Annotated in this window: 89 protein-coding genes, 1 tRNA gene, 3 rRNA genes, 1 other RNA gene and 1 riboswitch; of the genes, 67 read left to right on the plus strand and 27 right to left on the minus strand. The window is 48.9% G+C overall.

Going from position 1 to position 103,913, the window contains the following annotated elements:
* From L4D12_RS13720 to metA, 5 genes are all read left to right on the plus strand, one after another.
* A 23S ribosomal RNA gene (locus L4D12_RS13720) occupies positions 1-2,031 on the plus strand; the annotation flags it as partial.
* A 137-nt stretch (positions 2,032-2,168) separates the two neighbouring features.
* Positions 2,169-2,284: ribosomal RNA gene (gene rrf / locus L4D12_RS13725) — 5S ribosomal RNA — on the plus strand.
* A gap of 48 nt (positions 2,285-2,332) precedes the next feature.
* A tRNA-Thr gene (locus tag L4D12_RS13730) sits at positions 2,333-2,408 on the plus strand.
* 7 nt (positions 2,409-2,415) lie between these two features.
* Positions 2,416-2,531: ribosomal RNA gene (rrf, locus tag L4D12_RS13735) — 5S ribosomal RNA — on the plus strand.
* A 225-nt stretch (positions 2,532-2,756) separates the two neighbouring features.
* A complete protein-coding gene (gene metA / locus L4D12_RS13740) occupies positions 2,757-3,698 on the plus strand; it encodes a homoserine O-succinyltransferase MetA (protein WP_428448418.1) in 942 nt (313 codons plus the stop codon).
* A gap of 84 nt (positions 3,699-3,782) precedes the next feature.
* On the opposite strand, the gene L4D12_RS13745 is transcribed toward metA, so the two are convergent.
* Entirely contained in the window at positions 3,783-5,066 is a 1,284-nt protein-coding gene (locus tag L4D12_RS13745; RefSeq protein ID WP_428448419.1) for a cation:proton antiporter, read from the minus strand.
* A 196-nt stretch (positions 5,067-5,262) separates the two neighbouring features.
* Between L4D12_RS13745 and metH the strand changes: the two genes are divergently transcribed.
* A complete protein-coding gene (gene metH / locus L4D12_RS13750; protein WP_428448420.1) occupies positions 5,263-8,937 on the plus strand; it encodes a methionine synthase in 3,675 nt (1,224 codons plus the stop codon).
* Between the two features lie 76 nt (positions 8,938-9,013).
* On the opposite strand, the gene lysC is transcribed toward metH, so the two are convergent.
* Positions 9,014-10,393 (minus strand): lysine-sensitive aspartokinase 3, encoded by a 1,380-nt coding sequence (gene lysC / locus L4D12_RS13755; RefSeq protein WP_428448421.1) that lies wholly within the window; start codon positions 10,391-10,393, stop codon positions 9,014-9,016.
* Positions 10,394-10,508: 115 nt separating this feature from the next.
* Positions 10,509-10,700, minus strand: a riboswitch (Lysine riboswitch).
* A gap of 243 nt (positions 10,701-10,943) precedes the next feature.
* On the opposite strand from lysC, the gene L4D12_RS13760 reads away from it, so the two are divergent.
* Positions 10,944-12,062, plus strand: coding sequence for a pyridoxal-phosphate-dependent aminotransferase family protein (locus tag L4D12_RS13760; protein WP_428448422.1), 1,119 nt, complete (start codon positions 10,944-10,946; stop codon positions 12,060-12,062).
* 58 nt (positions 12,063-12,120) lie between these two features.
* Here L4D12_RS13760 and L4D12_RS13765 read toward each other — a convergent pair whose 3' ends face one another.
* On the minus strand, positions 12,121-13,893 hold the full coding sequence (locus tag L4D12_RS13765) for a PglL family O-oligosaccharyltransferase (RefSeq protein WP_428448423.1): 1,773 nt from the start codon (positions 13,891-13,893) through the stop codon (positions 12,121-12,123).
* A 98-nt stretch (positions 13,894-13,991) separates the two neighbouring features.
* Positions 13,992-16,835 (minus strand): excinuclease ABC subunit UvrA, encoded by a 2,844-nt coding sequence (gene uvrA / locus L4D12_RS13770; RefSeq protein ID WP_428448424.1) that lies wholly within the window; start codon positions 16,833-16,835, stop codon positions 13,992-13,994.
* Between the two features lie 264 nt (positions 16,836-17,099).
* On the opposite strand from uvrA, the gene L4D12_RS13775 reads away from it, so the two are divergent.
* Complete coding sequence (locus L4D12_RS13775) at positions 17,100-17,654, plus strand: single-stranded DNA-binding protein (RefSeq protein ID WP_428448425.1); 555 nt, start codon at positions 17,100-17,102, stop codon at positions 17,652-17,654.
* 51 nt (positions 17,655-17,705) lie between these two features.
* On the opposite strand, the gene L4D12_RS13780 is transcribed toward L4D12_RS13775, so the two are convergent.
* Positions 17,706-18,917, minus strand: a complete 1,212-nt coding sequence (locus L4D12_RS13780) for a putative manganese transporter (protein WP_428448426.1) — start codon at positions 18,915-18,917, stop codon at positions 17,706-17,708.
* 155 nt (positions 18,918-19,072) lie between these two features.
* Positions 19,073-19,960 (minus strand): LysR family transcriptional regulator, encoded by an 888-nt coding sequence (locus L4D12_RS13785; protein ID WP_428448427.1) that lies wholly within the window; start codon positions 19,958-19,960, stop codon positions 19,073-19,075.
* A gap of 260 nt (positions 19,961-20,220) precedes the next feature.
* Between L4D12_RS13785 and csrD the strand changes: the two genes are divergently transcribed.
* From csrD to tldD, 25 genes are all read left to right on the plus strand, one after another.
* Positions 20,221-22,188 carry an RNase E specificity factor CsrD gene (csrD, locus tag L4D12_RS13790; protein ID WP_428448428.1) on the plus strand — a complete coding sequence of 656 codons (1,968 nt, stop codon included), beginning with the start codon at positions 20,221-20,223 and terminating at the stop codon, positions 22,186-22,188.
* A gap of 136 nt (positions 22,189-22,324) precedes the next feature.
* Positions 22,325-23,803: a PilN domain-containing protein gene (locus L4D12_RS13795; protein WP_428448429.1), complete on the plus strand. Its 1,479-nt coding sequence runs from the start codon at positions 22,325-22,327 to the stop codon at positions 23,801-23,803.
* Positions 23,803-24,438, plus strand: a complete 636-nt coding sequence (locus L4D12_RS13800) for a type II secretion system protein M (RefSeq protein WP_428448430.1) — start codon at positions 23,803-23,805, stop codon at positions 24,436-24,438. The genes L4D12_RS13795 and L4D12_RS13800 overlap by 1 nt, the downstream gene beginning before the upstream one ends.
* Positions 24,431-24,769, plus strand: coding sequence for an MSHA biogenesis protein MshK (locus L4D12_RS13805; protein ID WP_428448431.1), 339 nt, complete (start codon positions 24,431-24,433; stop codon positions 24,767-24,769). Before L4D12_RS13800 ends, L4D12_RS13805 begins: the two co-directional genes overlap by 8 nt.
* 17 nt (positions 24,770-24,786) lie before the next feature.
* The gene (mshL, locus tag L4D12_RS13810) at positions 24,787-26,460 is read left to right on the plus strand and encodes a pilus (MSHA type) biogenesis protein MshL (RefSeq protein ID WP_428448432.1); all 1,674 of its coding nucleotides are present in this window, start codon (positions 24,787-24,789) and stop codon (positions 26,458-26,460) included.
* A gap of 3 nt (positions 26,461-26,463) precedes the next feature.
* Positions 26,464-27,306 (plus strand): ExeA family protein, encoded by an 843-nt coding sequence (locus L4D12_RS13815; protein ID WP_428448433.1) that lies wholly within the window; start codon positions 26,464-26,466, stop codon positions 27,304-27,306.
* Between the two features lie 3 nt (positions 27,307-27,309).
* Entirely contained in the window at positions 27,310-28,557 is a 1,248-nt protein-coding gene (locus tag L4D12_RS13820; protein ID WP_428448434.1) for a tetratricopeptide repeat protein, read from the plus strand.
* Between the two features lie 2 nt (positions 28,558-28,559).
* Positions 28,560-30,275 carry a GspE/PulE family protein gene (locus L4D12_RS13825; RefSeq protein ID WP_428448435.1) on the plus strand — a complete coding sequence of 572 codons (1,716 nt, stop codon included), beginning with the start codon at positions 28,560-28,562 and terminating at the stop codon, positions 30,273-30,275.
* Positions 30,276-30,294: 19 nt separating this feature from the next.
* Positions 30,295-31,515 carry a type II secretion system F family protein gene (locus L4D12_RS13830; protein ID WP_428448436.1) on the plus strand — a complete coding sequence of 407 codons (1,221 nt, stop codon included), beginning with the start codon at positions 30,295-30,297 and terminating at the stop codon, positions 31,513-31,515.
* Positions 31,496-31,984, plus strand: a complete 489-nt coding sequence (locus L4D12_RS13835) for a hypothetical protein (RefSeq protein WP_428448437.1) — start codon at positions 31,496-31,498, stop codon at positions 31,982-31,984. The genes L4D12_RS13830 and L4D12_RS13835 overlap by 20 nt, the downstream gene beginning before the upstream one ends.
* A 39-nt stretch (positions 31,985-32,023) precedes the next feature.
* A complete protein-coding gene (locus L4D12_RS13840) occupies positions 32,024-32,602 on the plus strand; it encodes a prepilin-type N-terminal cleavage/methylation domain-containing protein (RefSeq protein WP_428448501.1) in 579 nt (192 codons plus the stop codon).
* Positions 32,603-32,632: 30 nt separating this feature from the next.
* Entirely contained in the window at positions 32,633-33,094 is a 462-nt protein-coding gene (locus L4D12_RS13845; protein ID WP_428448438.1) for a prepilin-type N-terminal cleavage/methylation domain-containing protein, read from the plus strand.
* Positions 33,095-33,197: 103 nt separating this feature from the next.
* Positions 33,198-33,722, plus strand: coding sequence for a type II secretion system protein (locus L4D12_RS13850; protein ID WP_428448439.1), 525 nt, complete (start codon positions 33,198-33,200; stop codon positions 33,720-33,722).
* Positions 33,706-34,410 (plus strand): type IV pilus modification PilV family protein, encoded by a 705-nt coding sequence (locus tag L4D12_RS13855; RefSeq protein WP_428448440.1) that lies wholly within the window; start codon positions 33,706-33,708, stop codon positions 34,408-34,410. The genes L4D12_RS13850 and L4D12_RS13855 overlap by 17 nt, the downstream gene beginning before the upstream one ends.
* Positions 34,410-35,144, plus strand: coding sequence for a PilW family protein (locus L4D12_RS13860; protein ID WP_428448441.1), 735 nt, complete (start codon positions 34,410-34,412; stop codon positions 35,142-35,144). The genes L4D12_RS13855 and L4D12_RS13860 overlap by 1 nt, the downstream gene beginning before the upstream one ends.
* On the plus strand, positions 35,134-35,559 hold the full coding sequence (locus tag L4D12_RS13865) for an MshP protein (protein WP_428448442.1): 426 nt from the start codon (positions 35,134-35,136) through the stop codon (positions 35,557-35,559). Before L4D12_RS13860 ends, L4D12_RS13865 begins: the two co-directional genes overlap by 11 nt.
* A complete protein-coding gene (locus L4D12_RS13870) occupies positions 35,556-39,815 on the plus strand; it encodes a DUF6701 domain-containing protein (protein WP_428448443.1) in 4,260 nt (1,419 codons plus the stop codon). Before L4D12_RS13865 ends, L4D12_RS13870 begins: the two co-directional genes overlap by 4 nt.
* 115 nt (positions 39,816-39,930) lie before the next feature.
* Entirely contained in the window at positions 39,931-40,974 is a 1,044-nt protein-coding gene (locus L4D12_RS13875; protein ID WP_281026299.1) for a rod shape-determining protein, read from the plus strand.
* Between the two features lie 40 nt (positions 40,975-41,014).
* Positions 41,015-41,875: a rod shape-determining protein MreC gene (gene mreC, locus L4D12_RS13880; RefSeq protein WP_428448444.1), complete on the plus strand. Its 861-nt coding sequence runs from the start codon at positions 41,015-41,017 to the stop codon at positions 41,873-41,875.
* The gene (gene mreD, locus L4D12_RS13885; protein WP_428448445.1) at positions 41,865-42,353 is read left to right on the plus strand and encodes a rod shape-determining protein MreD; all 489 of its coding nucleotides are present in this window, start codon (positions 41,865-41,867) and stop codon (positions 42,351-42,353) included. The genes mreC and mreD overlap by 11 nt, the downstream gene beginning before the upstream one ends.
* A 106-nt stretch (positions 42,354-42,459) precedes the next feature.
* Entirely contained in the window at positions 42,460-43,032 is a 573-nt protein-coding gene (locus L4D12_RS13890) for a Maf family protein (RefSeq protein WP_428448446.1), read from the plus strand.
* Positions 43,033-43,046: 14 nt separating this feature from the next.
* Entirely contained in the window at positions 43,047-44,516 is a 1,470-nt protein-coding gene (gene rng, locus L4D12_RS13895) for a ribonuclease G (RefSeq protein ID WP_428448447.1), read from the plus strand.
* 15 nt (positions 44,517-44,531) lie between these two features.
* A complete protein-coding gene (locus tag L4D12_RS13900) occupies positions 44,532-48,434 on the plus strand; it encodes a YhdP family protein (protein ID WP_428448448.1) in 3,903 nt (1,300 codons plus the stop codon).
* 60 nt (positions 48,435-48,494) lie between these two features.
* Positions 48,495-49,319, plus strand: a complete 825-nt coding sequence (locus tag L4D12_RS13905; RefSeq protein ID WP_428448449.1) for a carbon-nitrogen hydrolase family protein — start codon at positions 48,495-48,497, stop codon at positions 49,317-49,319.
* 42 nt (positions 49,320-49,361) lie between these two features.
* On the plus strand, positions 49,362-50,807 hold the full coding sequence (tldD, locus tag L4D12_RS13910) for a metalloprotease TldD (RefSeq protein ID WP_428448450.1): 1,446 nt from the start codon (positions 49,362-49,364) through the stop codon (positions 50,805-50,807).
* A 117-nt stretch (positions 50,808-50,924) separates the two neighbouring features.
* On the opposite strand, the gene yjgA is transcribed toward tldD, so the two are convergent.
* Positions 50,925-51,449 (minus strand): ribosome biogenesis factor YjgA, encoded by a 525-nt coding sequence (yjgA, locus tag L4D12_RS13915; protein WP_428448451.1) that lies wholly within the window; start codon positions 51,447-51,449, stop codon positions 50,925-50,927.
* Positions 51,450-51,618: 169 nt separating this feature from the next.
* On the opposite strand from yjgA, the gene pmbA reads away from it, so the two are divergent.
* Entirely contained in the window at positions 51,619-52,962 is a 1,344-nt protein-coding gene (pmbA, locus tag L4D12_RS13920; protein ID WP_428448452.1) for a metalloprotease PmbA, read from the plus strand.
* 121 nt (positions 52,963-53,083) lie between these two features.
* Here the strand turns inward: pmbA and mgtE are convergent, their stop codons facing one another.
* The 12 genes from mgtE to L4D12_RS13980 form a co-directional block, all read right to left on the minus strand.
* Entirely contained in the window at positions 53,084-54,442 is a 1,359-nt protein-coding gene (gene mgtE / locus L4D12_RS13925) for a magnesium transporter (protein ID WP_428448453.1), read from the minus strand.
* 193 nt (positions 54,443-54,635) lie between these two features.
* Complete coding sequence (locus L4D12_RS13930) at positions 54,636-54,911, minus strand: HPr family phosphocarrier protein (RefSeq protein ID WP_428448454.1); 276 nt, start codon at positions 54,909-54,911, stop codon at positions 54,636-54,638.
* Complete coding sequence (rapZ, locus tag L4D12_RS13935) at positions 54,911-55,759, minus strand: RNase adapter RapZ (RefSeq protein ID WP_428448455.1); 849 nt, start codon at positions 55,757-55,759, stop codon at positions 54,911-54,913. The genes L4D12_RS13930 and rapZ overlap by 1 nt, the downstream gene beginning before the upstream one ends.
* Positions 55,760-55,799: 40 nt before the next feature.
* A complete protein-coding gene (gene ptsN / locus L4D12_RS13940; protein WP_428448456.1) occupies positions 55,800-56,249 on the minus strand; it encodes a PTS IIA-like nitrogen regulatory protein PtsN in 450 nt (149 codons plus the stop codon).
* 3 nt (positions 56,250-56,252) lie between these two features.
* Positions 56,253-56,540: a ribosome hibernation promoting factor gene (gene hpf / locus L4D12_RS13945; protein WP_428448502.1), complete on the minus strand. Its 288-nt coding sequence runs from the start codon at positions 56,538-56,540 to the stop codon at positions 56,253-56,255.
* A gap of 28 nt (positions 56,541-56,568) precedes the next feature.
* Positions 56,569-58,053 carry an RNA polymerase factor sigma-54 gene (locus L4D12_RS13950; RefSeq protein WP_428448457.1) on the minus strand — a complete coding sequence of 495 codons (1,485 nt, stop codon included), beginning with the start codon at positions 58,051-58,053 and terminating at the stop codon, positions 56,569-56,571.
* A gap of 109 nt (positions 58,054-58,162) precedes the next feature.
* The gene (gene lptB / locus L4D12_RS13955) at positions 58,163-58,888 is read right to left on the minus strand and encodes an LPS export ABC transporter ATP-binding protein (RefSeq protein ID WP_428448458.1); all 726 of its coding nucleotides are present in this window, start codon (positions 58,886-58,888) and stop codon (positions 58,163-58,165) included.
* Positions 58,889-58,894: 6 nt separating this feature from the next.
* The gene (gene lptA, locus L4D12_RS13960; RefSeq protein WP_428448459.1) at positions 58,895-59,398 is read right to left on the minus strand and encodes a lipopolysaccharide transport periplasmic protein LptA; all 504 of its coding nucleotides are present in this window, start codon (positions 59,396-59,398) and stop codon (positions 58,895-58,897) included.
* Positions 59,385-59,942, minus strand: coding sequence for an LPS export ABC transporter periplasmic protein LptC (lptC, locus tag L4D12_RS13965; protein WP_428448460.1), 558 nt, complete (start codon positions 59,940-59,942; stop codon positions 59,385-59,387). The genes lptA and lptC overlap by 14 nt, the downstream gene beginning before the upstream one ends.
* The gene (gene kdsC, locus L4D12_RS13970) at positions 59,939-60,490 is read right to left on the minus strand and encodes a 3-deoxy-manno-octulosonate-8-phosphatase KdsC (protein ID WP_428448461.1); all 552 of its coding nucleotides are present in this window, start codon (positions 60,488-60,490) and stop codon (positions 59,939-59,941) included. Before kdsC ends, lptC begins: the two co-directional genes overlap by 4 nt.
* Positions 60,490-61,461 carry a KpsF/GutQ family sugar-phosphate isomerase gene (locus tag L4D12_RS13975; protein ID WP_428448462.1) on the minus strand — a complete coding sequence of 324 codons (972 nt, stop codon included), beginning with the start codon at positions 61,459-61,461 and terminating at the stop codon, positions 60,490-60,492. The genes kdsC and L4D12_RS13975 overlap by 1 nt, the downstream gene beginning before the upstream one ends.
* A gap of 14 nt (positions 61,462-61,475) precedes the next feature.
* A complete protein-coding gene (locus L4D12_RS13980) occupies positions 61,476-62,441 on the minus strand; it encodes a calcium/sodium antiporter (RefSeq protein WP_428448463.1) in 966 nt (321 codons plus the stop codon).
* A 472-nt stretch (positions 62,442-62,913) separates the two neighbouring features.
* Between L4D12_RS13980 and mlaF the strand changes: the two genes are divergently transcribed.
* The 7 genes from mlaF (at position 62,914) to murA (ending at position 67,589) form a co-directional block, all read left to right on the plus strand.
* Positions 62,914-63,732: a phospholipid ABC transporter ATP-binding protein MlaF gene (gene mlaF / locus L4D12_RS13985; protein WP_428448464.1), complete on the plus strand. Its 819-nt coding sequence runs from the start codon at positions 62,914-62,916 to the stop codon at positions 63,730-63,732.
* A 3-nt stretch (positions 63,733-63,735) separates the two neighbouring features.
* Positions 63,736-64,518, plus strand: a complete 783-nt coding sequence (mlaE, locus tag L4D12_RS13990; protein ID WP_428448465.1) for a lipid asymmetry maintenance ABC transporter permease subunit MlaE — start codon at positions 63,736-63,738, stop codon at positions 64,516-64,518.
* 92 nt (positions 64,519-64,610) lie between these two features.
* A complete protein-coding gene (gene mlaD / locus L4D12_RS13995; protein WP_428448466.1) occupies positions 64,611-65,087 on the plus strand; it encodes an outer membrane lipid asymmetry maintenance protein MlaD in 477 nt (158 codons plus the stop codon).
* 12 nt (positions 65,088-65,099) lie between these two features.
* Positions 65,100-65,741, plus strand: coding sequence for a phospholipid-binding protein MlaC (mlaC, locus tag L4D12_RS14000; protein WP_428448467.1), 642 nt, complete (start codon positions 65,100-65,102; stop codon positions 65,739-65,741).
* Positions 65,734-66,045 (plus strand): STAS domain-containing protein, encoded by a 312-nt coding sequence (locus L4D12_RS14005; protein ID WP_428448468.1) that lies wholly within the window; start codon positions 65,734-65,736, stop codon positions 66,043-66,045. The genes mlaC and L4D12_RS14005 overlap by 8 nt, the downstream gene beginning before the upstream one ends.
* Before the next feature lie 19 nt (positions 66,046-66,064).
* Complete coding sequence (gene ibaG, locus L4D12_RS14010; protein ID WP_428448469.1) at positions 66,065-66,322, plus strand: BolA family iron metabolism protein IbaG; 258 nt, start codon at positions 66,065-66,067, stop codon at positions 66,320-66,322.
* 10 nt (positions 66,323-66,332) lie between these two features.
* Positions 66,333-67,589, plus strand: coding sequence for a UDP-N-acetylglucosamine 1-carboxyvinyltransferase (murA, locus tag L4D12_RS14015; protein WP_428448503.1), 1,257 nt, complete (start codon positions 66,333-66,335; stop codon positions 67,587-67,589).
* 96 nt (positions 67,590-67,685) lie between these two features.
* Here murA and degS read toward each other — a convergent pair whose 3' ends face one another.
* The 3 genes from degS to zapG all read right to left on the minus strand — a co-directional run bounded on the left by degS (position 67,686) and on the right by zapG (position 70,817).
* Positions 67,686-68,753, minus strand: coding sequence for an outer membrane-stress sensor serine endopeptidase DegS (gene degS, locus L4D12_RS14020; protein WP_428448470.1), 1,068 nt, complete (start codon positions 68,751-68,753; stop codon positions 67,686-67,688).
* 157 nt (positions 68,754-68,910) lie between these two features.
* Positions 68,911-70,278, minus strand: coding sequence for a Do family serine endopeptidase (locus L4D12_RS14025; protein ID WP_428448471.1), 1,368 nt, complete (start codon positions 70,276-70,278; stop codon positions 68,911-68,913).
* 116 nt (positions 70,279-70,394) lie between these two features.
* A complete protein-coding gene (zapG, locus tag L4D12_RS14030) occupies positions 70,395-70,817 on the minus strand; it encodes a Z-ring associated protein ZapG (RefSeq protein WP_428448472.1) in 423 nt (140 codons plus the stop codon).
* Between the two features lie 181 nt (positions 70,818-70,998).
* Here zapG and zapE point away from each other — a divergent pair, with 181 nt between their 5' ends.
* From zapE to sspB, 8 genes are all read left to right on the plus strand, one after another.
* Complete coding sequence (gene zapE / locus L4D12_RS14035; protein WP_428448473.1) at positions 70,999-72,096, plus strand: cell division protein ZapE; 1,098 nt, start codon at positions 70,999-71,001, stop codon at positions 72,094-72,096.
* A 282-nt stretch (positions 72,097-72,378) separates the two neighbouring features.
* Positions 72,379-72,807, plus strand: coding sequence for a 50S ribosomal protein L13 (gene rplM / locus L4D12_RS14040; RefSeq protein WP_047878575.1), 429 nt, complete (start codon positions 72,379-72,381; stop codon positions 72,805-72,807).
* A gap of 15 nt (positions 72,808-72,822) precedes the next feature.
* Positions 72,823-73,215, plus strand: a complete 393-nt coding sequence (gene rpsI / locus L4D12_RS14045) for a 30S ribosomal protein S9 (protein ID WP_428448474.1) — start codon at positions 72,823-72,825, stop codon at positions 73,213-73,215.
* A 448-nt stretch (positions 73,216-73,663) separates the two neighbouring features.
* Positions 73,664-74,254 (plus strand): ubiquinol-cytochrome c reductase iron-sulfur subunit, encoded by a 591-nt coding sequence (gene petA / locus L4D12_RS14050; RefSeq protein WP_428448475.1) that lies wholly within the window; start codon positions 73,664-73,666, stop codon positions 74,252-74,254.
* A complete protein-coding gene (locus L4D12_RS14055; protein WP_428448476.1) occupies positions 74,254-75,519 on the plus strand; it encodes a cytochrome b in 1,266 nt (421 codons plus the stop codon). Before petA ends, L4D12_RS14055 begins: the two co-directional genes overlap by 1 nt.
* Entirely contained in the window at positions 75,516-76,253 is a 738-nt protein-coding gene (locus L4D12_RS14060; RefSeq protein WP_428448477.1) for a cytochrome c1, read from the plus strand. The genes L4D12_RS14055 and L4D12_RS14060 overlap by 4 nt, the downstream gene beginning before the upstream one ends.
* Before the next feature lie 85 nt (positions 76,254-76,338).
* Positions 76,339-76,977: a stringent starvation protein SspA gene (gene sspA / locus L4D12_RS14065; protein ID WP_428448478.1), complete on the plus strand. Its 639-nt coding sequence runs from the start codon at positions 76,339-76,341 to the stop codon at positions 76,975-76,977.
* The gene (gene sspB / locus L4D12_RS14070; RefSeq protein ID WP_428448479.1) at positions 76,977-77,477 is read left to right on the plus strand and encodes a ClpXP protease specificity-enhancing factor; all 501 of its coding nucleotides are present in this window, start codon (positions 76,977-76,979) and stop codon (positions 77,475-77,477) included. The genes sspA and sspB overlap by 1 nt, the downstream gene beginning before the upstream one ends.
* 91 nt (positions 77,478-77,568) lie before the next feature.
* Here the strand turns inward: sspB and L4D12_RS14075 are convergent, their stop codons facing one another.
* From L4D12_RS14075 to L4D12_RS14090, 4 genes are read right to left on the minus strand one after another with little or no spacing between them, the layout of a single operon-like run.
* Entirely contained in the window at positions 77,569-78,105 is a 537-nt protein-coding gene (locus L4D12_RS14075) for a BON domain-containing protein (protein WP_428448480.1), read from the minus strand.
* A 20-nt stretch (positions 78,106-78,125) separates the two neighbouring features.
* Positions 78,126-78,716 carry a phosphoheptose isomerase gene (locus L4D12_RS14080; RefSeq protein WP_428448481.1) on the minus strand — a complete coding sequence of 197 codons (591 nt, stop codon included), beginning with the start codon at positions 78,714-78,716 and terminating at the stop codon, positions 78,126-78,128.
* Positions 78,717-78,719: 3 nt separating this feature from the next.
* Complete coding sequence (locus L4D12_RS14085) at positions 78,720-79,088, minus strand: YraN family protein (protein ID WP_428448482.1); 369 nt, start codon at positions 79,086-79,088, stop codon at positions 78,720-78,722.
* Positions 79,072-80,904, minus strand: a complete 1,833-nt coding sequence (locus L4D12_RS14090; protein WP_428448483.1) for a penicillin-binding protein activator — start codon at positions 80,902-80,904, stop codon at positions 79,072-79,074. Before L4D12_RS14090 ends, L4D12_RS14085 begins: the two co-directional genes overlap by 17 nt.
* Positions 80,905-80,965: 61 nt before the next feature.
* Between L4D12_RS14090 and rsmI the strand changes: the two genes are divergently transcribed.
* The 16 genes from rsmI (at position 80,966) to lpxC (ending at position 99,403) form a co-directional block, all read left to right on the plus strand.
* Positions 80,966-81,826, plus strand: coding sequence for a 16S rRNA (cytidine(1402)-2'-O)-methyltransferase (gene rsmI, locus L4D12_RS14095; protein ID WP_428448484.1), 861 nt, complete (start codon positions 80,966-80,968; stop codon positions 81,824-81,826).
* A 164-nt stretch (positions 81,827-81,990) separates the two neighbouring features.
* Positions 81,991-82,380, plus strand: an RNA gene (gene rnpB, locus L4D12_RS14100) — RNase P RNA component class A.
* A gap of 326 nt (positions 82,381-82,706) precedes the next feature.
* Positions 82,707-83,654 (plus strand): 16S rRNA (cytosine(1402)-N(4))-methyltransferase RsmH, encoded by a 948-nt coding sequence (rsmH, locus tag L4D12_RS14105; protein WP_428448485.1) that lies wholly within the window; start codon positions 82,707-82,709, stop codon positions 83,652-83,654.
* Entirely contained in the window at positions 83,651-83,971 is a 321-nt protein-coding gene (ftsL, locus tag L4D12_RS14110) for a cell division protein FtsL (RefSeq protein ID WP_428448486.1), read from the plus strand. The genes rsmH and ftsL overlap by 4 nt, the downstream gene beginning before the upstream one ends.
* The gene (gene ftsI, locus L4D12_RS14115; protein WP_428448487.1) at positions 83,971-85,731 is read left to right on the plus strand and encodes a peptidoglycan glycosyltransferase FtsI; all 1,761 of its coding nucleotides are present in this window, start codon (positions 83,971-83,973) and stop codon (positions 85,729-85,731) included. Before ftsL ends, ftsI begins: the two co-directional genes overlap by 1 nt.
* 5 nt (positions 85,732-85,736) lie before the next feature.
* Complete coding sequence (gene murE / locus L4D12_RS14120) at positions 85,737-87,254, plus strand: UDP-N-acetylmuramoyl-L-alanyl-D-glutamate--2,6-diaminopimelate ligase (protein WP_428448488.1); 1,518 nt, start codon at positions 85,737-85,739, stop codon at positions 87,252-87,254.
* Positions 87,251-88,639, plus strand: a complete 1,389-nt coding sequence (murF, locus tag L4D12_RS14125; RefSeq protein ID WP_428448489.1) for a UDP-N-acetylmuramoyl-tripeptide--D-alanyl-D-alanine ligase — start codon at positions 87,251-87,253, stop codon at positions 88,637-88,639. Before murE ends, murF begins: the two co-directional genes overlap by 4 nt.
* Positions 88,639-89,721 carry a phospho-N-acetylmuramoyl-pentapeptide-transferase gene (gene mraY, locus L4D12_RS14130; RefSeq protein WP_428448490.1) on the plus strand — a complete coding sequence of 361 codons (1,083 nt, stop codon included), beginning with the start codon at positions 88,639-88,641 and terminating at the stop codon, positions 89,719-89,721. The genes murF and mraY overlap by 1 nt, the downstream gene beginning before the upstream one ends.
* Positions 89,722-91,056: a UDP-N-acetylmuramoyl-L-alanine--D-glutamate ligase gene (gene murD / locus L4D12_RS14135; RefSeq protein ID WP_428448491.1), complete on the plus strand. Its 1,335-nt coding sequence runs from the start codon at positions 89,722-89,724 to the stop codon at positions 91,054-91,056.
* Positions 91,056-92,264, plus strand: a complete 1,209-nt coding sequence (ftsW, locus tag L4D12_RS14140) for a cell division protein FtsW (RefSeq protein WP_428448492.1) — start codon at positions 91,056-91,058, stop codon at positions 92,262-92,264. The genes murD and ftsW overlap by 1 nt, the downstream gene beginning before the upstream one ends.
* Positions 92,251-93,315: an undecaprenyldiphospho-muramoylpentapeptide beta-N-acetylglucosaminyltransferase gene (gene murG, locus L4D12_RS14145; protein WP_428448493.1), complete on the plus strand. Its 1,065-nt coding sequence runs from the start codon at positions 92,251-92,253 to the stop codon at positions 93,313-93,315. The genes ftsW and murG overlap by 14 nt, the downstream gene beginning before the upstream one ends.
* A 14-nt stretch (positions 93,316-93,329) precedes the next feature.
* Entirely contained in the window at positions 93,330-94,790 is a 1,461-nt protein-coding gene (gene murC, locus L4D12_RS14150; protein ID WP_428448504.1) for a UDP-N-acetylmuramate--L-alanine ligase, read from the plus strand.
* 276 nt (positions 94,791-95,066) lie between these two features.
* A complete protein-coding gene (locus L4D12_RS14155; protein WP_428448494.1) occupies positions 95,067-95,819 on the plus strand; it encodes a cell division protein FtsQ/DivIB in 753 nt (250 codons plus the stop codon).
* Between the two features lie 72 nt (positions 95,820-95,891).
* On the plus strand, positions 95,892-97,148 hold the full coding sequence (gene ftsA, locus L4D12_RS14160; RefSeq protein ID WP_428448495.1) for a cell division protein FtsA: 1,257 nt from the start codon (positions 95,892-95,894) through the stop codon (positions 97,146-97,148).
* Between the two features lie 34 nt (positions 97,149-97,182).
* The gene (gene ftsZ, locus L4D12_RS14165; RefSeq protein WP_428448496.1) at positions 97,183-98,370 is read left to right on the plus strand and encodes a cell division protein FtsZ; all 1,188 of its coding nucleotides are present in this window, start codon (positions 97,183-97,185) and stop codon (positions 98,368-98,370) included.
* A gap of 115 nt (positions 98,371-98,485) precedes the next feature.
* Complete coding sequence (gene lpxC, locus L4D12_RS14170) at positions 98,486-99,403, plus strand: UDP-3-O-acyl-N-acetylglucosamine deacetylase (protein WP_428448497.1); 918 nt, start codon at positions 98,486-98,488, stop codon at positions 99,401-99,403.
* A 160-nt stretch (positions 99,404-99,563) separates the two neighbouring features.
* Here lpxC and L4D12_RS14175 read toward each other — a convergent pair whose 3' ends face one another.
* A complete protein-coding gene (locus L4D12_RS14175; RefSeq protein ID WP_428448498.1) occupies positions 99,564-100,022 on the minus strand; it encodes a DUF721 domain-containing protein in 459 nt (152 codons plus the stop codon).
* Between the two features lie 437 nt (positions 100,023-100,459).
* Here L4D12_RS14175 and secA point away from each other — a divergent pair, with 437 nt between their 5' ends.
* A complete protein-coding gene (gene secA, locus L4D12_RS14180; protein ID WP_428448499.1) occupies positions 100,460-103,189 on the plus strand; it encodes a preprotein translocase subunit SecA in 2,730 nt (909 codons plus the stop codon).
* 126 nt (positions 103,190-103,315) lie between these two features.
* Positions 103,316-103,729, plus strand: a complete 414-nt coding sequence (gene mutT / locus L4D12_RS14185; protein WP_428448500.1) for an 8-oxo-dGTP diphosphatase MutT — start codon at positions 103,316-103,318, stop codon at positions 103,727-103,729.
* Positions 103,730-103,913: the final 184 nt, after the last annotated feature.

Consider the following 103,913-nt stretch of genomic DNA (forward strand, 5'->3'; position numbering starts at 1 on the left):
GCTAGGGGGTCATCCCGACTTACCAACCCTTTGCAAACTCCGAATACCAGTAAGTACTATCCGGGAGACACACGGCGGGTGCTAACGTCCGTCGTGGAGAGGGAAACAACCCAGACCGCCAGCTAAGGTCCCAAAGTTATAGCTAAGTGGGAAACGATGTGGGAAGGCTCAGACAGCCAGGATGTTGGCTTAGAAGCAGCCATCATTTAAAGAAAGCGTAATAGCTCACTGGTCGAGTCGGCCTGCGCGGAAGATTTAACGGGGCTAAGCTATACACCGAAGCTGCGGCAATGTGAACTTGTTCACATTGGGTAGGGGAGCGTTCTGTAAGCCGTTGAAGGTGTGTCGTAAGGCATGCTGGAGGTATCAGAAGTGCGAATGCTGACATGAGTAACGATAAAGGGAGTGAAAAACTCCCTCGCCGGAAGATCAAGGGTTCCTGTCCAACGTTAATCGGGGCAGGGTGAGTCGACCCCTAAGGCGAGGCCGAAAGGCGTAGTCGATGGGAAACGGGTTAATATTCCCGTACTTCTTATAACTGCGATGGAGGGACGGAGAAGGCTAGGTGGGCCTGGCGACGGTCGTCCAGGTTCAAGTATGTAGGYGGTAAKCTTAGGCAAATCCGGGMTTACTTAACGCTGAGATACGATGTCGAGGCACCACGGTGCTGAAGTCATTGATGCCATGCTTCCGGGAAAAGCTTCTAAGCTTCAGGTTATAAGAAATCGTACCCCAAACCGACACAGGTGATCAGGTAGAGAATACCAAGGCGCTTGAGAGAACTCGGGTGAAGGAACTAGGCAAAATGGTACCGTAACTTCGGGAGAAGGTACGCTCTTGGCGGTGAAGTCCCTTGCGGATGGAGCTACTAGGAGTCGCAGATACCAGGTGGCTGCAACTGTTTATTAAAAACACAGCACTGTGCAAAATCGAAAGATGACGTATACGGTGTGACGCCTGCCCGGTGCCGGAAGGTTAATTGATGGGGTTAGACTTCGGTCGAAGCTCTTGATCGAAGCCCCGGTAAACGGCGGCCGTAACTATAACGGTCCTAAGGTAGCGAAATTCCTTGTCGGGTAAGTTCCGACCTGCACGAATGGCGTAATGATGGCCACGCTGTCTCCACCCGAGACTCAGTGAAATTGAAATCGCAGTGAAGATGCTGCGTACCCGCGGCTAGACGGAAAGACCCCGTGAACCTTTACTACAGCTTGGCACTGAACATTGACCCTACATGTGTAGGATAGGTGGGAGCCTTTGAAGCATTGTCGCTAGATGATGTGGAGGCAATCTTGAAATACCACCCTTGTATGCTTGATGTTCTAACGTTGGTCCCTRATCGGGATTGCGGACAGTGCCTGGTGGGTAGTTTGACTGGGGCGGTCTCCTCCCAAAGAGTAACGGAGGAGCACGAAGGTGGGCTAATCACGGTCGGACATCGTGAGGTTAGTGCAATGGCATAAGCCCGCTTGACTGCGAGAATGACAATTCGAGCAGGTGCGAAAGCAGGTCATAGTGATCCGGTGGTTCTGAATGGAAGGGCCATCGCTCAACGGATAAAAGGTACTCCGGGGATAACAGGCTGATACCGCCCAAGAGTTCATATCGACGGCGGTGTTTGGCACCTCGATGTCGGCTCATCACATCCTGGGGCTGAAGTCGGTCCCAAGGGTATGGCTGTTCGCCATTTAAAGTGGTACGCGAGCTGGGTTTAGAACGTCGTGAGACAGTTCGGTCCCTATCTGCCGTGGGCGTTGGATGATTGAGAGGGGCTGCTCCTAGTACGAGAGGACCGGAGTGGACGAACCGCTGGTGTTCGGGTTGTGTCGCCAGACGCATTGCCCGGTAGCTAAGTTCGGGATCGATAACCGCTGAAAGCATCTAAGCGGGAAGCGAGCCTCAAGATGAGTCATCCCTAGACCTTAAAGGTCTCTAAAGGGTTGTTGAAGACTACGACGTTGATAGGCAGGGTGTGTAAGTGCTGCGAGGCATTGAGCTAACCTGTACTAATTGCCCGTGAGGCTTAACCATACAACACCCAAGGGGTTTTATCTCGAAAGAGAATCGGACTCTGTAAGCACTTGAATGCAGTGTTGAACAAATTTGTAAACTAGTTAACTTTCCCAGATTGCTATTTACTGCCTGATGGCGGTGAATAAACGAATTTGCTTGGCGACCATAGCGTTATGGACCCACCTGATCCCATGCCGAACTCAGTAGTGAAACGTAATAGCGCCGATGGTAGTGTGGGGTCTCCCCATGTGAGAGTAGGACATCGCCAGGCTCCCAATTTTGAAATTTTCCATAGGTAGATTTCGACGCAGAATTGCGTGCTGGTATGGCTCAGTTGGTAGAGCGCACCCTTGGTAAGGGTGAGGTCCCCAGTTCAAATCTGGGTACTAGCACCATCATTTTTTCAGCGACAATAGCACAATGGACCCACCTGATCCCATGCCGAACTCAGTAGTGAAACGTTGTAGCGCCGATGGTAGTGTGGGGTCTCCCCATGTGAGAGTAGGACATTGCTGAATCCCCTTTTAAAACCCAGTCATTGGCTGGGTTTTTTTATTTTTGTACTCTGCATTTATTATTAGTTAATTTCATATTGTAGATCCCTGCTCAAATTCTTTTGATCTTGTTTTCCTTGCATGTAAGTAAAAACTCTTATAGTTTTATTTAGATATCTAGACGTCTAAATTTTCTCTTTGAGAGCGTAAAGATAGTTCGTTGGTGCTACGTTTAAGGAGTAAACAAAGATGCCGATTAAGATTCCAGATCAATTGCCTGCAACAGACGTCTTACGTAGCGAGAATATTTTTGTCATGACAGAAGCCCGTGCTGCAAGCCAGGCTATTCGTCCACTTAAAGTATTGTTGCTTAATTTGATGCCAAAGAAAATTGAGACGGAAACTCAATTTTTACGCTTATTATCGAACAGTCCGTTACAGGTAGATATCGAGTTACTTCGGATAGATAATCGACCTACGAAAAATACGCCAACAGAACATCTGGATATGTTTTATCGCCAGTTTGAAATGGTCAAAAATCGTAATTTTGATGGATTGATTGTAACGGGAGCGCCGTTAGGTCTGGTTCAGTTTGAAGATGTACTCTATTGGGATGAGATCCAGGCAATCATGGCTTGGGCTAAAGATCACGTGACTTCAACTCTTTTTGTATGCTGGGCAGCGCAGGCTGGTTTGAAATTGCTGTATGATTTACCAAAGCGTACTCGTAAGGAGAAGCTTTCTGGTGTGTATGCACATCGAACCCATGATTGTCGTCATCCTCTATTAAGGGGGTTTGATGACTCATTTCTCGCTCCTCATTCACGTTATGCTGATTTCTCTCCTGCATATCTTGAAGAGCATACAGATCTGGATATTCTTGCGACATCTGAGCTGGCTGGAACCTATTTAGCCGCGACGAAAGATAAGCGTAATGTCTTTGTTACTGGCCACCCTGAGTATGATGTCGATACATTACATAACGAATATGTACGTGATCTTGGTGAAGGGATGGAGCCGTTTATTCCAGTTAATTATTATCCTAATGATAATCCAGCCCATCCTCCGATTGCTAGTTGGCGTAGCCATGGACACTTACTGTTTTCGAATTGGTTGAATTACTGCGTCTATCAGCAGACACCTTATGATCTGGAACACTTTTCGGAAGATAATTTTACTAAAGATGAATAGCGTAAACGTAACAATAAGGCCTGCATTTGCAGGCCTTATTGTTATAGTGCGACTTATTTGAGTCACGGTTAAAGATCTGCAGTATTAATTATTCGTGTTTGCTTCCCATACTTTAGCTCTTTTGATTAATGGGATAATGGTTGAGCCTTGGATCAGGATCGAGAATACAACAACAGCGTAAGTCATGACTAGTATGATTTCACGAACATCAATGTTCTTTTCTGGGATGACCATAATACCTGCCGGTATTGCCATTGCCATGGCGAGAGCGAGGCCACCCCGTAATCCACCCCAAGTTAAAATACTCACGGACATCGGGTTGTAATTACGATAACGTTGAAAGCCAAAGTAGGACAGTTTAACACTTAGGTAGCGGCCTAGTAGGACAAGAGGGATAGCAATGACCATCAAGATCCAATCTTCTTGATGGAATTTAAAGAGCAGCATGCTCATACCGATCAAGAGAAACAAAACGCCATTGAGGAATTCATCAATGAGCTCCCAGAAGTGATCTAAGTGCTCTTCACTCTCTTTTGAGAAACCAATATAACGGGTCCAGTTTCCAATCATGATTCCTGATACGACCATTGCTAATGGGCCTGATACATGGATCACTTCTGCAAAAACATAACCAGCAGTCGGGATCCCCAGCGTCAGTAATAACTCCATCGAATGATCATTGGTGGAGCTGATGAGATAGTGGAAAAGTAAACCGAGAGCAAAGCCATAGACTATCCCACCGACGGCTTCTTGGAGGAATAACTGGCCTACACCTAAGACTGTTGGGGTTTCATTTCCAAAAGCCACTGTAAAGAGTGTTACGAAGATAACAAGACCAAAACCATCATTAAAAAGAGATTCGCCTTCGATTTGGATTGAAATTTGTTTAGGAGCATGGAGTTTCTTTACGATCGCTAAAACGGCGATGGGATCTGTGGGCGAAATTAATGAGCCGAAGATCAGACAGTAAATTAAATCTAGTTGGATTCCGAAGAGTTGGCAGATCCCCCATAGCGCGAATCCGATAAAGAAGGTCGAGAATAGCGTGGCAGCTAAGGCTAGGGTGGTGATTTCCCACTTTTGTTCTTCCAAATGCGGAAGCTTGATCCCTAATCCACCAGCGAATAATAGAAAGCCGAGAATACCTTTGAGAAGAAAATCTTCAAAATTGACTTCCCCGAGCTGTTCAGCTGCAATTCTTTCTAAATGAAACCAACCATTTTGCCCGGCAATAATGATGAAAAGTGAGAGGATCAATGCGCCAGCAGTAATGGCGATGGTGCTTTGCATCTTCCCAATCTTGCTATTTACAAATGCTATAAGCATAGCGGCAGCCGCTAAGAAACAGAGAGTGCTGTAGACTGACATCCCGTAACCTCATTAAAAAATAAAAGTAAAGCAAGAAATAGTGTCAAAATATAAATGTATCCTAGTCTGATGACCATGATTTATTCGCGATAAGCATTGTTTTTTTTCTCATCAAAAAGCCCTTTAGACGTCTAGATTTCCAACTCTGCTATGGTAGGATGTGAACTAGCTGTAACATTATATAAGGAAGAATACAGTGCTGACGGACAAGGATTTACTACAGAAGCGAATTAAAGAGCAGATCCTGATCATTGATGGTGGTATGGGCACCATGATTCAAGGTTATAAACTTGAGGAGCAAGATTATCGTGGTGAGCGATTTGCTAATTGGCATTCTGATTTAAAGGGCAATAATGACCTATTAGTGCTGAGTCAGCCGCAGTTGATTAAGGATATTCATTCGGCATACCTTGAGGCTGGTGCTGATATTCTTGAAACTAATACCTTCAATGCTACGACGATTGCCATGGCTGACTATGATATGGCAAGTCTGAGTGCGGAGATTAACCGTGAAGCGGCCCATCTCGCTCGTATCGTTGCTGATGAGTGGACGGGAAAAACGCCGGATAAGCCACGTTTTGTTGCTGGTGTGTTAGGTCCGACTAATCGCACTTGCTCTATATCACCCGACGTAAATGATCCTGGCTACCGTAATGTTACGTTTGATGAGCTTGTGCGAGCCTATTCGGAATCCACTCATGCCCTGATCCAAGGTGGCGTTGATTTAATCCTGATTGAGACTATCTTTGATACACTCAACGCCAAAGCGTGCGCTTTTGCGGTGGAAACTGTTTTTGATGAACTTGGTTATAGTTTGCCTGTGATGATTTCCGGTACCATCACCGATGCCTCTGGCCGAACGCTTTCAGGGCAGACAACAGAAGCGTTTTATAATGCACTACGTCATGTAAGGCCGATCTCATTTGGTCTTAATTGTGCTTTAGGCCCGGATGAGTTACGTCCATATGTGGCAGAGTTATCGAGGATCTCAGAATGTGCAGTTTCCGCGCATCCAAATGCAGGTTTGCCTAATGCGTTTGGTGAATATGATTTGTCGCCTGAAGAGATGGCCGTACACGTGAAAGAATGGGCGGAGAGTGGCTTCTTGAATTTGATAGGAGGGTGTTGTGGTACGACGCCTGAGCATATTCACCATATGTATATTGCCACCAAAGATCTCAAACCCCGCGTGTTACCTGATATTCCCGTCGCTTGCCGCTTATCTGGCCTTGAGCCGTTAACGATTGAAAAAAACACGTTATTTATTAACGTGGGTGAGCGAACTAATGTGACAGGTTCAGCTCGATTCAAACGTCTGATCAAAGAAGAATTGTACGATGAAGCGTTGGACGTAGCCCGTCAGCAGGTTGAAAACGGCGCGCAAATCATTGATATAAATATGGATGAAGGCATGTTAGATGCGGAAGCTGCGATGGTCCGCTTCTTAAATCTGTGTGCCACGGAGCCGGAGATCGCTAAAGTTCCCATCATGGTCGACTCCTCCAAATGGGACGTGATTGAGGCCGGTCTGAAGTGTATTCAGGGTAAAGGGATCGTTAATTCAATCTCTCTAAAGGAGGGGATAGTCAAATTTGTTGAGCAGGCCTCTCTGATCCGTCGCTATGGTGCAGCCGTTATTGTGATGGCATTTGATGAGGTTGGGCAGGCCGATACTCGTGAGCGAAAACTGGAAATTTGCACCAAAGCTTATCGGATCCTTGTTGATGAAGTGGGTTTTCCACCTGAAGATATCATTTTTGACCCGAATATCTTTGCTATTGCGACTGGGATTGAGGAACACAATAACTATGCCGTCGACTTCATTGATGCGGTGGCAGACATTAAGCGCGACTTGCCACATGCCATGATTTCTGGTGGGGTTTCTAATGTGTCTTTTTCGTTTCGCGGTAACAATTATGTGCGCGAAGCGATACATGCAGTGTTCCTCTATCACTGTTTTAAGAACGGTATGGACATGGGAATCGTCAATGCTGGTCAGCTTGAGGTTTACGATAATGTGCCAGATAAACTGCGCGAAGCCGTGGAAGACGTGGTGCTTAACCGGCGAGATGATAGTACTGAGCGTTTGCTCGATATTGCCGCTGAATACGCAGGGAAGGATGTAGGTAAAGAATCCGATGCTACAGCTTTGGTATGGCGAACTTGGCCAGTAGAGAAGCGTTTGGAGCATGCTCTTGTCAAAGGGATCACCGAATTTATTATTGCAGATACTGAAGAGGCGCGGCTGAATGCTGATAAACCGCTTGCCGTGATTGAGGGGCCACTCATGGATGGCATGAATGTGGTCGGCGACCTGTTTGGTGAGGGTAAAATGTTTCTGCCACAAGTCGTGAAATCAGCGCGGGTGATGAAGCAGGCTGTTGCTCATTTAGAGCCATTTATCAATGCGTCTAAACAATCCGGATCGTCCAATGGGAAGATCTTACTGGCAACCGTTAAAGGTGATGTGCACGATATAGGTAAGAATATTGTTGGTGTGGTATTACAGTGCAATAACTATGAAATCATTGACCTTGGGGTGATGGTGCCGTGCGAGAAAATCCTTCAAGTCGCCAAAGAAAAAAACGTTGATATTATAGGTCTATCTGGGTTGATCACCCCATCGTTGGATGAAATGGTGTATGTGGCCAAAGAGATGGAACGCCAGGGATTTGAATTACCGTTATTAATCGGTGGAGCGACAACATCGAAAGCCCATACCGCAGTGAAGATTGAACAAAACTACCATCAGCCAGTGGTGTATGTGAACAACGCTTCTCGTGCAGTTGGCGTATGTTCATCGCTGTTGTCTGAAAATCTCAAGCCTGCCTTTGTCGAAAAGCTGCAGGCTGATTATGATGTGGTACGTGAGCAGCATGCTCGTAAACGCCCTCGATCTAAGCCCGTAAAATTGGAAGCGGCTCGCGTCAATAAGGTTGATATTGACTGGGAGAGTTATACACCGCCGGTACCTGCTAAACCGGGTATACATGAATTTAATGACGTTGATGTCGCGACCCTGCGCAGTTATATCGACTGGACTCCCTTTTTCATGACTTGGTCATTGATGGGGAAATACCCTGCTATCTTTGATCACGAAGAGGTTGGAGAGGAAGCGAAGCGTTTATTTGATGATGCGAATTCGTTACTGGATAGAGTGGAAAGCGAGGGCTTATTACAAGCGAAGGGGATATGTGCATTATTTCCAGCCAACAGTGTCGGTGATGACATTGAAGTGTATACCGATGAGTCGCGTACAGTTGTGGCAGAAGTGCTTTATCACTTACGTCAGCAGACTGAGAAGCCAAAAGGTTTCAATTACTGCTTATCGGACTATATCGCCCCGAAAGTAAGTGGTAAGTCTGATTGGGTCGGGGCATTTGCCGTGACGGGAGGTATCGGCGAGCGAGCGCTGGCCGATGCTTATAAAGCGGCGGGCGATGACTATAATGCGATCATGATCCAAGCGGTGGCTGATCGTCTGGCTGAAGCTTTTGCAGAGTACTTACATAAAATTGTACGGAAAGAAATTTGGGGATATTCGTTACATGAAGACCTGTCCAATGAGGATTTGATCCGTGAAAATTATCAAGGGATCCGCCCTGCTCCCGGTTATCCTGCATGTCCAGAACATACAGAGAAAGGCACATTGTGGGAGCTTTTAGGCGTGGAAGAGGCGATAGGCATGTCGCTGACATCCAGCTATGCCATGTGGCCGGGTGCGTCGGTATCGGGGTGGTATTTTTCTCATCCGGACTCGCGTTATTTTGCTATCGCACAGATCCAAGAAGATCAGAGAGATAGCTATGCAGATCGTAAAGGATGGAACACGATTGAGGCCGAAAAATGGCTGGGGCCTAATTTGCATTAGGCGTGGCTGTTCTTTCGAGAATTGACTGACACAAGAAAGGCGCTCATTGAGCGCCTTTCTTGTGTCTGAGCGAGGATTACTCGAACAGAGCCTGATGCAGTGTTTTTACTACGTCTCGTGACTCCTGAGTACTGACCAAGAAGCAGAGGTTATGGGTGCTGGCACCAAAGCAAATCATGCGAGGACTGTATTGGTCGAGTGTACCAAATACCTGAGTTGCTGCTCCGGGGGCTTCACCTAGCTTATTGCCAATCAGGGCGACAAGACATAAGTTATGCTCAACCTCGACTCGGCATAGCTCACTTAGCGCTGCTGTTGCGGCTGCTGGCAGATTGGGTGCACCGCCACCGGTATCAGTTTGATCCAGAGTTAGCGATATACTGACTTCTGATGTGGTGATCAGATCGACAGAAACTTTGTGCTCAGCCAGGATCCGAAAGACTTCAGATAGAAAACCGTAAGCATGGAACATCTTCAGGCTAGTGAGGGTTACCATGGTCTGGTTGCAACGTAAAGCCAGCGCACGAAACTTCGGTGGCTCCGTTACATGCTGGCGGATCCATGTGCCGCCTTGATCGGGTGCTTTCGAGGATCCGATAAAAACTGGGATCTGCTGACGAACCGCTGGAAGCAGCGTTGATGGATGCAGAATTTTTGCCCCAAAGTTAGCCATTTCCGATGCTTCACTAAAACTGATTTCACTAATTGGCTTTGCATTGGCAGTAATGCGTGGGTCGGTACTGTACATACCCGGTACGTCAGTCCAGATTTCCAGCGTATTTGCACAGATTGCTTCTGCGATAAGTGCTGCACTGTAGTCACTGCCGCCACGACCAAGTGTGGTGGTTTTTCCTTTGTCATCAGAACCAATAAAGCCCTGAGAAACAATGATCTTATCTGTCAGCAGTGGCTGGAGATGCTGCTCTGCAAGCTGACGGATGGTATTAATATCTGGTACGGCTTTACCATATTGGTTATCGGTACGCATGACATGACGAATGTCAAAACGTTGGGCTGGTGCCCCCATTTCATTCAGGATCTGAGTGAAAAGGAATGTTGACAGCAGTTCTCCATGAGCAACCAATTGATCGGTAAACTGGACGGACGGAGATGTCGCCGTGTGTTCCGATAGCGTTGCGATATTATCAAGAAGTTGATAGATCTCTGTTGATACGCATTCCGGTTGCGTTAAATCATCGAGAATCGATTGATGGATTGTACGAAGTTGTTGTAGCCGTTGTGAGCGCTGCTCGATATCGGCAATTCCATTTGCTAATTCAACTAGCAGGTTGGTTACACCGGAACACGCACTGATCAATACAACCTTAGCTGATGGGTTGTTTTTAATGATTTCGGCGCTTCGGCTCATGGCGGCATGATCGGCTACACTGGTGCCGCCAAATTTCGCTACAGTGATCGGCGGAGGAACCGCAGAATTATTGTCAATAAAGCTCACAACGAGTCTCCCAAAATGAATAAATTAAACGTTCTCATACATAGGGGGGTGACTCGGGATCAAGATCCCGACATAAGTGTCAGGAGAGCAAAGCGGTAAGATCTTGGAAGATACAACAACCAGAAGCTCCCCACCTTTCCCTCACCATTGTCTCGGGAAAGATGACAGCTAGAAGGATTCAACCTTCTAAGCCGATATAACATGCCCCCTGTCATGTCATATCTCGGCGTTACTCCCCCTCTCCAGATTGCTTTGGGGTGGGGCCCCGCAATCCTAGATACCTGGGTAACGCTCCTCTTCTGTTTTCACCTGAAAATAACGCGCATCAGGATGAACAAAAAATGTGCTTTATTGAAGCGGATCTGTGGCCAGTTTGTCAATCATAAGATGACATGATTTGCTCAAAATTAGCCGAAAAATGCACCAGTCATGATTCAAGAGTGGGTAAGCTATCGAAATACGCACAATCGTGATAGAGCTGATATAGTCATTAAGTACCCTTGTTATCGAAACTGATGATAACCACTCTTACTTTCAGGGAGGAATAATAATGAAAATTGGTCGTTTTTACCCACCTCAACGCACCCTTATGGGCCCCGGTCCTTCGGATATTTATCCGTCAGTCTTGCAAGCATTAAGCCGCCCGACGATTGGCCATTTAGACCCATTGTTTATTGGCATGATGGATGAGTTGAAGCAGCTACTTCAATATGCATTTCAGACTCAGAATACTTTTACGATTGCGGTTTCAGCGCCAGGCAGTGCCGGGATGGAAGCATGTTTTGTCAATCTGGTTGAGCCGGGAGACAAAATCATCGTGTGTCGAAATGGCGTGTTTGGCGAGCGGATGCGGGAGAATGTCGAGCGTTGTGGCGGCATTGCGGTGATGGTTGACAATACGTGGGGAGAGCCCGTTGATCCCGCACTTGTCCGTCAGGCATTAACCAGCCATCCGGATGCGAAAATTGTGGCGTTTGTTCATGCCGAAACGTCAACGGGGGCCTTGAGTGATGCCCAAGCGATAGCTAAATTGGCTCGCGAGCATGGCTGCCTGACTATTGTTGATGCTGTTACCTCTCTGGGTGGTGTACCTCTGCTGGTGGATGAATGGCAGCTGGATGCGGTCTATTCAGGGAGCCAGAAGTGCCTTTCCTGCGTACCGGGCTTATCACCGTTGACATTTTCACCGCGTGCGATTGAAAAGATCCAGCAGCGTCAGATACCGGTTCAGAGCTGGTTTTTAGATCAGAGTTTGGTCTTAGGATATTGGAGCGGAGAGGGCAAGCGAAGCTATCACCATACCGCCCCAGTAAACAGCTTGTATGCGCTGCATGAAGCCTTGGTATTACTGCAGCATGAAGGTTTGGAACAGGCATGGCAACGCCATCGTGATATACATCAAGAGTTACGCGAAGGTTTAGAGCAACTCGGGATTGAGTTTGTTGTTGAGGAGTCCTCTCGTCTGCCGCAACTCAATGCCGTTTATATTCCGCAAGGGATCGATGATGCACAAGTACGGAAGATTCTACTTGAACGCTATAACCTGGAAATTGGTGCCGGTCTGGGGGCTTTGGCCGGTAAAGCATGGCGCATTGGCTTGATGGGATATGCGGCCCGCAGTGAGAATGTTGCGCTCTGTCTACGTGCGCTGGAAACAACATTGAAATGATGCGGTTGCAGACTTGAAAAAACGGCTACTTCGGTAGCCGTTTTGTTAGGTGGGGTGGTTACTGACTAGCGTCAGTCGCACTCATTGGCTTAGCCATTACTTTACTGGCAGAAGAGTGGGGTTGCTGGTTGAACTCGCCGCTTGGGAACAGATACCGCGCTTCCTGCCGAATTTGTTCAGCCACCCCATCCTTGCCGAGGTATTGATAGGCGGTGATCAGGTTCTGGTACAGTGCTGGGCGCGGCCATAGTTTGGCTTTGTGCTGAGCCCAAGTGATGTATTCCTGAATTAATTGCGGATTATCCGTGCTAGCACCAAGCTGAAGCTGAGTCAGGTGGAGATCCCATTCAAAACGATTCTGCCATGCCCAGGGATTATTGACCCGCAAAAGGTAGTTGATATTGACAGGTTGGGTCGTCTCGTACTTCGTGAGCAGATATCCCGAATAGAGAGTGGTTGCCATATAACCGGTTACCGTTAGTGGCAGCATTAGCGCCAGTATCCGGATAGAGAGAATGTAGTTCATTTTGAGCCGGTAGTATTTGGCGGTCAGGTTATCGACCCAATAGATCAGGATAATGAAAATCAGCCAATGGACCAGCGAGTGATAAAACGGGTATTCGAGCTGAGTATGCAAGGTCAGCGGAAAGAATAATCCCACCAAGGCAAGTTGAGTGCCTGATTTTGCTTTTTTGACTTTAAGGAAAACGGCAGCAGCAGCAATGAGTAGCGCTACCAATGGGACAATACCCCCTTCCGCAGCCCAGTAGGCTAGTTCATTATGCGGATGATCCAGTGCGGCCATTCCAGCTGGTCGGTTGGGCTCGTTGTGATGCCATTGTGCCGTTTGGGTGATATAACCAGCTTCAAATCGGCCATAGCCATAGCCCGTGAGTGGTTTATTCAGGAACATGTCGATAGCTTGAGGGATATGCATCGCTCTAGCACTGACCAAGCTTAAGCGATTTTCCCCCCCTTGCGGTGTCCAGTGGAGGTTTGAGATGAGTCCCCAAGACACACTCAGGCTGAGAGCGACCATCAGCAACCACATTCGCCATTGGGCTTTGGCAGCAAATCGGTACAAGTAGGGGATCATCATCAATGTACCTACCGCCGCAGCTAACCACCCAGTGCGTGAGCTCAGGACCACCAGAATAGGGATGGTAATAACGGGCGTGGCGATCAGAAACAGTTGCTGCCACGACCATTTACCGCGGTACATCGGGATCCTTGCCAGCAGATAAGCAGACAACAGTAGTCCGGTGGCCAAAAAGGAGGCCATTACGTTGGGTTGCTGGAAAATCCCGTATGGCCGATTTTCAACCGTGTTATAGCCAATAGGGTTTCCCGGTTCGAGTAGCAGGAACTGGCCCCAGCCAAATATTGCCTCAATCCAGACGGCACCGATAATCAGCCAGAGGAGCCGCTGTCGTTGTTTCTGATGAAAGGCAAATTGCTGAAGGGCAATGAAGAAAAGCAATCCGGCCCATAAGCCAGCAAGGCGAGGCAGGGTCGCGGCAACGGCTGCATCGTCATAAATAATCGGCAGTGTGAGTAATATGCAGCAAATGAACAGCACCACTGTCAGGCGAGTATAACGCCAGACTCGTTGACGGCAGATCTCCAGCAGACCAAAAGCAATGGCGAAGCTGAAGGGGATCCAGCTCATGGCATTAAACGACAGCTCCAACCCCGCGCCGCCAGGATTATGCTGAAAATAATGCATGGCCAGTAAGAACAGGATACCGAGTGAAATCAGAAAGGGTTTCACCAGCGGTTTGCTGATCCCTTTCTCGGCCAGATTGGTGCCTTTTACGTATAACACGGTCATAGTCGTTCCGTTTGATATAAGCTGAATATCAATGTCTTAAGCAAACAAAACCGGGCCTGATAGCGGCCCGGTTGATGATGTTAGGTGCTAGTTCGGGTTTATTGTACGGCGGTTCCTTTCTGTAGCAAAGGTTTCAGGAAGCGTGCTGTATGTGAGCCCTCTACCAAAGCAACTTGTTCTGGGGTACCGGTTGCAATGATCTCACCACCACCGCCGCCGCCTTCCGGGCCTAGGTCGATGATCCAGTCAGCGGTCTTGATCACGTCGAGGTTATGCTCGATCACCACGATGGTATTGCCATGATCTCGCAGGCGGTGCAGGACATTGAGTAGCTGCTGTATATCATGGAAATGCAGTCCGGTTGTCGGTTCATCCAGAATATACAAGGTTTTGCCGGTATCGCGTTTAGACAGCTCTTTGGCTAGCTTCACGCGTTGCGCTTCACCGCCAGACAGTGTGGTCGCAGCTTGGCCTAGCCGGATATACGATAAACCGACATCCATCAATGTTTGTAACTTTCTTGCAATTGCTGGAACCGCATCAAAAAATTCTCGTGCATCCTCAACGGTCAGCTCAAGCACTTCGTCGATAGTTCTTCCCTTGTAGCGTACTTCCAGTGTTTCGCGGTTGTAGCGCTTGCCCTTACAGCTGTCACAAGGCACATAAACATCAGGCAGGAAATGCATTTCAACTTTGATCACCCCGTCCCCCTGACAGGCTTCACAACGCCCCCCTTTTACATTGAAACTGAAACGGCCTGGCTTGTAGCCACGAGCGCGAGATTCTTGAGTGCCGGAAAACAATTCACGGATAGGGGTGAAAATCCCCGTATAGGTCGCAGGATTTGAACGTGGCGTCCGGCCTATAGGGCTTTGATCAATATCGATCACCTTATCGAAGTGCTCCAGATCTTGAATGTCCCGGTAAGGCGCGGGTTGGCCTAAGGTTGCCCCGTTGAGCTGGTGGTGGGCGATTTGGAAGAATGTATCGTTGATCAGTGTTGATTTCCCTGAGCCTGAGACACCCGTAATACAGGTGAACAGGCCGACAGGGATCTCCGCATCAATATTTTTTAAGTTATTACCTGTTGCCCCTAGTAGCTTGACGGTGCGTTCGGGATCCATCGGAACGCGTTGCACTGGGATGGGAATGGCTTTCTTACCACTGAGGTATTGCCCGGTTAGAGATGCTTCATTGGCGAGAATATCCTCGAGCTTACCTTCTGCAATGATATTGCCGCCATGAATACCGGCTCCCGGGCCAATATCAATGACATGATCTGCCATCCGGATCGCATCTTCATCGTGCTCGACCACAATCACGGTATTGCCGAGATCCCGCAAGTGAGTCAGGGTACTCAGCAAGCGCTCGTTGTCACGCTGGTGGAGGCCAATGGATGGTTCATCCAATACATACATGACACCGACCAGTCCTGCACCTATTTGGCTTGCCAGACGAATTCGTTGCGCTTCGCCGCCGGATAAAGTTTCTGCGCTGCGTGACAGGTTGAGGTAGTTAAGTCCGACATTAACCAGAAAGCTGAGGCGGTCGTTAATTTCCTTAAGAACTTTTTCAGCTATTTGGGCTTTTTGCCCAGAGAGATTTAGCTGGCTGAAAAAATCCATCGCCTCGCTGATGCTCATCTCGCTGACGGTTGGTAGGGTGGTATTGTTAATAAAAACATGACGCGCTTCAAGTCGCAGACGAGAACCATGGCAGCTGCTGCAAGGTTTAGTCGATACAAACTTGGCTAATTCTTCCCGGACAGAATTAGATTCTGTTTCACGGTAGCGGCGTTCCATGTTGTTAAGGATGCCTTCGAATGGATGACGGCGAACCGTGATATCCCCGCGATCATTAATGTACTTAAACTCTATGTCAGTGCGTCCTGAGCCATTGAGGATCACATCGCGCGTTTTTTTCGGCAGAGTATCAAACGGCGCTTCGACATCAAAACCATAATGCTCAGCCAATGACTTGAGCATTTGAAAATAATAGAAGTTACGTTTATCCCAGCCACGGATCGCCCCGCCAGCTAAGCTGAGCTCACCATTTTGAATCACTCGGGATGGGTCAAAAAATTGCTGGACTCCGAGGCCATCACAGGTTCCACAAGCCCCGGCTGGATTGTTAAACGAGAACAGGCGAGGCTCCAGTTCCTGCATGCTATAGCCACATTGCGGGCAGGCAAAGTTTGCCGAGAAAATAATGGTCTCATGCTCATCTGGTGTCATCGGGCTCACGGTGACCGTTCCGCCAGAGAGTTCCAGAGCGGTTTCGAAAGACTCGGCTAATCGTTGCTGAAGATCATCGCGAACTTTAAAGCGGTCAACGACCACCTCAATGGTGTGTTTCTTATGCAGCTCTAGTGTCGGTGGATCGGAGAGATCGCAGATCTCTCCATCGATCCGGGCGCGAATATAGCCTTGGGCGGCAAGATTGGCGAGTGTCTTGACGTGTTCGCCTTTACGTTCTTTGATGATGGGAGCCAGTAGCATCATCTTGCTGCCTTCTGGCAGCTCGAGAACTTTATCTACCATCTGGCTGACGGTCTGGGCCGCCAGCTCGACGTTGTGGGTAGGGCAACGAGGCTCACCGACACGAGCATAGAGCAGGCGCAAATAGTCATAGACCTCAGTGATAGTACCGACTGTTGAACGTGGGTTATGTGAGGTAGATTTTTGCTCGATAGAGATGGCGGGTGATAACCCCTCAATGTGGTCAACGTCCGGTTTTTCCATCAGAGACAAGAACTGGCGGGCATAGGCCGATAATGATTCGACATAACGACGTTGACCTTCAGCATACAGGGTGTCAAAAGCGAGCGATGACTTACCTGACCCCGATAGGCCAGTAATCACAATCAGCTGCTCCCGAGGCAGCGTGAGAGAAATGTTCTTGAGGTTATGGGTTCGGGCACCTCTGACTTCAATCTTATCCATATCGATGAGCTTATTGACTGACTTATGAGTGAGGCATTATTGCATAGCCGCTATTGCCTTAAAAGCAAAATGCTGTATAAAAACACAGTTAGGTGTATACTTATTGTTCGCAACTTGAAGGTTAGATCAAGATCAGATTTGCAGCTGTTTAACCTCGTACAACTGTTCCCAACAGGTCGAAGCATGATAGACTGCGCGATTAAGTATAAACTTTCAATAACGGCTTGATGATTATTTAAGTCGGTAATGAGATCGGAGAGAACTATGGCCAGTCGTGGCGTAAACAAGGTTATCCTCGTCGGTAACTTGGGTAATGATCCTGAAATCCGTTACATGCCAAGTGGCGGTGCAGTAGCAAATATTACTGTTGCTACCTCTGAGTCATGGCGTGATAAGAACACCGGCGAACAGCGTGAAAAAACTGAATGGCACCGTGTTGCGCTATTCGGAAAGCTTGCTGAAGTTGCGGGTGAGTACCTGCGTAAAGGTTCACAGGTTTACATTGAAGGTCAACTACAGACCCGTAAGTGGCAGAACCAGCAAGGCCAAGATCAGTACACCACTGAAATCGTCGTGCAAGGCTTTAATGGTGTGATGCAGATGCTAGGCGGCCGTCAAGGCGGTCAGGGCCAGCAACAGCAGCAAGGTGGTTGGGGTCAGCCTCAACAACCAGCAGCGGCTCCGCAGCAGAACTACGCACCGCAAAATAATAACTTTGCGCCTGCACAGCAGTCTGCTCCGCAGCAACAGCAACAAGCAGCACCACAGCCTCAGTACAATGAGCCGCCAATGGATTTTGACGACGATATTCCGTTCTAAAATAATCCTATAGATTCCATTAAGGCCCCGTATTACGGGGCTTTTTGTTATCTATATTGAATATTCAAATATGAAAAAATAGCCGTATGCAACAATGAGTGCGGGGATTGAGGAGTAAATAGTAGCAACCAGTGCTGCTTTAGGAGCTAATGCGATAGCTGGAAATAGAGCATCCCCATCATTGCTGATGGCATTACCTAATTGGGTGGAAAATGGAACCATGCCAGATAGATATAATCCCGTAACTAATATCTGTGGTCCGCAGCCAGGAAGTAGCCCTATTAAGACTCCCATCAAAGGAAGCAATAATAGCCAGTTAGAAAATAGGCTAGTAAGGTTGATCCCACTCCAATAAATGGTTAATTCAAAGATCAGAAAGGCGGCGATGACCCAGCTAGTAACAAAATTGGTATCTTGTGCGACTCGCTGAAATAAATTGATTGGTCGAATTTTAGGATCTTCTGATACCGCTGATTCGTAATTGGTGATATCACGGCTGGTGGCCCATAATGACATGGCGATTAATGCAGCGATTGCCCCAATGATATTTATGGTGTTATCTGGTAGATGAAAAGCATGATCGATATCGATCTGGAATGATCCCATTACGGCGATGATAGAGGCCGGAAGTAACATCCATTGCCAGAATATACCTTGTAATTGAATAATCGGCTTATTAACAATATTTGGATTTGATGGGCGATCATATTTATGTGTGGAGCTTGGTAAAGTGCTCGGGCGTAAAAAATGGGAGCCATGGATAGCATCGATAATCAGCCCAGACATAATACCCACAAAAAAGCCAATCATCATAACCAGTAATCCCGTGGTAGGCTCCGTCGCAATCAAAAGAAATGCAGCATCGCCCATTGTTGCGGTTAAAACGGCGACGACAGCACCAAAACTAAGCCTGCCACGAACAAATTGGGTGATCACTACTATTGCTCCACCACATCCAGGTAAAGCCCCCATCGCGGAAGCAAAAATAACCTGATACCGTGCACTTTGAGCTAGCCGTAGGCTAAGTCGGTTATTTTTCTGGTTCAATTTGTCAGCAAGGACGTGGTAGATCGTAAGTGTTGCAGCAACGTAAGTGGCCACTTGCCAGAACGCATCTGCTAACACATTAGTTGTTAGTTCTTGAGTGCCTGTAGATGCTGCCAACAAGGCAATAATAATGACAGGAAGAATTAGTCGTTTGTTCGCGAGACGATAGAGAGCATTGGGCAGGTAGTGATTGAGTGCGTGTGATAATGTGGCCATTCGATCGCTCCGAATGCAGTTATGGTGAAGATTCTTCGTTATTTAAATGCAAATGATAATTATTATCAAGTTGTTTTTGTCCGATTATTCCTCATTCTATGATGTTATAAGCCAGCAATTTTGAAAAATACATGGCTGGCTTGTGTGATAGCGTGCTATGTGCGGTTTAAGGTCGCTTTTGATTTAATAAAGTCAATAAACAGCTTGGTTTTGACGTGATTGTAGTCAAGTTTAGGATAATAGGCATAGACAGAATTGACGGGGAGCCTGATCTCAGGCAGAACGGGCACCAGTAACCCTTTGCTGAGTTCTCGGCGGACGGTATTTTCCCCGACCAGAATGATCCCCATCCCGGCAACGGCAGCTGCAACCAATGCTTCTGGATTTTGAGTCGTAAAATTGCCTTTCAAGCGTAAGCGAATGCCATTATCAAACAGGTGTTCTTGTTCATGTCCATGAGTGCCAAATAATAAGCAGTTATATTGAATTAATTGTTCGGTGGACTCTATCCGAGGTTTATCATCGAGGTAGCTAGGCGCGGCATAAAAACCGGGTTGGTAATCAAATAATCGGGCCGCGATATAACTGGAAGAATTGAAATCTGTTAGTGCCTTACTGATAAAGACGTCCAGATTGAGATCCGGTAACTGGCCAGGGGTGATGGTGTGTAGCTCGACCTGAATATTGGGGTAGCTCTCAATAAATTCAGCAAGGTAGTACACCAGTAGGCGGCTACCTGTTGCTAATGGCGCGCCAATTCGTAATACGCCACTGACCTCACCGTAGGTGGAGGTGGTTTCTGCCAGCATCTGGTGCCAGTCATCAAGTAAGCGAGCACTGCGCTGGTAGAACAAGCGGCCAGCATCGGTCATGGTGAGGCTACGGGTCGTTCTTTTTAGCAATTGAACGCCTAGTTGTTTTTCCAGCCATGCTAATCGCTTGGACAAGGCAGAACTTGAAGTATTGAGCTTGGTTGCGGCCTGAGCGAGGGAGCCTTGATCAACGACAGTAACAAAGCTTTTAGTACAAGTGATCCAGTCCATTTAATGTTATTACCTTATTCCACGAGAGGCATGGATAAAAGCCCATAATATAAAGTATTAACAGTACCATGGTTGGATTCCCTAGTGAGACTATTTATCGAGAATGAATGGATTAATTAATTGTTAATTTGTCGACTCAGGCACTGACATGACGATGAATAGAATGGTATTTTGCTTGAAGTCTTTAGACTGCATGTGTGTGCTTATCATGCTCAATGCAGGTTTATTTGTTCTTAATTTCTTATTAATTTTGGCTGTGTATGAGAAAGGCTTCGGGGATGAAGCTAACCAATCGTTTGGTTGCCTTCGTAACATTGATTGTGATTTGCGCCATATTTGTCATTTTTATTGGCGGCGCGGTGAGTTTTCGTAAGCTGGGTCAGGACTACCTGACTCATTATTTGGATGGTGTGGTTGAGGTTATCGATCAGGAAATGGCCGATCCAGAAGGTGAACAGTCATTGTCTCGTTGGTTACCTAAATTGCTGAAAGCGAGTAATGTGGTTGATCTTCAAATCGGCAGTGATGCTGGGGTGGTTTACGCCTTTAAAGGACTGCAGTCAATTACCGACCCTGCTATTTTGTACCATAGCCATTATGACCTGAAGGATAATCCGGGTTTCTATGTAAGATTGAAATCAATCCCACCTTACACCGAATTTACATACTCCATTGGTGCGATGTCCTCCATTAGCTTGGCGATTGTCATTGTTATTCTTGGTCTCATTTGGGGGCTGGATTGGTTGCGACGACAGCTGTATGGCTCCGAGTTATTAGAGCAACGCGGCCGATTAATTTTAGCTGGGCGGGTCGATGACAATGCCGAGGGTGATGAGCAGGAGTGGCCGGCAACAGCGAGTCTGGCGCTTGATAAAATGATTGCGGAGCTCAAAGATGCCCGTCAAGAAAGAAGCCGTTTTGATACATTCATCCGAACTCATACTTTTCTGGATCAGCTGACAGGTGCGGCGAACCGTGTACTCTTTGACAGTCGATTGCAGTCGATGCTGCAAGATCAGGAGACTTACGGTGCGGTGATACTGATCCGGATCAGTGACTGGGATGTTTTGGTGACAGAGAAGGGAAAAGATGAAGCCGATGAGTTGATTCAGGATGTCGGGGTGATCTTATCGAATCTGGTGCAGCGTTATCCAGATACGGTGCTGTCACGCTATTTCGAGGCTGAATTTGCTATTTTGCTTTCTCAGCAGTCGACTAAGGAGGTTAAGCAGTTCACCAATGTGATGATGCATGCACTTGATCGTCTGGTTCCATCGGCCCCATTGGAGTCAGATAACTGGTGTCATATCGGGGTGACCTTCTGTGCCAGTGGGGAGCGACGTGGACGGATAATGGATGAGGCGGATATGGCCTTGCGTAGTGCTCAGTTGCAAGGATCGAATAGCTGGTATGCGTTTAAGAAAGATCAGCAATTTGAAGATGGTCGAGGCAACGTTCGCTGGCGGACGTTATTGGATGCGGTATTTAGTAATAATGGCCCGCTTCTTTATCAGCAACCCGCTATCTTACTGGATGGTACCGTACTGCATCGGGAGCTTCTGGCTCGGATCAAGGATGAAAATGGCTTATTGATCAAAGCATCACGCTTTCTTACTGCCGTCGAACAGGTTGGGTTTAGTGCCAGAATGGATCGTCTGGTGATTGGAAAGGCATTGCTGATGCTCAAAAATGAGCCCGTGACTGAAGTGATTTCAGTGAATGTAAGCGCAGAGGCTTTGCTAGATAAGGCCTTCGTGAAGTGGCTGCGGGTTGAGCTGCTACAGACACCTAGAACAGTGCTCAATCGGTTGTCTTTTGAGATCCCGGAAAGGGGACTGGTTAAGCATCTCGATACAATAAGACCAGTAGCGAAGATGCTGGTTGGATTGGGGTGTAAACTAGTGGTCGATCAAGCTGGGCGTACCATTGTCAGCACTCATTACATTAAGGATATCCGTGCCGATTATATCAAGCTACATCGGAGTTTAGTGCGGGAAATCAACCTCCGACAAGAAAATCAATTATTCGTCAGGAGCATGTTGGGGGCTTGCGCTGATTCTGACGTTCAGGTGATCGCGGTTGGCGTTGAAAACGCTAAAGAGTGGCAAGTGTTAAAACAACTGGGGGTAAAAGGAGGACAAGGGCGCTATTTTTCAGCAGAAATATCTACAGAATCCCCTTCATTATCCAATGAAGATTCACGGGCACTGTTTCGGAAAAGGTATTGATATTTCAATAAATAGCTATTTATTGAAATATCACTATAATGGTCAAATTATTGACACCTTGACAGAGTGTTAAATCAATATTAAGTCAGTAGTATTTCTATTGGGGCTATACCCTGAGAATGCTTAGAAGCCAGAGATGTTATTAATAAATCTATTCAAAAAGAAAAAGCATTCGCCTGAGGCTGGTATAGCACTGTTTGCCGATATGATTGCTTTGGTTTATCAGGTAAATAAGGCATGGGTAACGGATGAGTTACCGATCAATGGTGTCGCTGATTGGCCTGATGCTATTCAACGTTTGCTCAATAAACACCCTCTGAAAGGGCGACGGTTGCGGCTCGTGCTAGGTCATGGGCTGTACCAGAGCATGCTGATTGATAAGCCAGAATTACCGCGAGAGGAATATCCGACCGCATTACCTTATTTGGTCCGGGAACTGGTTAATGAGCCACCACAATCATTGGTGGCAGACGGCTTTTTGGCTCCGCTCAAAGAGCGACTGCAGGTATTTTCGACCCAACGGCGTTACATTGAATTATTAGAAAAGGCGTGTCGTGAGGCGGGTTGTGAGCTTGAAACGGTGTCGGCTGAAGAGGTCGTGTGGGGACAACTCACGCATGTTAGTCAAAGCCAGTTGATGCTCCATCGCCGAGGTAAAGGTAATTTACAACTCTCGGCTTTTAAGCAACAAGTCTTATGTTTTCAACGTCAACTCCGGGGTTTCAGTGTGCCGCTATTGGCTACAGATGCCGATCAAGAGTTAGAAAAGGGGTTACAGCTCGACAACCTAGCGCTGGAGCTGCAGCGCTCTCTGGACTTTCTCAGCGCCCAGTTGCGTGATGCACCGATTACTCAGTTATTGATTTCTTGCGATGACGATGATGATGTCCAATTGGCAGCTGCACTGAGCCAGCGGTTGAGTGTTAAGGTAGAGGCGGTCAAACCTCTGCACGACACACTTAACTGTAATGCGTTCAGGATCGCTTTTGCGGCGGTCATTGAGCCTGAACACAGTGGGATCAATTTTTATAGTGATGCGTTAAAACCCAAATTTGAGTTATTGACCCTACCGCATTTAGTCATGAGCTGGGGGGCCGTGATTGTGATGCTAGCCGCCGTAGCAGGTTGGTTTGGTTGGCAAAATCACCAGCAGCAGAAGCAGCTGGCTACCGCAAATAGCCAACTTCAGCAAAAAGTGGCGGCGCTTGAGCGAGCGAATGCGGCATTGGCCAAGCATGTTCCCAGCCCGTTGAAAATTAAAATGGCCGATGGGCTTGAGCTGCACCTAGCCGCACAAAAAGAGGCACTGCAGGCGATAGCTCTGCATGATGAGCGACTGAAGGTCGGCTTTGCCGGCATGATGCAACAGCTCTCTGATGCCGCGAATGGGGATATTTCGTTACAGTCATTACAGGTAACAGGCCAACAGCTCAGTATGGAAGGGTTAGCGCGATCGCCTGATGCCGTCCCAGTCTGGTTGCAGATGTTTAAGCACTATCCGCATCTGGCGGATCGGCGTTTCCAGCGGATGACATTAGGACGTAATGAGCACAATACCGTGACGTTTAAGTTACAGGCAGAGCGAAGCCCTATTGCTGCAGGAGGTAATCAATAATGAATCGTTGGCTATCGCTATGCGATAAATTTGATATGCTGACTCGCCGTGAACAGTGGCTGATTGCGGTGTCTGGTTGGATCGCTTTATTATTTGTCGGATTTCTATTGGTCATTGAACCGCAGATGACACGGCTAGAGTCGGCTAAAAATCAGCTGATCTCGGTTAATAATTCGGTGATGACCAAAGCTAACCAGTTGTTGGTGACAGAGCGTAAATTAAAAACCGATCCGGATTCAGAGATTGATGCCAAAATAGCTCAGCTTAAGCAGGAAAATTTGGTACTGGAAAATCAGCTAGGTGATCGTGTTGCCAGTTTGGTGGCACCGGAGCAAATGGCTGTGGTAATGGAGCAAGTTCTGCAACGTTCTAAGCGGTTGAACTTGAAGGCCGTGGAATCCTTGCCTCCCGTACAGTTAGTTGGTACCGATGAGCATGGTTATTATATTCATCCGCTTCGGTTAACCTTGCGCGGTCGCTATTTCGATGTTGTCGCTTACCTAGAACAGTTAGAGCAGCTATCGGTTAAATACTACTGGCGAAGTCTGAGTTATAAGGTGGATAACTATCCGTGGGCTGATATCCAATTGGAAGTCTATACCTTGGGTGAAAGTGAGGATTTTATCGGTGGTTAAGTCAGCTATGATGACCGCTCCCTTGATGGCGTTGATGTTTGTGTGGGCGGCAAAAGCCCCCGCGAGTCAGGATCCGACAGCACCATTGGGCTGGCAAGCACCTGTCACTCAAACACGTACTGCTCAAGTGCGCTTGCCGCAGTTGCAAAGTACATTTTGTAATGCAATGGGAAATGATTGTCGTGCCATTCTCAATGACACGACGGTGCGTCCTGGTGGGCGGATCAGTGGGTATACTCTTGTTCGTATTGAGGATGACGAGGTCATTCTTAAGCGAGGTAGCCGACAATGGCGGCTGGAAATGTTCGCCGATAACATAAAGTCAGAATAGAGCGAGAAGTGGTAAACATGCGTGGAATAGTTGTAGCCGTTGTCATTGCTGCCCTGACAGGATGTTCGACCAATATGGGACATCGAGATCCTGTGGCGATAAAGGGAGCATTGAATCAGGCGGTTAATGAAACAAACAGTCGGCCATTAATGGATCTGCCCGATGCAGTGAATAATGATTTGATGCCGACGCTGGATGGGGCGGACTATACCAGTCAGGCGGTATTGGAAAAGCGTTTTCGAGTTAATGCCCGTAATGTCGAAGCCAAAGCCTTTTTTGGCGGCTTGGTGAAGGGAACACCATTTAATATGGTGATCCATCCTGATGTGAAAGGGCGTATATCTTTAGTTTTGCGGGATGTCACCTTGGATGAGGTGCTGAATGTCGTCTCTGATATCTATGGCTATAGCACGACCCGCAAAGGCAATATTATTCAGGTTTTCCCTGCGACATTGCGCACTGAAGTGATCCCAGTGGATTACCTGCAGTTGCAGCGTCGTGGTGTGTCGTTAACAACGCTGACCACGGGATCGATCACCAACGGTGATTCAGGATCGTCCGATAATAATTCGAACAATAGCGGTGATAACAGCAGCAGTAGCAGCGACAGAAGTTCCAGTACGACCACGGGTGGTACGACGATTGAAACGGTGACTGAAAGCAATTTTTGGCAGCAGCTGGAAAAAGCGATTCAGGCCATGATTGGCACCGGTCAGGGGCGCAGTGTGGTCGTCTCGCCACAGGCAGGTGTGATATCCGTACGCGCCTATCCGAATGAGTTGCGTGAAGTGAAGGAATTTCTCGGTATCTCCCAAAAGCGTCTGAAGCGACAGGTGGTATTGGAAGCAAAAATCATGGAAGTGACCCTAAGCGATGGTTACCAGCAGGGGATTAACTGGGGCAATATCACCAAGAGCATTGGTGGTACGGATATTACTTTTGGTACTGGGCAAGTGGTGAAAGATATTGCGGGAAATATTTTGCCGCAGATGCTGCCAGGTGGAAATGAGATTTCAGCCCTGTTAGGAGGGCAAACGAATGTCACGATTTCTGATGGTAACTTTGATGCGGTAATGAGCTTTTTGGGTACCCAAGGCGATCTTAACGTCTTATCCAGCCCGCGAGTGACCGCGGCTAATAACCAAAAAGCCGTGATTAAAGTGGGTAATGATCAATATTTCGTTACCGATATCTCAGGCGGTGAAGTGAATAGCGACGGTGGCACGGCATCTCCGGATATCGAATTGACCCCTTTCTTCTCTGGGATCTCATTGGATGTTACGCCACAGATTGACGACCAAGGTGGGGTGCTGTTGCATGTTCACCCTGCAGTGATCGATGTCGAAACCGAAGTGCGCGATATTGAACTGGGCGATACATACGGTACTTATAAACTGCCATTAGCGAAAAGCTCAATCCGTGAATCAGACTCAGTGATCCATGCTCGCTCCGGCGATGTAGTGGTGATCGGTGGATTGATGAAATCATCCACGACAGAGCAAGTGTCGAAAGTGCCACTGCTGGGTGATATTCCGGTGCTTGGTAACCTGTTTAGAAATATCAATAAATTAAAGACTAAGACGGAATTGGTTATTTTGCTTAAACCGACCGTGGTTGGAGAGCAAACCTGGCACCAGGAAATCGAACGTTCCCGAGCACTGATCAATGAGTGGTTCCCAGAAGAGGGATAGGTCATGTATCAGTCCCATTTCGAGATGGTGTCAGCGCCGTTTGGCCTGACGCCCAATACTCAATTATTTCATGCTTTACCACCGCATCTTGAAGCTATCGAGATGACGTTGGCCGCATTGAATATGGGTGAAGGGATCATCCAGATTGTCGGTGAGGTGGGTACGGGAAAAACCTTAGTTTGTCGGATGCTGATCAACCAGCTTCCGGCTCATTGCGATCTGGCTTATTTACCGACTCCAGCCAGTTCCGGGCTAGAGTTGCGGATTGCATTGGCCAGAGAATTAGGTGTTGATGCGGCGAGTGACCGCTGTTTGTTGGCCGATCAATTGCAACAGGCCTTATTAGCACGCAAGGCTGCTGGGCGGACGGTTGTGGTCATGATTGATGAAGCTCAGGCATTGCCGGATGATGCGCTGGAGGCGATTCGCTTGCTGGGTAATTTAGAAACTGAGCAGGAGAAATTATTGCATATTGTGTTGCTCGGCCAGCCGGAGTTAGATGAGCGGTTGGCACTGCACCACTTACGTCAGTTTCGCCAGCGGATCACCTTCCGCAGCAGTCTGCGACCTCTGGACCTGGCTGAAACCGTGGCCTATATTGAGCACCGTCTCGCCTTGAGCGGATGTCAGCAGCCACTGTTTGAATTTAATCAGTATAAAGCAATATGGCTGGCTAGTCGGGGGATCCCAAGGCTGATCAACCAGTTGTGTCACAAGGCATTAATTGCTGCCTGCAGTGAGAATAACCCGATAGCTGGCCGCGAAGCCGTATTGCTGGCTATCCGAGATACATTGGGAGCACGTCAGCCTCGGTGGACGTATCCGGTTTTATGGGGATGGCAGTAACCAATGAGTGAATTGAATAAGAAATTAAACGCCCTGAGCCAACGGCAAAATGGGCATGATCCGATAGCCTTAAAGCCTGCGGCAATTAGGCCTATAGAGCGGCCACAGCCTTGGCGGCTTGCTGGTGTCGGCGTGATCGCGCTGGGTCTTGTCGGTGGTCTGGTCTGGTGGCAGGGCTCTCCAGCAGAACGTGCAGAGGCTGAATCAACGTTTGTTCATGTTGCGGCGTCAGTTGTGCCCGTTGCCCCGGCGATGGCGATGGCAGCAGAGCCCGTTGTGAGCGTACCCGTGATATCAACCCATGTGGAGCCTGCCACTGCGCACACTGAGGGGGAATCGTCCTCTTTGGTTCAAGAGCCCCAACAGGTCATGCCTCCGTCAGAAGAGGTCGAGGCTGAAATGAAGACGCAAACCGCTCAGAAGATAGCGTCGAAGCCGAGCGCCACACACGCAACGACAGTCAAGAGTACGCAACCAAAGACAGCCGCAGTGGCTCAAACGAAGACACATAACAGCCCTTCGCTGAGTGTTGTTAAGCCTGCGCCTGTCGCTAAACCTCAACGGGCATCAACACCCACTGTGCATGCAAAATCGCGCCCTGTCGCGGCACCGGTAACCACCGTGCAAGTTGATGACGAGGCCGAAGGGCTGATGATTGAATCTGTCGAGCTCAATGCCGCACAGCTGGCCAAGATTGAGTATCAAAAAGCCGAAAAAGCCCTGAAGCAGGGTGATAGCCGTAAGGCGATCAGTTTTCTTGATGCGGCAATTACCTATCAGCCTGAATGGGTTGAGGCACGGCAGAAGCTGGCAGCGTTGTATTATGGCCGTAGAGAGTCTCGCCAAGCGCTGGCAACCTTACAACAAGGTCTGGCATTGGATGCAGAACAACCCGAGTTACGCTTAACGATGGCTAAGTTATTGCTCAATGAGTCTCAGCAGTCGGCAGCGTTGAATGTCTTGAATCAGCTACCCAGAGATGGCAGTCGTGACTATCTGGCCATGCGCGGTGCGCTGGCACAGCAATTAAATAACAATGTACTGGCGCTAAGCAGCTATCAGCATTTAGTCGAAGACGAACCCTATGATGGCCGCTGGTGGATGGGGTTAGGTATCGCGCTCGAGCGCAGCCAAGCACTGAGCAAGGCGCGCCAAGCCTATCAACAGGCTCTGCTCATGGGACAAATTTCCAATCAGTCACAGCAATTTATTCAGCAGCGTCTTACGGTGCTGGGGAATCAGGAAGGGTAACCATGCCAATTCGATTACGTAAACGCTTGGGTGATCTCCTGATCGAAGAGGGGATCATCGCGCCTGAACAGCTTGCCCGTGCGCTGGATAATCAGCAGTTAACGGGTCGTAAGTTGGGTGATACCCTGATCAGTATGGGGTTCTTGACAGAACAGCAGATGCTGCAGTTTTTGGCGCAGCAGCTTGATATTCCGTTGGTGGATCTCAACCGACTCACCGTCGACATGAATGCTGTGCAGTTGTTGGCGGAAGTACATGCCCGTCGCCTGCGTGCACTGGTGATCAGTGAGCGTGATGGTACGGTTCGGGTTGCGATGAGTGATCCTGCCGATCTCGCGGCTCAAGAAGCGGTATATAACCAGCTGGCCCAATATCGGGTAGAGCTGGTGATTGCGCCTGAGTACCAGTTGATCGCCGCGTTTGACCGCTATTATCGCCGGACCCAGGAAATCGCGTCTTTTGCTGAGCAGCTTCAGGCTGAGCACCAGAATGTTTCTGATTACAATTTTGGTTTTGATGACAGTGATAAAAATGAAGTCACCGTTGTTAAGCTGATTAACTCGCTATTTGAAGATGCGATTCAGGTCGGGGCGTCAGATATCCATATTGAGCCCGATAGTGATGTATTGCGTATTCGTCAACGGGTTGACGGCGTGCTGCATGAGACCTTGCTCAAGGAATCAAGTGTGGCATCGGCGCTGGTGTTACGCCTTAAGCTGATGAGTGGGTTGGATATTTCGGAAAAACGTCTGCCACAGGATGGTCGTTTTAATATGAAAGTCCGGGGGCAGTCCGTGGATGTGCGGGTCTCGACCATGCCGGTTCAGTATGGTGAATCGGTGGTGATGCGTTTGCTGAACCAGTCTGCGGGGATTTTGAGCTTAGAACAAGTCGGTATGCCGGAGGCTATTTTACAGCGCTTTCGCCGCCAGCTGCGACGGCCTCACGGTATGATTTTGGTCACCGGCCCGACCGGTTCAGGTAAAACCACCACTCTGTATGGTGCCCTCAATGAATTGAATAAGCCGGGTAAGAAGCTGATCACCGCAGAAGATCCGGTTGAATATCGTTTACCAAGGGTCAATCAGGTTCAGGTAAACAGCAAAATTGGTCTCAGCTTCTCCTCCATTCTGCGTACCTTCTTACGTCAGGATCCCGATATTATTCTGGTGGGGGAAATGCGTGATCAGGAGACCGTTGAAATAGGTCTTCGTTCGGCCCTGACAGGTCACCTTGTGCTCTCGACGTTGCACACCAACGATGCGATTGACAGTGCGCTGCGAATGATTGATATGGAAGCGCCTGGTTATCTGGTGGCCAGCGCAGTACGTGCAGTGTTGGCACAACGCTTGGTGCGCCGAGTCTGCCGTGAGTGTGGTGAGCCGGAAGTCTTGGATCAAGCTAAACAACAGTGGCTCAAAGCTCGTTTCCCGTCGCATGTCGGGCGATCATTTATCCATGGCCATGGTTGCCAGAGCTGTAACTTTACGGGTTACCGGGGACGGATCGGGGTGTTCGAATTACTAGAGATGAGAACGGCTATGATGGACGCTCTCCGCGGCGGCGATACGGTGTTATTTACCCAACTGGCGCGTGAGTCAGAGGGGTATAAGCCGTTGGTCGAAACGGCGATGGAGTTGGCGTTGGAAGGGGTGACAAGCCTTGATGAGGTATTGTTGCTGGGGGATGGTGACGTTTTTGACACCGACCTTGTTTAACCGTTAGCAGGAATCTGTAATGCCAGTATTTAACTACCGTGGCCGTGTCGCCTCGGGAGATTTGCAGCGCGGCAAAATTGAGGCGTCGTCTCAAGATGCGGCTATCGATATGTTGATGCGTCAAGGGATCATCCTGCTTGAGATCCGTGAAGGCAGAAGTGAATCTGGCGGGTTGGATTTCGAACAGCTGTTCAAGAGCCGGATTCCGTTGGAAGTACTGGTGATTTTTTGTCGTCAGCTGTATAGCCTGACCAAAGCAGGGATCCCTCTGCTTCGAGCTATCCGCGGGTTAGAGCAGAGCACCAGCCACCCATTGATGAAACAGACGCTTGATGAGGTGGTGATTGACCTGACCAATGGTAAGGCATTGTCATCATCGATGAAAATGCACCCTCGGGTATTTTCTGATCTGTTTATCTCAATGATCAGCGTCGGTGAAAATACTGGTCGGCTTGACGAGTCACTACTCCAATTAGCGCAGTATTATGAGCAGGAGATGGAAACTCGCCGCCAGATCAAATCGGCGATGCGCTATCCCATCTTTGTGATTTCCGCCATCATGATTGCGATGGCTGTCCTCAATATAAAGGTGATCCCGCAGTTTGCCTCGATGTTCAGTCGGTTCGGGGTTGAATTACCGTTGCCAACTCGAATTTTGATCGCTACCTCAAATTTCTTTGTCAATTACTGGCCACTGATGTTGGGGGCCTTGGTTGTGAGCTGGATTGGGATCCGGATGTGGCGTCAGACTGCGGCGGGCGGCGAGAAGTGGGATCGCTGGCGATTAAAAGTGCCAATTGTGGGTGATATTATTAATCGTGCCCAGCTGTCGCGCTTTTCTCGCACTTTTGCTTTGATGCTTCGAGCCGGGGTACCACTTAATACGGCAATTCAAATGGCTGCAGAAGCATTGGGTAATCGCTATTTGGAAAAGCGTCTGATTGAGATGAAAAATGGCATTGAAGGCGGCAGCAGTATTGCGCGTACCGCAAGTCAGTCAGGGGTCTTTACACCGCTGGTGTTGCAGATGATAGCGGTGGGTGAAGAAACTGGTCAGGTTGATGATCTGCTGCTTGAAGCGTCAGATTTTTATGATCGCGAAGTCGATTATGATCTTAAGACCCTAACCGCCAGAATTGAGCCTATCCTGCTGGTTGTTGTGGCTGGCATGGTGTTGTTACTCGCATTAGGGATCTTTTTACCGATGTGGGGGTTACTGGATGTCGCCCGCGGTGCTTAGTTATTATTCCTCTCGGTATCCCCGTTATTTTATCTGGGGGGCGGTCATACTGTTGCTGATTGGTGTGTTGTTATTTGAATCACATTCGGTTCATGATAAAGCGATACAGGTGAGGGCAGAAGTGTTGGCGCAGACCCTGCAAACCAGTGCTTCTGCTTTGCACCAAGAGTGGGAGTTTGCTCATAAGCCATCTCATGCTGTTGTTGATGGAATTCCTTATGCATATACGCAAAAAGGCTGGCCTGTCGTATGGCAGAATGGGCAAGTTGATTGCGCAAAAACATGGGAATTACTCTCATCCAGAGTCGCACCGGTAAAATACAGTGACGTAATCAGTAAAAGTGAAGTGCGATCAGGCTTTTATAATTCATGTTATTACCAGGTTGGTGATGGAAAATGGCTGGCATTATTCTATGAAAATGAGACAATGCACACTAACGTTTTTTTGACGCCACCCGAACAACGGTGACGTTGATTTGACAATATAGAGTAGTTGTTGGTGGTGATGATGAATAAAAATGCGGGTTTTTCCTTAATCGAGTTGGTCATCGTCATTATTATTGTCGGATTATTGGCGGTGGTTGCATTACCCCGATTCATGAATGTGACCGATGAGGCCAAGAAAGCGGCTATTGAAGGGGTCGCAGGTAGCTATGCAACCGCAGTACTATCAGTTCGTGCGCAATGGGAAGCATATGGCCGACCAGAGACGGATGGCCGCAATATGGTCGATTACGACGGCACTGATATTTACCTGACTCAGGAAGGTGATGCCAATACCCCTCGTATCGGCTACCCGGTTTCGCTGAGCAATAAAACGATTGCCACCATGACAGTCAGCGATTGCGTTGATTTGATGGGTAATCTATTGCAAAGCCCGCCGAAGGTCACCAGTACCCTGACGGATGCCAAAGATGGCAATAACTTGTTTTATACCGAGCTGGTGACTGAAGGCAGTCAGCATGCATGTCGTTACTATCAGCTGGCATCAGCGGGTAGTGATGGCAAAGGATCAACGAATGTGACCTCAGGTCATTATTTTACTTACCAGCCTGCTAAGGGCATGGTGCAAACAGAAATACGTTAAATGTATTCATATTAATCAAAGAGGAAATGTATGAAACGTCAAGGTGGCTTTACGCTGATTGAGTTAGTGGTTGTTATTGTAATCTTGGGCATTTTGGCAGTGACTGCTGCACCACGTTTTTTGAACCTGCAAGATGATGCGCGTGCCAGTGCTCTTCAGGGCTTGAAAGGTGCAATTGAAGGTGCTGCAGGCATTACATTTGGTAAAGCAGCAGTACAAGGCAAAGAAAGCGTGGCATCTGGTCAGACAGTGGCCGGTATCCCTGTTGTTTATGGTTACCCCGCTGCAACATCTGCTGCACTGAACCTTGTGGTTAATGGCCTACAGAATGACTGGCAATTTGTTTCAGAAGGCGGTAACAATGTTGTTTATACCTACAAAGGTAATAAAACCACATCAAATTGTACTGTGACTTACACACAAGCAACCAGCTCCGCAGCTGCAACTACATCTGTCACATTAGGTAATGGTTGTGAGGCTAGCGCCAACTAATCTATAAATAGCGCTCGTTGAGCGCTATTTATTAAGCGCGTGATGGTACATGCGCTTAATAAATAGCACCTCTTCCCGTCCATATATATATTCAGGGTGCTGCATGCCCAGATCCCCGAGAGGCTTTACTCTCATCGAACTTGTTATTGTCATTATCCTGCTGGGGATCCTCAGTGTGACGGCTATGTCACGTCTGATTGGCCGCAGCAGCTTTGATGCCATCGTGGTTCGCGACCAAGCGATAGCCATGGCTCGACAGATCCAGCTGTTGGGTATGAATAACCCGGTTAACCTAGCCTCTCCGGATACTTGTCTTGCGTTGGTCGTCAAACCGTCAGCCTTGGGAACGCCAGCCTCTCCGTCCTGTAGCGCGAATGCCACCTCGACCCGAATGCTTACCACAGAAGCAGATCGGGTCTCATTTACGTTTCAAGACGGTGCGCACCCCAATACTAGGTCCGTTGACCTGTATTTCGATATGCTCGGCCGCCCAACCACGGTAAAAAACCGACAACAGCAGCGAGTCTGTACCGAGACGCGCTGTGAAATCACCATCACGGCCCGCAACGGTGAGCAGGCTAGCCTGTGTATTAATAGCGAGGGGTATATCAATGACTGCACGTTATAGACCGCTATTGGGTAAACGGCAATCGGGCTTCACCCTCATTGAGGGGATCATTACCATCGTGATCCTCGGGATCGCTATGGTGACCTTGACCAGTTTTCTGTTTCCACAGGCAGAGCGTTCAGCGACCTCATACTATCAAGCGCGGGCGGCAGCGGTGGGTAATGCATTTCTCAATGCTATTTTGGCGCGTAAATTTGATGAGCAGTCCGACCCGTTTGGCGACAGTGTGGTGCGCTGTGGTGAAAAAGGTGCGAATCCTTGCACGACACCTGAAGCATCAGGACGCTGGCCTCGCGATAAAGTCGATGCACAAGGGAATAGTATTGAATATTTCAAGTATCTGGATCCGCAGACCAATAAGCAGCTCGGCTGGGGATTAGTACCCGGTGTCGCCAATGATGTGGATGATTTTCATGGCTGCTGGGGCGATTTTTCGTTATGTGGCCAGCGTTATAACAGTCAACACTATCCTTGGCGGGGGGAGGTGGATAACCTGCTGGCCGACGATACGGCGAATAACGATCAATATCATAATATGACCGTCAGAGTGGACGTTACCTATGACGATGGATTAAAGCCTCAAAGCGATACCGGAGGGGATCCTCATCACCATAAGCGGATTGTGGTTGATGTTGATACCGGCCGCTATGGTCAGTATGACTTTGTCGGCTACCGGAGTAATTACTGATGGCTAAGCGTATTCTTGTTTTCCGTCAGCAAGGCTTTACCCTGATAGAAATGGTGATGGCGCTAGTGATTTTGGGGATCATATCGCTGGCGATTGGCGGGTATATTCAGCTTGGTACCGAAGGTTACATCAGCACGGTGAGTCGTGATCGTTTTCAGGCCGAAGCGCGTTTTATTCTGGAAAAAATGACCCGGGAAATTCGCCACGCAGCCCCAAATAGCATTCAGGTTAATGGCCGTTGCTTGTCGTTTTATCCGATCCGGTATGCGGGATTTTATCAGGGTGATCCCTCTACAACCACGATCAGCATAGTACCGACATTGGGTTCGGCAGCCGATTGGTTAGCCATACCTAAGAGGGGGAATCTTGCCCTTGCGGTGGGGTTACCATCAGCCAGTAGTTATCAGTTCGATCCTAATCATATCAATCAGGTGACGTTAGGAAAGCCCGACAGTGGTAGTGTATCTGTTGTTATTGATCGTCCTCTCGCATTCACCTCTCCTGCGAAGCGTGCGTATGTTTATGGCGGTTCGGTCTCCTATTGCCAAGCGGGAAACCTACTGATGCGAAATGACGTTGTACTGGGTGAACATATCAAAGCCATGGATTTTGATGCCGCCGGCGCAGGATTAGAAAACAATGGCATGGTGCACATTGGCCTGATAATGAATAACCCTAAAAGTGGTGAAACCTTTAGTTATGATCATACCGTGCAGGTGATGAATGTTTTATAGCAAGCAGCGTGGCAGCGCTTTAATTGTGGCGATATTTGTTATTACCGTGATGGCGTTATTTGCGGCTGCAATGATTCGAATTGACTGGTCCGGACAGGATCTGACCACCCGAGAAGTGTTTTCGACCCGGGCCTGGTATGCCGCGCATTCCGGTAATGAATATGTGCTGAGCAAACTGTTTCCACTCGGACAGAAGGCTTCGTCTCCGGTTGCCTGCACCCAATATACCCTCAATGCCAGTGCATTTTCCTGTCAGCGTGTAACGGTGACCTGCACCCAGTCTGAGTATAGTGATAATGGCCAACCCGCCCATAAATATCAGCTGGAAAGTCGCGCGACCTGTGGCACGGGTAACTTTGCGACAACCCGTATTCAAGAGACCTGGGCGAAGGATTTAGAGGCTAACCAAGAATGAAAATTATCCATACCCTTATACTGTTTCTCTGCGCGTTGTGCTCTTTTTCGGCAATGGCGTTGGAGTTTCAGTTTGGTGAATATAAATTGGCCGATCAGGGGCTTGCCAGCTGTTTTGGCCATGATGGTCAGTCTTGCCAGATTGAATTTGATAAGCCATTCACCACCAAACCTCTGGTCTTTTTGATGCCGACGATTACGGAAGGAGATGGACGAGATGCTCCCGCCACGTTGCGCTTAATTGATGTTACCACCACTGGAGCAACGTTTCGCCAGTATATCGCGCCGTTAAAGAACAATATCAAGCTGGAGCCGATGGGGAAAAAGTGTTCTCCAAATACCAATACAAACTACTGCCTTGAGACCATACCGATGCAGACGGTGCGGTATTTTGCGATCGAGCCGGGCACCTTGAATCTGGGTGAACGAGGGCGGATTGAAGCGGGTAGCATTGATGTGAATAAGTATTTAGCGGGAAAGGGTGGAAACTACCGAAATATTACCACACCTCTAAACTATTCACGTGAATTTGATCATCCTGGGATCTTAGTCAGTATTCAAGGTTATGGTATGGCCCATCAACTGGGGGATGAAGCACAGTGGATCACGCCGATAGTGCCATTAGTCGACACGGATTCTCATCGAGCATACGTTGCTTTGGATCGTTCAGAATTACGGGCCCAGGGGCACTATACCGGGACATCTAGAGAAGTGGCTTATATAGTTGCAGAAGGACGGGGGACGTACAAAGGGCTGCAGTTTGCGATGGGGGCGGGAGAGACAGAAAATACCTTGTCTAACGATCTTAAAAAATTTGATCAGGTGACGAAATCGGTTTTGCGCCAGTGTGAAGAGACATCAGATATACCGTATGGTTTTTCTGAACTGCCTTTTATTATTGCGTCGAAAAACTCCCGTCTTGGCCCGAACGGCGGCTGGCTTCGCCTCTGTCGCTTAGAAGCTGAAGAGGATGATCCGGGCGAATACGAGGTGAGTTTTGTCAATGATGAAGACTTGTATAAAGACACGGAACGAAAGCACCATGATGAAGAAATTGGTTTTATGGCGTTCCAGCGCAAGGTCAGTGAAGATACCTGTGATGTGTTTCCCGGACCAGCTCAGACATGGGAATGGAATGGCAATAGGAATAAAGCTTTTCTGAGACATGAAGCCTTAATCACTGGCACGTATGCAGAGAGGGGGAATCGTTACTTATGGTTCCGTACTGCTGGGAACGGTCGCAATAACTGTGATGGCGAACAGTGTAATTTTCCCGGGCAAGCACAGCCTAATCGTTGGGCAAAGAAATTAGAGTTGGGGGATTTTGTTGAAGCGAGCAGAAATGCACCGTGGTACACGGGTGATAATACACTGACGGAATACAGTACGTTCGCAATGGGCAATCATACCGCTAAAACTGAAGTGTTGCGTGATGGTGCCGGTGAGAAAATTCGCTTATTGGATCTCAACAACGGGACAACACTGCACCTGTACCCCGGTACCTATTGGTTTGAAACGATTAATATCAATTCAAGCAGCCACATTGTGACGCATGGCAAGGTGGTGATCCATACCAAGCAATTAACGGTTGGTCCTTACTCAACCCTGTCACCGATTAATGGTGTTCCTGATTCAGTACAGATTTATGCGCATACTAGCTACTTTAATGCCATTAATGTTGATTTGAGTAAAGGCAGCAAAATCACAGGCTTGGTGTATTCAGAAGGCACAGTAACGATGGCTGGTGGACAGTGCTCAAGCCGTTCAAATTGTGAGGTCACTTCTGTCACCGGTGCGGTGACTGCAGCCCGTCTGGAAATGAATAGTAGCAGTTTTGCACCCAGTACCGTGATCAACGGTAAGAGCAGCTGTTTTGAAACCACGCCGGATTTTGAGCTGTCATTATCACCAACCTCTGAGCAAAACTTGTTGTGTGACAGCCAACAGATCTTATTGTCGCTGGCGGCAGATAACGGCAGTGGGATACCGTTTGATGGCGAGATCCAAGTCACTATTCGCGCGAAGCAAGGCAAACCCGCGGCGGGGCATTGGTCGACGCGTGAGATCAATGCGAGTAATCCAGGGGTAAGTTTCCGTGATGGGGAGACGTTCAGTCTTGCGGTATCGCCAGCGGCTAAAAATCAGATCCCGTTGTGGTTCACCAGTGATCATTTAGGTGAATTGACCGTCACCGCCACCATAGAAGGGTTGAGTGGCCCTGTGCCTACTGGCAGCTATCAGTTCCTGCCTGGGGGCTTTACGATTACCCCCAATCCGGTGCCCTTAGTGGCGGGAATGCCGAGTACCATTACGATCAAAGCTATGGCGTGCAGCAGTGGTGATAGTGTGATCAACGAATATACCGGTCCCAAAGCGCTGACATTCAGTACGGATTATAATCAGCCAGCAGTAAGCAATAGCCGTCACGATGCAATCTTTTTAGCGAATACCGCCGGGACCAGGCAGTGGCAGCGAAGCAGTGGGTCTTTCGCCTTTCATAATGGGGTTGCCGCCAATATTCCTATTTTCTATCAGGATGCCGGTGAGCTGACACTCACCGTATCCGATCCAACATGTACCAAGGATAAGTGTGATATCGCTGCGTTGACGGGATCATCAGTATCGCCTAAGCAATTACCCAGCGGGTGGGATGGATTAGTGGGGACGGCAACAGTTTATAGCCGCCCCTATACCTTTGCGTTATGCCGTTCAGGTCTGCCAGATATCGAAAAGGCGAATGGGACATCCCGCAGTGGTAACGGTTTTATCGCAGCAGGAGAAACCTTTAATACCGTGGTGAAACCAGTGATATGGCAAAGCGGCGATCGTTACGTGTCTATTCGCGATCCTCAAGCCGCGGTGGACAGCTCGGGGATGTGTGGCCGATTGGTAACTGAAAACTTTTACCATCAGCAGGCGCCCCGTGCGCAGGTATCGTTAACCCATACGCTAATGAGCCCAGCGGTATCAGGTGCTGTTGCTGGCACTCTTATGGGGGGGGAAGCCAAGCCAAATACCGCACTCAAGAGTCAGCCTTTTGCGTTGAGTTGGAGTGAAGTGGGCAGCATTAAGTTAACGGCAGATACGGCGGATAGCTACTTGGGTATGGATATCAATCCGGGATACCGAGAGGTAGGACGTTTTTATCCGAAATACTTTCAGTTGAATAGCGATAGCTTCAGCTATCCGAGTGGGCAATCAGGCTTTGCTTACATGGATCAGCCGTTTAGCATTAATTTCTCGGTAGGCGCTTTTGCGAAGGGCGCGGGAGATATTGCCGGTAATGCCGTGAAAAACTATCGCCTGTTTGCTGATGCAAATAAAGCGGGTGTCGAGTTAATGGTTGCGGATGTGACCCAACCGGAAGATGCTGAAAATACCTTGGCTCCACGAGTGGAATACGCCACGCGAGCCGGGGCTCCTTATACATGGGCATGGCCGGGTTCAGCATGGATAAAAGGCGATAATGGTGATTCACTGTTGAATGTTGATGACAGCCAGTTTACGTTTGTGCGTCATTATACCGAAGGTAACCGCGCAGCTGATATGCGGGTCAGTCAACCTGACGGACCGTTTGATGCCACCAATACCCGGATGGGCTTGTTTATCAAACCGGCTCATGATCCTCTTGACTGGTCTTATACCCGTGATTCAGAGGGGGAGAGTGAACTTAAGGTCGTGGATGCGGTCACAACCCAAATTGGTCAGAGATGGCACTCACGGCCGGATATCCGCTATGGGCGGATGGTCATGGATGATGTCGGCGGGCGTTCATTCAGTCAGCTGGCTATTCCGCTACGGACTGAATACTGGAACGGGATGGAATTTGAGCGTAATCATGCTGACAATATATCTCAGTTTGATGGCCGCTACGCCTGTAAACAGGTGCTAGCTCAGTCAGACAATGAGATAGAGAGCGCGTCTTACACGTTAGGCGCGGGTCATGTGGTTTCAGGCAATACTGATTCCGGTGATTTTATTGCGATCCCACATCAGCAGCCGTTGTACCGAGAGCAAGTGCGTTTCTGGCAGAAGTTGGTCAGTACCCAACCCGGTAAAGTCAAACCCGATGACAATGTGATTAGCTGTGAGGCTGGGCATGTTTCTCGTAATGGTCAATCACAGCCTTGGTTGCTGTATAATTGGCGAGGCCTCGGTGATGAAAATCCATCCGCGCTGGTGACGTTCGGCGCTCATCGTGGCAACGATCGCGTCATTTATCGTGGTGAAAAGGGCATTAATACATTGCTCAACTAAATAAAATGCGGATCTGTGGCAGGTTTGACAATCCTTGCCTTGTCTCGATCCGCCCCCCTTGATACATTTAGCGCAATTTAACGAATTTGTATGCTTGCAGGATTAGCCGAAGACTATGTTTAAAAAACTTCGTGGCATGTTTTCTAATGACCTGTCTATTGACTTGGGTACCGCCAACACCCTTATTTATGTCAAAGGACAGGGCATCGTACTAGATGAACCATCAGTCGTTGCGATCCGTCAGGATCGCGCTGGAGCAACTAAGAGCGTCGCTGCCGTCGGTCACGATGCTAAGCAGATGCTGGGTCGTACGCCGGGTAATATTGCAGCAATCCGTCCGATGAAGGATGGCGTTATCGCTGATTTTTACGTGACAGAGAAAATGCTTCAGCATTTTATCAAGCAGGTGCATGACAATAGCTTATTGCGTCCGAGCCCTCGCGTGCTGGTGGCTGTACCTTGTGGTTCTACTCAGGTTGAGCGCCGTGCGATTCGTGAATCGGCACAAGGTGCGGGTGCACGAGAAGTGTATTTGATTGACGAGCCAATGGCCGCAGCAATCGGCGCAGGTATGCCCGTGTCTGAAGCGACCGGCTCAATGGTGATCGATATCGGTGGTGGTACCACGGAAGTGGCTGTTATCTCACTGAACGGTGTGGTGTACTCATCGTCTGTGCGTATTGGTGGTGACCGCTTTGATGAAGCGATTATCAACTACGTACGCCGTAATTACGGTAGCCTGATTGGTGAAGCTACGGCTGAGCGTATCAAGCATGAAATCGGCTCGGCTTACCCGGGTGACGAAGTGCGTGAAATTGAAGTGCGTGGCCGTAACCTAGCTGAGGGTGTACCTCGTAGCTTTACCCTGAACTCCAATGAAATTTTAGAAGCGCTACAAGAGCCATTGACTGGCATTGTCTCTGCGGTGATGGTTGCTCTTGAGCAGTGTCCACCAGAGCTTGCGTCTGATATCTCTGAGCGTGGCATGGTATTGACGGGTGGCGGTGCACTGCTGCGCGATCTGGATCGCCTGCTAACGGAAGAAACAGGAATTCCAGTCGTAGTGGCTGATGAGCCGCTCACCTGTGTTGCCCGTGGCGGCGGTAAGGCGCTGGAAATGATCGATATGCATGGTGGCGATCTATTTAGCGAAGAATAATGCCCTTTTGGGTATGCAGACAAACAGGTTATCGCGTTAAATGAAACCTATCTTTGGCAGGGGGCCTTCCCTGCAATTGCGCCTGTTTCTTGCCATTTTACTGTCGGTCGGCCTTATGCTGGCCGACAGTCGTCTTGATGCCTTCGCCAATGTTCGCTATTTGTTGAACTCGGCGATTTCTCCTTTGCAGTATGCTGCGAATTTGCCACGTGATTTACTGGATGGTGTATCCGGGCAATTGAGCTCCCATCAACGACTTTTGGCTGAGAATAAAGTATTACAGCGCGAATTGTTGGTTCAGCAGAGTGACGTGTTACTGCTTGACCAGTTAAAACAAGAAAATCAGCGTCTTCGAGAGCTATTAGGCTCACCTTTTGTTCGTGATGAAAAAAAGCTGATAGCTGAAGTCATGGCTATTGATTCCGATCCATACAGCCACCAGGTGATGATCGATAAAGGCCGAGTTGATGGCGTTTATGAAGGTCAGCCAGTGATCAATGAAAAAGGCATTGTTGGTCAGGTTTCTTATGTTGGGGCCCATAATAGCCGAGTACTATTATTGATTGACCCAACACATGCTATTCCTGTTCAGGTGGTGCGTAATGATATTCGAGTGATCGCCTCGGGCAGTGGGTTGATAGATCAAATCCAGCTTGAGCATGTGCCGAGTAGTACCGATATTGAAGTCGGGGATTTGCTGGTGAGCTCTGGGCTTGGCGGACGCTTCCCTGAGGGCTATCCGGTCGCTCATGTGACGGAATTTTCTTTTGATAATAAGCGTCCGTTTGCGCAGATCAAGGCACGCCCAACGGTCGAATTCGACCGTTTGCGTTACCTGTTATTGGTCTGGCCGACCCCGCGTGAAACGTTAACCGAAGGAGAATTCAAAAGTGGCAAATAGTCGGGCTCATGGCCGCCTTTGGATTTGGCTGTCTTTCATTGTGGCGTTGATTTTGCAAATTGCCCCTTGGCCCGGAGTGCTGGAGCCATTTAGGCCTTCGTGGGTGATTTTGGTGGCATTTTACTGGGTATTGGCCTTGCCGCACCGGGTCAATGTCGGGACAGCATTATTGCTAGGCCTGCTATGGGATCTCATGCTGGGATCCACTTTGGGGGTCAGAGGGCTGATGATGTCAGTGCTGTGCTATATTGTCGCACTGAATTTTCAGATTCTGCGTAATCTCTCTTTATGGCAGCAGGCAATATTGATAGCCTTGCTGACGCTAGCGGGTAAGCTGGTTGAGTTTTGGGCGGAATATTTGGTATCAGCCATTACCTTTGATCCGGAACGATTGTGGGCGGTTTTGCTTAACTTTTTGTTGTGGCCTTGGTTGTTCCTGCTATTACGGCGGATGCGCCGGAAGCTCTCAATTCGCTAAATTATTTTCCAATGCGATCTGTTCAATGCTAGGGTGTAACCATACTCAGCGAGCTAACTTGAATGGATCGCATTGATTTATCACACCAAACTGAATGAATGATATCATGTCGATACCGCAACTGTATTTGGCCTCAGGCTCTCCGCGCCGCAAAGAACTCCTTATCCAGCTTGGCTACCATTTTGAACGGGTTGTTGTGGATGTTGAAGAGCAGCACCAGCCTCATGAATCACCGGCGGATTATGTTCAGCGGCTATCTATGGATAAGGCAATGGCTGGGGTCAATAAAACGGCGGATCACTGCCCGGTACTGGGTGCGGATACCATTGTGGTCGTGGATAATACTATTCTCGAAAAACCCAAGGATTTTGACGATGCCAAGCGTATGTTGCAGTTGCTGTCAGGGCGTCGTCATCAGGTCATGACCGCAGTGACTCTCGCAACACCAGCGCAACAGCAAACCAAGTTAGTGGTGACTGACGTCTGGTTTAAAACGCTGTCAGAGCACGAAATAGAAGCCTACTGGCAGAGCGGCGAGCCTCAGGATAAGGCGGGTAGCTATGGCATTCAGGGAATTGGTGGCAAGTTTGTCGAGCGTATCGATGGCAGTTATTACGCTGTGGTGGGGTTACCGTTAGTGGAAACCGACATCATGGTTCAAAACTTTTTAAGTTTATAAATTTAGAGGCAACCATGAGCACAGAACTGCTAATTAACGTAACGCCAAGCGAAACCCGCGTTGCTATGATTGAGGCGGGCACCCTCCAGGAAATACATATCGAACGTGAATCTAAACGCGGTATTGTTGGTAATATTTACAAAGGTCGTGTTAGCCGGGTGTTGCCGGGTATGCAGGCTGCTTTTGTTGATATCGGCTTGGATAAGGCCGCGTTTCTTCATGCGTCAGACATTGTTCCCCATACGGAATGTGTGGCGGAAAACGAGAAGCAACAATTTCAAGTTCGCGATATTTCTGAACTTGTCCGTCAGGGGCAAGATTTAGTGGTACAGGTGGTCAAAGATCCACTGGGTACCAAAGGCGCACGCCTGACGACGGATGTAACACTGCCGTCGCGCTATTTGGTGTTTATGCCAGGGGCCAGCCACGTCGGCGTATCACAGCGCATTGAGAGCGAAGCTGAGCGAGAGCGTTTGAAAAGCGTCGTGAATGAGTATTGCGACGATTTAGGCGGCTTCATTATCCGTACGGCTGCGGAAGGGGCGACCTCGGAAGAGATGGCTCAGGATGCCGCATTCCTCAAGCATTTATGGCGCAAAGTGTTAGAACGTCGAGCCAAATATAAGCCGAAATCCATGCTGTACGGAGAGTTGGGTCTGGCGCAGCGTATCTTACGTGATTTTGTCGGTACTGAGCTTGACAGCATTTTGGTTGACTCCCGTTTGGGGTTCGAAAAACTCAAGGAATTTACCGACGAGTTTGTGCCAGAGCTGAGTGATAAGCTGGAGTATTATCCGGGTGAGCAGCCTATTTTCGATCTGTATGATACCGAGAATGAAATTCAGCGCTCACTGGATCGTAAGGTAGAGCTGAAATCGGGCGGTTATCTGATCATTGATCAAACCGAAGCCATGACGACGGTGGATATCAATACGGGAGCCTTTGTCGGCCGTCGCAATCTGGAAGAGACGATCTTCAATACCAATATTGAAGCGACCAAAGCCATTGCGCGCCAGTTACGACTACGCAATCTTGGTGGGATCATCATTATTGACTTTATTGATATGTCACTGACTGATCACCAACGCCGCGTTCTGATCGCTTTAGAGCAAGCGCTATCCTATGATCGGGTGAAGACTAATATTAATGGATTCACTCAGCTTGGACTGGTTGAAATGACCCGTAAGCGCACCCGTGAAAGTATTGAACATGTACTGTGCGGCACTTGCCCGACGTGTGAAGGTCGCGGCACAGTGAAGACGGTTGAAAGCGTGTGTTATGAAATTTTACGTGAAATCACCCGAGTTAACCGTGCCTATGATGCGGATCAGTTTGTAGTCTATGTATCACCTGCCGTTGGTGAGGTATTAGCTGGGGATGAATACCATGCCCTTGCTGAGCTAGAAGTTTTCATTGGCAAGCAAGTAAAAATCAAACCAGAGCCGCTGTATATCCAAGAGCAGTTTGACGTTGTAATGATGTAATCGCGAGGCAGTTGAGTGACGACAGTTCCAGTTCGGCTGGTGCGTGGCGTAATGTGGCTAGTACTGACAGTGTTGGTACTGGCCGCTGTTGCGATTAGCGGCCTGCGTTTTATCCTTCCCCAGCTTAATGATTACCGAGAACCGATCCAGCAATGGGTATCTGAACAGGTGGAAATGAACCTAGAGATTGCCCATGTTGAAGGATCTTGGCGTAACTTAGGCCCTTCTTTAGTGCTGCAAGGGGTTAGCGTCAACATGCCGGATACCCCGGGATCGGTCGTGCAGGTCGGAGACGTCTCAGTACAACTGGATCTGGTGCGTTCATTATTGAGTGTAAGCCCGGTATTTCGCGATTTGCGCATCGATCAGATGAGTCTGGATCTTACTCAACTGAATGCGTTCTCTCCCGCCGCTTCAACCTCCCGTGCAGATAGTCAGATGGCGACTATTCGTCATATTGAATCATTACTATTTGTTCAGCTGGGACAGTTTTCCATTCGAGATTCTGATATTACCTTGACGTCTCCTGCGGGGGAGCGGTTGACCATTGATATTCAGCAGCTTAAGTGGGATGTGCATAACGGTCAACGGCGGGCAGAAGGGATAATCAGCATTGCTGATACCCATTTTAGCCAGATGCAAGTGATTGCTAACTTATCAGATAAAACAACATGGTCTGAACTCTCGGGTAAGATTTATGTACAAGCTCGTAACCTGTCATTGACCCCTTGGCTGAATAAAGAATTACTGAGTGATTTGCTGACTGATGCCCATGTTACAGGCAGTAACCTTAATGCCCAAGTTTGGCTAACGGTTGATCATGGTCAATTGCTACAGAGCCAAATGACATTGGATGATAGTTTTCTCCGCTGGCAATTAGGGGATGATAAGCATCAGCTAAAGATCGTGAATGGACTTGTTAACCTTGTTCCGCTCCCGCGTCCAGACGGGCGACAGGGCTGGCGAATTAACACCGATCAAATGGTGATTGAGACCGATCAGTCACAGTGGCCGGCTTTGGATGTGGCAGCCCGATGGGAGCCAGAGGGCTGGCAATTAGCGATGAATACTTTATCTCTAGCCCCCTTACAGCCATTGGTAAGCTTTCTTCCGCCAGACAGTACGGCGGCCAAGATGTTGACGCAAATGCAGCCGCGAGGCTTGGTCAATGATATCCGAATTGCTGCTACGGGTGCTGATGCTCCCCGGTTTTCGTTTAATGCCCTGCAATTGGCCGTGAATCAATGGGAATTATTACCCGGCATTCATAAGTTGAACGCTCAGGTGGCGGGGAGTCTGGCTGAAGGCCGGGCTGTGCTTTCTCTTACTGATGATAGCTTGCCGTATGGTGACGTTTTTCAGGCACCGTTACCGATCCGTCAAGGTGATGTGACAGCCTACTGGCAAGTAGGAGATGACGGTTGGCGGTTGTGGAGCGATCACTTGGTGGTGACGACCCCGCACCTTAAAGCCGATGGCCAGTTTCGATTGGATTTCCCCGCAGATGCTCCCGCATGGTTGTCATTTTATGGTGAGGCATCAGCGAATAAGGTTGGGGAAACCTGGCGTTATCTGCCCACACCCGCGTTAGGGCATGAGTTGACCGACTACCTCTCAACGGCCATTCGCGGCGGCCGAGCGAAAGATGTAAAACTGTTGTGGTACGGTGACTTAGAGACCTTTCCTTATGCGCATCATGATGGCGTGTTTCAAGCTTTTGTGCCGATCCGTAAAGGCATGTTTAGTTTTGATACCGCCTGGCCGGAGCTGACGGATCTGGATCTGGATCTGTTGTTTGAAAATGATTTTATGTACCTCAATGGCCACCATGCTAAAACCATGGGGGCGATGGCATCACGGGTCACGGGCAAGGCCGAGCTAATTGAAAATGGCCACCTTAAGCTGGCCATTGATGTTGCAGCTGATGGCAAGCAAGTGCGTGATTATATGCTGGCGACACCGTTGGTTGATTCGGTTGGGGCGGCGTTAACGACGGTTCAGGTCGATGGTCCGGTGACTTCATCGTTCAAACTGGATATCCCGTTTGACAGTACCGATGTCAGAGCATGGGGATCGGCCACACTGGTGGATAATCAGGTGATGCTCGATACCCCGCCGATCCCGCTGAAGCATGTTAGCGGTAAGATCCACTTTGACAATGATGTGGTTGAAGCAAAAGGAATAACGGCATCGTTACTGGATCAGCCCATTACGCTTGATTTTACCGGTAATAGTGTCGCCCGCGGTGGTTATCGGGTTGATGTCGGTTTAGAGGGTAATTGGCTGCTTGCGGCGCTACAGAAAAAGCTTCAGGATCCACTGCTTGCTAATGTCAGTGGCAGCAGCCAGTGGCAGGGTAACATTGGGGTGAATCTGCATGATATCGGTTTTGATTACCAGCTAGATCTTAGCGCAGCACTTGCAAATGTCGACAGCCAGTTACCTTACCCGCTAGCATTGGATGCGGGCAGTCAGCAGGAGGTCAATCTGGCTGTGACAGGTAATAAGCAGTCGCTGATTGCTAAACTGACCGCACTGGATGTGAGCTCACAGGTGAAGTTGAATTTAGTCCCGGATCGTTTGGTGATTGATGCCAGTGAACTGGCCATTGGGCCCGTCGCGTTACCGTCGATGGCGCATGGTGTGCATGGTGTGAGTATCGTGAGTGATCATATCGATGGTGATCGCTGGATTGCATTAGTGAACGAGGTGGTGGATAAGGTTGAAGCACAGGCGATACCGGGACAGCCGACGATAATGCCTGAGTTACCGTTGCCGACTCGGGTGACGGCCAAGGTGAAGCAGCTTAAGCTGGCATCGCTCAACTGGAACCACGTGGATCTCTACGCGCAACACCAGCCATCATTGTGGCAAATTGACCTCGACAGCCGAGAAGCCACAGGGGTGGCACAGTGGCCACAAGGAAAGCCGCTTAAGATTGATCTGTCGACCTTACATCTGAACTTGCCAGTTGACGATAACGCCGCGGAGGCTGCTGCAACGGCCAAATATCAGCCGCAGAGCGACGTACCTCCGGTGACGGACTTTGATCGTAGTATGATGGCCAATATGCCAGCCTTGGATTTACAGTTGGATGATGCTTGGTTGCAGGGATATCGATTGGGCAAAGTCTCAGGCAAACTTCGTCGCGAAACGAATATGCTAGAGTTGAGAAACTTTACCATTGATTCTGGTGCCACCACGTTAAATCTTGATGGGCATTGGGCCCTGCATGGCGATCGCAGCGAAACCCAGATAGCCTTTGATATTGAAGGTAAAAACAGTTCGGATTTGATGGGCCGTTTTGGTATTTCGGGTGGGATCCAGGGGGCCGAATTTTCGACTTATGCCTCCATTCAATGGCAGGGGGCACCGTGGTCGATGCACCGTGAAACCTTGACCGGTGAGCTGAAATCAGAAACGGGTCAGGGAGTGATCAGTGATATTGGAGGGGCTGGCCGTTTGCTGGGTCTGTTTAGTATTGATTCACTGATCCGTAAGATGCAACTGGACTTTTCCGGTATCTTTGATGATGGCTTGGCCTTTAACTATATCCGAGGTAGTGGCCGCATTGATAATGGGGTATTTGAGACCGACGATATCAAGATGCAAGCACTGGCTGGTGATATGTTTATTCAGGGAAGTGCTAATCTTGTCAATGAAACCGTGGATGCACACGTTAAGTTTATCCCTGATTTTACCTCTGGGATCCCGGTACTGACGGCATTTGCTGTCGCACCTCAGACGGCGATCTATGTGTTTGCGATCTCTACGGTACTGGCACCAGTGCTGGATGTATTTACTCAGGTAAACTACAACGTAGAAGGGCCGATTGATGCTCCTGTGGTGACCGAGTTATCACGATTTACCGGTGAATACCAAGTACCAGAGTCATTGAAAAAGAAAGCAAAAGAATAAAGGACCAATGCTGGTGGTGATAGACAAGAGGCGACCAGCGCCATACAAAAGGAAGGTGTAATGGCTAAATTTGGCATCGTACAGATGACCTCGGGGGCGGATCCTGTGACGAATATTGAGCACTTGAAAAAGAAGCTCAAGGGATTGCAGCTGCAGGGGGCAAAGTTGGCTGTTACGCCGGAAAATTGTTTAGTGTTCGGTTCGCGGGCGGATTATCACCGCCATGCTGAGCCGCTTGGGGCGGGCCCTCTGCAAGATGAGATAGCCGCCATGGCGCGTCAGCTTGGGATCTGGGTCTTGATTGGATCGATGCCGATCCGTCAGCCTGAGGGGGCGGTGACGACCACTGCGCTGTTATTTGATGATCAGGGTGATTGTCGGGGTCATTATAATAAGCTGCATATGTTTGATGTTGAGGTTGCCGATCAGCATCATAGTTATCGTGAGTCGGATACGTTTTTAGCTGGCGATGCGATTAAAGTGGTCTCGACACCGTATGGCAAGATAGGTCTATCTATCTGCTATGATGTCCGATTTCCACAGCTTTATGCTGCGTTACGTGAGCAAGGGGCCGATATTATTGTTGTCCCTGCGGCATTCACCAAAGTAACAGGTAAGGCGCACTGGGAATTGCTGCTGCGGGCCAGAGCGATTGAAACCCAATGTTGGGTAGTTGCGGCTGCCCAATGGGGAGAGCACAATGAATCCAGAGAAACCTGGGGGCACTCAATGATCATCGATCCTTGGGGCCAGATTGTTGCCTGTCAGCAGCAGGGAACCGGGGTGATGGTGGCTGATATTGATTTAACTCTCAGTGCCGCCATCCGAAAAAATATGCCATTGGTCGAGCATGCCAGATTAGGTATTCACCAACGCGAAAGCTAACTGACAGCTGTCAGGTTGGCAATTATCACAAGAGCAAAGTTAATGACGCTGGAAACTGTAGAGAATACCATGCTAGCCCAAGCAGGGCTGGGACGTGAAGAGCTAAACCAAACACTGGGTCTGGTAGCGGCACGTAATATTGATTATGCCGATATTTATTTCCAGTCGTGCTGGCATGAGTCACTGGTGCTGGAAGACAGCATCATTAAAGATGGCTCGTTTAATATTGACCGTGGGGTTGGTGTACGTGCGGTATCTGGTGAGAAAACCGGATTTGCCTATTCTGATCAAATCAACCAGTTGGCATTAACCCAAAGTGCGAAAGCCGCGCGAGGGATCAGCCGTAGTGGTGGTAATGGTCAGGTACAAGCATTTGTACCGACGATGTATGCAGGCATTTATGATCCGGTTAACCCTCTTAACAGTTTTGATAAGCACCAGAAAATCGCATTACTGCAAGAAATTGATTGCTATATTCGCACTAAAGAGCCGATGGCAAAAGAAGTCTCTGTCAGCATTAATGGTGTCTATGAGCAGATCTTAGTTGCGGCACTGGATGGGACTTATGCTGCCGATATCCGCCCGCTGGTGCGTTTGTCTATTAGTGTATTGATTGAAAAAGGCGATAAGCGCGAGCACGGTAGTGCGGGTGGCGGTGGTCGTTATGGCTACGAATATTTCCTTGGTGAAGAGAATGGTAAGTCGATTGCGCTGAACTATGCCGATGAAGCTCTGCGTCAGGCGCTGATCAATATTGATGCTGATGAGGCTCCCGCGGGGACTATGCCTGTTGTATTGGGTGCCGGTTGGCCGGGGGTTCTCTTACATGAAGCGGTCGGTCATGGCTTGGAAGGTGACTTTAACCGCAAGGGATCATCCATGTTCTCAGGTCAGTTGGGCCAGCAGGTAACGTCAAGCCTGTGCACCATTGTTGATGACGGTACCCTGAAAGATCGCCGAGGCTCGGTTAATATCGATGATGAGGGCACCCCCGGTCAGTACAATGTGCTGGTTGAGGGCGGCAAGCTAAAAGGCTACATGCAAGATAAACACAATGCGCGTTTAATGGGGGTCGATCCAACAGGTAACGGGCGGCGTGAATCTTATGCGCATTTGCCAATGCCGCGTATGACCAATACTTATATGCTGCCGGGTGAGCATTCGCCGGAAGAGATCATCGCCAGTGTTAAGAAGGGCGTGTACGCCCCGAATTTTGGTGGTGGTCAGGTCGATATTACGTCGGGTAAATTTGTGTTTTCCGCCTCAGAAGCTTACTTGATCGAAAACGGTAAGATCACTCGCCCTATCAAAGGGACAACCTTGATCGGCAGTGGTATCGAAGCGATGCAGCAGGTTTCAATGGTCGGCAATGATCTTGAGATAGATCGTGGTGTCGGCGTGTGCGGTAAAGCTGGGCAGAGTGTGCCTGTAGGCGTAGGTCAGCCAACCTTGAAAATTGAATCAATGACGGTAGGCGGTACTCAATAGTTATTATTGACTGTTGTGATATAACCGACAGTTATGTTTACGCTTATAAGATAAACATCGAGATATAAAAAATGCCAGCCTATCAGGGCTGGCATTTTTGTTTAACTGAAAAGTGCATCAGTCTTCAAGGTACAGCGCTTTGAGGATCTGGAAGATCTCGCGGTAGGCTTTCCCTGGTTTTTCTTGTGCTTTTTCTTTCGCGGCTTGACGAACAAGCTGACGTAAGTGCTGGCGGTCGGCTGTCGGATGATCAACCATAATCGCATTGATCATGCTGTCGCCATTTTCGATCAGCTTGTCACGTTTTTTCTCCAGCTTGTGGAGCATGACTGTCGTTTGCGAATGTTTGTTGTTTAGCTTATCCAATGCCGTTTGGATTGGTTCTAGTTCAACTTGGCGCATCAGCTTGCCAATACGCTGCAACTGGCGACGGCGGGCTTCATTTTTGAAGCGTTGAGCATCTTTAACCGCTTCTAGTAGATCTTCATCTAGCGGCACTTTTGCCAGCGCACCTGGCTTTAGCTCAACCAGTTCTTCGCCCATTTTTTGCAGGGCATCCATATCACGCTTCATCTCAGATTTACTGACCCAGATGATCTCTTCTTCAGGTTCCCATGGGGCTTTTTGATTCTTACGGCTCATAACAGGCTCATTGCTATTACATTTGATTTTTATTTTACCAGTTTAATCGTGATTTGGGGCACAAAATCAGCACGGTCAGTGTTATCCTAAGAGTAATACCGATTTCATTGGCTTATCCGGGGCGTTGCGAGAGACAGCTGGGTAAATCCATTATTGAGAATATAAAAGTATGGATGTGAAAGAACAGGTTGCTCAGCAGCGCGTTGAGTTAGAAGCGGCGGTGGCAAAGGCGTTAGAATTGGCTGGTCGCCAAGCTGATGCGGCGGAAGTGGCGATCAATAAAACCACCGGGCTCAGTGTCTCGACCCGAATGTGCGAAGTTGAGAACGTTGAATTTAATAGCGATGGGGCGTTGGGTATTACGGTATACCGAGGCCAGCGTAAAGGGAGTGCTTCGACGTCGGATCTGAGTGAGCAGGCGATAGCCCAAACGGTTGCGGCAGCACTGGAAATCGCTCGTTATACCTCGGAAGACCCATTTTCAGGACCTGGCCCGGCTGAGTTGATGGCCAAAGATATTCCCGATCTCGACTTGTTCCACCCTGATGAACCCGAGCCGGATCATGCAGCTGAAATTGCCGCCCGTGCAGAGCAAGCCGCGCTGGATTTTGACCCACGGATTAAACAAAGTGATGGCGCGAGCTATGATAGCCATTATGGGATCCGGGTATATGGTAATAGTCATGGTATGTTGGCAAGCTACGCCTCAAGCCGTCATAGTACCAGCTGCTGTGTGATAGCGACTGGCAAAAATGGCGAGATGGAGCGAGACTACAGCTATACTTCGGCTCGCCGAGCTGATGATCTCTGGACACCAGAAGCGGTGGGTCGTCATGCAGCAGAACGTACGGCCAGTCGGGTTGACCCGCGTAAGCTGTCTACCCGAGAAGCCCCGGTGATGTTTGCTGCTGATATTGCCACTGGGTTGTTTGGTCATTTGGTGATGGGGATCAGTGGTTCTAACCTGTACCGTAAGTCCTCGTTTCTGCTAGATAAACTGGATCAACAGATCTTCCCTGAATGGATGAATATCAGCGAGCGTCCGCATATTCTGCGCGGTATGGCGAGTACCCCCTTTGACAGTGAAGGCTTGGCGACGTTTGATCGGGAAATTATTCAAGATGGTGTCTTGCAGACGTACCTGATGACCAGTTACGCAGCGCGTAAACTGGGACGTCAGCCAACAGGCCATGCGGGCGGGATCCATAACTGGTTAGTGAAGTCAACGGGTGAGAGCTTTGAACAGTTACTGAAAAAGATGGATCGCGGACTACTAGTTACGGAGTTGATGGGTCAGGGCGTCAATATCGTCACAGGTGATTATTCCCGTGGCGCAGCCGGTTTCTGGGTTGAAAATGGCAAAATCCAATATCCGGTCAGTGAAATTACCATTGCCGGAAATCTTAAGCAGATGATGAGTAATATTGTGGCAATCGGTACTGATACCGAAATGCGCAGTCAAATTCAGACGGGTTCGATGTTGCTTGATAGCATGAAGATTGCGGGTGAGTAATCCGAGCTTGCTCGGCTTGGTAACGTCACGATAATGATCAAACAAAAAAGCGAGTGCCCAGTTAGGTACTCGCTTTTTTATTTTATGTTATCAAGCATGATCTGGCAGCTGTTAGGGCCTTTTAGACTAAGAACAGAGTGGCCAAACCAAGGAAGACGGACAAGCCGACAATATCCGTGATGGTGGTCAGGGCCATTCCACCTGCTAGCGCTGGATCGATTTTCATCTTCTTGAGCATAATAGGAATACAGACTCCCGCGATGCCAGCAACCACTAAATTGGTGAGCATTGCACCGGAGATAATCGCGCCAAGCAGTAGGTTACCTTTCCAGACCACGACAACACCACCGATAATGACAGCCCATAACAAACCATTTAACAAGCCGACCCGGGCTTCTTTACTGAGTAGCCAGCGGGTGTTGGTATCACCAATGTGGCCAACGGCTAATCCCCGGATCACGAGGGCAACCGTCTGGTTTCCTGCCACCCCGCCCATTGAGGGGACGATAGTCATTAAAATAGCAATGGACGCCATTTGTTCAAGCGTGCTTTCAAACATGTTGGATACGGAGGCTGCAGCAAGAGCGGCAAGGACATTGACTCCGAGCCAAATGCTGCGTCGTTTGGCCGATTTTACCACTGGGGCGAAAGTATCTTCGTCATCATCCATACCGGCCATACTCATCATCGAGTGCTCGGCATCCTCACGAATAATATCAACCACGTCATCGATGGTAATACGGCCTACCAGTTGATAGTGTGCATCAACGACCGGGGCGGAGAGCCAGTTACGTCGCTCGAACAGATTAGCCACTTCACCATCGTCCATATCAACTGGGATGGCTTCGTCTGCATCTTCCATAACATCATGAATTTCGATGTCCGGTTGGGTCGTAATCAGTGTTGAGAGCGAGAGGTAACCGATCAGCTTTTCGTTCTGATCGACCACGTAGAGCGCATCGGTCGCTTCAGGTAATTCGCCCTTCATTCGCAGGTAGCGCAGTACCACATCAGCGGTGACATCACCACGGATAGTGATGAAGTCGGTGCTCATGATCCCGCCAGCACTCTCCTCGGGATAGGCAAGCGCCTTCTCGACGCGATGGCGGTCGGTGGCGTCCATCTGTGCCAGTACTTCTTGGTATTTTCGATCGGGCAGGCTACGGAGTACGTAAGCAACATCATCGGTTTCCATGCCTTCGGTCACGGCTGCCAGTTTATCCGGGGCCATTTGAGCGACAATACCGTCTTTGACATCTTCTGATAGTTCATCAAGGATTTCACCTTGATCTTCAGGATCGGTCAGTTGCCACAGGACTTGACGCTCTTTGGGGGGAGAGGCTTCGAGCAGATGGGCAATATCTTCCGGCTCCATGTCTTGGAGCATACGGCGGACATGGACAAACATGCCGTTTTCAAGCGCTTGGTTGACTTCTTGCAGCGTTTGATGAGTTGGATCTTGTTCTATAACATCGGCCATTACTTGTGGTACCCCAAATGACTCTGATGCGAAATACCGTCAGTAATGATGAGAAGGCTGGGTAACCCGATATCACTCTGAGGTATAACGTCGCAATAAGCTGAATTTTAACGCAATAAGGAGGCGGTTGTCTCACCAGAACTGAGAGGAAATGAAGAATTCATCAATTATTGACATTCGTTGTAGCTAAATATCAGTTTTCTTCGTCAAAGCCTGCCTCGATAAGCTCGCTGATGGCCTCTAATGCATGCACTGCATCGGCTCCCTCTGCACTGACATGAACTTGTTGCCCCTGAGCGGACTCTAGCATGAGTAGCCCCATTACACTGTCAGCGGTGGCACTTTTCTCGCTGTTACTGATGGTAATACTGGATTCGAAACTTTGCGCCAGCTCCACTAATTTAATTGCAGCCCTGGCATGTAGGCCAAGACGATTTTTAATGAATAACTCACGGGATGCAAACGACATTATTTTGCTTCCAGAGTCCGGTGACGAACTTGTACTTGATGCCCTTCATAACGAAAGTGCTCCGCCAGTTGTTGAGCAACGTATACTGATCGGTGTTGTCCTCCCGTACACCCAATGGCGACGGTCAGGTAACTCCGATTGTTTTTCTCTAGCATCGGCAGCCAGGTTTCGATGAAATTTCGGATCTGATAGATCAACTGGTTAACTTCAGGGTGGCCAGCAAGATATACCCCGACGGCTTGGTCCAGACCCGTCTGTGGCTTGAGTTCTGGTACCCAGTGAGGATTTGGGAGAAAACGAACATCAAATACATAATCGGCATCACTCGGCAGACCGTGCTTAAAGCCGAAGGACTCAAAGACCATGATCAGCTCACGGGCATCGCGGCCTAATACGCGGGCGCGAACCATTTCACTGAGATCATGAATGGATTTGCTGGTGGTATCGATGACCAGATCGGCACACTCTTTCAGTTCAGTGAGTAATGCACTCTCTGACTGAATGGCTTGCTCCAGACTCATATTGTCTCGAGATAGCGGGTGCAGGCGACGGGTTTCACTGTAGCGTTTGATCAGCTCTTTGTCGTCAGCATCAAGAAAGATGACATTGACATCAACGTCGCTGCCAAGTGCGTTCAGTGTTTGGCTGATCGTCTCTTGCTCGGCAGGCATGTTACGGACATCAATACTGACGGCGACATTCTGCTGGTTACCCTGCAGTGTTTTTATGAACTGTGGTAGCAGGGTGACGGGGAGGTTATCTACACAGTAGTAGCCCAGATCCTCTAGTACCCGTAAGGCAATAGACTTACCGGATCCGGAACGTCCACTGACGACCATTAACATCATGGATGGCTGTCCTTAACATGCTGGGAGTAAGTGGTGTGCATTATGAATCACAGGTTAGGATCTGATAAAGCTCTTCGTCACTTTTTGCGGTGCGTAGCTGTTTACAGACCTGCTTGTTGCTGAGTTTTTCAGCCATACAGGAGAGGGTCTTCAAATGCTCTGTGCACTGGTCGTCGGGGACAAGCAAGGCAAACAGCAGATCAACAGGTTGGTTATCGATAGCATCAAATTCAATGGGATCCTGACATTGGATCAAAATCGCAATTGCTTGATCGCTGTTGTTGATACGACCATGAGGAATGGCGATGCCGTTACCGATACCGGTGCTGCCCATTTTTTCCCGATTGAGCATACACTCAAACAAGGGCTGAGGGTTTTGGTCAAGGTGCTCGGCAGCGATTTCACTGATAATTTCCAAGGCACGCTTTTTGCTGGAGCAAGGGACTGCACTTTTGGTGCAGTCCAGGCTCAATACATTACTCAGTTGCATGATTTAATGGCTGTTGAGCTTATCTTTGTGTTTGTTAAGTTGACGTACCAGTTTATCAGTTAATGCATCAATAGCGGCATACATATTTTCAGAATCCGCCTTGGCGTGGATTTCTCCCGCGTTAATGTGAAGCGTTGCTTCTGCGACCTGCTGTAACTTCTCGACGTTGAGGATGACATGGACGGTGTTAATCTTATCGAAAAACCGCTCTAGCTTATTGAACTTTGACTCTACGTATTCACGCATTGAGGGGGTGATTTCAATGTGGTGGCCAGTAAGGTTAATTTGCATAGACATCTCTTCCTTCTGTTGTCGTCTGTTAAAGCAGACGTTTTCGTTGATTAGACGGTGATATCCCAAGAGACTCGCGGTATTTGGCTATGGTCCGTCTTGCCACGATGATCCCTTGCTCCGCCAGTAATGTCGTTATTTTGCTGTCACTCAGCGGTTTAGCCTGATTTTCGGCGGCGACCAGCTTTTTGACTAGCGCACGAATGGCCGTTGATGAACATTCACCACCGTTGTCTGTGCTGACGTGACTGGAGAAGAAGTATTTTAACTCGAATATTCCCCTCGGGGTGTGCATGTATTTCTGCGTTGTTACGCGCGAGATGGTGGATTCATGCATTTCGACATCAAGCGCAATATCGTTGAGTACCATGGGTTTCATCGCTTCTTCGCCATATTCAAAGAAGTCTTGTTGGTGTTCAACAATACAGCGAGCGACTTTTAATAATGTTTCATTGCGGCTTTCAAGGCTTTTGATCAGCCATTTAGCATCCTGCAAGTGGGTACGGATGAATTGACTATCAGCACTATTGCGAGTCTGCTTGCTGAGAGCGGCATATTGTTCGTTAACCCGGATCCGCGGGACACTATCTGGGTTGATGGTCACGAGCCATTTTCCATGTTCTTTGAATACAGAAACATCAGGCACCACGTATTCAGTCTCAGACGCAACCACTCGATTGCCTGGTCGAGGATCAAGGCCATGAATAAGTTGCATGACTTGCTTGAGCTCTGGCTCTTTGAGTTTGGTGTCTCGCATCAGTTGGCGATAGTCGCGGTTGGCCAGCAGATTGATATAATCGGTAAGCAGCATTTTGGCTTCTTGCAGCCATTGCGTTTCTAGTGGGAAGGTTGCAAGTTGTAACAACAGGCATTCCTGAAGATTACGTGACGCGACGCCGAGAGGATCAAATTGCTGAACGCGTTTCAGTACCGCTTCGACCTCGTCGAGTTCAACATCGTCATTGCCTAAGCTGTCAAGGATCTCCTCTGTAGAGCAGGCCAAATAGCCTTTCTCATCGATTGCATCAATGATGGCGGTCGCAATCGTCAGATCGGTATCACTGAATGGCGTCAGCTGTACTTGCCACATCAGGTAGTCTTGCAGGCTTTCCGTTGTTTCTCCCTGATAGACTGGCATATCGTCATCAAACGTTATGCCGGTATTACCGGTGCTAGCACTGTAGACATCATCCCAGGTGGTATCGACCGGGAGTTCTTCGGGCATTTCTCGTTGCTCGATGGCATCGGAAGTGTCGAAATCATCGATGTCGCTGGGATCATCCTGACTGTCGAGTGTCGCGTTGTCTGCGTTATCCTGGTGAGTGCTTTCATCTTCGCCAGATAGCGTTTCTTGCGCGCTCTCTTCCAGCTCCAGCAACGGGTTGGCCTCCAGTGCTTCCTGGATCTCTTGTTGGAGATCCAAGGTGGATAACTGCAACAGGCGGATAGCTTGCTGCAATTGTGGCGTCATTGCCAATTGTTGACCAAGTTTGAGCTGGAGCGAGGTTTTCATATATCAGTATGTACCTTGTTGTTATCGTTGGTGTTGGCTATATAGCTCCAATGGAACAAAGAGTGACTTTCCTGTTCTGGGGCTAACGCCAGGTACGTCCTACTTTTAACTATAGACGGAACTGGTCACCCAGATAAACACGTTTTACATGTTCGTCATTCAGCACTTCGGTTGGGGTACCATGGGCAATGAGGTGGCCTTGGCTGACGATATAGGCCTGCTCACAGACATCAAGTGTCTCTCGAACATTATGGTCGGTGATCAGTACACCGAGTCCGCGGTCCCGAAGATGTTCAATGATCTTCTTGATATCAATGACAGAAATAGGATCGACGCCAGCAAACGGTTCATCCAGCAGGATGAACTTAGGGTTAGCCGCCAGTGCCCGAGCGATTTCCACCCGGCGTCGTTCACCCCCTGATAGTGCCATACCCAAGCTGTTACGAATGTGCTGTATGTTGAATTCGTCTAATAATTCTTCCAGCTTATCCTGACGTTCAGTTTTGCTGAGTTCTTTACGGGTCTGCAGGACGGCCATCAGGTTATCGTGGACGGACAGTTTGCGAAAGATGGAGGCTTCCTGTGGCAGGTAGCCGATCCCCATGCGTGAGCGGTTGTGCATGGGTTGCAAGCTGATATCCTCATCATCAATGGTGATGGTCCCTTCGTCACGGGCAACCAGACCCACTATCATATAAAATGAGGTGGTCTTACCGGCACCGTTAGGACCGAGCAGGCCGACAATTTTACCGGAATTGACCTCCAGGCTCACATCGGAGACGACTTTGCGGCCATTGTAGCTTTTGGCGAGGTGCTGTGCTTTCAAGGTTGCCATGTCAGATTACTTCTTGTTTTGATTCAACTGGTTGGGTTGTAGGATGGTCGTCACACGCTTTTTCTTACCACTCTCGGCAACCAACTTCTGCTCATCGATTTTGTAACTAATTACTTTGCCTTGGATCTCACTGCCTTGCTGGATCAGAATGGCATCGTCAGTCATCTTGAGAAACTCGGTTGCCGTCTCATAACGCATTTTTTTGGCTGCACCATCAATCGGCTTGCCGTCATCCATCAGTTGATGAAACGTCGCAGGGTTACCATAGGCATCAATCGTTTCCTGAGCGTCTTTCTTACCATGGCGGGTAACAACCACCTTATCGGCTCGGATATCGATACTGCCCTGACGAAGGACAACATTGCCTGTAAAGGTGACGATATTTTTCTGAATATCCAGCTCTTGGTTATCGGAGTCGATATAGATAGGCTGCTCTGTATCATTACTCAGCGCCCAGCTTGAGGTGCTGAGGCAGAGGCAGAGCAGGGTCGTCAATTTATAAAGCTTCATATCTACCTTTTACATTTTTCAATAGGGTGGCGATGTTACGGTCCATATTGCCTTGCATCCCAGTGCCTTCGTTCACAAAGGCATCACCAGTAATGATGACGTGATCCGGGGTATCAAAATCTTTCGAGATCAGGTCGAGACGTAAGGTATCGGTCTGGATCACTTTTATTGCTGATGTGGGTAGCAGATTGAAGATGCGGACATTTCCCGTCATCTGTAGCACTTGGTTTTTATCCAGTCTGGCCGTATTGGCGCTGATCCGCCATTCGGTTTCTGTACCTTCACGGTAGACCCATAATACGGGTTCAACAAAATCTGTGTTGCCACTTTTACTGAAATGCTCGAGGTAGTTAGCTTCAATTTGGTAGCTACGCATCCCTTGATCATTAAAAGCAGTATTAGCCACAACACTACCAGTAAACAGCGGTTTCTCCGTATCGGGGGCAACTTGTATCTCTTCCTGCCAGTGTTTATCAAGCAGGTAGTAGCCTGTCCATGCACACACCATCAGCAGTAGTGCACAGAGTAGCCGTTGTAGGGTCATATACTTAAGCCTTTATGTTTATCCAATTCCCCTTTGGCTTCAAGGATCAAATCGCACACTTCGCGAACGGCGCCATACCCCCCTTGAATGTGGGTGGTCAAGTCAGCCCGCTGGACTAGTAGCGGGTGGCCATCAGCGACACAGACCGATAGGCCGATTTTTTCCATAACCGGCCAGTCAATCAAGTCGTCTCCGATATAGGCCGTATGTTCAGGTGCGATTCCCAGTGTGGTGTAGATATTGTCGTAGGCTGCTAGTTTATTGTCTTGGCCCTGATAGACATGTTTGATGCCCAGCGCAGCCATGCGATTTTCAACAATCGCAGATTTACGACCAGTAATGATAGCCACCTCGACACCCGCCGCCATTAGCGACTTGATACCGTAGCCATCGCGGGTATGGAAGGTTTTTAGCTCTTCCCCTGCGTTACCCATATAGATGCGGCCATCAGAGAAAACGCCATCGACATCGCAGATCAACAACTGGATTGTGCGTGCTCGGGCAAAGACTGACGGACAGACTGGGCCATAAAGGGTTTCAATGTGCATTACATGACTCCGGCTTTGAGTAAATCGTGCATATTCAATGCCCCGACCAATTTGCCTGCTTGGGTAACGAGCAGGCCATTGATTTTGCGATCTTCCATCGCTTTTAGTCCTTCCGCCGCTAGCACATCGGCACTAATGGTCGCTGGATTGCGCGTCATGACCTCACCAATGATGGTGTTGTGGATATCCACTCGGTTGTCGAGTAGGCGACGCAGGTCACCATCAGTGAAGATGCCGATTAATGTATGGTCATTATCTATAATAGCTGTCATTCCCAGCCCTTTTCGAGAGACTTCTAGCAGGGCATCCTTGATAGTATCTTGCTGGTTGACCACGGGGAGGCGATCGCCAGTATGCATCACATCACTGATCCGCATGAGGAGCTTACGACCCAGTGCTCCCCCCGGGTGGGATAGGGCAAAGTCATCAGGCGTAAAGCCCCGCGCCTCCATCAATGCGATGGCGAGTGCATCTCCCATCGCCAGAGTCGCAGTGGTACTGGAGGTTGGCGCCAGATTCAGCGGGCAGGCTTCTTGGGAAACGGTGATCTGCAGGTGGATCTGGGCTAAGGTAGCCATGCTCGATTCAGGCTTACCAGTCATACTGATCAATGGGATCCCTAAACGTTTGATCACCGGTAGCAGCGTCAGGATTTCTCCGGCTTCGCCAGAGTTAGATATCGCCAGAATGATATCGCTTTTATCAATCATGCCTAGATCACCATGGCTGGCTTCGCCTGGGTGAACAAAAAAGGCCGGGGTCCCCGTACTGGCAAGGGTTGCTGCTATTTTTTTACCGATGTGCCCTGATTTTCCCATTCCCATCACGATCACCTTACCTTGGCATTGGGCGATCAGCTGGCACGCTTGGGTAAAGCTACCATTAATAAACTGGGTGAGTTTTTGCAGGGCTTCTGCTTCAATTTCAATAACCTTGCGGCCAATTTCGCAATAATCAAACGCTTTAGACATATTCTAGCTCTCCGTTAAGCTGCTAGATTATAAAGCAGATAGCCCTGATAGGCGATAAAGCTCGCAAGGAGAATCACGCCTTCCACTCGATTGATTCTGCGGCGCTTTCCAAGTGCCATAATCACCAGCAGGATGGATACCCCAAGCATGATGGGATAATCGCGGTCCATGATTGCGGGATTGAGAGCGGAAGGATTGATCAGTGCCGGAATGCCCATAACGGCGAGAATGTTGAAAACATTGGAGCCGATAATATTACCGACGGCCATATCATCTTCACCTTTGAAGATACTGGCTACGGAAGCAGCAAGCTCTGGCAGACTGGTGCCGACGGCAATAATAGTCAGGCCAATCACCAGATCACTCATGCCAAAATATTTAGCGATATCAACGGCGGAATCAACCAGAATGCTGGCAGCATAAGGCAATATCACTAAGCCAATCACCGTCCAGATCAGCGCTGCTTTATTACTGACACCTTCGGGGATTTCAGACTCTTGTTCCTCAACCAGCGGGTCGCCGGTCTCTTTTGCTTGTCGGCTGATTCGAATCATTGCCAGTAAGAAAATAATAAAGAGGACGATCAGTAGTACGCCTTCCATAAAGCCGAGGTAATCGTTCCACATGAGTAGGCCAGCAACCAAGGTTACCCCCATCATTAATGGTAGTTCACGACGAATAATGGCGGAGCTAATTGAAAGGGGTTTAAGGAGTGCTGTGATACCCAAGATCAGCGCAATGTTGGCAATATTAGAGCCAATTACATTACCCACTGCGGTGTCGGTTTTACCGTCAAGGGCTGCAGTGGCAGACACCATCATTTCTGGCGCGGATGAGCCCATGGCGAGAATGGTCATCCCGATAACCAACGGGGTGACACCAAAATTTTTGGCAAGCGCAGCTGCGCCAAATACCAGTCGGTCTGCACTCCAGACGAGTAATGTTAGGCCGATACAGAGCAACACGATGGCTTCGAGCATTGTTATCCCTTATGTCAAATGTGCTGGATTGAACCGCGATATATTCAGTCTAGTGATTGTTCGCGATGCAATGAGGTTAATAGATTTAAAATAAATAAGTTAAGAGGCTGATTTTGACGTTTCAGCTGTTAAAAAGAAAGCAAAAGGCGCGATATATTCGTTGTGAATAACGGTTTTTCTCGGGCTTGGTCACGGTGTCGCTGAAGTGGACAAATCCGACTCAAAAGTCAGGTTCATTTGGCGGTAATACACGTGCTAACTCAGAGAGGACAAGAATAGCGACTGAGAGAAGCAATTGGCATGAGTGTTATCGAGAAATAACAGACTTCTTACAGTTCATGTCTTGAGTTGGTTGGATAATGTACCTATCATCAAAGCGAGAATGTTAACCGCTTAATTATATTAAATTAATACGATTCACTAGCGTAGCGGATGGTGATTCAAACGGGTTGGATAGCCAATTAAGGTATTTATGGAGCAGATAGAGGCGCTGGTATCGATTCGGAATATGACCTTTTCCCGGGGCGAACGAAAGATTTTCGACGATGTCACGTTGGATCTACCGAAAGGAAAGATAACGGCAATTATGGGGCCATCAGGGATCGGTAAAACGACACTGTTACGCCTTATTGGCGGCCAAATCCTACCGGACAGTGGTGATATTTGGTTTGAAAACTGGAATATTCCGACACTGCGACGGCATGAGCTTTATCGTGCCCGTAACAAGATGAGTATGCTATTTCAATCAGGGGCATTGTTTACGGATATGACAGTGTTTGACAATGTGGCTTTTCCGTTGCGCGAGCATACTCAATTACCGGAAGAATTGCTGCGCACTTTGGTTCTTTTGAAGTTAGAGGCCGTCGGTTTGCGCGGTGCTGCCGAACTCATGCCCAATGAACTGTCAGGCGGAATGGCGCGTCGGGCCGCTCTGGCGAGAGCCATTGCTCTGGATCCCGATCTCATTATGTATGATGAGCCGTTTGTGGGTCAGGATCCGATCACGATGGGCGTGCTGGTCAAGCTGATTCGAGATCTTAATCAAGCCCTGGGGATCACGTCGGTGATTGTGTCTCATGATGTGCCTGAGGTGATGAGTATTGCGGATCATGTTTATTTACTGTCTGGTGGCAAAGTGATCGGACAGGGTACGCCGGATCAGTTACGACATAATACCGATCCTAAGATCCATCAATTCCTGCACGGCGATGCCGATGGACCCGTTCCATTTCGCTATCCGGCCCAGGCGATTGAACAGGATTTGTTTGGGTTTGAGTACAAGGAACGCTAAGTCATGTTGACAGATTTTATTGCCCGACAGGGGCGAGGCGCTATCGATCGTTGCCAAACGCTAGGACGCGCTAGCTTGCTACTCTATGGTGCGCTGGTCAGCCGGCCGCAACCGCGCAAGATGTTTCCGCTGTTGATGCGCCAGTTGTACTCGGTCGGGGTGCAGTCCGTTGTGATCATCCTTATTTCCGGTTTGTTTATCGGCATGGTATTGAGCCTGCAGGGCTATATTGTCCTCGTTGACTTCGGGGCTGAAACCAGTTTAGGTCAAATGGTCGCGCTGTCATTGCTACGTGAGTTGGGACCGGTGGTAACAGCATTACTGTTTGCTGGACGTGCGGGCTCTGCATTGACGGCTGAAATTGGGTTAATGAAGGCAACAGAGCAGTTGTCGAGTATGGAAATGATGGCGGTTGATCCGCTGCGTCGCGTTATTGCCCCGAGATTTTGGGCTGGGGTGATCTCGATGCCGCTGCTGAGCGTTATTTTTTGTGCTGTGGGCATCTGGGGCGGTCAGCTTGTCGGGGTCGATTGGAAAGGCATTGATTATGGCAGTTTCTGGTCAGTGATGCAGTCATCCGTTGAGCTGGGCTACGATATTGGTAACAGCATTATCAAATCCATTGTCTTTGCCATTACCGTGACATGGATTGCGGTATTTAACGGTTACGATGCGGTGCCAACGTCAGAGGGGATCAGTCGTGCAACGACACGGACCGTAGTCAATTCGTCGCTGGCCGTATTGGGTCTCGACTTTGTACTGACGGCACTGATGTTTGGTAACTAACTACTCGGTAACTAACAGTCCGGTCACTTACGGCTCAGCTATTAACGCCGGGTCATTAATTGCCGCATTGCGGTAAAAACAGGAATTTTCGAATGCAGCAGATGAGAAAACTAGAATTATGGGTAGGCAGCTTTGTCTTAGCTGGCTTTGCTGCCTTATTGGTGTTGGTCTTCAAGGTCGCTGATGTACAGAACTTAGGCGGTGCTGAAACGTATACGCTCAAGGCGCATTTTGACAATATTGGTGGCTTGAAAGTCCGTTCACCGATAAAAGTCGGTGGCGTTACCGTCGGTAAAATTACTAATATCAGCTTAGATACCGATACCTATGTGCCCGTTGTTACCTTGGCGATTGATAAGCAATACGGTTATTTCCCTGAAACCAGTTCAGCCGCTATCCTGACATCAGGGTTGCTGGGAGAGCAATATCTGGGTATTGAACCGGGATTTGTGGATGAGGATATTGAGATGCTGGGTGACGGGGATCTGATTGAAGACACCAAATCCGCATTGGTTTTGGAAGACATGATCGGTCAGGTGTTGTATAGCATCGGCGGCGACAGTAAATAAAAGGATCCTGAGATGAAGTTATTTCGATACGTATTATTGCTGTTAGCCTTATCACCATTAGGCGCGGTAGCAGCTGTTGATCAAACCAATCCTTATGTCATGATTGATCAAGTATCACAATTGACATTTAACCGTATGAAAGCTGAACAAGGCCAGATCCAGCGTAATCCGGAACGGCTACGAACCATCGTTAGGGCAGAGTTATTACCCTACATTAATACCCGCTATGCGGCTTATAAGGTGCTAGGTCCTCAACTGAAGAAGACAACGCCTAAGGAGCGAGATGAGTTTGTTGCTGCGTTTACCGACTATTTAGTTGCCTCTTATGCGCAGGTACTGACTCAATATACCGATCAGGATATCGAGGTTGAGCCCCCGAAATCAGTGGCGGCGAACCGTTCCGTGATCTCTGTTCGCGTTGATATTGTTGACCCTAAACGGCCACCGATCCGACTTGATTTTAAATTGCGTAAAAATAAGAAATCAGGCAAATGGCAAGGCTTTGATATGGTGGCTGAAGGGGTCAGTATGATCTCGACCAAGCAGAGTGAATGGAGCAGTCAGTTACGCAATGAAGGCGTGGCTGCAGTCACGAAAGATCTTAAGGTCTTGGCGGCAAAACCGATCCGTCGAGAGACTAAGAACAATGACTAAGCCGAAGATTGAGTGGCGAGTTCAGGAAATTGGCCATTACTGCTTGTCAGGGGCATTGGAACGTGACACAGTTCCGGCTTTTTGGCAGCAAAGGCATGAATGGATGCCCCGGGATCCCAAGGTAACACTCGACCTTGCGGCATTAACCCGAGTCGATTCTGCTGGAATGGTAATGTTGCTGCATATATACCAGCAGATCAATCAGCATGGCGCAGAGCTGAAGTTATTGAATGTGCCAGAACAGCTACTTACGCTGTTGCGCCTGAGTCATGTCGAATCAATGTTAGCTGCTTGCATTGAGTAAGCAGCAAAGAGGATAGCTTGTGGAAATTTCTGAAATTAAACAAGTTCTGGAAAATGCTCTAGAACTTGATGAAGTCATTGTTAAAAGTGACGGCAGCCATTATGAAGTGATTGCGGTTGGTGCCCTGTTTGAGGGAATGAGCCGCGTAAAGAAGCAACAGGCGATTTATGCCCCGCTGATGGAACATATTGCGGCCAATGAAATTCACGCTTTAAGTATCAAAACGTACACTCCAGAGGAGTGGGCGCGTGATAAAAAATTGATGTCGCTGTCCTAAGAGGTTAATGATGCAGAAGTTTCGAATCCAGGGCGGTGGCCCACTATGTGGCGAAGTCGCCATTTCTGGTGCTAAGAATGCAGCATTGCCAATTTTGTTTTCTGCGCTACTAGCAGAAGGCCCTGTTGAAGTGGCGAACGTGCCGAAATTGCGCGACATCGACACAACAATGGAATTACTGAGCCGTCTAGGCGCAAAAGTTTCTCGTAATGGCTCGGTGCATGTGGATGCGAGTGGCGTCAATGAGTTTTGTGCACCGTATGATTTAGTAAAAACCATGCGTGCTTCTATCTGGGCACTCGGTCCGTTGGTGGCACGTTTTGGTCAAGGTCAAGTATCGCTACCAGGTGGTTGTGCGATCGGCGCGCGCCCAGTGGACTTACATATTAGTGGCCTAGAGCAACTCGGTGCCAGCATTACACTTGAAGAAGGTTATGTAAAAGCCAGTGTTGATGGCCGCTTAAAAGGTGCCCATATCGTGATGGATAAGGTGAGTGTCGGCGCAACCGTGACGATTATGTCTGCCGCGACCCTTGCTGAAGGTACCACCATCATTGAAAACGCTGCGCGTGAACCCGAGATTGTTGATACCGCTGATTTCTTGAATGCAATGGGGGCAAAAGTTACCGGAGCCGGTACTGACACCATTACAATTGAAGGGGTTGAGCGTTTAGGGGGCGGTTATCACTGTGTTGTACCTGATCGTATCGAAACGGGTACTTTCTTGGTAGCCGCTGCGGTATCAGGCGGTAAGATCATATGTCGCAATACCCGCCCGTCACTGCTAGAAGCAGCGCTATCCAAGCTGGAAGAAGCGGGGGCGAAGATTGAAACGGGTGATGATTGGATCAGTCTTGATATGACAGATCGAGAATTGAAAGCGGTGAATATTCGCACGGCTCCGCATCCTGGTTTCCCGACCGATATGCAAGCGCAATTCTCACTGTTGAACCTGGTTGCTAAAGGTACCGGTATTATTACTGAAACGATTTTTGAAAACCGTTTCATGCATATCCCTGAGCTTATTCGCATGGGAGCCCACGCTGAGATTGAAGGCAACACCGTGATTTGTGGTGATACCGATGGTTTAAGCGGCGCACAAGTGATGGCGACGGATCTGCGCGCATCTGCGAGTCTGGTGATTGCCGGTAGCATTGCCGAAGGTGAAACCATTGTTGATCGTATCTACCATATCGATCGTGGCTATGAGCATATCGAAGATAAGTTCAGCGCCCTTGGCATGAAGATCGAACGTTTTAGTGAGTGATCGCTAACGTATCGACATAAAAAAAGCCTCGCATTGTGCGAGGCTTTTTTATGGTTTTTCAATAGATATCAGCCGGTAAACCAAGAAGAACTTATTTTAGTAACCACTGGGTTCATCGCCAATCTGCACGGTGAGTGTCTTGGGTTTACCATCTCTTAGTACCGTCATCGTGGTCTTGGTACCTGGGCGGAGTTCGGTGACTATATCCAGTACATTACGGCGATCAGTCACCCGCTTACCATCAATATCAATCAGGATATCTTGTACTTTGAATCCGGCTTTGGCTGCCGGTCCGTTAGGATCCATCCCCATCACAATGATGCCGCTGACATGGTTTGCATCATACAATCTTGCCATGACCGGATTAATGTCCCTGGCTTCGATACCAATATAACCGCGGATCACTCGTCCATCAGCAATCAGTTTGTTCATGATTTTCTGGGTTAATTCGTAGGGAATGGCAAAAGAAATCCCATAGGTTTCGATATCGGTTGCTTGTTGAAAAGAGGCCGTATTGATCCCGACCAACTCCCCTCGAGTGTTAACCAGTGCACCACCGGAGTTGCCGTCATTGATAGCAGCATCGGTTTGAAGAAAATCCTGGCGGCCATAGAAGCTCATACCAGAGCGACCAGTCGCCGAAATAATTCCGTATGTTGTGGTTTGACCGAGGTTGTAGGGGTTACCGATCGCCAGAACGACATCGCCAACGGCGGGAGTGTAATCGGTACTCAGCGGGATCACCGGTAGGTTATCGGCCTGGATTTTCAGCACGGCAAGGTCGGTACGTTGATCTTTACCAATGAGCTGGGCGGTGAGAATACGCCCATCTTGTAGGGCAACGATAACTTGATCGGCTTCGGCGACAACATGATAGTTGGTAACGATATAGCCTTTGTCACTCATGATCACGCCAGAGCCTAAACCTTGCGTACTGAGCTGAAGACGGTCCTCTGCATTGTAGCGACGGTTGTAGATATTGACCACAGCTGGAGATGCACGCCTGACAGCGTAATTGAATGATAACGGAGCTTGGTTGGTGGTGACCTGATCCTGGGCTTGAGGAGTACTGAGCATCTGGATACGAAGATCGGGGAAAATAACCAGCAGAGCAATGGCCGTGACGACACCAAGCAAAATGGATCGACGTAAAAAAGCCAGCATGTATGCACCCCTGAAAGAAAACCGCGATTCTAGCCGAGGAGATTACCATTCCCGCTCGAAGATACCAACTTTCGACAGTATTTTATTCATTCAGCATCGGTCTTTTCAAGTCGGTCGTTAACCGGGCATTAAGGCCCGGTTAACGACACGGAGGGCGTTAGCGGATAATGAGATAAAGGATATGACGGCCACGTTGGATTTCAAGCGCCAACACGCTTGGATTACTCTCGAGCGCTTTGCGTAGCTCACCGAGATTATGGATCGGTTGACGATTGACACCGAGAATAATATCGCCTTGCAGCAGACCATAACGTGCCGCCATAGAATTTTCGGTCAGACTAGTTACTTTTACTCCTTTCACCTTATCGTCGCTGGTGGTATTGGCAAATTCAGCGCCAGCTAAGCCATCATGCAGATCGTCGGCTTTGACTTTGCTTTGTGAGGCTTCTTGGAGCGTAACAGTGACTTTTTTTGCCTTCCCATCTCGGATAATGCCGAGGGTGGCTTTTTTCCCCGCGCCTAAAGTAGCAATTTTGGCGCGAAGTTCGCCGAAGGTTTGGATCTGCTTGCCATTAACGGACACGATGATATCACCGGCTTTTAGCCCAGCTTGTTCAGCGGCTGAATCAGGCATAACTTGGTTGATGAAGGCGCCATGATTGGTTTCGTAGCCGAAGGCTTCAGCCAATTCAGCGGTGAGTTCGCCACCCTGAACTCCGAGTACGCCGCGTTTGACTTCACCGTATTCTAAAATTTGTTCAGTCAGGTTTTTAACCATATTAACCGGAATAGCAAAACCGATGCCGACGTTACCGCCGTTAGGGCCGAAAATAGCGGTATTAATCCCGACCAGCTCGCCGTTAAGGTTGATCAGCGCACCACCAGAGTTACCACTGTTAATCGCGGCATCGGTCTGGATGAAGTTCTCAAAATTTTTGATATTGAGGCCGCTACGGCCAAGGGCGGAAATGATGCCAGAGGTGACGGTTTGGCCAAGCCCAAACGGGTTACCGATAGCGACGGCAAAATCACCGACCCGAAGCGCATCTGAATCCGCCAGATTAATTTCAGTGAGGTTATCGGTGTCTTTAAGTTTGAGCAGGGCGATATCTGACATTTCATCACTGCCGATCAATGTTGCGCTGATCTCGCGGCCATCATGGAGCTGAACGATGATTTTGTCGGCACCGTTGATCACGTGGTGGTTAGTGACGATATAGCCATTGTCAGCATCGATGATCACTCCAGAACCGAGGCCGCGGAAAGGGCGTTCACTGACTTGCTCTTCCGGAAAATCAGGGCCGAAGAAAAAACGAAATGTCTCGGGTAATCGCTGGGTCGAGACTTGCTTACCTTCAACCGCAATGCTGACCACGGCAGGGGTAACCTGCTCTAACATTGGTGCCAGGCTGGGAAGTTGTTGATTGTTGATTGACTGGGGAAGGGCTGCAGTTGCCGTCATAGGGGTAATAACAGAACTGATGCTAAATGCGAGGGCACTTAATACAAGCAAAGGTTTTTTCATTATTACAAAACTCCGGTTTTCAAGTCCAAGTACAGGCTATCTTCCTAGTTATCCTGAAATGCCTGCTTTAGCTCAGACTTGAAAAGCGGAATTAAGTTCCAGTTAACCGTTAGGGTTTAGCTGGCTTTGGGAGCCTCGGCTGATGGTTCCGGCTGATCTTTCAATAACCCACTGGCACCATTGGCATAATCACGAGGTTGGTCTTGAACTTGGCGGGTGTCTTTCACCGCCTCAAGGGTGCTGACCCGACGAGAAAATGGATTATCTTGTTCAGGTAGGTTAGGCATTAGCTCAGTAGATGTTTTTGCCATGTGCTCATACAGCTTACTGTAGTCTTTGGCGATATTATCGAGTAGCTCTGAGCTTTGGGCGAAGTGATCAACCAGTTCCTGACGGAACTGCTCGAGTTCGTATTTTGATTTATCCAGCTCTTTTTTTAGCTCTTTTTGTTGCTTAAGTCCTTTGTTGCCAAGGCGAGCGGTGAAAGCACCAATGATCGCACCAGCAATAAAAATAACAAGCGCATAAATCCAAGCCATGAAAAACTCCTTTTGACTTATGGGGACAAGTGAGTGACGGATCCAATAAGGCAGAGTATATAACCTGCGAGGAAATGGTGAACCGACACACATTTTTCTGATGTACAGTTACTATACATGCTCATGCGCTGCCATGGTACTATCTCTGCCATGTAGGAAGCATAATTAGGTGGCGCCAAGGATGACCCCACAGCAAAAATACCAGCAAGATCTCATGCGCAGTGATTTTATTGCCGATCCCGCTCAGGCGATGGCCGTGGGTTATTTGGAGGCACTGTATCAGCGTTTAGTGGCCCCTGAGCCAGAAAAGAAGCGTTCGTGGCTTGAGCGCCTGCTGCGTCGACCTGAAGACGAAATTAAAGCAGAGCGAGGACTGTATTTTTGGGGGGGCGTAGGGCGAGGTAAAACCTATCTGATGGATACCTTTTTTGACTGCCTGCCGACAGATCGCAAGATGCGAGTGCACTTTCATCGCTTCATGCACCGGGTGCATGATGAGCTGAAGCTGCTTGATCAACAGGTCGACCCATTGGAAGTGGTGGCTGAACGGTTTAAGCTGGAAACGGATCTAATCTGTTTCGATGAATTTTTTGTCTCTGATATTACCGATGCCATGATCCTAGGAACGCTGTTTGAAGCCTTGTTTCAACGTGGTATCACATTAGTTGCCACATCCAATACTCCCCCTGATGAACTGTATCAAAATGGGCTGCAACGGACCCGTTTTCTCCCCGCGATTGCTTTGATTCAAGCCCATTGTGAGGTGGTGAATATCGATTCAGGCATTGACTATCGATTACGCACGCTTGAGCAAGCGGAAATATACCATTTCCCCCTTGATACTCAGGCTGAGCTGAATTTATTGCGCTACTTTGAGCAGCTGGCGGTCACATCACGATCTGCCAATCAGCAGATTGAAATTAATTATCGGATGCTCTCGACGCTGCATGAAGCCGAAGGGGTGGTGCACTTTGATTTTTCCACCTTGTGTCAGAGTGCCCGTAACCAAAGTGATTATATGGCGTTATCCCGGCTCTATCACACCGTACTTTTATCGGGAGTGTGCCAGATGGGGGAAGAGGAAAGTGATGTCGCCCGGCGTTTTATCGCCTTGGTGGATGAGTTTTATGAACGTAACGTGACATTAATTATTTCAGCCGAAGTCGTATGGGATCAACTTTATCTCGGTCAGCGGTTAGCTTTTGAATTTAAGCGCTGTTGTTCGCGGTTAATTGAAATGCAGAGTCACGATTACTTGGCTCGCCCTCACCTTGGCTAGTTGTTTTTTTATTTTATCCGCGGGTAAATAGAGTAAAAAACACTAAGATAAGCCGTCTTTTTAGCCCTAAAGGGGCTTTGGAGAAAAAATCAGATTTTTTTTTCAAAAAAAGGTGATTTTTTCTCCACCCTTCCCTATAATCTTGCGACCCACCGTACCTGTATCGGCAAAAGCCGGGAGTGCCAACCACTCGAAGGGGTGATGACTGGGGCTCTGTACAGATGGAACAAATTTGTTTTGTTCCTGTAAAGTGAAACTATTTAATTTTGGGTAATAATTAGCATGAAAACTTTCGTTGCTAAACCAGAAACTGTAAAACGTGACTGGTATGTTGTTGACGCTGAAGGCAAAACTCTTGGTCGTCTAGCAACTGAAATCGCATCTCGTCTACGTGGTAAGCATAAGCCGGAGTACACTCCGCACGTTGACACTGGTGACTACATTGTAGTTATCAATGCTGAGAAAGTAGCAGTAACTGGTGCAAAGCGTACAGATAAAATGTACCACCACCACACTGGCTTCATCGGCGGCCTTAAGTCAATCAGCTTCGACAAGCTAATTGCTAAGAAACCAGAAATGGTTATTGAAACTGCTGTTAAAGGCATGCTTCCTAAAGGTCCTCTAGGCCGTGCTATGTACCGTAAGCTGAAAGTTTACGCAGGTACTGAGCACAACCATGCTGCACAGCAGCCTAAAGTACTAGACATCTAATTGGGGATTATGACAATGGCAGAGAATCAATACTACGGCACTGGCCGTCGCAAAAGCTCAGCAGCTCGCGTTTTCATTAAACCGGGTACTGGCAACATCGTAATCAACAAGCGCAGCATCGAAGAGTACTTCGGTCGCGAAACAGCTCGCATGGTTGTTCGTCAGCCTCTAGAGCTAGTTGAAATGACTGAGAAACTAGACCTATACATCACTGTTAAAGGTGGTGGTATTACTGGTCAGTCAGGCGCTATCCGCCACGGTATCACTCGCGCTCTTATGGAGTACGATGAGACTCTACGTCCAGCTCTACGCGCAGCGGGTTATGTTACTCGTGACGCACGTAAAGTTGAACGTAAGAAAGTTGGTCTACGTAAAGCACGTCGTCGTCCACAGTTCTCTAAGCGTTAATTTTTACGCTCCAGAGTTTTCTGGTTACTGTGCACAAAAAGCTCAACCTTCGGGTTGGGCTTTTTTTATATATCCATGTTAGAACTAGCCGTCCAAACCACCACATCTCCTCAGCCAGTACGTGGCGCTGCATACGTATTACTCTTCCTGATATTTGTCACTTCTCCTGCTGTATTATTTATAACCAACGTCATTTGTAGCCAGTTGGATAATGGTATGAACACATCTCTCACATTTGTTGCATAAAAGTAGCTTTATCTTGTCAAAACGTGTCGCATTCTTTATCATTTAGTGCGATAAGTAACAGTTTTGATGGGATTTCACTTACCGTGATCGTGATGGCGGGTAGTTGGTGTCAGTCTCTTACTGTTGAAAGTTAGTCGTAAGCTCCAGGGACGCATAAGGACATAATAATAATCCAGCGCAGGAGCACATGGGAGAATGTTGGATGAGCAATGCGCCAGTAAGTAACGGACGACGCCGCTTCCTGACTGTGACGACTTCGGTTGTTGGTGGCTTAGGTGCCGCTGCTGTAGCCGTGCCTTTTATCAAATCATGGAATCCGAGTGCAAAAGCTAAAGCCGCCGGTGCACCAGTCGAAGTTGATATTAGTAAGTTGGAAGACGGTCAGATGGTTCGCGTCGAGTGGCGAGGTAAACCTGTCTGGGTTGTCCGCCGTAGTGAGGCTATTTTAAAAGAGTTGGGAGGCCATCAAGGCCAGCTGAGTGATCCGTCTTCAGCGGAACCGCAGCAGCCCGGCTATGCCCAAAATGAATTTCGCTCAGTTAAGCCTGAAATTTTTCTCGCCGTCGGGATTTGTACCCACCTTGGATGTTCCCCGACATATTTACCCGATTCTTTTAATGAGCAGGTAAATGGTGTTTCAGCGGGTTTCTTTTGCCCATGTCATGGTTCTAAATTTGATATGGCAGGACGTGTCTTTGCTGGGGTCCCAGCACCACTTAACCTTGTTGTTCCCCCTCATACCTTCTTGGATGAGAATACGATTATGGTGGGCGTCGATGAGGAGGCTAGTTAATGGCAGGATTACTAAATTGGGTTGAGAAACGTTTGCCCGTAATGAATGCTTACAAGAAGCATTTGTCTGAATATCCGATGCCGAAAAATTTCAATTTCTGGTATTTGTTCGGCTCCTTGGCAATGTTGGTCTTAGTCAATCAGATTATCACCGGTATTTGGCTAACCATGAACTATGTGCCGTCGGGGGAGGGGGCTTTCGCCTCTGTCGAGTACATCATGCGTGATGTTGAGTACGGTTGGTTATTGCGCTACATGCACTCAACCGGGGCCTCAGCGTTCTTTGTTGTGGTTTACCTGCACATGTTTCGTGGTTTGATTTACGGCTCTTATCAAAAGCCCCGTGAGTTGCTGTGGCTATTTGGGATGTTGATTTTCTTGGTCTTGATGGCTGAAGCCTTTATGGGCTACCTATTGCCATGGGGCCAGATGTCTTACTGGGGCGCACAGGTGATCATTTCACTGTTTGGTGCGATTCCGGTGATCGGTGATGATCTCACCCTGTGGATCCGTGGTGATTATGTGATCTCGGGAGCAACCCTGAACCGTTTCTTTGCCTTGCATGTGATAGCCTTACCAATCGTATTGCTGCTATTGGTGGTGTTGCACGTTCTGGCGTTGCATGAGGTGGGCTCAAATAACCCTGATGGTATTGAGACTAAGTTGCCAAAAGGCAGTAAAGGTGACAGTTATAAGTCTCAGTTTCCATTCCATGAGTATTACAACAAGAAATACGACATCATTGATTCTATCCCGTTCCACCCTTACGGTACGGTGAAAGACATGGTGGGGGTTGCCGTATTCCTATTTTTCTTCTGCTATGTGCTGTTTTTTAACCCTGAAATGGGCGGCTATTTCCTTGAGCCACCTAATTTTGAGGCCGCTAACCCGCTTAAGACACCAGAGCATATTGCCCCAGTATGGTATTTCACGCCGTTTTACGCCATTTTACGGGCGGTACCTGACAAGCTGTTGGGGGTTGCTGCCATGGGGCTAGCCATTGTCGTATTGTTCTTGCTGCCGTGGCTAGATCGCTGCAAAGTGCGTTCATATCGCTACCGTAGCAAGCTACATATGGCTAATATTGCACAGTTTACTGTCTGCTTCGTTGCGCTGGGTGTCTTAGGGGCGTTACCTGCTACTGAGCTCTATACCATTCTGGCTCGGATTTTCAGCCTGGGTTATTTCATGTTCTTTGTTCTGCTGTTTGTTTACAGCAAGAATGAAGCGACTAAGCCATTACCAGAGAGGGTGACATTCAAATGAAGATGTTGATGGTTATGCTATTTACCCTACTGCCTTCTCTGACTCTTGCTGCCGGCCCATCGGTGCCATTGGATTCGGCCAATAACGACTTGTCAGATAACGCCTCGTTACAACGCGGTGCCAAGACATTCATGAATTACTGTTTTGGTTGTCATGCGACTCAGTATCAGCGTTATGAGCGTGTCGCGACGGACCTAGGGATCCCGGCTGCTCTGATGAAGCAGCACTTGATGTTTGATCCCAATGCCAAGATTGGTGATCTGATGGTTGCGGCGATCCCGACAGAATATGCTGCCGCCTCATTTGGTGCGCCAGCGCCGGATCTAACCATGGTTGCTCGGGTTCGAGGTACTGATTGGCTCTATACCTATCTGCGTGCATTTTATGCCGATCCAAGCCGTCCGTTTGGTGTCAATAATGTTGTATTCCCCAGTGTGGGGATGCCACATGTGCTGGAGGAGCTTCAAGGGGTACCGCGTAAGATTTATGAAACACAATTGATTGATGGCGTGGAAGTGCAGGAATATGTGGGTATCCGGGCGGATGGTACTGGAGAGTTGAACGGCGATGAATATGATGATGTCGTGCGTGATCTGGTGAATTTCCTCGAGTACTCATCGGAACCCGTAAAACTTGAACGTCAGCAAATGGGTTATTGGGCAATGGGCTTCATTGCCATATTCTTTGTACTAACCTTACTGTTGAAGAAAGAATATTGGCGTGATGTCCACTGATCAGGTAATCTAGTGGGTTAGGATCTCGCAATGGGGGCAGGCGCCTCCGTTGCTTTTTGTGTATTTAAATATACTGGAGGGGTTAATGGCTGTTGCTGCCAATAAACGCTCAGTGATGACTCTGTATTCTGATGCCTCTGACATCTACAGCCATCAGGTGCGTATCGTACTAGCAGAAAAAGGTGTGAGTGTTGAAATTGAGCTGGTTGATCCAAACAACCTGCCTGAAGACTTACTCGATCTGAATCCGTACAACTCAGTGCCGACCCTGGTTGACCGTGAGCTTGCACTTTATCAGGCAAGTATCATTATGGAGTACTTGGATGAGCGTTTTCCTCATCCGCCATTGATGCCTGTTTACCCTGTTGCCCGTGGTAACAGCCGACTAATGATGTACCGTATCGAGCGTAATTGGTACACATTGGCTGAGAAGATCAACAAGGGTACTGCCGATGAAGCCGATAAGGCTCGTAAGCAACTTCGCGAAGAACTTCTGGCGCTAGCACCAGTCTTTGCTGAGTTCCCTTATTTCATGAGCGAAGAGTTCAGCTTGGTAGATTGCTACCTGGCTCCGCTACTGTGGCGTCTGCCTGAAATGGGCATTGAGCTAACAGGCGCGGGTTCGAAGGAAGTGAAAGCCTACATGACGCGTGTTTTCGAACGTGATTCATTCTTGGCTTCACTGACTGAGATTGAGCGTGAAATGCGTTTGGCTGGTAAGTAATGGACATGGACAGCATGACGCCTCGCCGCCCGTACTTGTTACGTGCATTTTATGACTGGCTTGTGGATAACGATCTCACCCCGCACTTAGTGGTGGATGCGACCCTGCCTGGCGTAAAGGTTCCGATGGAATTTGTCAGCGATGGCCAAATTGTGCTGAATATTGCTCCACGAGCAGTCGGCAACCTTGAATTAGGCAATGAAGCGATTAGCTTTAGTGCCCGTTTCAGTGGTCGCCCACATACGGTTATTGTGCCGCTTTATGCTGCCTTGGCTATTTATGCTCGTGAAAACGGTGCCGGAACCATGTTCGAACCTGAACCTGTTTATGCGACAGATTCAGTGGCGTTCGATGATGTTGATGGTGGCGATTTCGATGATCAGCCAGACTCTGAAGTGCTAGTACCTTTGACCGCTGTGACCGAAACGGTATCGGAGTCCGATCCGGATGATGAACCACCGCGTCCACGGGGCCGACCAAGTTTGCGGGTAGTTAAATAACCGCAGCATAAAAAACGCAGCTTAGGCTGCGTTTTTTCTTTCTGCTCTTGCTGATGAGCAGAGCCTGTATCCTGTATGATGCCCTATCTCGTTATTGCGGATATTCAAATACCTTAACGACTTTCTTCACCCCTGAGACATTACGTGCAATGTCTGCGGCTGTATTCCCTTGCTCGTGGCTAACGTAGCCGAGTAAGTACACGGCTTGCCCTTCTGTCACGACCTTAATACTTGTGTTACTGAGCCGTTTACTGCCGATGAGCTGGGTTTTGACCTTCATGGTTATCCAACTGTCTTCGCTGACTTCACTAAGTTGCGGAAGTGGGCGAATTTGTAACTGGTTATAGACGACAGTGACGTGATTGAGTTCGTGCACTTGTTGTTCTAACTGACGACTGATCGCCGGATCAATGGCTTGGCCGACAAGCAAGACTTTGCCATCGACCGCAATCGCATTGATCCGTGTCTGTTGACGGTAAGGGGGCTTATTAGCCAGACCGCCGATCGCCATTTCAATTTGCGTATCATACCATTGCTGTTGGGTGGTACGGGTATCCGCAGGATCAATCATAGAGCAGGCTGGTAGTAGGCCAAGCATCAGTAGGAGCAGCAGTGGGCGCCAGTTCATCGTTATCATCCGTAATAGTGTTAAGCTTCGTGGTGGGGGAAGAGCACCTTGTCAATGAGATCACACAGGCAGTGAACGGTCAGTAGATGGCCTTCTTGAATGCGGGCTGTGCGCTGTGACGGAATACGGATTTCAACATCCTGCACGCCTAACAGGCCCGCCATTTCGCCGCCATCTTTGCCTGTTAAAGCGATAATGGTCATATCCCGAGTCAGAGCCGCTTCCATGGCTTTGATGATATTTTTGCTGTTGCCGCTGGTTGACAGTACAAACAGAATATCTCCGGCTTGACCCAGCGCGCGTACCTGCTTGGAAAACACTTCATCATGGTGATAGTCATTCGCTATCGCCGTCATGATCGTGGTGTCGGCGGTGAGTGACAGAGCCGGTAAACTTGGACGTTCGATCTCAAACCGATTGATCAACGATGAGGCAAGATGTTGTGAGTTCGCCGCTGAGCCACCATTCCCACAGCTGAGGATTTTATTGCCATTGAGCAGGCTTTGTACCATGACCTGTGCGGCCTTGGAAATTGCATCCGGAAGGGCTTCTGCCGCTGCAATTTGGGTTTGAATGCTTTCAGTGAAACTTTCTTTAATGCTCTCTAGCATGGATCAACCTTCTACTAGGGTGTTGGTAAACCATTCGATTTGCGGTGGCGCGCCTTCAAGCGATACCACATCGAACCGAAACTCAGTGTGTTCTATGGCGTGGCCATTTTTTTGCAGCCAGAATAGAGCGGCGCGTTTAAGCCGCTGCTGCTTGCGCCAGTTTACCGCTTCTGCGGCGGAACCGTAATGATTGTTTTTGCGGAATTTTACCTCAACAAAGACCCAGCACGAGCGATCCCGCATGATGAGGTCGATCTCACCACTGCGGCACTGGAAATTACGGCTACAGGGGATAAGTCCATGGCGGCAAAGGTATTGCTCCGCCATGACCTCATAGGCTTGCCCCTGCTGACGTTTATTGAGTGGGTTCAATACCGTTTCCCGTGAACATTGCCCAGCTAAGCTGGCGTTGAATGACACACTGATCATCGAGACTTAACTGCCCCGTATTACCTTGAATCGTGTAGTTATCAACGACTTGCATCTGTGGTAGGTCGGTGATCATTTTGTAAGCATCCATCCCGAAGGCATGCAGGCGCAAATCCGTATTCTTGCTGTTTGGCCACAGTTCATCAAAACGGGCCATGAAGTTTTGGTTTGCGTTGACTAATAGTGGAATATCGCTGAATTCAATCCCCTGTACTTCGCTGGTTTTAGCATCACGATCCGGGTAGCTACGTGAGCTGGCATAGAGCTTCGGCGGGGTAATGCCTGGATTGATGGCCACTTCAATGAATGGTTTAAGTAGCGTGAGTTCATTCATGTTGGCGATCAGGTAGACGGCATCGGTATCACGACGGCTACGAGGTTGTCCCTCTAGGTCGTTGGTACCTAATACCTGTTTCATCTGATTGATCCGGGCTTGGCTGTCTGTCAGACCAAAGACCGCTGCAATTTCCTGTTGGATCTGCTGCCGAGAACTAAACTGACGGGTAGCGGGTGATTTTCCTGTCAGCTGTTGCCATTGCTCGATAAAGGCGTGACTGACACGCTGGCCAAAACTGTTTCCCGGTGCCAATACCATCGGATATTGGTGGCCTTGGGCAAACAGGTGGCGGGCTGCCTGTTCGGCTTCCTGTTCCGGTGACAAGGCGAAGTAGCAAGCATTGCCTTGAGTCATATTGCTCTGATCAGGCTCATTGAGTGCCAGTAGAGTGATATTGTTTTTGTTAAGTTGTTGAAATTCAGTGATTTTGTCTTTGCGTAGAGGCCCGATCACCAATTCAGCACCGCTTTGCTCAAGCTTCGCCATGATGGCTGAGATTGGCTCTGCTTCAGTATCATAGACGGTCAGTTCAGTGTTCGGATCTCGCTCTGTGTCATCAAGCATGGCATTGATAAAACCATCGCGGACTGCTTTACCTGACTGTTCGAAGCGACCGCTGAGTGGTAGCAGCAAGGCAACATTGTCGAGTTGAGCGATCTCCAGTGACATAATCGCTTTGAGATCGTTAGGTAGATACTGGTTAGCGGGATGGTACGGGTGCTGGCTAAGCCATTCCTCGACCATGCTTTTCAGTTTTGATGGGCGCTGCGAATAGGTGTTTTTCAATACTGCAAGCTGGATCCAGCCGCGTAAGACATCTTCGCCATCGCTCAATGCAATAGTTTGTAATTGGTTGTTATTATAGCTGATCAGATCTTGCCATAGGCTCTGCCAGTTAGCCGCTTTTTGCTCAGGCGTTAAAAACTGATCCAAGATAGTACGTTCGCGTGCCGCGTTAAGTGGCTGGTTGGTCTGTTCAAACAACTCTGCGCGCAGCATATGGTAGCGGAGATACTGGCTGTTGGTCAGCGTCCACCATGGTTGGAAGTTGAGGCTGTCGAGGGCTGCTTTGGGATGGCCTTGCTGGTAGCGCAAGGTTGCACGTGCAAGCTGCCACTCTGCCGTTTGGACAGGGTTTAAGTTCATCTGTCCAAGACGAGTGGCTTGCTGCTCCGCCTGACGCCATTGGCCTTCTTTGATGAACGCTTTCAGGGCCAGAATATGCCAGTTAATGCTGGTGGCACCCTCACTTGACTCCGCTTTGATTAGGTAATTGGCCGCGCTATCAGTAGCGACGGTCGTAATATCAGAGGCCACGACGGGTTGTTCGTCGGTTGTCGCACAACCTGCCAAAATCACGGCAAGGGCTACAGGGGCGAATAGTCGTGATACACTTTTACGCTTATGGGTAAAATTGAGCATTGAATTCATTCAACTGTGACAAATTACTTTCTATATTAATTGCAGATGAGATCTTAAACAAATGAGTGAGCCCAATTCGTGCACGGTAGATATCGCAACTTTGTACATCGTCCCAACACCAATCGGTAATTTGGCAGATATTACACAGCGTGCACTGGATGTTTTGGCAAATGTGGACTTGATTGCCGCGGAAGATACTCGGCATACATCGCGTCTATTGACCCATTTTTCGATCTCGACCCGCACCTTTGCGCTTCACGATCATAATGAACAGCAAAAAGCTGACTACCTGATCGAAAAATTACAGTCCGGTATCAGTATCGCACTCGTTTCTGATGCGGGTACTCCGCTGATCAGCGATCCAGGATACCATTTAGTTAACCGTTGTCGTCAAGCGGGTGTAAAAGTTGTACCGCTACCGGGTCCTTGTGCTGTTATAACGGCTCTGAGTGGAGCTGGCTTGCCTTCTGATCGGTTTAGTTTTGAAGGTTTCCTGCCACCAAAGAGCAAAGGTCGTCGTGATCGCTTTCAGGCGTTGGCCGATGATGAGCGTACGATGATTTTTTATGAATCGCCTCATCGTATTATCGACTCATTAGCGGATATGTTGGCTGTGTTAGGCCCTGATCGCCAGGTTGTACTGGCGCGTGAGCTGACCAAAACCTATGAAACCATTCATGGTGCGCCATTGGGCGAGCTGGTGAAATGGGTCGAAGAAGACAGTAATCGCACCCGTGGTGAAATGGTGCTATTGGTTGCGGGACATCGCGCAGAGAAAGATGACTTGCCTGCAGAGGCTTTGCGCACTTTAGGCTTATTGACCAAAGAATTGCCATTGAAAAAAGCGGCAGCATTGGCTGCGGAGATCCACGGTGTGAAGAAAAATGCACTGTATAAGTGGGGTTTAGAGAATCTCGATTAACGTGCCGAGATTGCGAGGGGCTAGGGGCGAGGTACGAGAGTAGAACGCCCCTCGTCCCTCGGTTATTTTGTAAAACGGTGAGCTTGTGCTTTTTTTGACCAGACTTGCGTGTTGTGACTTTTTTCACTGGTAACTGTGACCTAAGTCTTATACAATCCGTCGCCTGAGTTGGCCAAGGTAACCGCTGCTTCGTTGATGTCCTTTGGGAGACTGACGGAGGGGAGGAAAGTCCGGGCTCCACAGGGCAGGGTGCCAGATAACGTCTGGGGGGCGTAAGCCTACGACCAGTGCAGCAGAGAGTATACCGCCGATGGCCCGTTCTTAGGAATGGTGCACAGGTAAGGGTGAAAGGGTGCGGTAAGAGCGCACCGCGCGTCTAGTAATAGTTCGTGGCACGGTAAACTCCACCCGGAGCAAGACCAAATAGGTCCCTAATGGCGTGGCCCGCGTTGGGGACGGGTAGGTTGCTTGAGCCTGTGAGTGATTGCAGGCCTAGAGGAATGGTTACCGCCGCGCAAGCGGAACAGAACCCGGCTTAACGGCCAACTCACCTCTTATAGTATAAAAGGCGATGTAATACTTCTTTATGGAGTTTTACATCGCCTTTTATCGTATTGGGCTTTTAAAAGTCGTCATCTCGTTCTTATCAGTCGTTACCTTGACCCTAATTATCAATTGATTGTTAGAAATGAGGGCTCTGGCTTGACATCTTTTTTGTCAAATACGTACACTTTGTCATGGGAATTTGTAGGTAACGCATGCTAAACGGCAAGTTAAGTGTCTAACCTGATGAATTTCCATCCTAATACTATTTTACGCTGGGACGTTGGCTTGATTGCTGGCGGGCTGGTGAGCTTCCACTAGAGCTGAATGAATCCTTATGTCTGAACAGTTTGAGCACGTCTCCGTCTTACTTCATGAATCCGTCGATGGTCTGGCTATCAAGCCGGACGGTATCTATATTGATGGTACTTTCGGTCGCGGTGGCCATAGTCGCCTGATTTTATCTCACTTGGGGGAGAACGGACGCCTGTACAGTATCGACCGTGATCCTCAGGCCATTGCCGAAGCCGCCAAGATTGACGATCCGCGTTTCACTATAATCCATGGCCCATTTTCTGGCATGGAGCAGTACATGACAGAGCGTGACCTCATTGGTCGCGTCGATGGTGTATTACTAGACCTTGGTGTGTCATCACCTCAACTTGACGACGCCGAGCGTGGTTTTAGCTTTATGCGTGACGGCCCGTTGGATATGCGTATGGATCCAACCTCAGGGATCCCTGCCTCTCAATGGTTAGCCGAGGCTGAGGCCGATGATATTGCCTGGGTACTTAAAGAGTTTGGTGAAGAACGTTTTGCCAAGCGGATTGCTCATGGCATTGTAGAATACCGCGAAAACCCAGAGAACGTACCGTTAACACGTACCACCCAGTTGGCGAAGTTGATTTCTGATGTGTCTCCTTTTAGAGATAAGCATAAGCACCCAGCGACGCGCAGCTTCCAAGCGATCCGAATCTATATCAATAGTGAGCTTGATGAGATTGAAACCGCGCTTAATGGGGCGATGAATGTTCTGGCGCCAGAAGGCCGCTTGTCGGTGATCAGCTTCCATTCACTGGAAGATCGCATGGTGAAACGTTTTATTCGTAAGCAAAGCAAAGGCCCAGAGGTCCCTGCGGGCTTGCCATTGACTGAAGCGCAAATTAAGGCGCTGGGTTCGGCGATACTTAAGCCTGTCGGTAAAGCGATTAAGCCTTCGAACTCAGAAGTCAGCGATAACGCACGTTCTCGTAGTTCAGTGTTACGTTTGGCTGAACGTTTGTGAGTCAGCTACCTGAACCTACAGATAATCTGGCTCGGATAATTGGCCGGGATTTGCTCTCTGTCGGACGTGTTCCGCTGGTGCTGTTGGTTCTGGTACTGATCTCTGCATTGGGGGTGGTCTTGATCACCCACCATTCCCGTCAATTGATTGCCCAGCAGGAACAGTTGCTGATCGAGCGTGATCAGTTGGATATTGAATGGCGAAATCAAATTCTGGAAGAAAACTCATTGGCAGAGCACAGCCGTATTGAGCGTTTGGCTGAGACTGAAATGGACATGCATCGTCCTTCCCGAGATAGTGAAGTTATTGTGCAGTAATGAAATTGATGAATATATTCAAGCGCTCAACGAAGCAGAATCAACGTCGCCAGAAAGCGCCACCGGCATTTATCCCGTGGCGCTTTGGTGTTATATGTGCGTGTGTTGTGCTAGCGCTTGTGGCACTGATTGGCCGAGCGGCGTACATTCAGGTCTTGGAGCCGGGTAAACTTATCCAGGAAGGTGACATGCGCTCGTTGCGTGTCAAGGCGATGCCGTCAGCACGCGGGATCATTTCAGATCGCAACGGTGAGCCACTGGCTGTCAGCGTCCCGGTGCAGGCGGTCTGGGCCGATCCAGTTCAAATATTTAAGCACGGTGGTTTGGTTCAGCCTGAACGCTGGTATGCACTGGCAGATGTATTGGGTTTAGATCGACAAAAATTACTGGAGCGCTTAACCGATAACCAGAAGCGTCGTTTTATTTATTTACAACGTCAGGTTAGTCCCGCCATGGCGGCGTATGTCAGCAAGCTTAAGCTACCAGGCATTGGTCTAAAAGATGAATCCCGCCGGTTTTACCCTTCTGGGGAAGTGAGTGCCCATTTAATCGGGGTTACTGGTATTGATGGCCATGGCCTTGAAGGTGTTGAACGTACCTACGATGGCTGGCTCACGGGCGAGCCGGGGCGTCGCACTGTGCGTAAAGATCGCTATGGCCGCGTGGTCGAAAATATTTCGCTGAAAAAGCGTGAGCCGGGTAAGCCTCTGAGTCTTAGCATCGATCAACGACTTCAAGCGGTTGCTTATCGAGCGGTTAAACAAGCCGTCGCCGATTATCAGGCGGCATCCGCTTCTGTTGTGATGGTCGATGTCCGCACTGGTGAAGTGCTGGCGATGGTCAATGCCCCTTCTTATAACCCTAATAATCGTGAACAGCTTCAGAGCTATCGGATGCGTAACCGCGCCATTACCGATGCAATGGAGCCAGGTTCGACCATCAAGCCATTTGTTGTCTTGGCGGCGATGGAGAATGGGGTAGCCGATGAAAATACCATTATTGATACCGGCAATGGCATCATGCAAATTGGCGGCAGCCGAGTACGTGACGTGTCTCGCGTCGGTAAAGCTAATCTGGCTAAAATTTTGGAAAAATCCAGTAATATCGGGGTCAGTAAATTGTCGCTGGCAATGCCGATTGATGCCGTTCTGGGTATGTATAGCAGCGTGGGCCTAGGTGATGCGTCAGGGATCAACTTGATCGGAGAGTCTCAGGGATTTTTTCCTAATCGCCATCGGTGGTCTGATTTTGAACGTGCCACGCTAGCATTTGGTTATGGCATATCGGTGACCCCGATTCAGCTAGTGCGTGCGTACGCCACGCTGGGTGCGATGGGGGTCAGCCGTCCGCTGTCCATTCTAAAAACGGAGGCTGTCGTGCCTGGCCGTCAAGTCGCCTCTGCGGAAAAAACCCGTAAGCTACTTAATATGCTGGAGTTGGTGACCCATAAAGGCGGTAGTGCAAAACGTGCTGCTGTGCCGGGCTATCGGGTCGGCGCTAAGACAGGTACGGCCAAAAAAGCCGTTGCAGGGGGATATAGTGATGAATACATCGCAATGACTGCCGGTATTGCACCGATCAGTAACCCTCGCCTGGCGATGGTCGTGGTAGTGAATGAGCCACAAGGTGATAAATATTACGGTGGTGCCATCGCAGCCCCTATTTTCTCTGATGTGATGGAAAGCGCACTGCAGATTTTGAATATCCCGCCTGATGCGGGAACCCTAGAACAATTGAATCTCGTAAATGACAGGGACTAATACTGATGCCGGTACGTAAGCATAAGAATAAGATCGGTGAGTTGCTCTCGCCATGGCTTGATGGCATTACGTTGCCCGATGAGATTGCTGCTTTGTCGGTATCGGGATTGACGTTGGACAGTCGGCAGATAAAAGGTGGTGAGATGTTTGTGGCCGTGAAGGGCCATACTGTTGATGGCCGACGGTTTATTTCTACCGCATTGGCTGCTGGTGTCGCATTCGTATTGGCCGACAGTGATGATGATACGTGTTATCTGGCAACAGAGGCTGAGATGGAAGGCAAGGTACTATTTCTACCGGATCTCAGTTCACAATTGTCGGCAATCGCCAAGCGGTTTTATGGTGCGCCTGACGAAGCGCTGGAGTTGGTCGCTGTCACGGGCACCAACGGTAAAACAACCATCAGTCAGTTGTTAGCTCAGTGGACCCAGCTATTGGGAGACCGTGCCGGAGTGATGGGGACAACTGGCAATGGCCTGCTGGGTAATATCCAGCCCGCCGCCAATACTACAGGCAGTGCCTTGGAAATCCCTCAGGTTCTAGATGCCATGGTTGAGCAAGGTGCCAATTATGCCGCGCTGGAAGTCTCGTCTCATGGTTTGGTGCAAGGTCGGGTAAAGGCTTTACAGTTCAGGGCCAGTATTTTTACTAACTTAAGCCGAGATCACCTCGATTATCACGGTGATATGGCAAGTTATGCCGATGCCAAGAAAACCTTATTTACGCAACATCATTGCGGCAGTGCAATCATTAATGCGGATGATCCTGTCGGACGTGAGTGGCTGGCGACATTGCCTGATGCGGTTGCGGTGGCGCAGGATAAATCGCATGTCGTTGCCCATGCCGGGCAAAAACTGTGGCTGGAGTCGGTAGACTACAGCACCGAAGGGGTAACGGTGTGCTTCGATTCCAGCTGGGGGCATGGTCAGTTTAGTGCACCGCTAGTTGGCGCCTTCAATGTCATGAATTTATTGCTGTCACTGGCAACGTTATTGGTGACGGGGCGATCGCTTAATCAGCTATTGGCCGTCGCGCCATCGCTTAAAGCAGTGACAGGACGAATGGAAGTTTTTCAACAACCTGACAAAGCAATGATGGTTGTTGATTATGCTCATACCCCTGATGCGCTGGAAAAAGCACTTCAAGCGCTGCGTGTTCATTGTCGTACCAAACTGTGGTGTATTTTTGGTTGTGGTGGAGATCGCGACCGTGGTAAGCGGCCGATGATGGCACGCATTGCCGAGCAATTGGCGGATCGGGTGATCCTGACAGACGATAACCCACGCAGTGAAAATCCAGCCAATATTATGTCCGATATCCAAGCTGGCCTAATCAACCTCGACAACACGATGGTGATCCATGACCGGTTTAAAGCTTGTGAGTGGGCACTAACTCAAGCCGAGGCAGATGACATTATTTTAGTCGCAGGTAAAGGGCACGAGGACTATCAAATTCTTGCAGATCAGACTATCCATTACTCTGATCGTGAGACTGTACAGGCATTATTGGAGAGACACGCATGATTGATGTTCAACTATCACTACTGGCCGAGGTACTGGACGCAGAGTTAGTGGGCGATGATGTGCTGATCAGTGCGGTGTCGACCGATACCCGTCAGATTGAAGCAAAAACCTTGTTCATTGCTTTGATCGGCGAGCGTTTCGATGCCCATGATTTTTGTCTTAATGCACATGAAAACGGTGCAGCGGCACTGCTGGTGAGTCGGCGCTTACCAATTGATTTACCACAGCTGATCGTGGCTGATACGCACACTGCATTGGGGCAACTTGGTGCGTGGCTGAAAGCCGAGATCGAGCAGCATTTTGGTCTGCAGACCCTCGCACTAACGGGAAGCTGTGGTAAAACCACCGTGAAAGAGATGGTGGCTGCGATCCTCGCCCAGAAAGGTAAGGTACTCGCGACGGCAGGGAACTTCAATAATGATATCGGGGTGCCACTGACGTTGCTGCGCCTTGAGCCAAAGCATGATTTCGCGGTGGTTGAACTTGGGGCTAATCATCCGAACGAAATTGCCTATACTACCAAGTTGGTTAAACCGCAGGTTGCATTGATCAATAACTTGGCCGCTGCGCACCTGGAAGGCTTTGGGTCTCTTGATGGCGTGGCAAAAGCCAAGGGGGAAATTTTTGAAGGTTTGACGGCGCATGGGCAGCAAGCGACCGCGATCATCAATCTTGATTCCAATGCGATTGACCACTGGCAGCCGTTGCTGGCTGAACACCGCGTGGTGACCTTCTCGGCAGAGCAGGATCAGGCTGATTTTTCCGCTGAAGATATAATTATTAACAGTCTGGGCCGAGCTTGTTTTACAATGCGTACCCCTGTGACGACATTCCCCGTCTCCCTGACATTGGCCGGAAGGCATAATGTGGCTAATGCGTTGGCTGCGGCAGCAATGGCGACGGCAGTGGGTGCAACCCCTGAGCAGATCCAGGCTGGTCTGAGTTCAGTCGCTAACGTAAAAGGACGCGTGGATGTGACGGAACCGCGTGCCAATCTGCGTCTGGTCGATGATACCTATAACGCGAGTGTGGCATCGGTAAAGGCGGCGATTGACTTACTGGCGGGTTATGCCGGACAACGTTGGCTGGTGCTGGGTGACATGGCTGAGCTTGGCGATGACAGCGCAGCACTACACCGTGAAGTGGCCGAGCATGCAAGTGGTCGCGGATTGGATCAAATCCTGACGGTTGGTAAAGCGAGCCAAGTGGTGAGTGCGCTCAATGGCGGTCGACATTTTGATAACAAAGTAGCTTTGATTGAAACGCTGAAACAGCAGCTTGATCCACTACTTAATGAAGATAACACCCAAGTGACAGTGCTGGCTAAAGGAGCGCGTAGCTCCCGCATGGAAGATGTGATTGCCGCACTGCAGGAACATAAATAATGATTTACTGGTTAGCCGATTTACTCGAACAGAGTTTTCCTTTTTTTCGACTGTTTGAATACCTGACATTTCGCGCCATTATCAGCATCCTAACGGCGTTGATGATTTCGTTATGGATGGGACCGCGTCTGATAGCCCGGTTACAGATGCTGCAAATAGGTCAGGTGGTTCGCCACGATGGGCCTGAATCTCATTTTAGTAAGCGTGGTACCCCGACCATGGGCGGGATCATGATCCTCGCTGCGATTGCTATCACCGTTTTATTGTGGGCGGATCTTAGCAACCCGTATGTCTGGGCTGTGCTTGTCGTCATGCTGGGTTATGGTGTGGTGGGCTTCGTTGATGACTACCGTAAGGTGGTCCGTAAAAATACCGATGGCCTTATTGCTCGTTGGAAATATTTTTGGCAGTCAGTGATTGCATTAGGCGTTGCGTTTGCGTTGTATGCCCATGGCCATGATACTGCTGCGACTCAGTTGGTGGTGCCTTTCTTTAAGGATGTCATGCCACAGTTGGGTGTGTTTTATATTGTCTTTACTTACTTTGTTATCGTTGGCACCAGTAATGCGGTGAACTTAACCGATGGTCTTGATGGCCTTGCCATTATGCCGACGGTAATGGTTGCTGCGGGTATGGCTTTCATTGCCTGGGCAACGGGCAATGTCAACTATGCCGATTACCTGCATATTCCTTATCTCAAAGATGCCAGTGAATTAGTGGTTGTCTGTACTGCGATTGTTGGTGCCGGCTTGGGCTTTTTGTGGTTCAACACCTATCCGGCTCAAGTATTTATGGGCGATGTAGGCTCGCTGGCGCTGGGCGGTGCTTTAGGTACGATAGCTGTGCTAGTTCGTCAAGAGCTACTACTGGTGATTATGGGCGGTGTATTTGTGATGGAGACCGTCTCTGTGATCTTGCAGGTGGGTTCATATAAGCTACGTGGCCAGCGGATCTTCCGGATGGCACCGATCCATCACCACTATGAATTGAAAGGCTGGCCAGAGCCTCGGGTGATCGTGCGTTTCTGGATCATTACACTGATGCTGGTTCTGATTGCTTTAGCGACACTGAAGGTACGATAAATGAAAGGCTTGGATGGCGTAAATAAGGTAGTGGTAATTGGGCTGGGTATGACGGGTCTGTCGGTCGTTAATCATTTGCTCCGATTACCACAAGCGCTGGACATCAAGGTGATTGATACCCGAGATGCGCCCCCAGGCCGTGAACAGCTTCCTGCTGACGTAGCATTATGTAGCGGCGATTGGCAGATGGAGTGGTTATTGGCTGCTGATTTGATTGTGGCGAGCCCGGGCGTTGCACTGGCAACGCCGCAACTGGTTGAGGCTGCAGAGGCCGGGATTGAGATTGTCGGTGATATTGAGCTGTTTGCCCGCGCGGTGGATAAACCAGTGGTCGCGATCACAGGGTCAAATGGTAAGAGTACCGTGACCAGCTTAGTCGGTGAGATGGCCAAAGAGGCGGGGATCAATGTTGGTGTCGGCGGCAATATCGGTGTTGCGGCACTCGATATGCTTAGTGACGGTCATGATCTTTATGTTCTTGAACTGTCAAGCTTTCAATTGGAAACCACCGCATCGTTGACATTGACGGCAGCGGTATATCTTAATTTATCCGAAGATCATATGGATCGCTATCAAGGGCTGGCTGATTACAGTGAGGCCAAGATGCGAATTTTCCACCATGCCGAGCTAGCCATCTTTAATCGTGATGACTTGGCGACTCGGCCTGCCGTTGATGGTGCGCTGACTAGTTTTGGTTTTGATCAGGGTGAGTATGGCCTCGTCAAACAGGATAGTATGGAGTGGTTAGCCATTCATGGCCAGCCGTTGATGCCTGTTACTGAAATTGCCCTTGTTGGACGCCACAATATCGCCAATAGTCTGGCGGCGTTAGCGCTGGCTGATGCTGCCGGCATTGACCGCCAAGCGGCCTGTCGGGCACTGCGCCGATACAGCGGCTTAGCGCACCGTTGTCAGTTGGTTGCCAATCACAATGGCGTGCAATGGGTCAATGATTCTAAAGCAACGAATCTGGCAAGTACCGAAGCTGCGCTTAATGGTTTGGCTCTGAGTGGCAGGCTGCACCTTCTGGTGGGCGGTGATGGTAAAGGGGCTGACTTCTCAGCGCTGAAGCCGCTGCTCGCCAAGTTGAATGTACAGCTTTATTGTTTTGGTCGTGATGGGCATTTATTAGCGCCTTTAACCGACTCAGCAGTAACGGTAGAAACCATGGCTGATGCCATGAATCTGGCTGCCGCGAATGCTCAGTCGGGAGATATGGTGATGCTATCTCCTGCCTGTGCCAGCTTAGATCAATTTGCTAATTTCATGGCGCGTGGTGATGCGTTTGTTGAGCAGGCACAGCAACTACAATATTGCGTTGGCAGGGTTGATTGATGTTTGGCACCGTGAAGGAGGGATTCGTCTCTCTGTATGAATGGTTGACCAAACCGGCTGCGCAGAGTGCTTATGATCGCCAACTGGTGTGGATTGCTCTGGCATTGATGGTCACTGGGTTGGTCATGGTGACCTCGGCGTCAGTTCCTGTCGCGACTCGCTTGACCGATATGCCGTTTTATTTTGCCCTGCGTCATGGTTTCTTTCTAGTGTGTGCCTTGGTGATTGCCAGCTTTGTGGTAATGATCCCATTAGAAAAATGGCAACGCTACAGCTGGTTAATGCTGTTGACCTCTATCGTATTGCTCGCGATAGTGTTGGTCATTGGTCGCTCAGTCAATGGTGCTGCGCGCTGGATCCCGCTCGGGATTTTTAACCTTCAGCCAGCAGAAGTGGCTAAATTATCACTCTTTATTTATTTATCTGCTTATTTAGTTCGTCAGTACCAGCAAGTCCGGGATCAATGGCGCGGATTTATTAAGCCGCTTGCTGTGCTGGGGATCTTAATGGTGCTCCTGCTGTCTCAGCCAGATCTGGGTTCGTTTGTCGTGATGTTTGTCACCACGGTCGGTATGTTATTTATTGCCGGCGCGAAGCTGTGGCGCTTTGCGATCATTTTAGTGCCTGCCCTTGTGGGCATTTTTTTTCTGATCGTCTTTGAACCGTACCGTTTACGTCGCGTGACCTCATTCCTGGATCCTTGGGAGGACCCATTTGGTAGTGGTTATCAGCTAACTCAGTCTTTGATGGCGTTTGGCCGCGGGGAGTGGTTGGGTCAAGGCTTGGGTAACTCTATCCAGAAGCTTGAATATTTGCCTGAGGCCCATACTGACTTTGTATTTGCTGTTTTAGCCGAAGAGCTTGGTTTAGCCGGTGTTATTGTGGTGCTGCTGCTGATTTTTGCCCTGGTCTTCAAAGCGTTGATGATTGGTCGCCGATGTTTGCAAACCAAACAGTTGTTTGGTGGTTTTTTGGCGTTTGGGTTTGCTTTCTGGTTTTCTTTTCAGACCTTGGTCAATGTTGGCGCGGCTGCCGGGATGGTGCCGACCAAAGGTCTGACACTACCACTGATCAGCTATGGTGGTTCCAGTTTATTTATTATGGCAACCGCAGTCGCCATATTGATCCGGATTGACTTCGAGCAGCGAATCGCTGCGAGATATGCGCCAGAATCTGATATAGAAGACAATGATAATGAACAAGAATAAACGGTTATTGGTGATGGCTGGTGGCACTGGAGGTCATGTATTTCCGGGCCTTGCCGTGGCCAAAAAACTCCAGCAGCAAGGGTGGGAAATTCGTTGGCTGGGGACCGCCGATCGGATGGAAGCCGAGTTGGTGCCCAAGCACGGCATCGAAATTGATTTTATTAAGGTGAAAGGCCTTAGAGGTCAGGGGTTCCTTCGTTTGTTGGCCGCCCCATTTACCATACTGAGTGCTATTTTGCAGGCGCGAAAATACATTAAGGCTTGGCAGCCTGATGCCGTGTTAGGTATGGGAGGCTATGTCAGTGGACCGGGTGGTGTAGCTGCTTGGTTATCGGGGGTCCCCGTGATCCTGCACGAGCAAAATGCGGTGGCAGGGTTAACTAACCAATGGTTGTCACGGATCGCGGCCTCTGTTTTACAAGCTTTTCCTGGTGCCTTTCCTCATCGAGAGGTAGTCGGAAACCCGGTGCGTCAGGATGTGATTGCACTGCCGTCCCCGTCAGAACGATTTTTAGATAGGCAAGGCCCTATTCGGATCCTTGTCATGGGGGGGAGTCAAGGTGCCCGTATTCTTAATCAGACCATGCCGCAAGTGGCAGGGTTACTGGCTGAGAAGGTGACAATTTGGCATCAAGCAGGTAAGGGGGCGCAGGAGCAAACCGAGCAAGCTTATGCTGAGCTTAGCGACACCCCCCATAAGGTGACTGAATTTATCGATGACGTGGCCGCAGCCTATGCGTGGGCAGATATTGTGGTGTGCCGCTCTGGCGCGCTGACCGTATCTGAACTGTCCGCTGCTGGCCTTGGTGCGATTTTTGTACCTTTCATGCACAAAGATCGCCAACAAGCGCTCAATGCTGACCACTTGGTACAGTGTGGCGCAGCACTGATGATAGAGCAGCCGGCGCTTACCGCGCAGGGACTGGCAGACGAATTAGACCAATTAGACCGTGCTAAGCTACAGGCAATGGCCTTGGCGGCGCGGGATGCAGCGATTATTGATGCAGACTGCCGAGTGGCAGCCGTGATCACATCGCTGGCTAAGCAATAAGGCGAAACAACGTGATGAGTAAACTGGATTCCCAGCAATTAGCAAAAATTAGAACCATGGTGCCAGAGATGCGTCGGGTAGAGTGTATTCACTTTGTCGGTATTGGTGGTGCGGGTATGAGTGGCATTGCCGAAGTGTTGGTGAATGAGGGCTACCGGATCAGTGGTTCTGATCTTGCGCCTAACGCTGTAACCGATCGTTTGAGCAGTAAAGGTGCTGAAATCTATTTTGGTCATCAGGCTGATAATGTATCCGGAGCCAGTGTCGTGGTGGTTTCGACGGCCATTGATAAGGAAAATCCGGAATTGGTTGCCGCGCGTGAGCTGCGGATTCCGGTGGTTCGCCGGGCAGAAATGCTGGCAGAGTTAATGCGTTATCGTCATGGTATTGCGATTGCAGGTACTCATGGTAAAACAACCACGACCGCATTGGTGACACAGATCTATTCAGAAGCAGGCCTGGATCCAACGTTTGTTAATGGTGGGTTAGTGAAAAGTGCGGGTACTAATGCCCGATTAGGTTCAAGCCGTTATTTGATTGCTGAAGCTGATGAAAGTGATGCCTCTTTCTTACACTTGCAGCCGATGGTTTCGGTAGTAACGAATATTGAAGCTGATCATATGGATACCTATGGCGGTGATTTTGAAGTTCTGAAACAGACGTTTATCGATTTTCTGCACAACCTGCCATTTTACGGGCTTGCTGTAATGTGCATTGATGATCCCGTGATACGTGAGCTACTTCCAAGAGTTGGCCGACAAGTGATCACCTATGGCTTCTCTGATGATGCAGATGTACGCCTTGTTGATTATTATCAGCAAGGCCAACAAGGGCATTTTTCAATACTCCGTGCGGGTAAGCCGGCATTGAAAGTTAAATTGAATATCCCAGGCAAGCATAATGCACTGAATGCCACCGCGGCAGTGGCCGTCGCGACGGAAGAAGGTGTGGATGACGATGCGATTGTACGCGCCTTGGCTGAATTTCAGGGAACTGGTCGCCGTTTTGACCACCTTGGCGAGTTTGAAACAGGCAATGGTACCGTTATGCTTGTGGATGACTACGGCCACCATCCTAGCGAAGTGAATGTCACCATTCAGGCGGCAAGGGCCGGCTGGGCTGAGAAGCGATTAGTCATGGTCTTTCAGCCACATCGTTATAGCCGAACGCGCGATCTTTATGACGATTTTGCTAATGTGCTTGAACAGGTTGACGTGCTCGTTATGTTAGATGTGTATGCGGCAGGAGAAGCGCCGATAGCGGGGGCCGATGGCCGCTCACTTTGCCGCACTATCCGTGGCCGCGGCAAAATAGATCCGGTTTTTGTTCCCAGCAGTGATGCATTGCCATCTGTTTTAGCTAATATTCTACAAAATGATGATTTAATTCTGACACAAGGGGCGGGTGATGTTGGCAAAATCTCTCGTCAATTGGCTGATATGAAGTTAAATATTGCCGATATGCGCATGAATTGACATTTGCAGGATAAAACCTCACTATCGGCTCGTTTTTTGCATGTGTTTTGAGCTTTGATTAGCATACAGTAAGAAATGTTCAGCTAAAGTCGACGATTTCGTAGACTTTGCTCTCAGGAACGGAAAGGAATAGTGAGACAGGTGTTGGAGAGCCGGGGGTTGCTCGGTATAATCTGTCAACTTTACGCGGTAAAATACGCCTTATAATGAGAGGAGACTCTCAGGTGGTTGTTTTATCGTGTAAATATCGGCTATTTAATCAGAGTTAAACTATTTATGGCTGATGGTATCCTAAAAAGAATACCGCGCTCACCATTTATACCGCGTGGAAATTGGGGCGGATTGGCATTTTTGCTGTTTGTAATCGGATTTATTATCTGGTTATTTTCCGCCGCGATTGGCTGGATGACAGACGCTAACCGATTACCTTTGTCTCAGTTGGTTATTCAGGGTGAGTTGCACTATCTAGCGCCTGACGATGTAAGGGCTGGGATCTTACGTTTGGATCAGCTAGGCAGTTTTATGACTCAGGATGTCGATGATATCCAGCATGCCCTAGAGGCGATGCCATGGGTTGCTCGTGCAGCTGTGCGGAAACAGTGGCCAGATACCTTGAAGGTGTACCTGGTGGAGCAAAAACCGGTGGCGTCATGGAATGATCGTTATTTAGTCAATGCTGATGGTGTTGTTTTCAGAGCACCACTTGAGCAGGCTGGGCAGCCATTGGTTGCTTTGGTTGGGCCCGAGGGGTCAAGCCATGAAGTGTTAGATGCCTTGCGAGAAATGCAGCCTAGGTTACAACATGCGGGTTTTGATATTGCCAAACTGGCATTAAATGAACGGCGAGCTTGGCGCCTTTGGTTGAACAACGGCATCAGGCTTGAGTTGGGACGCAAGGAGCGAATGGAGCGGTTAGACCGCTTTATTAGTCTGTCCCCAAAATTGGAGCAGCAAGGAAAAAACATAGAGTATATTGACTTGCGCTATGATACCGGAGCTGCTGTTGGCTGGATCGCTGATCCAGCGTAAAGCGAATCCCAATACGGTGTCGGTTTGACCGCTAACGTATTTGGCTTGGTAGAATAATAAGAGCGTGCGCTAATGACGAAAGCAGCAGATAAAAAACTGATAGTAGGCTTGGATATTGGTACGTCTAAAGTCTGTGCTTTGGTCGGAGAGGTGCTACCGAATGGCGAAGTAAACGTCATTGGTGAAGGCAGTAGCCCATCGAGTGGCATGGATAAAGGCGGAGTCAATGATCTTGAATCCGTTGTTAAATCAGTCCAGAGCGCGGTCTATAAGGCTGAATTGATGGCTGACTGCCAGATTTCCTCGGTCTTTTTGTCACTGTCAGGTAAGCATATTCGTTGCCAGACAGAAGAAGGCATGGTGCCCATCTCTGACAAAGAAGTTACACAAGATGATGTCGATAATGTTATTCATACGGCGAAGTCAGTAAAAATTAGTGATGAACATAAAGTTTTACATGTAATTCCTCAGGAATTTGCTATTGATTATCAAGAGGGAATTAAAAACCCGGTTGGTTTATCAGGGGTACGTATGGAGGCGAATGTTCATCTAATAACGTGTCATAACGACATGGCGCGCAATATTGTCAAGGCAGTCGAGCGCTGTGATTTAAAGGTCGATCAGTTAATTTTCTCTGGTTTGGCGGCAAGTCATGCGGTACTAACACCGGATGAGCGAGAGCTCGGTGTCTGTGTGGTCGATATTGGTGGCGGTACCATGGATATTGCGGTCTGGACTGGCGGAGCCTTACGTCATGCTGCAGTGATCCCTTACGCGGGTAATGTTGTCACCAGCGATATAGCGTACGCATTTGGCACACCGTTGGCGAATGCTGAAGAGATAAAAGTTAAATATGGCTGTGCATTAAGCGAGTTAGTGAGTAAAGACGCGAAGGTCGATGTACCGAGTGTTGGCGGTCGACCGTCTCGCAGCCTGCAGAGCCAGACGTTAGCAGAAGTGATCGAACCCCGGTATAGCGAATTGCTAGGGTTAGCGAATCAGAAGCTAATGGAAGTACAGGAACAATTGCGTAATGCGGGTGTAAAACATCAGTTGGCGGCAGGTATTGTCCTAACCGGTGGTGCAGCTCAGATGGAAGGATTGGTGGAATGCGCTGAGCGTGTGTTTAGCAATCAGGTTCGGGTTGGGTTGCCTTTGGAAGTGACTGGACTGACAGAACATGTCCAGTTTCCGCATTATGCAACGGCAGTAGGATTACTGCATTATGGAAAGGATAGTCAGACATTTGATGGCAGTGACATTGAGCCGAAACGCTCGGTTTCTGGGTTATTTGCCAAAATCAGTGGCTGGTTAAAAAAAGAATTTTAAAACCTGATGCAAACAGGATGGACGGAGAGAACACATGTTTGAACCGATGATGGAAATGTCTGACGAAGCGGTAATTAAAGTCATAGGCGTTGGCGGCGGCGGCGGTAATGCTGTCGATCACATGGTACGTGAATCAATTGAAGGGGTTGAGTTTATTACTGTGAATACAGATGCTCAAGCCCTTCGCAAGAGTAGTGTAAGCACAGTGATCCAGATCGGTGGCACAATCACCAAAGGTCTGGGCGCAGGGGCTAACCCACAAGTTGGGCGAGACTCAGCACTGGAAGATCGTGAAGCGATTAAAGCTGAGCTGCAAGGCTCAGATATGATCTTCATTGCTGCAGGTATGGGGGGCGGTACCGGTACGGGGGCTGCACCAATCATTGCTGAAGTGGCAAAAGAGCTTGGTATTCTGACCGTAGCGGTAGTGACTAAGCCTTTTAGCTTTGAAGGCAAAAAGCGTATGGCTTTTGCTGAGCAGGGAATTGAAGAGCTGTCTAAGCATGTTGACTCGCTGATCACGATCCCTAACGAGAAGCTGCTGAAAGTACTTGGCCGTGGTATCACACTTTTGGATGCCTTTGCCAAGGCCAATGACGTTTTGAAAAATGCGGTACAGGGCATTGCTGAGCTGATCACCCGTCCAGGTATGATCAACGTCGACTTTGCTGATGTACGTACCGTGATGTCAGAAATGGGTCATGCGATGATGGGTAGCGGTGTTGCTACGGGTGATGACCGTGCTGAAGAAGCCGCTGAAATGGCGATTTCGAGTCCGTTACTTGAAGATATTGACTTAGCTGGTGCTCGTGGTGTGTTAGTAAACATTACCGCTGGTTTAGACATGCGTCTGGATGAATTTGAGACCGTGGGTAATACCGTTAAGGCCTTTGCATCAGATAATGCTACGGTTGTGATTGGTACTTCTCTTGATCCGGATATGACCGACGAACTGCGCGTAACCGTTGTTGCAACGGGTATTGGTAAAGAGAGTAAGCCAGACATTACGTTGGTAACATCATCTAAGCCAGTTCAAGCCGTCGCACAGGAAAAGCCGGTTGCAGCGTCAATGGTTGAAGAAACCAAAACGACGACAGTAACGCCGTCAGGATCTGTTGCAGATACTGCTGGTCAGCAGGGTGCAACGGCTGCGAAAGCTAAGCCTCAGGCTGATCATGATTACCTTGATATTCCAGCATTTTTGCGTAAGCAAGCTGACTAATAAATGCAAAATATTTGGGAAAGTGGTCACAAAGTGATATGATATCCGCCCTAGTTTTTACTTTTGGCAAGAACTTGGGCTGATATTTAGGCAAAACATGAGTTGAGAAAAGCAGATGATCAGACAACGAACATTGAAAAGCATAGTGCAGACGATTGGGGTGGGACTTCACTCTGGTCGTAAAGTCACGCTTATTCTTCGTCCTGCTGCTGCAAATACGGGTGTGATCTATCGTCGTACTGATTTGAATCCACCTGTTGATTTTCCAGCAGATGCCGATTCAGTGCGTGATACCATGCTTTGTACCGCCTTGGTTAACGAGGATGGGGTACGTATCTCAACTGTTGAGCACTTGAATGCAGCATTGGCTGGTATGGGTATCGATAATGTTATTATCGAAGTGGATGCGCCGGAAATTCCTATTATGGATGGTAGCGCCAGCCCATTTATTTATTTGCTGCAGTCAGCCGGCATAGACACGTTGAACGCGCCTAAGCGCTTCTTACGGATTAAAAAAACAGTCCGTGTTGAAGATGGCGATAAGTGGGCAGAACTCCGTCCGTATAACGGGTTCCGTTTAGACTTTGCGATCGATTTTAACCATCCGGCAATTGATTCAGAGCAACAGCGTTTGGTGTTAGATTTCTCCAGTCAGTCATTTGTTAAAGACATTAGTCGTGCGCGTACATTTGGCTTTATGCGTGATATCGAATACTTGCAGTCGCAGAACCTGTGTCTTGGCGGCAGTTTTGATAACGCTATCGTTCTGGATGATTACAAAATCTTGAACGATGATGGCTTGCGATTCGATAACGAGCTTGTGACTCACAAGGTTCTAGATGCGATTGGCGACCTGTACATGTGTGGCCATAATGTGATTGGCGAAATGGTGGCCTTTAAATCAGGGCATGCATTGAACAATACGTTGCTGCGCGCTGTATTGGCCGATCAGGAAGCCTACGAGTGGTCTACCTTTGACGATGAGCAACAGGTTCCTGTAACCTTTGCCCAGCCAGGTATGGTTCTCGCCTGAGTCTCTTGTACAGACAGAATTAAAAAATGCCGGGCTTAGTCCGGCATTTTTGTCTGTTCTTCCCGATCAATTATATTGACGGGATGACCTCTGACGATAATCTTTTCGCACCTCGCACCTCGCACCTCGCACCTCGCACCTCGCACCTCGCACCTCGCACCTATTTCCCCCTCTTCTCTGCCAATGCCGCGATACGCTCTAGCCGGGATTTGATTTTATCTGGGGCATATTGTGCCGTATGCAACAGGTACTCAGCCGCTTTAGCACTGATGGGCTTGCGGACAATATCGGGGGTTTTCTCTTCCGGCTTGATTGCGATAGCGGCTAACTTGGGATTTACCTTAATTTCTATCCGCGCAAGGTTGGGTAATAATTTCTCTCGAAGCTTATTGATCAACGTATTGCGTTCGTAGTTAAGGCGCATAGACCAGGCCGCCGATGCGGTTTCGATGATCAAAACGCCTTGACGATAGTTGCTGACTCGACAATGCTCCGCACAAGCAAGGTGCTGCTTCACGGCTTTATCAAGCTTGCTCAGGGCTATTGCCCGTTGCTGAATATTGCTGATCTGGCTGTCATCAAGCAGGCTGGCTGGAGTTTGTGGGCGGTGGTCACGCATAGCTTGGTATTCCCGGGCAAAAAGTAACGGCTAAGTTCTAATTTTTCGAATATGGTAAACTAGGTTGAGGATTTGCCATAGGCGACACTCTCAATATGGCTTATTATAACAAGCTTGGGGGATCTGTTGCTAAGGCTTGTGTCTGGTGGCAGTGAGAGGTGCCGTAGGCCCTGATTGGATGTCGGCAAACCGTAAAACTCTGGTATTGTTTTCATTTCCCCCTTGAAATGGCTACTCTAGGCCACAATATCATCATTAACCACAGTTTTTCGGGTCGGCTTCCGTTGTCACATTAAGTGGCTGATTTAGACGGGACAGGGATGAGTAAATCCATATACTGACAGTATGCTCAGTTTGGAGGATCCCGGTTGAAAAATTCAGATTAAGCAATTCAGCCATTTATGCAGCTGAAATAACAAAGAGAAAACGGCAAAGCCATGTTATCAAAACTACTGACCAAAGTTATCGGTAGCCGTAACGACCGCACACTGCGTCGTATGCGCAAAATTGTTGACCAGATCAACAAGCTTGAACCTCAATTCGACAGTCTGTTAGACGAAGAGCTAAAAGCGAAAACCGTTGAATTCCGCGAGCGTTTGGATCAAGGTGAAACCTTAGATCAATTATTGCCAGAAGCCTTTGCAACTGTCCGTGAAGCATCAAAGCGTGTCTATGGCATGCGCCATTTCGATGTCCAGTTACTGGGTGGTATGGTGCTGAATAACTGCCAGATTGCAGAAATGCGCACTGGTGAAGGTAAAACGCTGACCGCAACGCTACCTGCCTACCTGAATGCCTTGACGGGTAAAGGTGTCCACATTGTCACCGTGAACGACTATTTGGCGTCGCGAGATGCTGAAACTAACCGTCCGCTATTTGAATTCTTGGGCATGACCGTGGGTGTCAACGTACCGAACATGCCACCACAGGCGAAAAAAGAAGCCTATGCCGCTGACGTACTGTACGGTACGAACAATGAATTTGGTTTTGATTATCTGCGCGATAACATGGCATTCCGTCCGGAAGATCGTGTCCAGCGCGAGCGTTTCTTTGCCGTGGTCGATGAAGTGGATTCCATCTTAATCGATGAAGCCCGTACCCCGCTGATCATCTCTGGTCCTGCTGAAGATAGCTCTGAGCTGTATACCAAGATCAATGCCCTGATCCCACAGTTAGTAAAACAGGATCAGGAAGACAGTGAAGAATACCGTGGTGAAGGCCATTATACGGTTGACGAAAAGGCGAAGCAGTCATACCTGACGGAAAACGGTCAGGAGTATGTCGAAGAACTGTTAAAGCAAAACGGCATGATGGAAGAGGAGGATACTTTATATTCTCCGGCTAATATCAGTTTGCTACACCATGTTAATGCCGCTTTGCGTGCGCATGTACTGTTTGAACGTGATGTTGATTACATCATCAAAGATGACGAAGTGGTTATCGTTGATGAACACACGGGTCGTACTATGCCAGGGCGCCGTTGGTCAGAAGGTCTGCATCAAGCCGTTGAAGCGAAAGAAGGGGTGAAAATCCAGAACGAGAATCAGACTCTGGCTTCGATCACTTTCCAGAACTATTTCCGTTTATACACCAAATTGTCAGGCATGACAGGTACGGCTGACACCGAGGCATTTGAATTCCAATCTATTTATGGCCTGGAAACCGTGGTGCTGCCAACCAATAAGCCAATGATCCGTAATGATATGGGTGACTTGGTATACATGACCGAGCTTGAAAAGTTCGCGGCGATCAGTGAAGACATTAAAGAGCGTGTTGAAACGGGTCAGCCTGTCTTGGTTGGTACAGTCTCAATTGAAAAATCAGAGCTATTGTCTAAAGCGCTGAAGAAGCAAGGCATTAAGCATGAAGTGCTGAATGCGAAGTTCCATGAACGTGAAGCTGATATCGTTGCTCAGGCGGGTGCGCCCGGTGCAGTGACAATCGCGACGAACATGGCGGGCCGTGGTACAGATATCGTGCTGGGTGGTTCATGGCAGACCGAAGTGGCGAAGCTGGATAACCCAACTGATGATCAAATCTCAGCCATTAAAGCTGATTGGCAAGTGGCTCATGATGCGGTACTGGTCTCCGGTGGTCTGCATATTATTGGTACTGAACGCCATGAATCACGCCGTATTGATAACCAGCTCCGCGGCCGTTCAGGTCGTCAGGGTGATGCTGGTTCATCGCGCTTTTACTTGTCAATGGAAGATGGTCTGATGCGTATTTTTGCCTCTGACCGTGTATCGAACATGATGAAAAAGCTGGGAATGGAAGAAGGCGAAGCCATTGAGCACCCTTGGGTAACCAAGGCGATTGAAAATGCTCAGCGTAAAGTTGAAGGCCGAAACTTCGATATCCGTAAGCAGCTACTTGAATTCGATGATGTTGCCAATGATCAGCGTAAAGTCGTGTATGAGCTGCGTGACGAGCTGATGAATGCAGAAGACATCAGTGAGATGATCGAGCAGAATCGTGAAGATGTGATTCAGGATATGATCGATGGCTATATTCCTCCGCAATCGCTGGAAGAAATGTGGGATATTGCCGGCCTTGAAGAGCGTTTGAAGAACGATTTCGACATGGACTTACCGATCCGTGAGTGGCTAGACAGTGAAGATAAGCTTTACGAAGAAGCCCTGCGTGAGCGTATTGTTCAGCAAGCGGTAGACGTTTACCGTCACAAAGAAGAAGTGGTTGGCGCGCAAGTGCTACGTAACTTTGAGAAGACGGTGATGCTACAAAACCTCGATACCTTGTGGAAAGAGCACTTGGCGGCGATGGATCACCTGCGTCAGGGTATTCATCTACGTGGTTATGCTCAGAAGAACCCGAAACAGGAATATAAGCGCGAGTCGTTTGAGCTGTTTGAAGGTATGCTGGAAAGCTTGAAGTCTGATGTCATTGCGATTTTGAGCAAGGTACGCGTACAGCAGCAGGAAGAGGTTGAGCGTGTTGAGGAAGAGCGTCGCCGCCAGGCGGAAGAGCTAGCTCGCCGTCAGCAGTTCCAGCATCAGAATGCAGCCAGCCAGATCGCCGACGAGAGTGAAAGCAGCGATGCGGAAGCGGCACCATACCAGCGTGAAGAGCGCAAAGTTGGCCGCAATGAACCGTGTCCGTGTGGCTCTGGTAAGAAATACAAACAGTGTCATGGTCAGATCAACTAATTGATCTACATGTGACGAAGAAAAAGGCCGCTGATGCGGCCTTTTTGTTAGCCATCTTTTGTTGCGTAAGCGGTAAAATTTTTGTAGTTATAGCCATCTAGATAAGAATCAGAAGTAGGCACCCACGTGGAAAAGAAACAGATTTGGATTTCAGCCGGGATTATTTTGAATCCTGAACAGGATAAGGTGTTTATTACTCAGCGTGCAGCCAAAGCGCATAAGGGCGGTTTTTGGGAATTTGCTGGGGGAAAGGTGGAATGTGGTGAAACCGCCGAGCAAGCTGTGATCCGTGAACTGCATGAAGAGGTGGGTATTGATGCCACTGCGCTTGAGCATTTTATTGCCGTTACTCACGATTATCCGGAGAAAGCCCTGACGCTGGATTTCTTCTTGGTGACCGCCTTTGAGGGGGAGGCATTTGGCAAAGAAGGCCAGCCAGGCAAATGGGTCGCGCTGAGCCAGTTACGTGATTACGCATTTCCTGAAGCCAATGACGTGGTGTTGGAAAAGCTGATTGAGGAACGAGGAAGAGCGATTTAAGATCAGAATCGAGAAAGAGCAGGGACGGGTAAAAGCGAAAGGATAGGATATAAAAAACGGGCGCTTTTCAGCATCCCGTTTTAACATCTTGCCGAACCTCGAACCTCGAACCTCGAACCTCGAACCTCGAACCTCGAACCTCGAACCTCGAACCTCGAACCTCGAACCTCGAACCTCGAACCTC

The sequence above is a fragment of the Photobacterium nomapromontoriensis genome, assembly GCF_050336815.1.
Lineage (GTDB): Bacteria > Pseudomonadota > Gammaproteobacteria > Enterobacterales > Vibrionaceae > Photobacterium > Photobacterium nomapromontoriensis.

What these genes read in the sequence shown, in the direction of transcription:
- metA (WP_428448418.1), top strand. Translation starts at nt 2,757, where the DNA reads ATGCCGATTAAGATTCCAGATCAATTGCCTGCAACAGACGTCTTACGT.
- L4D12_RS13745 (WP_428448419.1), bottom strand. Translation starts at nt 5,066, where the DNA reads ATGTCAGTCTACAGCACTCTCTGTTTCTTAGCGGCTGCCGCTATGCTT.
- L4D12_RS13760 (WP_428448422.1), top strand. Translation starts at nt 10,944, where the DNA reads ATGAAAATTGGTCGTTTTTACCCACCTCAACGCACCCTTATGGGCCCC.
- L4D12_RS13765 (WP_428448423.1), bottom strand. Translation starts at nt 13,893, where the DNA reads ATGACCGTGTTATACGTAAAAGGCACCAATCTGGCCGAGAAAGGGATC.
- uvrA (WP_428448424.1), bottom strand. Translation starts at nt 16,835, where the DNA reads ATGGATAAGATTGAAGTCAGAGGTGCCCGAACCCATAACCTCAAGAAC.
- L4D12_RS13775 (WP_428448425.1), top strand. Translation starts at nt 17,100, where the DNA reads ATGGCCAGTCGTGGCGTAAACAAGGTTATCCTCGTCGGTAACTTGGGT.
- L4D12_RS13780 (WP_428448426.1), bottom strand. Translation starts at nt 18,917, where the DNA reads ATGGCCACATTATCACACGCACTCAATCACTACCTGCCCAATGCTCTC.
- L4D12_RS13785 (WP_428448427.1), bottom strand. Translation starts at nt 19,960, where the DNA reads ATGGACTGGATCACTTGTACTAAAAGCTTTGTTACTGTCGTTGATCAA.
- csrD (WP_428448428.1), top strand. Translation starts at nt 20,221, where the DNA reads ATGAGAAAGGCTTCGGGGATGAAGCTAACCAATCGTTTGGTTGCCTTC.
- L4D12_RS13795 (WP_428448429.1), top strand. Translation starts at nt 22,325, where the DNA reads ATGTTATTAATAAATCTATTCAAAAAGAAAAAGCATTCGCCTGAGGCT.
- L4D12_RS13800 (WP_428448430.1), top strand. Translation starts at nt 23,803, where the DNA reads ATGAATCGTTGGCTATCGCTATGCGATAAATTTGATATGCTGACTCGC.
- mshL (WP_428448432.1), top strand. Translation starts at nt 24,787, where the DNA reads ATGCGTGGAATAGTTGTAGCCGTTGTCATTGCTGCCCTGACAGGATGT.
- L4D12_RS13815 (WP_428448433.1), top strand. Translation starts at nt 26,464, where the DNA reads ATGTATCAGTCCCATTTCGAGATGGTGTCAGCGCCGTTTGGCCTGACG.
- L4D12_RS13820 (WP_428448434.1), top strand. Translation starts at nt 27,310, where the DNA reads ATGAGTGAATTGAATAAGAAATTAAACGCCCTGAGCCAACGGCAAAAT.
- L4D12_RS13825 (WP_428448435.1), top strand. Translation starts at nt 28,560, where the DNA reads ATGCCAATTCGATTACGTAAACGCTTGGGTGATCTCCTGATCGAAGAG.
- L4D12_RS13830 (WP_428448436.1), top strand. Translation starts at nt 30,295, where the DNA reads ATGCCAGTATTTAACTACCGTGGCCGTGTCGCCTCGGGAGATTTGCAG.
- L4D12_RS13835 (WP_428448437.1), top strand. Translation starts at nt 31,496, where the DNA reads ATGTCGCCCGCGGTGCTTAGTTATTATTCCTCTCGGTATCCCCGTTAT.
- L4D12_RS13840 (WP_428448501.1), top strand. Translation starts at nt 32,024, where the DNA reads ATGAATAAAAATGCGGGTTTTTCCTTAATCGAGTTGGTCATCGTCATT.
- L4D12_RS13845 (WP_428448438.1), top strand. Translation starts at nt 32,633, where the DNA reads ATGAAACGTCAAGGTGGCTTTACGCTGATTGAGTTAGTGGTTGTTATT.
- L4D12_RS13850 (WP_428448439.1), top strand. Translation starts at nt 33,198, where the DNA reads ATGCCCAGATCCCCGAGAGGCTTTACTCTCATCGAACTTGTTATTGTC.
- L4D12_RS13855 (WP_428448440.1), top strand. Translation starts at nt 33,706, where the DNA reads ATGACTGCACGTTATAGACCGCTATTGGGTAAACGGCAATCGGGCTTC.
- L4D12_RS13860 (WP_428448441.1), top strand. Translation starts at nt 34,410, where the DNA reads ATGGCTAAGCGTATTCTTGTTTTCCGTCAGCAAGGCTTTACCCTGATA.
- L4D12_RS13865 (WP_428448442.1), top strand. Translation starts at nt 35,134, where the DNA reads ATGTTTTATAGCAAGCAGCGTGGCAGCGCTTTAATTGTGGCGATATTT.
- L4D12_RS13870 (WP_428448443.1), top strand. Translation starts at nt 35,556, where the DNA reads ATGAAAATTATCCATACCCTTATACTGTTTCTCTGCGCGTTGTGCTCT.
- L4D12_RS13875 (WP_281026299.1), top strand. Translation starts at nt 39,931, where the DNA reads ATGTTTAAAAAACTTCGTGGCATGTTTTCTAATGACCTGTCTATTGAC.
- mreC (WP_428448444.1), top strand. Translation starts at nt 41,015, where the DNA reads ATGAAACCTATCTTTGGCAGGGGGCCTTCCCTGCAATTGCGCCTGTTT.
- L4D12_RS13890 (WP_428448446.1), top strand. Translation starts at nt 42,460, where the DNA reads ATGTCGATACCGCAACTGTATTTGGCCTCAGGCTCTCCGCGCCGCAAA.
- rng (WP_428448447.1), top strand. Translation starts at nt 43,047, where the DNA reads ATGAGCACAGAACTGCTAATTAACGTAACGCCAAGCGAAACCCGCGTT.
- L4D12_RS13905 (WP_428448449.1), top strand. Translation starts at nt 48,495, where the DNA reads ATGGCTAAATTTGGCATCGTACAGATGACCTCGGGGGCGGATCCTGTG.
- tldD (WP_428448450.1), top strand. Translation starts at nt 49,362, where the DNA reads ATGACGCTGGAAACTGTAGAGAATACCATGCTAGCCCAAGCAGGGCTG.
- yjgA (WP_428448451.1), bottom strand. Translation starts at nt 51,449, where the DNA reads ATGAGCCGTAAGAATCAAAAAGCCCCATGGGAACCTGAAGAAGAGATC.
- pmbA (WP_428448452.1), top strand. Translation starts at nt 51,619, where the DNA reads ATGGATGTGAAAGAACAGGTTGCTCAGCAGCGCGTTGAGTTAGAAGCG.
- mgtE (WP_428448453.1), bottom strand. Translation starts at nt 54,442, where the DNA reads ATGGCCGATGTTATAGAACAAGATCCAACTCATCAAACGCTGCAAGAA.
- L4D12_RS13930 (WP_428448454.1), bottom strand. Translation starts at nt 54,911, where the DNA reads ATGTCGTTTGCATCCCGTGAGTTATTCATTAAAAATCGTCTTGGCCTA.
- rapZ (WP_428448455.1), bottom strand. Translation starts at nt 55,759, where the DNA reads ATGATGTTAATGGTCGTCAGTGGACGTTCCGGATCCGGTAAGTCTATT.
- ptsN (WP_428448456.1), bottom strand. Translation starts at nt 56,249, where the DNA reads ATGCAACTGAGTAATGTATTGAGCCTGGACTGCACCAAAAGTGCAGTC.
- hpf (WP_428448502.1), bottom strand. Translation starts at nt 56,540, where the DNA reads ATGCAAATTAACCTTACTGGCCACCACATTGAAATCACCCCCTCAATG.
- L4D12_RS13950 (WP_428448457.1), bottom strand. Translation starts at nt 58,053, where the DNA reads ATGAAAACCTCGCTCCAGCTCAAACTTGGTCAACAATTGGCAATGACG.
- lptB (WP_428448458.1), bottom strand. Translation starts at nt 58,888, where the DNA reads ATGGCAACCTTGAAAGCACAGCACCTCGCCAAAAGCTACAATGGCCGC.
- lptA (WP_428448459.1), bottom strand. Translation starts at nt 59,398, where the DNA reads ATGAAGCTTTATAAATTGACGACCCTGCTCTGCCTCTGCCTCAGCACC.
- lptC (WP_428448460.1), bottom strand. Translation starts at nt 59,942, where the DNA reads ATGACCCTACAACGGCTACTCTGTGCACTACTGCTGATGGTGTGTGCA.
- kdsC (WP_428448461.1), bottom strand. Translation starts at nt 60,490, where the DNA reads ATGCACATTGAAACCCTTTATGGCCCAGTCTGTCCGTCAGTCTTTGCC.
- L4D12_RS13975 (WP_428448462.1), bottom strand. Translation starts at nt 61,461, where the DNA reads ATGTCTAAAGCGTTTGATTATTGCGAAATTGGCCGCAAGGTTATTGAA.
- L4D12_RS13980 (WP_428448463.1), bottom strand. Translation starts at nt 62,441, where the DNA reads ATGCTCGAAGCCATCGTGTTGCTCTGTATCGGCCTAACATTACTCGTC.
- mlaF (WP_428448464.1), top strand. Translation starts at nt 62,914, where the DNA reads ATGGAGCAGATAGAGGCGCTGGTATCGATTCGGAATATGACCTTTTCC.
- mlaE (WP_428448465.1), top strand. Translation starts at nt 63,736, where the DNA reads ATGTTGACAGATTTTATTGCCCGACAGGGGCGAGGCGCTATCGATCGT.
- mlaD (WP_428448466.1), top strand. Translation starts at nt 64,611, where the DNA reads ATGCAGCAGATGAGAAAACTAGAATTATGGGTAGGCAGCTTTGTCTTA.
- mlaC (WP_428448467.1), top strand. Translation starts at nt 65,100, where the DNA reads ATGAAGTTATTTCGATACGTATTATTGCTGTTAGCCTTATCACCATTA.
- L4D12_RS14005 (WP_428448468.1), top strand. Translation starts at nt 65,734, where the DNA reads ATGACTAAGCCGAAGATTGAGTGGCGAGTTCAGGAAATTGGCCATTAC.
- murA (WP_428448503.1), top strand. Translation starts at nt 66,333, where the DNA reads ATGCAGAAGTTTCGAATCCAGGGCGGTGGCCCACTATGTGGCGAAGTC.
- degS (WP_428448470.1), bottom strand. Translation starts at nt 68,753, where the DNA reads ATGCTGGCTTTTTTACGTCGATCCATTTTGCTTGGTGTCGTCACGGCC.
- L4D12_RS14025 (WP_428448471.1), bottom strand. Translation starts at nt 70,278, where the DNA reads ATGAAAAAACCTTTGCTTGTATTAAGTGCCCTCGCATTTAGCATCAGT.
- zapG (WP_428448472.1), bottom strand. Translation starts at nt 70,817, where the DNA reads ATGGCTTGGATTTATGCGCTTGTTATTTTTATTGCTGGTGCGATCATT.
- zapE (WP_428448473.1), top strand. Translation starts at nt 70,999, where the DNA reads ATGACCCCACAGCAAAAATACCAGCAAGATCTCATGCGCAGTGATTTT.
- rplM (WP_047878575.1), top strand. Translation starts at nt 72,379, where the DNA reads ATGAAAACTTTCGTTGCTAAACCAGAAACTGTAAAACGTGACTGGTAT.
- rpsI (WP_428448474.1), top strand. Translation starts at nt 72,823, where the DNA reads ATGGCAGAGAATCAATACTACGGCACTGGCCGTCGCAAAAGCTCAGCA.
- petA (WP_428448475.1), top strand. Translation starts at nt 73,664, where the DNA reads ATGAGCAATGCGCCAGTAAGTAACGGACGACGCCGCTTCCTGACTGTG.
- L4D12_RS14055 (WP_428448476.1), top strand. Translation starts at nt 74,254, where the DNA reads ATGGCAGGATTACTAAATTGGGTTGAGAAACGTTTGCCCGTAATGAAT.
- L4D12_RS14060 (WP_428448477.1), top strand. Translation starts at nt 75,516, where the DNA reads ATGAAGATGTTGATGGTTATGCTATTTACCCTACTGCCTTCTCTGACT.
- sspA (WP_428448478.1), top strand. Translation starts at nt 76,339, where the DNA reads ATGGCTGTTGCTGCCAATAAACGCTCAGTGATGACTCTGTATTCTGAT.
- sspB (WP_428448479.1), top strand. Translation starts at nt 76,977, where the DNA reads ATGGACATGGACAGCATGACGCCTCGCCGCCCGTACTTGTTACGTGCA.
- L4D12_RS14075 (WP_428448480.1), bottom strand. Translation starts at nt 78,105, where the DNA reads ATGAACTGGCGCCCACTGCTGCTCCTACTGATGCTTGGCCTACTACCA.
- L4D12_RS14080 (WP_428448481.1), bottom strand. Translation starts at nt 78,716, where the DNA reads ATGCTAGAGAGCATTAAAGAAAGTTTCACTGAAAGCATTCAAACCCAA.
- L4D12_RS14090 (WP_428448483.1), bottom strand. Translation starts at nt 80,904, where the DNA reads ATGCTCAATTTTACCCATAAGCGTAAAAGTGTATCACGACTATTCGCC.
- rsmI (WP_428448484.1), top strand. Translation starts at nt 80,966, where the DNA reads ATGAGTGAGCCCAATTCGTGCACGGTAGATATCGCAACTTTGTACATC.
- rsmH (WP_428448485.1), top strand. Translation starts at nt 82,707, where the DNA reads ATGTCTGAACAGTTTGAGCACGTCTCCGTCTTACTTCATGAATCCGTC.
- ftsI (WP_428448487.1), top strand. Translation starts at nt 83,971, where the DNA reads ATGAAATTGATGAATATATTCAAGCGCTCAACGAAGCAGAATCAACGT.
- murE (WP_428448488.1), top strand. Translation starts at nt 85,737, where the DNA reads ATGCCGGTACGTAAGCATAAGAATAAGATCGGTGAGTTGCTCTCGCCA.
- murF (WP_428448489.1), top strand. Translation starts at nt 87,251, where the DNA reads ATGATTGATGTTCAACTATCACTACTGGCCGAGGTACTGGACGCAGAG.
- mraY (WP_428448490.1), top strand. Translation starts at nt 88,639, where the DNA reads ATGATTTACTGGTTAGCCGATTTACTCGAACAGAGTTTTCCTTTTTTT.
- murD (WP_428448491.1), top strand. Translation starts at nt 89,722, where the DNA reads ATGAAAGGCTTGGATGGCGTAAATAAGGTAGTGGTAATTGGGCTGGGT.
- ftsW (WP_428448492.1), top strand. Translation starts at nt 91,056, where the DNA reads ATGTTTGGCACCGTGAAGGAGGGATTCGTCTCTCTGTATGAATGGTTG.
- murG (WP_428448493.1), top strand. Translation starts at nt 92,251, where the DNA reads ATGAACAAGAATAAACGGTTATTGGTGATGGCTGGTGGCACTGGAGGT.
- murC (WP_428448504.1), top strand. Translation starts at nt 93,330, where the DNA reads ATGAGTAAACTGGATTCCCAGCAATTAGCAAAAATTAGAACCATGGTG.
- L4D12_RS14155 (WP_428448494.1), top strand. Translation starts at nt 95,067, where the DNA reads ATGGCTGATGGTATCCTAAAAAGAATACCGCGCTCACCATTTATACCG.
- ftsA (WP_428448495.1), top strand. Translation starts at nt 95,892, where the DNA reads ATGACGAAAGCAGCAGATAAAAAACTGATAGTAGGCTTGGATATTGGT.
- ftsZ (WP_428448496.1), top strand. Translation starts at nt 97,183, where the DNA reads ATGTTTGAACCGATGATGGAAATGTCTGACGAAGCGGTAATTAAAGTC.
- lpxC (WP_428448497.1), top strand. Translation starts at nt 98,486, where the DNA reads ATGATCAGACAACGAACATTGAAAAGCATAGTGCAGACGATTGGGGTG.
- L4D12_RS14175 (WP_428448498.1), bottom strand. Translation starts at nt 100,022, where the DNA reads ATGCGTGACCACCGCCCACAAACTCCAGCCAGCCTGCTTGATGACAGC.
- secA (WP_428448499.1), top strand. Translation starts at nt 100,460, where the DNA reads ATGTTATCAAAACTACTGACCAAAGTTATCGGTAGCCGTAACGACCGC.